Consider the following 87330-nt stretch of genomic DNA (forward strand, 5'->3'; position numbering starts at 1 on the left):
CGGTTCAACGGGGTGTGGGGTGGGCCCATCTTTCCCCCGGGGTTTGTAACCGGGCCCGGGGGGGGGGGGGGGGGGGCGCCCCCCGCCCCGCACCACGCGTATCAGGTGCAGTCGGGCTCGTCGAGCGTCACGACGAGCCGTGCCTCGTCCCGCGGCCCGTCGGTCCAGTCCCCGCGCAGCACCAGCTCGGTCCCGCGCTCGGCGCGCGCGGTCACCAGGTAGCGGCCCGGGTCCAGGTCGTTCGAGTTCGCGACCGGGCGGCCCGCCTTCCTCCCGTCCCACGTGGTGATCCGGTAGGACCGCACGCCCTCGACGGCGCGCGGCACGATCGCCCCGCCCGCGTCGCAGGTGGGCTGCACGACGTCGACGGCGGGCGACGACGGGAGGTACGCGACCCCGTCGCCCACGAAGTCGAGCCAGTTGACGTTCGACTGGCCGGCCGTCTGCACGAAGTACAGCGTGCCGGTGCCGGCCGGGACGTCGTGCAGCGTCGCGGTGACGTCGGTGTAGACCTGCCAGTCACCGGTGGCCGGGACGGACACGCTGCCGATCTCCGGCCCGTCCGGTGCGTTCCACCGCACCGAGATCGGTCCGCCGCCGCTCGGCGAGGCCGCGCGCAGCGTGACCGCGTCGATGTTCGTCAGCGAGATCGGTGCGTACGCCCACCAGTCGTCGGGCTCGATGTACCCGATGTTCTGGCCGCCGCCCGCGCTGTCGCCCGTGCCCTCGCGCTGCACGCCGGGGTCGCCGCTGCTGGTCGAGCCGGGCAGCCGGCCGGTGTCGGTGAAGTACTCGGCCTGGAGGCGCTTGGGCTGCAGCACCTGGAGGTCGTTGGCGGTCAGCGGGACGCCCACCTCGCCGCCGTCGTCGGTGTAGGTGGCCTCCAGCGTCCAGAACATGTTCGCGTCGGCGCCGTGCCCGTCGTCCGCCGCGGTCTGCAGCACGCCGGTGCAGCCGGTGAGCTCCTCGATGGGGTGCGAGTGCGAGTCGTGGCCCAGCGAGGTGTAGAGGGTGACGTCGGCGCAGTCCACGGTGCCGTCGGGGTCGTCGACGTCGACCTCGTAGCGCACCCGGTCGCCCCAGGCGAAGAGCCCGCCGTCGTCTGGGACGGTGAGGGTGACCGTCGGCGCGTCGTTGCCGACCACGACGTTCACGTTCGCGACGCCGGTCGCACCGCTCGCGTCCGTCGCCGTGAGCTGCGCGGTGTAGGAGCCGTTCTCGGTGTAGGTGTGGGCCGGGTCCGGCTCGTCGGACGTGGTGCCGTCCCCGAAGTCCCAGTGCAGCGTGATCGGCTCGCCGGCCGGGTGCCGCGTGCCGTCGGAGGAGAACTGCACGGCGAGCGGCGCGTGGCCGTCCGTGACGTCGGCGGACGCCTGCGCGATCGGCGTGCGGTCGCCCTGGGTGTAGGCCACCCGGTAGACGCCGCTGGTGTCGTTGTTGCCGCCGAAGCCGCTGCCCCAGTCGATCACGTACAGGGCGCCGTCCGGGCCGAAGTCCATGTCCATGGCCCGGTCGAAGCCCGCCGCGGGGTCCAGGAGCCCGGGCAGCACGCGGTTGATGTCGACGAGGTCGTCGCGCTGCTCGCCCGTGAGCTGGAGCGAGTAGACCTTGCCCTGGTTCCACTCCCCCAGGAACGCCTTGCCGTCCCAGTAAGCGGGCCACTTGACGTCGGAGTCGAGCTCGGGGTCGAACTCGTAGACCGGGCCGCCCATCGGCGCGCCGCCGCCCCCGATCTCGGGGAAGTCCGGGTTGCCGCCGTAGCCGTACCAGATCTCGGCCTCCTGGGCGGGCGGGAGTTGGGCGAGCCCGGTGTTGTTCGGCGAGTCGTTGACGACGCCGCCCGCGCAGTCGAACGCCGCGCCGGACGTGCCGGTGGCGAAGTCGAAGTCGACGTACGGCGTGCTCGCGCCCGTGCAGTACGGCCAGCCGTAGAAGCCCGGGTCGCTCACCACGTTCCACTCGACGACGCCGGCCGGTCCGCGGGCCGGGTCGGCGGTCCCGGCGTCGGGACCGTAGTCGGCGACGAGCACGTTGTCGGTCTCCGGGTCGATGCCGATGCGGAAGGGGTTGCGGAAGCCCATCGCGAAGATCTCGGGCCGGGTCTGCGCGGTGCCGGGGGCGAACATGTTGCCCTCGGGGATCGTGTACGTACCGTCCGGCTCCGGGTGGATGCGCAGCACCTTGCCGCGCAGGTCGTTGGTGTTGGCGGCCGTGCGCTGCGCGTCGAAGGCATCCCGCCCGGACCGCTCGTCGATGGGGGCGAACCCGCTCGACTCGAACGGGTCGGTGTTGTCGCCCGTGACCAGCACCAGGTTGCCCGCGGAGTCGAACTGCATGTCGCCGCCCGCGTGGCAGCACCGGTCGCGCTGCGTGGTCACCTTCAGGACGGCGATCTCGCTGGCGGGGTCGATGGTGCCCGTGGCCGGGTCGTAGGTGAACCGCGAGACCCGGTTGTGCGGGCCGTCGCCGCCCACCTCCTCGGGCGACCAGTACAGGTAGACCCAGTGGTTCGTGGCGAAGGCGGGGTCGAGCACGATGCCGGTCAGGCCGTCCTCGTTCGCGAGCGTCACGTCCAGTGTCACGGCGGTGGTCGTCAGGTCGGTCTCCGGCGAGATCACCTGCACCCGGCCGTCGCGCTCGACGTAGAAAACGGTTCCGTCCGGAGCGACGTCGAGCATCATCGGGTTGGCCGTGTTCTCGTCCAGCGGCACCGTCTCGTAGCTCGAGTCCTGCGTGGCGTTGCAGTCCGAGTCGACGACGCCCGCCGCGGTCTGGATGCCGCCCAGCAGGTGCTGCAGGAAGGCCGGCTCCGCGTACGACTCGTTGGTGTGCCCGCCGCCCGTGTACCAGGACCGGCCGCCGTCGTAGGTCTGGCACCAGGCCGTCGGGTGGTCGGCACCCATCGCGCCGCCGCCGGGGTCGTAGCTGTCCTCGTCGAGGCTGGCCAGGACGTGCACGTCACCGCGCGGGTTGGACCGGAAGTTGTACCACTCGTCGTACCGGTCCCACCGGTCGGGCAGGTGCGCCGTGGACGCGTGGGCGTGGTCCTCCACGTCGATCGTCGCGTCCTGGTTGGCGGGATGGCTGTTGAAGTAGGCACCCACGAGCTCGCCGTACCAGGGCCAGTCGTACTCCGTGTCGGACGCCGCGTGGATACCCGCGTAGCCGCCGCCACCCTGGATGTACCGCTCGAACGCCGCCTGCTGGTCACCGTTGAGCACGTCGCCCGTCGTGGACAGGAAGACGACCACCTCGTAGCCGGCCAGGCCCTCGTCGGAGAAGACGCTCGCGTCCTCCGTGGCGGTGACGGTGAAGTCGTTGGCGGCACCGAGCTGGGTGATCGCCTCGATGCCGGTCGGGATGGAGCCGTGCCGGAAACCCGCGGTCTTGGAGAAGACCAGGGCGTCGAAGGGTTCCGCCACCTCGTCGGCGACCGCGTCGGCAGGTGCGGCGGCGGCCTCGGCCAGGACGGCCCGGGACGTGGTGGGTGGTGCGGCGGCCGCGGCCAGAGCGGCCGGGACGCCGAGCGCGGTCACGGCGGCTGCCGCGACCGCGGACCGCAGGATGCGGCGGGTTCGTTGCACGTTTCTCACCTATGGCTCCTCATCGAGTCGGGTCAGTACTAGTGCGGTGCGGTACTTCTCGTGCGGTCGTTCTCGTGCGGTACTGCCGGGGACCAGGAGGCCGGCCCGGACACGTGGTCCGGGCCGGTCCCGCTCCGCCCGCGAGCGCCCGGCCTACCCCGGCCGGGCGCCCGCCACAGCTCAGACCAGGGACACCCAACCCCCTCCGCCGGCCGCGCTGCGCTCCACGGCGTCCAGCACCCGCTGGACCCCGAGCCCGTCGGCGAACGACGGCGTCGGCTGCTTGCCCGCGGCCAGGTCGCCGATCAGGTCGACGACCTGGTGCGTGAACGCGTGCTCGTACCCGAGCCCGTGCCCCGGCGGCCACCACGCCCCGCCGTAGGGGTGCTCCGGCTCGGTCACCACGATCCGCCGGAACCCCGCCGTCGCCGCCTCGTCGGTGGCGTCGAAGAAGTGCAGCAGGTTCATGTCCTCGAAGTCGAAGGCCAGCGACCCCTCCGAGCCGTTGACCTCCAGCCGGATCGCGTTCTTGCGGCCCCAGGCGAACCGGGTCGCCTCGAAGGTCGCCAGCCCGCCGCCGGACAGCCGTCCGAGGAACACCGCGGCGTCGTCCACGGTGACCTTGCCGGTGCGGCCGGTGTCGGCCACCCCCGACAGGCCGGACGACGCCGTGGCCTCCGGACGCTCGTGCACGAACGTCTCCAGCAGCCCGCTCACGCCCGTGAGCGACTCGCCGGTGATGTACTGCGCGAGGTCCACCACGTGGGCGCCGATGTCGCCCAGCGCACCGGAACCCGCCTTCTGCTTGTCGAGCCGCCACGACATCGGCGCCTGCGGGTCGGCGATCCAGTCCTGCAGGTACTGCGCGCGCACGTGCCGCACCTGGCCGATCCGCCCCTGCTCGACGAGCTGCCGGGCGAGCGCGATGGCGGGCACGCGCCGGTAGGTGAACCCCACCATCGCGCGCACGCCCCGCTCGGCGGCGGCCTCCGCGGCCGCCACCATCGTCTCCGCCTCGGCCACGCTGTTGGCCAGCGGCTTCTCGCACAGCACGTGCTTGCCCGCCTCCAGGGCGGCCACCGCGATCTCCGCGTGCGTGTCGCCCGGCGTGCACACGTCGACCAGTCCGATGTCGTCCCGGGTCAGCAGGCCCTGCCAGCCGACCACGGCCTCGTCCCAGCCCAGCCGGTCGGCCGCCGCACGGACCGCGGCCTCGTCCCGGCCCGCCACCGCGCGCATGCGCGGCGCCAGGGCCAGGTCGAAGAACCGCGGCGCCGTGCGCCAGGCCTGCGAGTGTGCCGCCCCCATGAACGCGTAGCCGACCATGCCGACGCCGAGCTCGTTCTTCTCACTGCTCATACCGCGCCTCCCCCCACTGTTGTCCCACTGTCGTGCAGCACGCCCGGACGGGCGTCGTCCCGATGAGTCACAGCGTCAGGAGTCGAAGCCGATGGGCAGGTACTCCTCGACGTTGTCCGCCGTGACGACGGGCGCGAAGAGCTGGACGGTGCGCGGCACGCCGATCGAGGCGAGGTCGCTCACGTTCTTGTTCTGGGCGATCAGGCGGGCGAGCTTGACGCCGTCGGCCGCCTGCGTCGACGGGTAGATGACGGTCGCCTTGACGACGCTCTCCGGGTCCTGGATCTCCTCCATCATGTTGTTGGACCCGGCACCGCCGACCAGGAAGAACTCGTCGCGGCCGGCGTTCTCGATGGCCGCCAGGACGCCGATGCCCTGGTCGTCGTCGTGGTTCCAGATGGCGTCGATCTGCGGCTCGGCGGACAGCAGGTTCGCCGTCTGCTCCTCGCCGGACTCGACCGTGAACTCGGCCGCGACGCGGGCGTCGACGTCGAGCCCGCAGTCCTCGAGGGCGTCCGCGAAGCCCTGGCTGCGGTCCTGGGTCAGCGGCAGCGAGTCGATGCCCGCGATCTCGGCGACGACGGCGTCCGGGTTGTCGCCGAGCTGCTCGCAGATGTAGGTGCCGGCGCTCACGCCCATGCCGTAGTTGTCGCCCAGCACCGTGGCGCGGGCGGCGAACGGGCTGGTGAACTCGCGGTCCACGTTGATGACCGGGATGCCGGCCTCCATGGCCTCCAGCGCGACGTCGGTCAGCGCGGCACCGTCGAACGGGAGCAGCACGATGGCGTCGACGCCGTCGTTGATGAAGCCCTCGATCTGGCTGATCTGGACGTTCACGTCGTTGGTGCCCTCGGCGACCCGGAGGTCGACGTCCTCGTACTTCTCCGCCTCGGCGCGGGCCGCGGTGGTGATGGCACCCATCCAGCCGTGGTCGGCGGCGGGGGCGGAGAACCCGATGACGACCTCGTCGCCGGGCTCGTCGTTCTCGGTGACGGCGACCGGGCCGGTCGCGGCGTCCTCCTCGGTCTCGCGGGGCTCGTTGCTCACGCAGCCCGCCAGGAGCAGTGCGGCGCAGGCCGTGGCGGCCACGGCGCCGGCGACGCGGCGCGGACGGACGATGGACGAGGACATGGTGATCTCCCTTGATCCTGGGTGGAACTGCTGGGTTGTCTCGGACGGGGTGTCGCGCAGGGTCACGTGCTCGTCACCTTCTCGCGCGACGCGAACCACTGCTGCAGCAGCACGGCGCCCACGATGATCGCGCCCTTGGCGATCGCCTGGACGGAGCTGTCGAGGTTGTTGAGGACGAAGACGTTGGTGAGCGTCGAGAAGATGAGGACGCCCAGGACGGTGCCCATGATGGTGCCGCGGCCGCCGGCCAGGAGCGTGCCGCCGACGACGACCGCCGCGATGACGTCCAGCTCCAGCAGCGTGCCGTGCGTCGAGGAGCCGGCGGTGGTGCGGGCCAGGAGGATCACCGCGCCGATGCCCGCGGTCAGGCCGGCGAGCCCGTAGAGGTACAGGGTGTGCCGCTTGATCTTGATGCCGGCCAGGCGGGACGCCTCCGGGTTGCCGCCCACGGCGACGGTGCGGCGGCCGAACGTGGTGCGGTTCAGCAGGAACCAGCCGGCGGCGGCGACCACGACGAAGATCCACACGATCGTGGGCACGCCGAGCGGCCGGGACTGGAAGACGTCGAGGAACGGGTCCACGTACTGGATGACCTGGGTCCGGCGCCCGGCGATGATCTCCGCGAGCCCGCGGGCGGCGGCCAGCATCGCCAGCGTCGCCATGAACGCGGGCATCTTGCCGTAGGCCACCAGCAGGCCGTTGATCAGGCCGGCCACCAGACCGACGGCCAGCGCGGTCACCGGGACGACCCACCAGCCGTAGTCCTCCGCCATGTACTGGGTCGACAGCGTCGAGGCCCAGACGGAGGCCAGCCCGACGACGGCGCCGACCGACAGGTCGATGCCGCCGGAGGTGATGACGAACGTCATGCCGATGCTCACCACACCGGTCACCGCCGCGAGGCTCAGGACGGTGATGAGGTTGCCGGTGCTCCAGAACCGCTCACCACCGGTCGCGATGCCCACGACCACGAGCAGGACCAGGGCGAGCACGAGGCCGCCCATCCGCAGGGCCGGACCCATGAGGGCCGATCGTTGGCTCACGCCACACTTCCTTCCATGACCAGGTCGAGCACGGCGTGCTCGTCGATTTCGTGGGCCGGGCTCTCGTGCACGGCCTGGCCGTCGGAGATGACCAGTACTCGGTCCGCCAGGCCGAGCACCTCGGGGATCTCGCTGGACACGACGATCACGGCGGCGCCGTCGTCGGCCAGGCGGCGGATCAGGGTGTAGATCTCGGCACGCGCGCCGACGTCGACGCCGCGCGTGGGCTCGTCGAGCAGGAGCACGCGGCAGCCGTGCACGAGCCAGCGGGCCAGCAGCGCCTTCTGCTGGTTGCCGCCGGACAGCGTGCGGGCGTTGCGGTCCACGGACGCGGGTCGCAGGTCGAGGGCCTCGACCTGCTCCCGCGCCGCGGCGCGCTCGGCGCCCTCGTCGAGCAGACCTCCGCGGGCGATGCGCGCGAAGGTGGACAGGGTGATGTTGCGGTAGACGGGCTCGTCCAGGAGCAGGCCCTGGCTCTTGCGCTCCTCGGGGCACAGGCCGATGCCCGCGGCCACGGCGGAGTCCACCCCGCCGCGCAAGCGCTTGCCGCCCACACGCACGGTGCCCGACGTTGCTCGGCGGGCGCCGTAGATCGTCTCCAGGATCTCGGACCGGCCCGATCCCACCAGGCCCGCCAGGCCGACGATCTCGCCGGCGCGGACGGTGAGGGAGACGTCGGAGAAGACGGCACCGAGCGCGAGGCCCTCGACCTCGAGCACCGGCTCGGCGTCCTGCGGGACGCCCGGGCGCTCGGGGAACGCGTACTCGACCGAGCGGCCCGTCATGAGCTTGATCAGGTCGTCGGTCGGGGTGTCCGCCACCACCAGGCTCTCCGCGACGGTGCGACCGTCCTTGAGCACGGTGATCCGGTCGCCGAGCTGGCGGATCTCCTCCAGCCGGTGCGAGATGTAGACGACGGCCACACCGTCGGCCGTGAGCTCACGGACGATGCGGTGGAGGTTGCCGACCTCCTCGGAGTCCAGCACGGCGGACGGCTCGTCCATGATGACCACGCGCGCGTCGCGCGACAGCGCCCGGGCGAGCTGCACGATCTGCTTGCCCGCGGCGGGCAGGCTGCCCACCTCGCGGTTCGGCGAGATCTCGTGGTGGCCGAGCCGGTCGAGAAGCTTGCGGGTGTTCCGGGCCGCCTCGGACCGGCGCGTGACGCCGCCGCTCGCGAGCTCGTGCCCGAGGTAGATGTTCTCGGCGACGGTCAGGCCGTCGACGACGTCCAGCTCCTGGTAGATCGTCGCGATGCCGAGCCGGAGGGCCGCGACGGGGTCGGAGATCGTGACGGGGGTCCCGTCGAGCAGGATCTCGCCCGCCGTCGGCTGGTGGGCACCGGCCAGGGTCTTGATCAGGGTGGACTTGCCCGCCCCGTTCTGGCCCAGCAAGCAGTGCACCTCGCCGGGGCGGACCTCCAGGTCCACGCCGTCGAGCGCCCGCGCGCCGGGGAAGTGCTTCACGATGCCACGCATCTGCAGCAGGGGCTGCCGTGCCGTCTGAGGTGCCGGCTGCTCTGTCGGTTGGGGGTCTGCGTCGACCATGTATCGAACGTAGAGGGACTTTTGCCGACCGTCAAGCAAAAGTCGCGACTTCGTTGGCCATGATTCACTAGAGGCATGGTGGAAGTGGCACGGGACGTGGTTCAGCAAGCACCGAAGGTCTCTGGAGCGGGTGACATGTTCCAGCTCCTGCGTGACGGGCGACCCCGCACACGGGCTGACCTGGCCGCCGTCACGGGACAGGCCCGGTCGACGGTGGCGGCGCGCATCGACCTGCTCATGGCGGCGGGCCTCATCGCCCCGGCGGGCGAGGCGACGTCGACCGGCGGACGCCCGCCCGCGACCTTCGCGTTCGCGCCGTCCGCGCAGGTGGTGCTGGGTGTGGACCTCGGCGCGACGCACGCCCGGCTGGCCGTCACCGACCTCGCCTCCACCGTGCTCGCGCACCGCGAGATGCCCCTGCTGATCACCGACGGGCCCGGACCGGTGCTCGACCGCGTGGCCGAGGCCGGCACGGAGCTGCTGCGCGAGGCCGGACGGTCGGCCGGCGAGCTCGCCGGCGTCGGCGTGGGCCTGCCCGGGCCCGTGGAGCACGCGACCGGCCGGCCCAACAACCCGCCGATCATGCCCGGCTGGGACGACGCCGACGTCCCCGCGATCCTGGGGGCCCGGTTCGACGCGCCGGTGCTCGTCGACAACGACGTGAACATCATGGCCCTCGGTGAGCACCGGGCCGCCTGGCCCGACGTCGCCGACCTGCTGTTCGTCAAGGTCGCCACCGGCATCGGCGCCGGGATCATCGCCGACGGCGCGCTGCGGCGCGGGGCGCAGGGCTCCGCGGGCGACATCGGGCACGTCGCGGTGCCCGGCGTCACCGACGTGGTGTGCCGCTGCGGCAACGTCGGGTGCCTGGAGGCCATCGCGAGCGGGCTGGCCGTCGCGAACCGGCTGGAGGGCGCCACCACCCCCGCCGACGTCGTGGCCATGGTGCGTGCCGGCGACGTCGCCGCGAGCCAGGCCGTGCGCCAGGCGGGCCGGGACATCGGCGCCGTGCTCGCCACGAGCGTCAGCCTGCTCAACCCGTCGATGATCGTCATCGGCGGCATCCTCGCCGACGCCGGCGAGCACATCGTGGCCGGCATCCGCGAGGTGGTCTACCAGCGCTCCCTGCCCCTGGCGACGCAGCACCTGCGCATCGTGACCGCCCGCACCGGCACGCAGGCCGGCGTCCTGGGCGCGAGCGCCATGGCGGTGGACCAGGCCCTCTCCGCCGAGGCGGTGGACCGCCTGGTCGCCTGACCCACCCCGCGCACACGACAGACGCTCAGGTCACCCGCGTGACCTGAGCGTCTGCCGTGCGGGGACCTAGCTCAGGTCCTTGACCCGGACGTCGCGGTAGCTGACCGCCTCGCCCTGACCGTGGTTCTGGAGCCCGATGAACCCCTGGCTGAGGTCACGCGCTGGGTCGGTGCTGACGAAGTCGTTCACCAGCTCGCCGTTGAGGAAGACCTTGATCGTCTGCCCCTGGACGCGGATCTCGTACGAGTTCCAGGACCCGACCGGCTTCAGCGCGCGCTCCACGACCTCCGGGTCCGCGCCCTGGAAGGTGTAGATCGCGCCCGTGGTGCGGTCCGGCAGGTCGGTGGCGTCGATCTGGATCTCGTACCCCTGGTTGACGGCGATCCACGGGTCGTTGCCCGGGTCCGGGAAGCCGACGAAGACACCGCCGTTGTCGTCCTTCTTGAGCTTCCAGTCGAGCTTCAGGCTGTACTCGTTCAGCTCCGTGGAGTGCCAGAGCAGACCCATGCCACCGGCCCCGCGGATCGTGCAGTCGGCCTGGCGGCCGAACGAGCCCGGGCCGGCCATGTTCCAGCCGTCCAGCGAGGCCAGCGTGCCGTCGAACAGCGCGGTGTAGCCCCGCTCGTACCGCTTCGGCTCGCAGATGTCGGCCCCGCCGCCGACCTTGAGGAGGTCGAGGTTGACGTTGCCGTCGTCGTCCGCGTCGTACCGCAGGGTGATGGTGTTGACGCCCTTGCGCAGGTCGAGCGACCGGGTCGCCGTCGCCCAGGTCTTCCAGTCACCCGTGGACTCGAGCGCCCACGGCTCGACCTCCTCGCCGTTGACGAGCACCGACACCGTCTTGGTGCCCTGGAACGGGTTGGGCCCGTTCGAGTAGCGCAGGCTCACCGGCTGGGTGCCCGCGCGCTTGACGGTGGTGGTGAAGGTCGCCGAGGCGCCCACCTCGGTGAAGCCCGCCGCGAACCCGGAACCGGAGTAGCCGTTGTGCTCGTTGGCCACGTTCGCGCTGCCGCGGAGCGTCGCCTCCTCCGCCTCCTGGAAGCCGGCCGGGGCCTTGTACCCGGGGATCGCGTTGAGGGTGTACCAGGCCTCCGTGTTCCAGAGCTCCCGGCCCTCGGTGTCCGCGAACGGGCGCGGGCTGCGCAGGTGCACCACGTAGCCGGGCTGGCGCCCGTCCACGGTGAGCGTGACCTTCGTGCGGTCCCGGGAGACCGTGGCGCCCGAGACGAAGAGCTGCTGCTCGTCGACCTTCGGGCCGCCGTAGGCGCGCGTGGGCACGTAGCGCCAGTGGTCCAGCCGGAACGCCGCGTTCGGGTTCTCGGCGATCTTGTCCACCGTCTCCTGCGACAGCGGCTGCGTGTACTCGACCTCGAAGCCCTTCTTCGTGACCCGCATCTCGGTCATGTCGAAGGCCTCCTCGCCGTTGGGCGTGAGCTTCTGCAGGCCGTAGCGCAGCTTGCCGGGCTCGCTCCAGTTGCCGCCCTCGCCGATGCCGCCCACGTACAGGGCGCCGTCGGGGCCGACGACGGTGCGGTTCACGCCCGCCTCCAGACCGGCCGAGTGGCGGAAGACGGCGCCCTGGTACTCACCGTCGACCTTCTCGAGGAAGCCGCGCTGCAGACCGCCGTAGGTGACGTCGCCGAACACGAGCTGGCCCGCGTACGGGCCCTCCTCGAGCTGCACCGGGGCACTCGGCGAGTTGCCGATCTCGTTCTGCGGCACCCAGAGCGCCGGGGCGGAGACGGGCTGGTCGTCGTACGGGCCGGCCGGGTTGGTGAAGTGGTTGAAGAACTTGCCCTGCTCGATGTGCACGAGCTTGGAGCTGGGCAGCCACGCGCCCTGGTTGTCCATCACGAACAGCTCGCCGTCGGGGCCCTTGACCATGCCGTTCGGCGTACGCAGGCCGCCGGCCACGTACTCGACCTCGCCGGTGCGGCGGTCGATCCGGATGGCCGTGCCGCGGTTCTCGGCCGGCTGCGGGTCCGTGGTGGCACCACCGTTGTTGATGGCGACCGACAGGTTCACGTAGAAGTACTTCCGGTCGTGCAGCAGACCGAAGGCGAACTCGTGGAAGTTGCCGCCGAAGGGCCACTGCGCCACCGTGCGGTGGTTGTCGTAGAAGCCGTCGCCGTCCGGGTCGGTGAGCTCGGTGAGCCCGTCCCGCTCGGACACGTAGATCGAGTCGCCGATGACGGCCACGCCCATCGGGTTGAACAGGTCGGTGGCGACCTTCTCGTACGTGACCTGGTCCTTGGACGTCTCACCGGTCACGTTGTCGAGCAGGAACACCTCACCCGGCTCGGGGTTCTCGACCCAGCCGCCCGGGCTCACCGAACCGGAGGTGACCACGGCGAGGCGGTCGTCGTCGGTCCAGTCGAGCGCGGCGACCATGGGCTCGAACCCGTCGGGGCGCAGGTCGGTGAGCGTGTAGCCCGGGTAGACCGAGTCGAGGCGCATGCCGTCGCCGGCGCTGTCGTCCTGACCCTCGCAGTACTTGGTGCCCGGCGCGGTCACGCGCACGACGCCGGCCTCGGTGCTCAGCACGCTGGACGGCACGACGACGAAGTCGCTGGTACCCGGCGTCCGCCACTCGAGCTTGAGGATGTTGTCGTTGGTGTTGTCGAAGTACTCGACGCGCAGGTCGTGGTACCCAGCGTCGAGCGCGACGGTGCCCTCCTTGGACGTTGCCTCGTGCAGGCCGTCGTGGTCGATGACCACGGCGTCGTCGATGACCAGGCGGGAGCCGTCGTCGCTGGTGAGCCGGAACTCGTAGTTGCCGGCGGCCGGGACGTCCAGGTTGGCCAGCGCGTGCGCGATGAAGCGCTCGCCCATCCCGAAGTCGGCCTCGGTCGAGTAGTCGATGGTGGGCTTGAGCTGGTCGACGTTCGGCGTCTGACCCGAGCGGAGCGTGCACAGCTCGCTCAGGTCGCGCGCCAGGTCATAGGTCCGCAGCGTCACCCCCGGCTCCTGCGGCGGCAGGTCGTCCGCCGCCGTCGCGGCGGGGACGGCTCCCGACAGCATCACCGCTGTCAGCGCGACGGCGGTCGCGCCTGCGGCCGCCTGTCGCGTGAGGGTCGTGGTTCCACGTTGTGGCATGAGGTCTCCTCGGTCGGCATTGACCTTGCGGCTAGCAACCTAAGGGGACTTTTGTCGCCCGTCAAGCAAAAGTTGTCAGATTCTCAGCGTTACGCGGACACAGATCGGCGCCCGGACCCGACGGGATCCGGGCGCCGAACGTCGTCTCCAGGGCCTAGCCGGCGGCCAGCGCTTCCGGCCCGCCCTCCAGCAGCAGCTTGAAGCCGTCCTCGTCGAGGGTCGGGATCTCCAGGGCCTCGGCCTTGGCCGCCTTGGAGCCCGCGTTCTCCCCCAGCACCACGTAGTCGGTCTTCTTCGACACCGAGCCGGAGGCCTTGCCGCCGGCCGCGATGATGGCCTCCTTGGCGCCGTCGCGCGTGAAGTCCTCCAGCGAGCCGGTCACCACGACGGTCAGGCCCGCCAGCGGCCCGCTCGGCTCGGTGTCGGCCTCCGCCATCGCCGCCGGCCCCGGGTGACCCGGGGTGGCGAGCTGCACGCCGGCCGCGCGCCAGGCGGCCAGGATGTCCTGGTGCCAGTCCACCGCGAGCCAGGCCTTGATCTCGGCGGCGATCACGGGACCGACGCCCTCGACGGCCGCCAGCTCCTCCTCCGAGGCCGCCTCGATCGCGTCCACCGACCCGAACCAGCCCGCGAGCGCCCGGGCCGCGACGGGTCCGACGTGCCGGATGTTCAGCGAGACGAGCATGCGCCACAGGTCCTTCGTCTTGGCGCGCTCCAGCTCGTCGAGCAGGGTCTCGGCAGTCTTGGCCGGTCCGTAGACGGGGTGGTCCTTGCGCACACCAGCGGCACGCCGTTCGGCAGGCGTCGCGTCCTCGTAACCCGGCGGATAGGTTCGACTGACCACCCTCTGGAACGGCCGGACTACCTTGGCCATCATCGTCGAGCCGTCTGACATGGTGACCTCGGCGGACTCACCTCTTCCGTCACCCGGCCGCGGCAGCCCGGTCTCCGGGTCGCGCACGACCACTCGGATAGGGGCCAGCTGCTTGACGGTCAGGTCGAAGAGTCCACTCTCCGTGCGCAGTGGCGGTTCCGCTGGCTCAAGCGGCTGGGTGAGCGCCGCCGCCGTCACCTCGCCCAGGGCCTCGATGTCGAGGCCACCGCGGGATCCGATGTGCTCGACCCGGCCGCGCACCTGCGCCGGGCAGGACCTCGCGTTCGGGCAGCGCAGGTCGACGTCGGCCTCCTTCATGGGACGCAGCGGCGTGCCGCACTCCGGGCAGTTCGCCGGCATCACGAAGTCCTCGCGCGGGTAGCCGTCGTCGGCGAGGGCCGGCACGGGGCCGAGGATCTCGGGGATGACGTCGCCCGCCTTGCGGAGCACCACGACGTCGCCGATGCGTACGCCCTTGGCCCGCACCACGTCCTGGTTGTGCAGCGTGGCCTGGCGCACCGTGGAGCCCGCGACCAGCACCGGCTCCATCACGGCGTACGGGGTGGCGCGCCCGGTGCGGCCCACGCCGATCTGGATGGCGAGCAGGCGGGTGTTGACCTCCTCCGGCGGGTACTTGAAGGCGATGGCCCAACGGGGCGCCCGGCTGGTCGACCCCAGGCGGCGCTGCTGCTCCAGGGCGTCGACCTTGAGGACGATCCCGTCGAGCTCGTGCTCGATGTCGTGCCGGTGCTCGCGGAAGTACTCGATCATCTCCAGCGCGCCGTCCAGGCCGTCGACCACCCGGTTGTGCGGTGACACGGGGATACCCCACTGCTCGAACAGCGTGTACGCGTCGGACTGCCGGGCCAGCTCCTCGTGCTCCCCCGCCTGCCACTGCAGGGCGCCGACCCCGTGCGCGTACATGCGCAGGCCCTCGACACGGGCGATACCGGCCTCCAGCTCCAGCCCGTCCTTGTTCTCCAGGAGCTGGCGCAGGCCGCCCGCCGCCGCGTTGCGGGGGTTGGCGAACTGGGGGAAGCGGCGCAGCGCGGCCACGCGCGCACGCTCCACGTCGAACTCCTTGCCGGCCTGCCGGCCGGAGCGCTCCCGCGCCTCCTCCACGACGCGCTCGCGCAGCTCGGCCTGCAGCTCGTTGAGCCGTGCGAAGGTCGCGACCGGGATGAACACCTCGCCGCGCACCTCGACCAGGTCGGGGTGGCCCTCGCCGGACAGCCGCTGCGGGATCGCGGCGATCCGAAGGATGTTCCGCGTCACGTCCTCGCCCACCCGGCCGTCGCCCCGGGTGACGCCCCGCACCAGCCGCCCCTTCTCGTACACGAGCGAGATGGCCAGCCCGTCGATCTTCACCTCGCAGAGCAGGCCGGGATGCTCGGTCCCGAGGTCTCGGTGCACCCGGTCCGCCCAGACCGCGAGCTCCTCGGTGCTGAACGCGTTGTCGAGCGAGAGCATCTGCTCGATGTGCTCCACGGTGGCGAACCCGGCCGCGGCCACGCCGCCGACGCTCTGCGTGGGCGACTCGGGGCTGGCCAGCGCGGGGTGGGCGGCCTCCAGCGCCTCCAGCTCGCGCATCCGCACGTCGTACTCCGCGTCGGACGACACAGGCGAGTCGTTCTCGTAGTACGCCCGCCGGTCCTCCTCGATCCGGGCCACCAGCTCAACCCACCGACGCTGCGCGGCGGCCTCGTCGCTCGTCGTGTCGCCGGTCCCCGGGATGCCTGTCGTCTCGCTCACAGACACAATCATGGACTGAACCACTGACATCCGGCCGGGCGGGCACCGAAGCCCGCGCCGAAAGCTCTGTCGACCTGGGCATTCGCATCACTGCGGACCCTGTCGCGCACGGTCCGGGTGCCGCTACCATTCGAGCAAAATGCCAGGAATCTACTGAGAGCAGGGGTCCCTTGAAGATTGCCGTCGTCGGTGCCGGTTTCGCAGGCCTGGCCACCGCGAAGATCCTCCGAGAGTTCGAGCACGACGTCACCGTCTTCGAGAAGGCGCCCGACGTCGGCGGCGTGTGGAGCGCGACGCGCCGTTACACCGGCCTGCGGACCCAGAACAACAAGGACTCGTACGCCTTCTCCGACCTGCCCATGCCGCGGGACTACCCCGAGTGGCCGACGGGCGAGCAGGTCCAGGCGTACCTCGAGCGGTACGTCTCCACGTTCGGGCTGCGCCCGAGCCTGCGCCTGGCCACCGAGGTGGTCCGCGCCGAGCTCACCGACGCCGAGGACGGCTGGATGGTGACCGCCCGGCGCATCGGCGCGCCGGTCTCGGCACCCGAGCGGTTCGACCACCTGGTCGTCGCCAACGGCATCTTCTCCGACCCGGTCTTCCCGCAGTACGAGGGGTATGCGGACCTGGTCCGCGCCGGCGGCAAGCTCGTCGCCTCCAGCCAGCTCAACACGCTGGACGAGGCCCGGGGCAAGAACGTCGTCGTGGTCGGGTACGGCAAGTCGGCGTGCGACGTCGCCGCCGAGATCGGCCCCGTCGCCGCCTCCACCACCGTCGTGGCGCGGCGGCTCCTGTGGAAGATGCCCAAGCGCGTGGCCAACTCGCTCAACATGAAGTACCTGCTGCTCTCCCGGTTCGGTGAGGCGCTGTTCCGCTACCAGGACCTGGACAACGGCATGGAGCGGTTCCTGCACGGTCCCGGCGACAAGGTGCGTGCCGGGATGCTGTCCAGCATCGGCTCCGTCGCGACCTGGCAGTTCAAGCTCAAGAAGCTCGATCTCGTGCCGCGCGGCGAGTTCGCCGAGATCGCCAACAGCACCGTGTCACTCTCCTCGGACGGCTTCTACGAGCAGGTCGCCAGTGGCGCCATCACCGTCCACCGGGACACCGAGATCCAGCGGTTCGAGGTCGACGGCGACCAGCCCGTGGCGGTGCTCAGCGACGGCGGGCGCATCCCGGCCGACCTGGTGGTCTGCGGCACGGGCTTCCACCAGCGCGTGCCCTTCCTGGACGACGCCGTGGCCGCCCGCCTCGTGGACGACAAGGGCAACTACCAGCTCTACCGCCAGATCCTGCCGGAGGGCGTGCCGAACCTGACCTTCGCCGGGTACAACTCGTCGCTGTTCTCCCCGCTGTCCGCCGAGGCGGGAGCGATCTGGATCGCCGCCTACCTCGCCGGCGTCATCGAGCTGCCGCCGGTCGAGGAGCGGCGCAAGCACGTGGCCGAGCGTGTGGCCTGGATGGAGCAGCGCACGGGCGGCAAGCACGCCCGCGGCACCAACGTCATCCCGTTCTCGATGCACCAGATCGACGAGACGCTCGACGAGGCCGGCGTGAACATCAGCCAGCGGGCCCGCACCGTCCAGTGGCTCCTGCCCATCGACCCGTCGGTCTACCGCAACGTGGTGCCCCGCCTCAAGGAACGCATCGCGGCCCGCGCCAAGGACCGCGTCGGCTCGGACGCCTGACGCACGCCGAGACCTGGTTTCTGCGGTGAGACCTGGTGGAGCAGCACCAGGTCTCACCGTGGACTCCAGGTCTCGGCGATCACGGCCGGGAGGGCCGGCCCGTCAGCGTTCCGGTGGCGGGCCCGCGTCCGGCGGGGTGAAGCGGACCGGGAGGGTGCGCGGGTAGCGCGACCACGGCGAGACGGACATCTGCAGCGACTCCGCCGGCACCCGCAGCTCCATGTCGAGGATGCGCCGCAGCAGGGTCTCCACGGCGATCCGGCCGATGAGCGGGCCGATCCGGTGCGCCGGGCACGCGTGCGCACCCGCGCCCCAGGTCAGGTGGAACCGGCTGCCCAGCTCCTCCCAGGGGTCGTCCGTGCGGATGGCCCGGTCCGCGTTCGCGGCGGCGACGGCGGGGACGAGGGCGTCGCCGTACGCGATCCGGCGCCCGCCCAGCTCGCAGTCCTGCCGGGCGAACCGGGGCAGCACGTGCGGCGCCGGCGGGTGCCGCCGCGACACCTCGTCCAGCGCGTCGTCCAGGTCGAGCCGTCCCCGGCGCACGCGGGCCGCGAACGCGGGGTCGGTCAGGATCATGTGCAGGGTGCTCGCGATCCAGGCGATCTCGGCGTCGTGACCCAGGCTGAACATCACGCCGATCGAGGCCATCACCTCGACGTCGTTCGCATGGTTGGGGTGGTTCACCAGGGCGGTGGTCAGGTCCTCGCCCGGTTCGGCCCGGTGCGTCGCCACGAGCACCGCGAGCAGCGACTCCTGCTCCCTGGCCGCCGCACGGGCCTGCTCCGTGCCCGCGTAGAGGGCCTCGGTGAGCTCGTGCATGCGGTTCCCGTCGGACAGGCTCATGCCGAACATCTCGGTCATGACCATGACGGGCACCGTGACGGCGTAGTCGGCCACGAGGTCCGCCTGGCCGCGCGGCATGATCCGGTCGATGATCGCCTCGCACGTCACCGCGACGGTACGGGCGAGGCGCTTCTCGTCGACGCCGCCGAGCGCGTCGTCGAGCGGCGCGCGCAGGCGGCGCTGCTGCATGCCGTCCAGGAAGTACGCGTTCTCCCGCGGCGCCAGCGCCGCGAACACGCCCGAGTCCGCCGGGAGGGAACGCTCCTGGACGTAGCGCCAGTTGCGGGAGTTGCGGGAGAACAGCAGCTCGTTGCGCATCACGCTGCTGGCTTCGTCGTACCCCAGCACGAGCCAGGCGGGAACACCCGGCTCCAGGTCCATCGGGGCCACGGGACCCCACTCCTCGCGCAGCCGCTCGTAGATCTTGTGCGGGTCGCGCGCGCTCGTGATGTCCGACAGCTGCATGCGGTCCGGGATGTCCTCCAGCCGCTGGTGCAGCCTGTTGGCCAACGTCACGCGTTGACCTTCTGGAAGACCGGGAAGGTCATCGCGTGCTCGACGAGGGTGATGAGGGTCAGCACGGCGGACTGGCGGTCGCGTGCGTCGCACTCCACGATGGGCGTCTCGGGCAGCAGGTCCAGCGCCGCCCGGACCCGCTCCAGCGGGTAGTGCGGCGAGTCCGGGAACTGGTTGACCACCACCGCGAACGGGATCTTGGTGCGCAGCTCGAGCTGGTCCAGCACCTCGAAGCTGTCCTCCAGGTGGCGGGTGTCGATCATGACGAGCGCGCCGACGGCGCCGTCCGCCAGACCGGCCCAGAGGTCCCAGAAACGGCGCTGGCCCGGGGTGCCGAACAGGTACAGGGCGATGTCGTCGGTCACGGTGATGCGACCGAAGTCCATCGCGACCGTCGTCGTCTCCTTGTTCGGCTGCCCCGGGTCGATGCCGACGCTCGCCGTGGTGATGCGCTCCTCGGTGCGCAGCGGGTCGATCTCGCTGACCGCGCCGATCAGCGTCGTCTTGCCCACCCCGAAGGCACCCACGACCAGCACCTTGACCGACCGTGCGACGGTCGGCGCCAGGTGCTGTCCGGGCGCGGTGCGGTCAGAGCTTGCGGAGTCCATCGAGAATCTTCTCCAGGATGTCCTTGCCGGGCAGGACGTGCGCTTGATGGTTGGAACGGATGGTCAGGTTCCCCGAGTCGACCAGGTCCGAGACCATGACCGCCACGAGGCTCACGGGTAGCTGCAGGTATGCCGCCACCTCGGCGAGCGCGAGCGTGCCACGGCAGAGCTGGACGAGCTCGCGCTCCATCCGGCCCGCCGTCGAGAGCACTGGCCGGCTCTCGACGGCGCGCACGAGCGTCTCCGGTCGCAGCGTGTTGCGCGACGGGTGCGCCCGCCCCGAGGTGAGCACGTACGAGCGCACCGGGTGGTCGCGGTACTCCTCGGTGTCCATCCCCTCGCCCCCTGTCGGTCGGTCGGGTCCTGGTCGAGCTGTGATGCCTGAACCTCCGGGCCCGGACGGGCCCGGTCACTGCTTTCCTCGGTACTTTCCGGACGGCGCCGGCGGGCCGTCAGCCCGTGATCGGGTCGGTGCGCAGGGTGCGCTCCCCGATCTGCAGCACCTGGGCCTGCATCTGCTGGGCGATCAGCGCCGGGTCGATGACCGCCTCGGTCACGACCGCGAGGCGGGAGCCGTCACCGGCCCCCCGCACGAACAGGAACCCGCCGTCGAACTCCACCATCACCTGGCGGATCGTGTCGCTGTTCCCGAACTCCCTGCTCATTCCGATACCCAGTGCCGCCAGTCCGGCGCACGCCGCCGCCACCTTGTCGGCCACGTCCAGCGGCGTCTGGTCCGTCCGGACCTTCATCAGCCCGTCCGAGGTGAGCACGACGACATGCCTCACCCCCCGTACACCACTGATGAGCTCGAGCATCCAGCTGTTGCCGTCGGTGCTCGTCATGCCGTCGGCCTGCGTAGTCATCGGTCCTCCGAAGGTCCGCCGGCACCGGCCGGCGGTTCGCTGCTGTCAGGTGAGTCCCCGAACCGAGCCTCGCTCGAGCTGAAGAAGGCGCCCATCCACTCGCCGGCCTCCTCAGCCGTCTGAGCAGCACCCGGAGCGCTGGTACGGGGCTCCGGGGCCGTGGTCCGTCCTTCGGGCGCGTCCGCCTCGCCTCGGCGCGAGCGCCGCTGCGGGAGCGCGGACGGCTCGGGGAACTCGTCGTCCTCCGGGCGGGGCCGCCCAGGACGCAGGGGCAGCTCGCCAGGGGCCTGCACCGGGGCACCGGCCACGGGCGTCTCCTCCTCGTCGTCGACGGTCTCGCCGGGCGCGTTCAGCGGCTCGGCCAGGACCTCGGTCACAGGGTCGGGTGCCGCGGGGGCGGGCCACTCGTCGTCGTCCGCGGGCTTCGCGGTGGGCAGCTCGGGTGCGAGCGGTGCCTCGACGACGGCGGTGGCGCTGCGGCTGGACCCGAGCGCCGACACCCCGCTGGACGGTGTGGTGGCGCTCGGCAGGGTCGCTGCCGGCGTGAGCATGCCCGACGGCACCACTGCCTCGGTGAGCTCGGCCGGGATCATGACGATGGCGCGCAGGCCGCCGTACACGGACTCGGTGACGTCGACGCGGAAGCCGTGCCGGCGTGCGTAGGTACCGACCACGGCCAGGCCCGTCTGCGGGATCTCGCCGAGCTCGGTGATGCTGATCTCGCGCTTGCCGGAGGCGATGTCGCGCGCCTGCTCGAGCTGCTTGAGGTCGAGGCCCACGCCGCAGTCGTCGATCTCGATGACGGCACCACGTTGCACCTGGCGCAGGGCCACGAGCACCTGGGTGGTGGGCGGGGAGGACTGGGTGGCGTTGGACAGCAGCTCGGCCACGAGGTGGATGAGCGGCTCCACGATCCGCGCGGAGACGGCGACCCCGGGGTCACCCGAGACCTCGACGCGGTGGAAGGCGGTGATCCGGCTGGCGGCGCCCTTGACGACGTCGGGCAGCGGGAGGGGCTCGCTCCACTGCTGACCGGGCCACTCGCCGCACAGGGCCGCGAGGCTCTGGGCCTGGCGGGCCTGCTGGGCGGCCGCGTGGTCGACGCGCATGGAGGTCTGCAGGATGTCCGGGTCGGTGGGGTGGCGCTGCACCATGCGCGCCGCCTCCTCCTGGATGCGGTGCGCGGCGGCCTGGACCTTGCGGCTCAGGGCGACCACGGCGACCTGGACGGCGTCGCGGCGGGCGACGCGCTCCTCCTGCACCCGGGCGAGCATGCTCGCGGCCTCGTCGAGGCGGGCCTGGGCGGCGGCGTCGCCGGGCAGGTGCGGCAGCGGCGGGGCGGGTGCGCTGTCGAGGAAGGCGGGCAGCTGCTCCTTCGCCAGGGCGTCGAGGGCGGCGGACGCCGCGGCGGCGCGCTCCTCGGCCCGGCGGTAGGCGAGGACCAGGTCCTCGTGCGAGGCCATGTCGTCCCGGGAGGACCGCGCCGCGATGAGCGCGGCGGCCACGGCGAGACCGACGGCGGCGATGCCGACCAGCCATGCGGGCCACATCGACGAGGCCCCGGTGGCGGTGAACAAGACAGGTGCCACGAGTACGTAGGCAAGCACGCCGGCGACGCACACCCAGGGCGCGACCTGGCGCAGCCTGCTCGGCGGAGGAGAAGAAGACATCGAGCTCACCGAGCCGATCCCCCTAAGTTGTTGTCTCGTCAGAGTCTGGGAAGACTCGGCTGAAGAGGGCGAACAACCCCCTGGAGTGCAGTTTCTACCACAGAGCGTCCTGGCCGTGGAAGGGCGCGACTGTGGTGCGACAAGCGAAAATATCTGCCATTGAGGAATGTGGCGCCCTCATGGCGCGATAACACCACAATAGGGCTAAAAGCGGGCAGGTGCGATGCGGGAGCCTGACGCACCTCCGGAACGGCCGCCGGACCGCCGCCCGGCCGGCCACCCCGCCGCGGTCGGCCGCGTAGGGTGCTCACCATGAGCGTCGAGCACACCCAGACCACCCCCCGGACCGCTCTCCCCCCGACCCCCCTGGACCCCTGGGCCCCCGACCCGTTCGCGTGGCTCGAGGACGTCGAGGGCGACACCGCCCTGGAGTGGGTGCGCGAGCGCAACGCCCACAGCGCGGCGGCGCTCGGCGGCGAGGCCTTCACCGCCACGGAGCGTGCCGTGCGCGAGGTGCTCGACTCGAACGACAAGATCCCGCACGTCTCCAAGGTCGGCGAGCACTACTACAACTTCTGGCAGGACGCCGCGCACCGGCGCGGGCTGTGGCGCCGCACCACGCTCGACTCCTACCGGACCGGCGAGCCCGAGTGGGAGACGGTCCTCGACCTCGACGCCCTGGCCGAGCAGGAGGGCGAGAGCTGGGTCTGGCACGGCGCGAGCGTGCTGCGCCCGACGCCGGAGCAGCTCGCGGCCGGTGAGCCGCGGCGGCACGCGCTGGTGGACCTCTCCCCCGGTGGCTCCGACTCCGACGTGACACGCGAGTTCGACCTGGTCACCAAGCAGTTCGTCGCCCCGGAGGCGGGCGGCTTCGTCCGGGCCCAGGCCAAGGGCGGGCTGTCGTGGGTCGACGCGGACACCGTCTACGTGTACACGGACTTCGGCGCCGGCACGATGACGCCGTCGGGCTACCCGCGGCAGGTCAGGCTCTGGCGGCGCGGCACGCCGCTGGCCGAGGCGACCCTCGTCTACGAGGGCACCGAGCAGGACATGTACATCAGTGCGTCCCGCTCGCACACCCCGGGCTTCGAGCGCGACCTGGTGCACCGCGCCCTGCGGTTCTACGCCAACGAGACCTACCTGGCCACGGGCGTGGGCACGGCCGGGCAGACCCTGACCAAGATCGACGTGCCGGACTCGGCGAACGTGAGCCTGCACCGCGAGTGGATGCTCGTGCGGCTGCGCGACGACTGGAGCGTCGGCGGCGCCACGTACCGCGCCGGCTCGCTGCTGGCCGCGCCGTTCGACGCGTTCATGGCCGGGTCGCGCGACCTGACGGTCCTCTTCGAGCCCACGCCGACGACGTCGCTCGCCGGGGTCACCTGGACGCGGCACCACCTCGTGGTCAACGTGCTGGACGACGTGAAGAACCTGCTCCACGTGCTGACGCCGCCGGCGGACGCCGGGGCGGGCTCGGACGCTGCGGCGGGCTCGGACGCCGGGGCGGCGGGCGGCGAGTGGGTACGCGGCGAGCTGCCCGTGGGCGGCGAGCTGCTCACCGTCGGCGTGGGCGCGGTGGACGTGGTCGACTCCGACGACGTCTGGGTGGTCACCACCGGCTACCTCACGCCGTCGACCCTGAGCCTGGCCACCGTGGGCGGTACGCCGGCGGAGCCCGAGGTGCTCCGGTCCGCGCCGTCCTACTTCGAGACCGCGGGGCTGGAGGTGCAGCAGCGGTTCACCACGTCCGACGACGGCACCCGGGTGCCGTACTTCGTCGTCGGCCGGGCGGACCTCGTCTCGGGCGCGGCGGGTCCCGCGCCCACGCTGCTGTGGGGCTACGGCGGGTTCGAGCACGCGATCCTGCCCGGGTACTCGGGCACCGTCGGGCGCGCGTGGCTGGACCGCGGCGGGGTGTACGCCGTGGCGAACATCCGCGGCGGTGGCGAGTACGGGCCGGCCTGGCACCAGGCGGCGCTCAAGGAGAACCGGCACCGTGCGTACGAGGACTTCGCCGCCGTCTCCCGCGACCTGGTGGCCACCGGGGTCACGACGCCGGAGCGGCTCGGCATGGAGGGCCGGTCCAACGGCGGGCTGCTGGCCGGCAACATGCTGACCCAGTACCCGGAGCTGTTCGGGGCGATCATCGTGGGCGTGCCGCTGCTCGACATGAAGCGGTACTCGCACCTGCTGGCCGGTGCGTCCTGGATGGCCGAGTACGGCGACCCGGACACCGACGACTGGTCGTTCGTGCGCGGTTTCTCGCCGTACCACCTGTTCGACGCCGCACGGGAGTACCCGCCGGTGCTGTTCACGACGTCGACCAAGGACGACCGCGTGCACCCCGGTCACGCCCGCAAGATGGCGGCGCTCATGCTGGCCGCGGGCAAGGACGTGACGTACTACGAGAACATCGAGGGCGGGCACGGCGGCGCGGCGGACAACGCCCAGGCGGCGTACATGGCGGCGACCCACTGGACGTTCCTGTGGAACCGGCTGGCGGGCTGACCTCCCGGCGTCTGCACGGCTGACTGCGCACCATCGAGTTCGCGGGTCGGCAGGCCGGTCGCACCGTCCGGCCGCCCGCGGATCGCCGATCCACGGGCGGCCGGACGGTCAGGCCTCAGCCTGCTCCGCCAGGGTCTCCGCGACGCGGCCCAGGTTGGCCAGCTCCGCGCGGTGCGCGTCCACCGGGGCGAGCGTGGCGCGGTGCGCGGCCAGCAGCGTGACGTCCGCGAGGCCCTTGGCGGGCAGGCCGATCCGTCGCCACGGGACCGCCACCAGGTCGGACAGCGCGCCGAGCGCCGGGCCCGCGCACTGCGAGACCTGCGCCGGCGGCAGCCCGGCCCACAGCCCGGTGCCTCGCTCCGTCGCCCGGGCGATCAGCTCCCAGGCCTTCTCGTTCCACCCGCCGGGGCCGACGTCGGCCAGGTCGAGCCCCAGCGCGTCGGCGCCCGCGAGCACCACCGGCGGCACTCCCACCCAGGTGCCCCCGAGGTGCACCACCGAGCGCGCGCCCGTGTCCCGTACCGCGGCGAGCACCGGCTCCAGGCCCTCCACGATCTCGGGTCCGGCCACGGCACGCAGCCGCGAGTAGCCGGAGAACGTGGGCAGCACGCCCGCGTGCACCTGGCCGAGCAGCGGCTCCGCGAGCTGCACGGTCACCTCGGCGCCGGGCACCTGGGCCACGAGGTCGGAGACCAGCCTGCGCACACCGTCGGCGAGCGCCAGGCCCAGGTCGGCACGCGCCCCGGTGTCGGCCAGGACGCGGTCGCCGCGGGCCGCCCAGAGCTGGGCCGCCAGGGTCCACGGCCCCAGCACCTCGACGGTGAGCGCACCCGTGTGGCCGTGCGCCGCGACGGCCAGCGCACCGAGGTCCTCGCGCCAGAACGCGTCCGCGCGCCGGGCGTCGGCGCCGGGGTGGTCGGTGAGCTTCCAGCCGTGAGGGCCGAGCTCGACGGGCATCTCGGTCAGGAGCACCGCCGTCCGTCCCAGCGGGTCCGCGCCCGGGCCGCGCTGCGTGAGCTGCGTCAGGAAGGGCACCGCGTCCACGCCGGTCGGCAGCTCGGCGAGCTCGCCCAGGGCGGTCTGCTGTGCGTCGAGCACGTCACGCTCACCGCCGGGCCAGGGCCCGTGTCCGCTCACTGCGGTCATCGGCTCTCCTCGTTCAGATGGGGGGGGTGGTGCACGCCAGGGGCGCGCTGTTTCGGTCCCTTGCACCGGATCGGGACGGCTGGTCGGTCGCTTGCACCGGATCAGGACGGATGATCGGTCCCTTGTACCGGATCGGGACGGCTGATCGGTCCCCTGCACCCGATCGGAACCGCTGATCGGTCGCCTGCACCGGTTCGGAACCGCTGATCGGCCCCTTGCACCCGATCGGAACCGCTGATCGGTCGCCTGCACCGGTTCGGAACCGCTGATCGGCCCCTTGCACCCGATCAGGACCGCTGATCGGTCCCTTGCACCGGATCGGAACCGCTGATCGGTCGCCAGCCCCGAGATCGGTCCGTTGAACGACCGATCTCGGTGCCTCCGACCGAAGTCGACAGGGCAGATCGGGCAGGGGACCGATGTCAGTACCGGGCGGGCCGCGTCAGCTTCGCGCCCGGGAGCGTCCGGCGTGGGACACCGTCGCCTGGCCCAGCACCCGCGTCCCTCGGTACACGACCAGGGACTGACCGGGCGCGACGCCTCGCAGCGTACCGCCCGTCAGCTCGACCTCCATCCCCGGCGTCGCCGGACCGCCCGCGGTCGCCAGCTCACCCGCGGTCGCCAGCTCACCCGCGGACGCTCGACCGCGCGCGCTCGCCAGCTCACCCGCGGACTCCGACTCACCCGCAGTCGCCGTCTCACCCGCAGTCGCCAACTCACCCGCGGACGCCGACCCACCCGCGGACGCCGACCCACCAGCGGACACCAACTCACCCGCGGACGCCGAACCAGCCCCGGCCCCAACCCCAGCCGACTCCACCCCGGCCACCGCGCGGACGCGCGCCGCGACGGGTGCCCCGTGCGCGCGCACCTGCACCTCGGCGTCGAACCAGCCGTCCGCGTCCGGCACGACGGCACCCTCCGGCGCCCCGGCCCCAGGCCCGGCGCCGTCCGGCAGCACCCCGTCGAACCACAGGGCCTTCTCCCCCGCGATCCGGTCCACGCTCAGCAGCTCGGCCGGGCCCACCACCACGGTGTTGGTCGCGGGCTGCACGTCCACCACGTAGCGCGCCCTGCCGTCGGCCGCCGGACGTCCCAGCGCGAGGCCCCGCCGCTGTCCCACGGTGAACGCGTAGGCGCCGTCGTGCTCGCCCACCACCTCGCCGTCGACGTCGACCACCTCGCCCGGGCGCGAACCCAGACGCTCGCGCAGGAAGCCGCGGGTGTCGCCGTCGGCCACGAAGCAGATGTCGTAGGAGTCGGGCTTGGCCGAGACCGACAGGCCGCGGCGCGCAGCCTCGGCGCGCACCTCGTCCTTGGACGCGAAGCCACCGAGCGGGAACATCGCGCGGGCGAGCCGCTCGGGCCCCGCCACGGCCAGCACGTACGACTGGTCCTTGGCGTCGTTCGGCGAGCGGTGCAGCTCGCGCACGGTGCGCGCGCCGCCGTCGGGCAGGGCGACCTCCCGCGTGACGATCTGCGCGTAGTGGCCCGTCGCGACGGCGTCGAAGCCGAGGGCGGTCGCCTTGTCGAGCAGGGCCTCGAACTTGATGTGCTCGTTGCAGCGCACGCACGGGTTGGGGGTGCGGCCGGCCTCGTACTCGGACAGGAAGTCGGCCACGACCGTGTCCTCGAACCGCTCGGACAGGTCCCACACGTAGTACGGGATGCCGAGCACGTCGGCGGCCCGGCGGGCGTCGCCGGCGTCCTCGATGGAGCAGCAGCCGCGCGAACCCGTGCGGAACTGGTCCCGGTTGCGGGACAGCGCCATGTGCACGCCCACCACGTCGTGCCCCGCCTCCACGGCGAGCGCGGCGGCCACGGCGGAGTCCACGCCGCCCGACATGGCGGCCAGCACCCTCACGAGACACCGCCCAGCGCCCGGCCCGACACCAGGCCCGCGGCCTGGGCCCGGGCGACCACCTGGGGCAGCGCGGCCACGAGCCGGTCGACGTCGGACTCGACGGACGTCGACCCGAGCGTGAACCGCAGGGCGCCGCGGGCCTCGGTCTCGGGCACGCCCATCGCCAGCAGCACGTGCGACGGCTGCGGCACGCCCGCCTGGCACGCGGAACCGGTCGAGGCCTGGACGCCCGCAGAGTCGAGAAGGTAAAGGAGCGAGTCGCCCTCGGCGCCCGGGAACGTGAAGTGGGCGTTGCCCGGCAGGCGCAGGCCCGACGCCGGGTCCGCGCCGCGCAGCACCGCGTCCGGGGCGGCGTCCCGCACCCGGGCGACGAGGTCGTCGCGCAGGGCGGACAGACGGGCCGCGCGCTGCGGCAGGCACTCGACGGCGTGCCGCGCGGCGACGCCGAAGGCCGCGATCGACGCCGTGTCCAGCGTGCCGGATCGCACACCGCGCTCCTGGCCGCCGCCGTGCAGCACGGCGTCGAGCGCCAGGTCCCGCCGGGCCAGCAGCGCGCCGACGCCGACCGGGCCGCCGAACTTGTGCCCGGACACGGTCATGGCGTCCACGCCGGACGCCGTGAAGTCCACCTCGGTCTGACCCACTGCCTGCACGGCGTCGGTGTGCACGGGGATGCCGTAGGGCCGGGCGGCGCGCACCACGTCACGGACCGGCTGGATGGTGCCCACCTCGTTGTTGGCCCACATCACGCTGATCAGCGCGGTCTCGTCGCCGTGGGCGGCGAGCTCGGCGCGCAGGGCGTCGAGGTCGAGCACGCCGTCGCCGTCCACGGGCAGGAGCACGATCTCGGCGCCGGCGTGGCCGGCCAGCCAGAACGCGGGATCGAGCACCGCGTGGTGCTCGACGGCGGAGACGAGCACGCGGGTGCGCCGCGTGTCCTGGGCGCGGCGCCCCCAGAAGATGCCCTTGATCGCGAGGTTGTCCGCCTCGGTGCCGCCGGAGGTGAAGATGACCTCGCTCGGCCGGGCGCCCAGGGCGTGGGCGAGGGTCTCGCGCGCCTCCTCGACCGCACGCCGCGACGTACGGCCCGCGGAGTGCAGCGACGACGCGTTGCCGGTGCGCTGCGCCTCGGCGACGAACGCCGCGAGCGCCGCGGCCGACATGGGCGTGGTCGCGGCGTGGTCGAGGTAGGCGCCGTCCGGCTCGCGGGGCGTCTCGCCGTGCGCGCCGGACACCGTCAGGGGCGCGCGCTCGGGCTCGGGGGGCGGGGTGGTCACGGTCATCAAGTCTACGAACGTCTCCGGGCCGCCAACGCTTCCCGTGGTGTGACCCACGCGATCCCCACGCGAACCAAAGGCCGCTGAGTGCGGGATATTCGCCCTCCCGAGGTGTTCGGTAGGGCGAATGTCCCGCACTCAGCGGCTCGGGTCAGCGGCTCGGCTCAGCGGCGGTCGCGGTAGACCTGGACGACCGTGGGGCGCGGGCCGCGGAAGTCGCCCGCCTCGGGGCGGACGCCGGCCGCGACGTAGTCCGGGAAGAAGGACTGCGGTGCCTCGTACGAGCCGTCCTCACCCGGGTGCTGCACGTTGACGTAGACCATGCCGTCGCGCGAGTCGATCAGCGGGCCGCAGGTCTCGGCGCCGGCGGGCACCGAGAGGAACTGCTGCACGTGACCGCGCTCGCGGCCGGCGACGGGCACCTTGAACAGGCCGTCGCACTTGGCGATGCCGCTGGAGCTCGGCTGTCCGTCGGTGGAGATCCAGAGGTTGCCCTCGGCGTCGAACGCCAGGTTGTCCGGGCACGAGATCGGCGAGACCCGGTCCTTGGGGTAGCCGGAGAAGTACGTGCCCTCGACGGCCGGGTCGCCCGCCACCAGCAGCAGGTTCCACGTGAACCGGGTGGAGGTCTGGTCGCCGGACGGGATGATCTCGACCACGTGGCCGTCCCGGTTGCCGTTGGTGGTGACCCCGTTCACGACCTTGTGGGTGCGCGGGTTGGGCTCCGTGGCGCCCTCGACCGTGTTGGTCGGGGTGCGGCCGGAGTTGTTGGTGCACGCGACGTAGATGCGGCCCGTGACGGGGCTGATCTCGACGTCCTCCGGGCGGTCCATCTTGGTGGCGCCGACCTTGTCCGCGGCCAGGCGCGTGTAGACCAGCACCTCCTCGAGGGACATGCCGGGCACCTTGCTGCGGCCGTCCTTGACCAGCGGGATCCACTCGCCGGTGCCGTCGAAGGCGCCGTCGGAGGGCAGGGCGCCCGAGCCGTCGATCTCGGCGGCCGGCGAGTCGCCGGTGAACTTCGCGACGAACAGGTCGCCCTCGGACAGGAGGGTCTTGTTGTGGGCGCGCGCCCAGCGGGAGTCGCCCTTGGCGACGCGGTTCTTCGAGACGAACTTGTAGACGTAGTCGAACGCCTGGTCGTCGCCCATGTAGGCCACGGCGTGGCCCGAGCGGGACAGCGTGACGTTGGCGCCCTCGTGCTTGAACCGGCCCATGGCGGTGTGCTTCACGGGCTTGGCGTCCGGGTCGTACGGGTCGATCTCGACGATCCAGCCGAACCGGTTGGCCTCGTTCTCGTAGCCCTCGGACTGCGCGAAGCGGGCCTCGTCCTTCTCCCAGCCGTAGCTGGTCGAGGAGCCGATGCCGTAGCGGGCGTCGGCGGTCGAGTTCGCGCCGGCGGCCACGAAGTAGCCGTTGAAGTTCTCCTCGCCGGACAGCACCGTGCCCCACGGCGTGGTGCCGCCCGCGCAGTTGTTCATGGTGCCGAGCACGCGGGTACCCGTGGGGTCCGCGGCGGTCTTCAGCAGGTCGGAGCCCGCCGCCGGGCCGTCGAGCACGAACTCGGTGCCCAGGTGGATGCGCCGGTTGTAGACGCTGATCCGCTGGTAGTCCCACGGCTTGCCCGTCGAACGACGGCGCACCTCGACCACGGCCATGCCGTGCGCGGCGCGCTCGATCGCACGCGCGTAGGCGTTCTGGGTGCGGCTGCCGTCGGCGGCGGTGTCCCAGTACTTCTCGGTGGGCGGGAACATGATCTCGGCGTTCGTGTACTCGAGGTTCGACACCAGGAGCCCGCGGGTGCCGCGGCTCTTGTCACCCGGCCGGATCGGCAGGATGTCGAGGTAGTCGCAGTTGTAGCCGAACTGCTTGGCCTGCTGCTCGGGCGACTGGTTGTCCGGGTCGAAGGTGCGGGCGCCCGGGAGGATCGGGTCACCCCAGCGGATGATCGGGTCCCAGGTGTAACCCTCGGGCACGACCAGCGCGTCGACGTCGACGGGCTGCGGCTCGATGGCGCCGAAGGCCAGGCCGCGACCGTCCCCGTGCCCCGGCAGGCGGCCCTCGGCCAGCGTCGCCGCGGTGGCGGACGGCGCCCCGGCGGCCTGCGCGCCGATCACCACGGCACCGGCGGCGACCGCCATGGTGCCGAGCATCGCGCGGCGCGACAGCACGGAGCTCACGACGTCCTTGAAGTACTCGTTGGCGCTCTCGTTCGGAGCGGGGTGAAGGCACGCGTCATTGCACTTGAGGCGGCAGGTCACGGGGCTGCGCTTGCCACGCGCGTGCGTGTGCACCGTCAGCAGGGGGCGGTTCTCAGGGGCGATCGTCATCGGAGGTTCTCCGGTCCGAAAGGGGGGTGGGACGTCGTCAACCTAGGAGCAGGCGGTGTCCCGGCCGCGAAAGCCCCGGTACGCCCAGGTGAACGGGACATGTCCGGCAGGTGGTGAGGGCTTTCCTCACCCGAGGATCGCGTGGCTGGTGACGTCCCGCCACCCCTCGGCGCGCAGGAGCTGCTCCGCGCCGCGCGACCGCAGGCCGCGCTCGCAGACCACGAGCACCGGGCCGTCCAGGGGGTGGTCCAGCAGCTCCGCCGGGAAGTTCCCGGCCGCCAGGTCCTCCAGCCGTGCGAACACGGCACCGGGCACGGCGCCCGGGCGCAGCCCGACGTCCAGGAGCAGGACGCCGGGAGCGGGCGCGACCGCGGGGCCGTCGGACGGCGTCGCGGGGTCTCCCCCGGACGCCGCAGCACCCCCCGCGGAGTCCGCGGAGCCCGCAGGATCCGCTTCATCGCCCGTGAGCCCCGCGGCACCCCCGGCGTGACCCGGCGCACCACCCTCGGACGACGCCCCGGCGCCCTCGTCCGTCCCGCCCGGCGCCGCCAGCGTGATCGTGTCCCACCCCGAGGTGCGCGCGTCGTAGGCCAGCAGCCGGCCCAGCGCCGGGTCACCCGTCCCGGTCAGCACCTTGACCGCCTCGACCGCCATGGTCGAGCCCACGACGCCGCACGCCGGGCTCAGCACACCGACCGTCGCGCACGACTCCCCCTCGGGCGGCTGCGGTCCGAACACGTCCGGGTAGGTGATGGCGCGCCCGTCCGGGGCGGCCGACCAGAAGACGCTCACCTGGCCGTCCCAGCCGAGCACCGTGCCCCAGACGACGGGCAGGCCCAGCGCCGCGGCGGCGTCGGACACGGCGTACCGGGTCTCGAACGTGTCCGACCCGTCGACCACCAGGTGATAGCCGGCCAGGATCGACGCGGCGTTCTCGCGGGTCAGCCGGTCGCGGTGCGCGATCACCCGGACCTCGGGCGCCAGGGCACGCAGCGCGTCGGCGGCGGAGTCGGTCTTGGCGCGGCCCACGTCGGCCGCGGTGTGCAGCACCTGGCGCTGCAGGTTGGAGGTCTCGACGGCGTCGTCGTCGATGACGCCGAGCGTGCCGACGCCGGCCGCCGCGAGGTACTGGAGCACCGGCGACCCGAGACCACCGGCCCCGACCACGACGACCCGCGCCGCGGCCAGGCGCTCCTGCGCGGCCACCCCGAACCCGTCGAGCAGCAGGTGACGGGCGGCCCGTCGCCGCTCGGCGGGCCCGAGCCCGCCCGTGGGGGTCATGATCGGCTCCACCACGTCATCCCACCACCCCGGTGCGCCGCGCCTCAGCCCTTGTGCCGGCGGATCTCCGCCGCGGCCTGCGGGAGCACGTCGGCGAGCTGCCCGACCACCGCGAAGTCGCAGATCTCGAAGATCGGGGCCTCCGGGTCGCTGTTCACCGCCACGATCACCTGGGACGCCTGCATGCCGCCCCGGTGGTGCGGCGCGCCCGAGATGCCCGCGCCGATGTAGACGCGCGGGGCGACGGTCACACCGGTCTGTCCCACGTAGGTGTCCCACCAGCCCTCGAACGCGGCGTCACGCGACGCGCCCACCGCGGCACCCAGGGCGTCCGCGAGGTCCTCCACGGGGCCGAAGTCGCCCTCGGTGCCGCGCCCGCCGGCCACCACGATCGCCGCCTGGTCGAGCGGCGGGCGGCCGCTCGTGTCGGCCTTGACCGCACGCGACACGAGCGTCACCGGGGACGGTGCCACCTCGACGGCGTACCCCTCGGTCACCGGCTCGACCGCGGCCTGCGCGGGCTGCGCCACGGCGGAGTTGGCCCGGACGGTCACGACGGCGACGTCGGTGGTCACGGCGCACTCGGTGTCCCACGCCCCGGCGAACACGCGCTTGCCGGCCACGACCCGGCCGTCCACGTCGCGCACGGAGGCGGCGTCGATGACCAGGCCCGCGCCCAGGTCGCGGGCCGCGAGCGCCGCGGCCTCCTTGGCGGCGAACGAGGTGGGCAGCAGCACCAGGTCGGCGTCGGTCAGCCGGACGGCGGCGGCGAGCGCGGCCGCGACGACGGCGGGCAGGTGCCGCTCGTCGCCGCTCACGCAGGCGCCGTCCCGGGACAGCTCGGCCTGGTGCACGGTCTCGACGCCGTAGGTGCCGAGCTGGGCCAGCACCTCGACGGTCGGGGCCTCCAGGGTGACGGCCTCGACGCGGCCGAGGCCGCGGGCGATGGTGAGGAGCTCCAGGGCGCTGGTGCGGACCTCGGTGGCCGGGTCGAGCAGGACCAGGACGGTGCGGTTGGTCATCACGTGCCTTTCGTCAGGCGCTGTCTGTGTGGTCTGGGGGCTCCGGTTCCGCTCCGGCTCAGACCAGGTCGTTGCGGATGAGGAAGCCGGCCAGGGCCACGCCGCCCTCACCCTTGTCGGTGACGATCTCGGGTTCGGCCCGCTCGGGGCGCGGGGCCGCGGCCAGCACCTCGGTGCGGGCCCCGGAGGCACCGGCCACGGCGGTGTCCAGCCCGAGGTCGGCCGGCGACCACACCTCGATCTCCTTGGTGCGGGCCGCCATGATGAGCTTGAAGCCGGGGAACCGCGGCTGGTTGGCGCCGTCGGTCACGGACAGCACGGCGGGCAGCGGCGCGGACAGCACCTCGGTGGCGTCGTCGATCTCGCGCGTGATCGTCAGCACGCCGTCGGCGAGGTCGACCTTCTTGGCGAGGTTCAGGGTGGGCAGGCCGAGCTCGGCGCCGAGCAGCGTCGGCACCACGGAGCCGAGGCCGTCCAGCGCCGCCATGCCCGTCACCACGAGGTCCACCGGCGACTCCTGGCCGAGCCTGCGGATCGCGGCGGCGAGCACCGCGGCGGTGCCGAAGTAGTCCGAGCCGGCCAGCTCGTCGCCGGACACCCGGATGCCGCGGTCCACGCCGAACTGGAAGGCCTTGCGCACGGCGAGGTCGCCGTCGGGGCCGGCCATGGTGACCACCACGACCTCGCCCTCGTCCGGGCCGATCGCGCCCGAGGCCCGCTCGGCCTCCAGCAGCCGCAGGGCGGCCTCGATCGCGTTCTCGTCGAGCTCGTTCAGGCTGCCCTCCGCGGCCGCACGGACGACCCGGCCACCGGAGAAGCCGCGCTCGGTGTTGATGTCCGGGACGTACTTGACGGTGACGACGATGCGCATGGGGTTACGGTACGACGCCGAGCGGTGTGGCACGGATCGTGTCCGCCGACAGTCCTGCAACGATTGATCACATGGCGCAGTCAGAAAGAGTCGAACCGCAGCGGGCGCCGGGCGAGCCGCCGCCCCGTCAGGTCGTGCGGCCGCTCATCCGGCCGACGGCCCGGCGCAGCCACGTGCCGCCGCTGGGCGTGTACGTCACGCCCGACGGCGGCATCGACGCGGCGGTGCTCGCGTCGCACGCGACCGCCGTCGACCTGTGCCTCATCGACGTGACCGACCCGGCTCTCGACGAGCACGATCCCGCCCGGTACACGGAGCGGCGGGTCGAGATGGTGGGTCCGGTGTACGGCGTCTGGCACACGCACGTGCCGGACGTCGCCCCGGGCCAGCGCTACGGCTTCCGCGTGCACGGGCCCTGGGACCCGCACGCGGGGCTGCGGCACAACCCGGCCAAGCTGCTGGCGGACCCGTACGCGCGGGGGTTCGCGGGCCGCCTGCGCTACGGGCCCGAGGTGATCGGCTCGGTCTCGGCGCGGCAGGACGACCGGCCCGGCCCCGGCCTGTGGCTCGGCGACCCGTACGGGGCGGCGGACGGGACCGACTCGCTGCCGTACGTGCCGCACTCCGTCGTGGTCGGGCCGCTGACGCCGCCACCGCCGCTGACGCGGCCGCGCGTGCCCTGGGCGGACACCGTGATCTACGAGGCGCACGTGCGCGGGCTGACGATGCTCCGCGAGGACATCCCCGCCGAGCTGCGGGGCACCTACGCGGGGGCGGCGCACCCGGCCGTCGTCGAGCACCTGCTGAGCCTCGGTGTCACGACGCTGGAGCTGCTGCCGATCCACAAGAGCGTGGCCGAACCGCGCCTCGCCGCGCACGGGCTGCCGAACTACTGGGGCTACAACACGCTCGGGTTCTTCGCGCCCAACGCCGCCTACGCGACCCGCGCCGCGCAGGAGCAGGGTGCGGAGGCCGTGCTCGACGAGGTGCGCGGCATGGTGCACCTGCTGCACGAGGCGGGCATCGAGGTGCTGCTCGACGTGGTCTACAACCACACCGGCGAGGGCGGCGACGACGGCCTGCACCTCGCGTGGCGCGGCCTCGACAACCCGGTCTACTACCTGCACGACGGCGCCTCGCCTGCCGCCCTGGCGGACGTCACCGGCACCGGCAACTCCCTCGACTTCCGGCGCCCGCGGGTGATCCAGATGGCCCTGGACTCGCTGCGCTACTGGGCGCAGACGGTGGGCGTGGACGGCTACCGGTTCGACCTGGCCGTGACGCTGGGACGCGGCAACGTCGGCTTCGACCCGGACCACCCGTTCCTCGTGGCGCTCCAGACGGATCCGGTGCTGTCGGGGCTCAAGCTGGTCGCGGAGCCGTGGGACGTAGGGCCGGGCGGCTGGCAGACGGGCTCGTTCCCGCCGCCGATGGCGGAGTGGAACGACCGGTTCCGGGACGCCGTGCGCGGGTTCTGGCTCGACGCGCCCAAGCAGGGCGTGCGCGGGCAGGAGATGCTCGGCCTGCGCGACCTGGCCACGCGGCTGGCGGGGAGCGCGGACCTGTTCGGCCCCGGTGACCCGCCGCTGGTACGCGGGCCCGTGGCGTCGGTCAACTACGTGACGGCGCACGACGGCTTCACGCTCGCCGACCTGGTGGCCTACGACCACAAGCACAACGAGGCCAACGGCGAGGGCAACCGCGACGGCTCGGACAACAACCTGTCGTGGAACCACGGCATCGAGGGCCACACGCCGTCGGGCGACGACGCCACGACCGACCCCTGGCAGGCCATCGTGCCGCCGCGTCGCAAGTCGCAGCGCAACCTGCTGGCCACCCTGCTGCTGGCGGCGGGCACCCCCATGCTGACGGCGGGCGACGAGCTGGGCCGCAGCCAGGGCGGCAACAACAACGCCTACGTCCAGGACAACGAGACGTCCTGGATCCGGTGGGCGCTCGACGACGCCGCCACCGACCTCCTGGAGACCACCCGCTACCTGCTGCGGTTGCGGCGCGAGCACGCCGCGCTGCGGGCCGACTCGTTCTACCTGGGCTCGCCACGGCCGCACGAGTCGGACCCGGACCTGCTGTGGTTCGCCGAGACCGGTGCGCTGATGGAGCCCGCCACCTGGAACGAGCCCGGGCGGCGCGTGCTGCAGATGCTGCGCCCCGGGCCCGGCGCGGGCGACGCCGACGTGCTGCTGGTGCTCAACGGCGGTTTCGGCGACGTCGCGGTGACCCTGCCCGCCCGGGCGGACGGCGACGCACCGTGGGAGCTGGTCTGGGACTCCGGGTGGGACGCCCCGCGCGTGCCCGAGGACGAGGCCGGGCCGCGGACGGCGTCGACCCTCGACCCGCTCAGCATCCAGGTGCTGCTCTCGCCAGGCCGTACGTAGTTCACCCCGGGGACGGCCGAGGGGGCTGACCGTGGCGCCCGCGACCTGGCTACAGTGCGGTCATGACTGACTCCGTCCACAACAACGACGTTGCCGCCGCGGGGAGCACCGACGTGATCGTCGTCGGCGCGGGCCTGTCGGGTCTCGTGACCGCGACCGAGCTGACCGCGGCGGGCCGGCGCGTGGTCCTGCTCGACCAGGAACCGGCCGCGTCGCTGGGCGGTCAGGCGTGGTGGTCGTTCGGCGGGCTGTTCCTGGTGAACTCGCCCGAGCAGCGCCGGCTCAAGGTCCGCGACTCCGCCGAGCTCGCGTTCGCCGACTGGCTGGGCTCCGCGCAGTTCGACCCCGGCGCGGAGCGCGGCGAGGGTCCGGACCGGTTCGGGTACCGGTGGGCGCAGGGGTTCGTCGAGTTCGCCGCGGGCGACATGCGGCCGTGGCTGCACGGCAAGGGGGTGCGCTGGTTCCCGCTGGTGCAGTGGGCGGAGCGCGGCGGCTACCCGGCCGGCGGCCACGGCAACTCGGTGCCCCGCTTCCACGTCACCTGGGGCACCGGGCCCGCGATCGTCGCGCCGTTCGTCGCCGCGGCGCACGAGGCGAACCGGGCCGGGCTGCTCGACCTGCGCTTCCGGCACCGGGTCACCTCGCTCGTGGTCACCGACGGCCGCGTCACCGGCGTCCGCGCGGAGGTCCTGGCCGACGACGACGCCGGGCGCGGCGAGCCGTCCGGCCGTACCGTCACCGGCGAGGTGGAGCTGTCCGCCCAGGCCGTCGTCGTCGCCAGCGGGGGCATCGGCGCCAACCACGACCTGGCCCGGGCCCGGTGGTCCGCGAGCGCCGGGCGCCTCCCGGAGCGCATGCTCTCGGGCGTGCCCGACTCGACCGACGGGCTCATGCTGGGCGTCGCCGCGGCCTCCGGTGCGGCGCTGGTGCACGAGGACCGGATGTGGCACTACCCCGAGGGCATCGCGAACCACTCGCCGGTCTGGTCGAAGCACGGCATCCGGATCCTGCCCGGCCCGTCGTCGCTCTGGCTGGACGCCGACGGCAACCGGCTGCCGGGCCCGCTGTTCCCCGGGTTCGACGCCCTCGGTGCCCTGCAGCACGTGACCTCCCGTGGCGACGACCACTCCTGGTTCGTGCTGAACAAGACCATCATGGAGAAGGAGTTCGCACTGTCGGGCTCCGAGCAGAACCCCGACCTGACCGGCAGGTCGGTGCCGCTGCTGCTGGAGCGCGTGCGCGGCCGGTCGGTGCCGGTGCGCACCTTCGCCGAGCAGTCGCAGGAGTTCCTGTGGGCCGACACCCCCGCCGAGCTCGCGGCCGCGATGAACGCGCTCACCGAGGCGACGCCCGGGTCGACCGGGCACGTGGACGGTGAGGCCCTGGCCGCGCTGATCGCCGCCCGCGACGCCCAGGTGGCCACCGGGCTGGGCAAGGACCCGCAGGTCGTGGCGACGTCGGCGGCGCGGCACTTCATCGTGGACAAGGCGATCCGGGTGGCGCCGCCGCGCGCGCTGACCGACCCGCAGGACGGACCGCTGCTCGCGGTGCGCCTGTCGGTGCTGACCCGCAAGACCCTGGGCGGCCTGTGGTGCGACGAGACGGGCCGGGCCCTGACGCCGGACGGCGAGGTGCTGGACGGGCTGTGGGCCGTGGGCGAGGCCGCGGGCTTCGGGGGCGGCGGCGTGCACGGGCACCGCGCCCTGGAGGGGACGTTCCTGGGCGGCTGCCTCTTCACGGGGCGGACGACGGGCCGGGCCCTGGCGGAGTCGCTCTGAACCCGGCTGACCCGGCTGCGCGCGTCGGCCGGGTCGGCCGGGCGGTGCCGTCTCCCGCTACCGCAGCAGGGCCTGGCCGTCCTCCAGGCTGATCACCACGGCGCCCTGGGCGCAGCGGGTCACCAGCTCCGTGGGCCAGTCGTCCGTCAGCCGCACGGTCTCCACCGTCTCGTCGGCACCGGCACCGGCCACGTCCCCCGGGCGCAGCCCGGTCACGCGGCTGCTCCGCGCCCGGCCGAGCCGCGTGCGCACCGGGTCGGGCCGGTCGAAGAACCAGTGCGTCGGCGCGTTGGAGTCGAGCGCGTCCGCGAGGCGTTCCAGGTCCCGGGCGGCCAGCCGCAGCGCGGGGGCCACCCAGGTGCCGTTCTCGGTCACCATCGCCTCGGTGCGGCGCGGGTCGGTGAGGCCCACGCGGGTCCCGTCCCGGAACGAGCCCGCGGCGAGCCCCAGGGCGAGGTCGCGCACCGGCGCCCCCGCCACCGCGCCGAGAAGCTGGGTGGCCAGCACGTGCGGCACGTGCGACACCAGCGCCACCGCCTCGTCGTGCAGCTCGTCGGTGAGCACCGCGGCCGTGCCGCCCAGCGGCCCGGTCACCAGGGTCAGCACCCGCACGAGCCGGTCCGGGTCGGTACCGGGCCCCACCGTCACCGCCCACGGGACGCCCTGCATCAGCTCCGCCGACGACGCCGCGAAACCGCTGTGCTCGGTACCGGACATCGGGTGTGCGCCGACATACCGCTCCCCCAGGCCGGCCTCGGCGACCGCCTCCCGCACCGGCCCCTTCACCGAGCCCACGTCGGTCACCGTCGGGTCCCAGCCGGGCTCGCCCGCGAGCGCGTCGGCCAGCTCGGCGGCGACCGACCGCATCGCGCGCAGCGGCGCGGCGAGCACCACGACGTCGGGCCGGTTGGCGGCCAGGCGGGCGACGTCGTCGGCCACCGTGAGGCCCGCCGCGCGGGCCTCGCCGCCGGAGACGGGGTCGGTCGCGACGACCGGGACCGCCGCGGCCTGGAGGGCGCGAGCGATCGACCCGCCGACCAGCCCCAGGCCGACGACGCCGACGCTCACCACAGCAGCCCCCGGCCCCGCGCCGGGTCGGGGTCGGCCGAGGAGACCGAGCCGACGGGCACGTGGTCGGGGTCGAGCGGGCCGTCCAGGGTCCGGAACCCGGCCCCGGCGGGGAACAGCCCGAGCGTCTTGAGGGAGTCACCCGCGGCGAGCAGGTCGCTGAGCACCTCGCGGGCGCCCGGGGCCCACGGGGCGTCGTCGAACGTCACGACGAACACGTACCGGCTCTCCTGCGCCTTGAGCGGCCGCGTGATGAGGCTCGACATGTTCACGCCGCGGTCGCCGAAGGCGGCGGTGATCCGCGCCAGCACACCAGGGCCGGTCACCGACGGGGTGATGGCGAGCATCGTCTTCCACGCGGTCTCGCCGGCGGCCCGCGTGCGCTCCAGGTACGCGCCGGCCACGGCACGCCGCGTCAGGACGAGGAACCGGGTCCGTCCGCCGCGGAAGTCCTCGACCGCCGTCGCGTAGGTGTCCAGCCCGTACAGCTCGCCGCAGATCGTGGGTCCCAGGGCGACGGTCCCGGGCCCGGCGTCGCGGCACGCGGCCGCGTTGGACGACGCCGGGGCCGTCGCCAGCCCGGTGCTCGTCACGAAGCCGGCGCACTGCGCGAGGCCGTGCGGGTGCGCGGACACCTCGGTCAGCTCGCCGTGGTCCGGGCGCACGAAGGCGTCGAAGGACACGTCGATGGCCACCTCGTCGACGGCCACGACGTCCGCGCTGGACAGCAGGGCGTCCAGGGACGGCACCACGTAGCCCTCGACCGAGGACTCGACGGCCACGACGCCGAACCGGGGGCTCGCCGACCCGTCCGTCGGAGGGCCGGCCGCAGAGTCCGCCGCGACGGCGTCGTGCACGTCCTTGACCGTGGCGAGCGGTTCCGCGACGACCGCGCCGTCGGGCGCGTACCGGCGGGCCCAGTCGAGCGCCGCCTGGTGGGTGAAGGTGCCCTCGGGACCCAGGTACGCGACCCGGGTGGCGGGGCGACCGGCCGGCGCCGTCATGCCCACCGCGGCGTCAGGGCGTCCGGACCGGGCACGAACGAGTCGCCCGGCAGCACAGCGAGCGTGCGGTGCGCGACCCCGCGCTGCGTGAGGGCGGCGACCAGGTCGTTCAGCACGTCCGACGTGGGGCACGAGAACGAGGCGAAGAACGCGTGCGGACCGCCCGAGGAGGGCTGGCTGCGCAGGTGGACCAGGTCCAGACCGGCGTCGGCGATGACGGCGAGCGTGGGCTGGAGGGATCCCAGGTGGTCGTCGGACGGCCCGAACGCCAGCCACACCTGCGCGGGCTCGGTGAACGGCGGCCAGTCCGCCCGGGACTCCAGGAGCCCGTACCAGACGGGTCCTCCCGCGGCCAGTGCCGCGCTGTCCGGCAGCTCGGTGAACCCCGCGGGCACCCGGGTCCGTTCGATCACGAGCGAGCCACCCTCGCCGGCGAGCGCGATCCGCTCCGCCACCGTCGCCCGCGTGGGCACCAGGCGCAGGCTCGCACCCAGGCCGCGCAGCACCGTGGCGCAGTCCCGCACGCCCGCCTCGTCGATCACCACCTGACCACCCGTGGCGCCCGAACCGACCCAGACCCACTGACCGGGCACCGCGACGGCGGCCGTCACGATGAGCGACGCGTCGCCCTCCAGCAGTGCCCGCTCGAGGCCAGGCGCCGGGTGCTCCGGGTGTCCCAGGTGCACCACGGCTGCCAGCGCGTCGATGCTCGCCACGGTGGCGAGCGTGTCCGCCGTCGTGCCGAGGTCGAGCAGCTCCACCGGGTCGTTCCAGCCCGCCATCCGCGCGGCGAGCACCGCGTGCGCGGGAGACTCCCGCTCGCTCCGTCCTAGCATGTGCGCAACCTACCGCCAGTGAGCCGTTCGAGCCGCCCGGTCAGTCGCAGACCACAGGGTTGTCGGGGTTGTAGGTGTGGTTGAAGGAGTTCTCCTTGACCACCTTTCCCTCGTGGAGCACCTTGCGGGAGATGGTGACCGAGAAGCCGTCCTCACCGCCCGGGTACGGCTGGCAGTCCGCCGACGAGTCGTGGATGGTCGTCTTCGGCACGATGTTCCGCTTGGGGCTGGTGCTCTCCTGCACCGTGTAGTACTTGGTGCTCCAGATGCGGACCGTGAGCTTGCCGTCCGCCACGAAAGCCTGCATGACCGCGCCGTACGGGGTGTCGTTGCGGAACTTCATGTCCTTGGCGCCCACGTAGATCGTGGCCTCACGGCCTGCCGGGTAGCGCGGGAACCAGTAGGAGTGCGCGTGGTGCTCGATGTCGTCGAACCCGGCGAAGAAGCCCGCGTTGAACGAGGTGGTGGCCATCTGCGAGAGACCACCGCCCACCGCCTCCACGTGCTCGCCGTTCTCGACGACGCCCGCGTCGAAGTACCCGTTCTCCAGGGTGATCGGCGCCAGGGCCTCCAGCAGGGAGAAGGTCTCGCCGGGCTTGACCAGGTTGCCCGTGACCATCTCGGCGCCCCGCACCAGGTTCTGGGTGCGTACGGGCTCGTCCGTCAGCGGCGTGCTGAACTCGGAGACGATCTCCTTGACGCCCAGTGCCTCGAGCGACTCGACGGTCTCCTTCGGGTCCTGCTCGACCAGCTCGACCGACGTCTCGCGGTCGTCGCTCGTCACGGCGATCCGCAGGGCCTTGCCGGTCTCGACCGGGTCCAGGGTGGTGCCGGTCTTGCCCTCGACGACCGTCGGCGTGCCGCCCACGAACTCGAAGTGCGCGTCGTCCGGGACCTCCAGCAGGTCGGTCGTACCCTCGACGATCGCCGCGACGGCGGCGTCGCGGTCCACGATGGCCCGCAGTGTCCCGTCCCGCTGCTCGAACCGCACCAGCTCGGCCAGGACCGTGGGCGTGAGCACGGGCTTCTGCCCGCCCACCGACACCGTGACGGGCGCCGAGACGACCTTCTGCGCCACGGCGAAGCTGTCATCCGTCTCCTGCTGCGTGATCGTCGGCTCGACGGTCTCGATCGGCAGGTCGAACGGCCCCTCGTCGTGCAGCCAACGCTCCTGGATGATCCGCGACGTCTCGCTGGTGACGATCCGCGATCCGTCCTTCGCGTCGGTCTTGGCCGGCTGCCCGTCGACGAACGACACGGTGCCGTCCACGGGCGCGACGGTGAGCGACTCCTCGAGGCCCGCCACGGCGGCGTCGAACTTCTCGGAGTCGATGTCCAGGACCAGCTCCTCCTCGGTGCCGCCGAACATGTGCGCCCACATGCGCACCGGGCTCAGCGAGAAGCCGGTGAGCTCGGCCGCCGTCGCCTCGGCGTCGATCGCGAGGCCGCTCGGCTCCGGGGAGAGCTGTGCCTTGCCCTCGCCCGCCGTCAGGGCGATCGGCTCCTTGAGCCGCGGGCCGAGCTGCTCCGTCAGCGCGGAGGCGGCCTCGGCCTGCGTCATGCCGCCGATGTCGACGCCGGCCACCGTGGTCTCCTTCGGCACCCGGTCGCTCAGGCTCCAGGCCACGAGCGAGTAGACGCCGAACAGCACGACGGCGGCGAGCACCGCGAACAGCGCGAACTTCGGGCCGCGGCTCGGGGCGCCGTCGCCGGCGAGCCCGTAGAAGCTGCCCGGGGCGGCCGGGGCGCCCGGCCCGCCAGGTCCGCCAGGTCCGGCAGGTCCGGCAGGTCCGGCAGGTCCGGCCGGTTGCTGCGCGGACGCGGCCGCCGCGCCGGGGTTCACCGGCGCCCAGCGCGAGACGCGCTGGATCGCGCCGGTCAGCGGCTTGAGGAACGAGTTCTGGCCACCGTCCGGAGCGGGCACGCTACCCGGGCCGGACGGTGCGCCGGAGTCCGGGCCCGACCGCGGGATGAGCGAACGCGGCGGCACCGACGGCGGCGCACCGGGGGTCGCCGGTGCCGGCGGGGCTGCGGGAGCGGACGCGGCGACGCCCGGCGCAGGGGTGGACGGGGCGGACACCACGCCCAGCGGGGTGACGCCGGGGGCAGCGACAGGCGCAGTGCCGCCCGAGGCAGCGGGGGTGGCGCCGGACGCCGCGGCGGAGGCGGCGGCCGCGCTCGCCGCGACGGCTGCTGCCGTGTCCTTGGTGGCCGATGGGGCGCCGGCGGCTGCCGGGCCCGCGGGGACGGAGGCGGACGTCCTGGCCGGAGCCGTGCCGGGCGATGTGCCGGGCGATGCGTCGGCCGGGGTGTTGGCTGATGCATCGCCTGACGAGGTGTCGGAGGACGCGGGGCCGGCAGGCGCCGCGCCCTTCGAGGCGTTGGTCGGCGCGTTCTCCGTCGCGGGCCTGCTCACCGGAGCAGCGGACGGAGACGCGTCGCCGGACGGCGTCGCGTCTCCGGCGGCGGCACCCGCGGCAGCACCTCCGGCGGCCCTCGCAGCAGAACCGGCCGCAGCACCCGCAGCGGCACCGGCGGCTGCGCCCGGCGTCGCGCCCGAACCGGACGCACCGGGGGCGGCGTTCGGGGTGCTGCCCGCGCCCGGCGCCTGCTTGGGCGGCCGTTCGAACGCGAAGACACGCGGCGTGTACCCGCTCTTCGGCGTGGTGGTGGCCTTGGTCGCCGGGGTCGCGAGCTCGTTGACGACCGTCTGCAGCACGGCCACGTCCGGGTTGTCGGCGCTCGGCGGCTCGGCCGGGGTCGCGGACGACGAGCCCGGCTGGTCCGCCGACGGGCTCGGCTTGCTCCGCACGGGAACGGCCGGGGCCGACGCCGCGCCCGGCACCGACGCACCCTGCCCGCCTGCGGACGGGGCGGCGTCACCCGCGCGCGGAGCGGACCCCGCGGGGACGGCCGGCGTACCCGACGGCTGGGCGCCGCCCGGTCCGGGAGCCGCGGCGGCCGACGCTGCGGGGGTCCGCCCGGCGTCGACGGGTGTCGCCTCCGGCCGGTCGGCCCCGGCCGGCGAGGCACCGGACCCCGCGTCGGCCGTCGTCGCACCGCCGTCCGACGTCACGGCGGGCTCAGCACCGCCGTCCGACATCGCAGCGGGCTTGGCGGCGTCCGACGTCGCAGCCGGCTTCCCGGCGTCCGACGGCGACGCGGCGGGCTCGTGCGGCGACGCTGCGGACGACGCGGCGTCCGCCGCTGCCTCCTGGGCGCGCGCGGGCGTGACCGGCGGGATGGCCGGCGGGGTGACGGGCTGGCGGGCCTTCGGGGCCTCGGACTGCTCCGGAGGGGTCACGGGCTGGGCTTTCTCTGGGGACGGGGAAGCCGGCTGTGCGGTCGGTCGACCGGCCGGTGCTGCGAACTGCACGGCTCCCGGGTCGGTCGGCCGTGCGGGGGGTGTGGCAACCTGTCGGGGAACGCTGCCTGGGCGCGTCCGGGACAGGCGGGGAGGCATCGCCGGGGCAGGTTCCGTCCCGGCGTTCTCGTCTGACGTCGGCTCGAGCGGTTCGTCACGCTCGGTCGGCTGACCCATCGGCACGCTCCGTGCAACTACCCGAGACGCGGGCCCTCCGCGTCCCCCAGGGCGCACCGAGACTGCGGCGAATCCGCTGGACGGGGCCGCCCTGCCGGGAATCCTATCGAGCAGGAATCCGACTCAAGGTCGCGTACCGGACGTCCCGAGGTGGAGGTTGTGTATCAATCCTGCCCACCATCCTGAAGCACTTCGCGCAGACGCGCAGGCCTCAGGCGGCAGACCGGTTCCGGCGCGCCGGAACCTCCGCGAACCACGACGACGGCAGGAACGCCACGACGGCCAGCACGGCCACCCCGGCATACGACCAGACCATGCCCAGCAGGCCCGCCGGCACCACGACGTCGCCCCCCGAACCCGGCAGGGACAGGGCCTGCACCATGGCGACCCAGCCCACACCGAACCCCAGCAGCGTGCCATAACCCGCCCAGGCGCGCGCGAGGACGCCCGCGGCGGCGGTCAGGGCGAGGGCGAGCACGAGACCGAGGTACCAGGACTCGTCGCCGTACCGGTGCACCACCGTCCCGAGCGCGCCCAGCACCACGCCGAGCAGGACGGCCAGCAGGGTGCGCACGATCGTTCGTCCGAGGTGACGTCCGGGTGAGTTCACCCGACCATTGTCCAGCACGCACCTGGGAGGGTCCTGCGGATGTGGAACACTCCCGCGGGTGAACACGCTCCAGGCACAGACGCAGCTCATCGTCCGACAGCGCATCCGGATGCTGGTCAACCAGTACGAGGTGCACGGCGCCCGGCCCGACGGCTCCGAGGGCGACCTCTACGCCTTCGCGCAGCAGAAGCGCATGGCGTTCCGTGAGCAGGTGACGCTCTACACGGACGAGAAGAAGCAGGAGGCCGTGCTCGGCTTCAAGGCGCGGCAGGTCATCGACCTCGGCGCCACCTACGACGTCGTCGACGCGGGCGGCTCCCCCATCGGCTCGTTCCGCAAGGACTTCGCACGCTCGCTGCTGCGCAGCACCTGGCACCTGGAGCAGCCGGGGTACGCCACGGCCACCGGCTCCGAGCGCAGCACCGCCGTCGCGATCATCCGGCGGCTGGCCGAGGTCGACTGGCTGCCGTACCACTTCGACTTCCTGGTCGAGGGCCGGCCCGCGTTCTCCGTGGAGAAGAAGTGGGGCCTGCGTGACCGGTACGTCGTGAACATCCACGACCCGCAGCTCGACCGCCGGCTCGTGGCCGCCATGGCGATCGCGCTGGACGCCCTCCAGGAGCGCTGAGCCCCCTCAGCGGAACGGCCGGGTCACCAGGTAGGTCTCGTCGGCGAGAAGGGGCGCCAGCACGTCGTTCGACAGGGCGTACCAGCCGACGACGGCCCCCACCGCGTGGGGCAGCGCCGTCGCGTGCTGCACCTGGGTCGCGTGCGCCCGCAGCGCGGCGACGACCCGCCCCAGCACGGGCCGCACATCGACCCGCACCGCGCCCGGACCAGCCGCCCCACCGAACCGGGTGATCGGCAGATCGTCAGGTGATCGGTACCCCGGGGTGCCGATCACCTGGCCTTCTGCCGACCACGGCTGCGGGTCTGCAGGCTCTGGAGCCGACCAGCACGCGTCCAGGGTGGGCTTCGCCAGCGGAGGGAGGGGCTCGTGCGGGTCCGGGAGGGTGAGGGCGTGGGTCGTCGCGAGCTCCCGGGCCTCCGGAAGGGCGGCGAGGGTCGCCCGCGCCGCGCGCACCTCGGCGGCCGGTGCGACGGCCTGCCACAGCTCCGGGCCGTCCCACGGCTGCCCCTGCCGCACGGCCGGACCGGCCGCGAGCTCGAGCGCACGGACGGTCACCTGGTGCGTGCGCACGTGGTCGGGGTGGCCGTAACCGCCCCCCGGCTCGTACGTGGCGACGACGGCGGGACGCCGCGCCCGGATCAGCGCCGCGAGCCGCCCGGCGGGCTCGTCGAGCGGCACCCGCGCGAACGCCGTCGGCGGGGAGTCGGGTGCGGGGCCGGCGACACCCGGTGCCACCCAGGCCATGCCCGAGTCCTCGTACCGCGCTGCGCCGGGGGTGCCGGCGACGAACGGCGCGACGCCCGCGGGCAGGCCCGGCGCACCGGACAGGACGCCGGACACACCAGACACCGCGCCGGGCGCACCGGAGACGGTGTCCGGTACACCGGGCAGCATGTCCAGGAAGACATGCTCGATCCGGCCGGGTCCCTCGGCGTCGCGCGCCAGATGCTCCAGCGCCGCAGCCAGCTCCGTCTCGCGGTAGGCGCCCAGGGCAGGACCGTCGCCCTCGAGGCCGGCGAGCCCCTCCGACGTCGTCCCGGGCAGGGCGATCACCTCGCCCCGCTCGCCGCGCGTGCAGGTGACCACGCACACGGGCAGCCCGGCCGCCGCGAACGTGGCGATCAGCCCACCGGTCGACAGCGTCTCGTCGTCGGGATGCGCATGCACGACCACCAGCCCCCCGGACAAAGCGTTGAGTGCTGGATCTTCGCCCTCGGAACGGCAGTTCAAGGGCGAAGATCCAGCACTCAACGGCAGGGCGTGGTCAGGAGCGCTTGGCGCGGGCCGCGGCGCGGGCGCGGTCCGTGGCGTTCAGCACGACCTTGCGGATGCGGACGACCTCGGGGGTCACCTCGACGCACTCGTCCTCCTGCGCGAACTCCAGCGACTCCTCGAGCGTGAGCTTGCGCGGCGGGATGAGGTTCTCGAAGTTGTCGGCGGTCGAGGACCGCATGTTCGTCAGCTTCTTCTCCTTGGTGATGTTGACGTCCATGTCCTCGTTGCGCGAGTTCTCGCCGACGATCATGCCCTCGTACACCTCCTGCGTGGGGTCCACGAAGAAGGAGCCGCGCTCCTGGAGGTTGATCATGGCGAACGGCGTGACCTTGCCGGCGCGGTCCGCGACCAGCGAGCCCGTCATGCGCGACTCGATGGGACCGTGCCACGGCTCGTAGCCCTCGGAGATCGACGCCGCGATACCGGTGCCGCGCGTGTCCGTGAGGAACTGGGTGCGGAAGCCGATGAGGCCACGCGCCGGCACCATGAACTCCATGCGGACCCAGCCGGTGCCGTGGTTCGTCATGGTCTCCATGCGGCCCTTGCGCTGCGCGAGGAGCTGCGTGACGGAGCCGAGGTACTCCTCGGGCACGTCGATGGTCATGCGCTCCATGGGCTCGTGGCGCTTGCCGTCGATCTCCTTGGTGACCACCTGCGGCTTGCCGACCGTGAGCTCGAAGCCCTCGCGGCGCATCTGCTCCACCAGGATGGCCAGCGCGAGCTCACCACGGCCCTGCACCTCCCAGGCGTCCGGACGCTCGGTCGGCAGCACCTTCAGCGAGACGTTACCGATGAGCTCGGAGTCGAGGCGGTCCTTCACCTGGCGCGCGGTGACCTTGTGGCCCTTGCCGCCCTTGCCCGCCAGGGGCGAGGTGTTGATACCGATGGTCATCGAGATGGCCGGGTCGTCCACCGTGATGAGCGGCAGGGGGCGCGGGTCGTCGATGTCGGTGAGGGTCTCGCCGATCATGATGTCGGCGATGCCCGCGACGGCGACGATCTCGCCGGGGCCGGCCTTGTCGGTCGGCACGCGGTCGAGCGCCTTGGTCTCCAGCAGCTCGGTGATCTTCACGCTCTGCAGCGTGCCGTCGTGCCGGGCCCACGCCACGTTCTGACCCTTGGACAGGGTGCCGTTGTGGATGCGCAGCAGCGCGAGGCGGCCGAGGAATGGCGACGCGTCGAGGTTGGTGACGTGGGCCTGCAGCGGCACGCCCTCCTCGTAGGTCGGCGCGGGGATCTTCTCGAGGATCGTGGCGAACAGCGGCTCGAGGTCCTCGTTGTCCGGCAGGCCGCCGTCGGCGGGCTGGTCGGTGGAGGCGCGGCCGGCCTTGGCCGACGCGTACACGACGGGCACGTCGAGGATGGCGTCCAGGTCGAGGTCCTCGACCTCGTCCGACAGGTCGCCGGCCAGGCCGAGCAGCAGGTCGGTGGTCTCGGCGACGACCTCGCTGATGCGCGCGTCGGGGCGGTCCACCTTGTTCACGACGACGATGACCGGCAGCTTGGCGGCCAGGGCCTTGCGCAGCACGAAGCGCGTCTGGGGCAGCGGGCCCTCGGACGCGTCGACCAGCAGCACGACGCCGTCGACCATGGACAGGCCGCGCTCGACCTCGCCGCCGAAGTCGGCGTGGCCGGGGGTGTCGATCACGTTGATGGTGATGCCGTCGGGCTCACCGCTCGCCGCGGCCGCGGGGCCGGCGTACCGGATCGCGGTGTTCTTGGCGAGGATCGTGATGCCCTTCTCACGCTCCAGGTCGCCGGAGTCCATCACGCGGTCGTCCACGTGCTGGTGCGCCGAGAACGCGCCCGCCTGCTTCAGCATGGCGTCCACGAGCGTGGTCTTGCCGTGGTCGACGTGGGCCACGATGGCGACGTTACGCAGGTCGGAACGGGTCGCACGGGCCGAGGTCGGCGCGGTTGCAGGCACGGTCACGGAGCACTCATTTCCAGAAGGGAGGTCAGGGGGCGCGGACTCTGGCCCGAAGGGACCGGTCTCGCAGCACCACCCATCTTACCCGCGAATCGAAATCCCCAGGTGTCGACCGTGTCACTGCGCGGTGAACACACCGAATGCGTCAGGCCCTCAGGCCGCCGGAGCGACCTGAGGGCCTGAGACGTGCGTGGAGGAAGCGGTCAGCCGCCGATCTCCAGGCTCGCGCCCGGGATCGCCGCCAGGAGGTCCCGCGTGTACTCCTGCTGCGGGTTGTCGAACACCTCGTCGGTGGTCGCGTGCTCCACGATGCTGCCGTCCTTCATCACCGCGACGAGGTCGGCGATCTGCCGGACCACCGCGAGGTCGTGCGTGATGAACAGGAAGGACAGCCCCAGCTCGGCCTGCAGGTCGTTGAGCAGCGTCAGGATCTGCGCCTGGACCAGCACGTCGAGCGCCGAGACGGCCTCGTCGAGCACCAGCACCTCGGGCTTGAGCGCCAGCGCACGCGCGATGGCGATGCGCTGCCGCTGCCCGCCCGACAGCTCGTTCGGGAACCGGCGCATGGTGGCCTGCGGCAGCGACACCATGTCGAGCAGCTCGCGCACGCGCGCCTCGCGGGACTTGCGGTCGCCCACCTTGTGCAGGACGAGCGGCTCCTCGATCGAGCGGTAGATCGAGTACGTCGGGTCCAGCGACCCGTACGGGTTCTGGAACACCGGCTGCACGCGACGGCGCAGCGCGAACTGCTCCTTCGCGGACATCTTCGCCACGTCCTTGCCGTCGAACATCACCGTGCCCGACGTCGGTTCGAGCAGTCCCAGCACCATGTTGGCCGCCGTCGACTTGCCGGAGCCCGACTCCCCCACCAGGGCCAGCGTGTGGCCCTTGGGCAGCGTGAAGTCGATGCCGTCCACCGCCGTGAAGTCGGTGTGCGTACCCGGCCGGGAGCCACGGATGTGGAACACCTTGGTCAGGTCCTTCGCCACGACGACGTCGGGCGCCGTCGTGGCGGCCTCGTCGGCGTGCTCGGCGAGCAGGTCCTCGGACTCCTGGCCGCGCGCGTGCGCGGACTGGATACGACGCGACGCCAGCGACGGGGCCGAGGCCACGAGCCGCTTGGTGTACTCGTGCTGCGGGTCCTGGAGGATCTGCAGCGCCGGGCCCGACTCGACGACCTTGCCCTTGTACATCACCACGAGGTGCTCGGCGCGCTCGGCGGCCAGACCCAGGTCGTGCGTGATGAACAGGACGGCCGTGCCGAGCTCGGCGGTGAGGCCCTCCAGGTGGTCCAGGATCTTCTTCTGGACCGTCACGTCGAGGGCGGAGGTGGGCTCGTCCGCGATGAGCAGCTTGGGCCGCGAGGCCAGACCGATCGCGATGAGCGCACGCTGGCGCATACCGCCGGAGAACTCGTGCGGGAACTGGCGGGCCCGGCGCTCGGCGTCGGGCAGGCCGGCCTCGCCGAGCAGCTCGGCGACGCGCGCGGTGCGCTCCGCCTTGGTGCCCTGGAAGCCGTTGGCCACCAGGGCCTCGTCGATCTGCGTGCCGATGCGCCACACCGGGTTCAGGTTGGACATCGGGTCCTGCGGGACCAGGCCGATCTCACGGCCACGGATGTCCTCGACCTGCCGGCGCTTGAGCCCCACGAGCTCGCGGCCGCCGAACGTGATGGACCCGCCGGTCACCTTGCCGGTGCCGGGCAGCAGGTCGATGATCGCGTGCGCGGTCGTGGACTTGCCGGAACCCGACTCGCCCACGATGGCCACGGACTGGCCCGGGTAGACAGTGAGGTCCACGCCGCGCACGGCGTCGACGACGCCGGTCGCCGTGGTGAACGAGATCTTCAGGTCCTTGATCTCGAGCAGCGGGGTGTTGTCGTCGCGCTTCTCGGCGGGCACCGGGGCGTCCTCGGTGGAACCGTCGGTGAGGGTGATCGTGGTGGTCATCGCTTCCTCGCCTTCGGGTCGAGGGCGTCGCGCACGACGTCGCCCAGCATGATGAAGCCGAGCACGGTGAAGGCGAGTGCGGCGGCCGGGTAGAACATGATCTCCGGGTTGGTGCGGATCGAGGACCGCCCGTTGGAGAGGTCACCGCCCCACGAGACCGTCGACGGGTCGAGGCCGATGCCAAGGAACGTCAGCGTGGCCTCGGCCACGATGAACGTACCGAGCGCCACCGTGGAGTACACGATGATCGGCGCGGCGGAGTTCGGCAGCACGTGCTGCCAGAGGATCGCGCCGCGGCTCATGCCGAGCGCCTTCGACGCGGTGACGAACTCGTTGTTCTTCACGCTGAGCACGGCGCCACGTGTGATGCGGGCGATCGTGGTCCAGCCGAAGGACGCCAGCACGAGAGCCACCGCGAGCGGGCTGCGGGACGGAACGATGCTGAGGATGACGATCGCGGCGAGCACGAACGGCACGGCGAAGAAGATGTCCGTGATGCGCGACAGGATCGTGTCGGTCCAGCCGCCGTAGTAGCCGGCGATGGCGCCGATGGCCGTGCCGAGCACCACGACGAAGACCGTGGTGAGCAGACCGACCAGCACCGAGGCCTTGGCCCCGTAGAGGGTGCGGGTGTAGATGTCGCAGCCGTTCTTGTCCGTGCCGAAGAAGTGCTCGCTCGACGGCGGGAGCAACGAGTTCGCCAGGTCGCACCCCGCGCGCGGCAGCGACGAGGTGAACAGGCCCGGGGCGACGGCAACCACGATGACGACCACGATCATGGCGGCGGAGACCCAGAACAGCGGCCGGTGGCTCATCTCGCGCCATGCCTCGCGCCACATGCTCGACGGCGCCTCGTCGGTCGAGACGGCGTCGACCACGCCGACCTTGACGTCCTCCGGTGCGGCCACGTAGCGGCCCTGGCCCGGACGCGGGGCCTTGTCGTAGCGGTTCTCAGGCATAACGGATCCTCGGGTCCAGGACGGCGTAGAGCAGGTCCACGAGCAGGTTGGCGACGATGTAGACGAGCACGATCACGGTGGACATCGTCACGATCGTGACCGACTCCCCGCGGGCGATCGCCTCGAAGAGCGTGCCGCCGACGCCGCGGATGTTGAAGATGCCCTCGGTGACGATCGAGCCGGTCATCAGGTTGCCCAGGTCCACGCCGATGAACGTGACGACGGGGATCAGCGAGTTGCGCAGCACGTGCCGGTTGACCACCTTGCCGCGCGACAGGCCCTTGGCCCGCGCCGTGCGCACGAAGTCCGCGGTGACGTTCTCGATGACCGAGGTGCGGGTCAGGCGCAGGATCTGGGCGAACGAGGTGGTGGCCAGCACGATGGCGGGCATCAGCAAGCTGACGAAGTCGGGATCTCGTCCCGCGGTGACGGGCAGCCAGTCGAGCTGGACGCCCACGACGATCTGCAGCACCAGGCCGGTGACGAACGTCGGCAGGGCGATGAGCAGCAGGCTGAGGACCAGCACCGTCGAGTCGAAGAACTTGCCCTTGCGCAGGCCGGCGAAGAGGCCGAAGCCGATGCCGAAGATCGTCTCGATCGCGAGCGCCATGATCGCGAGCTGGAACGTGATGGGCAGCGCCTCCGCCACCACGTCCGCCACGGGGCGGCCGGTGAACGTGTTGCCGAGGTCGAAGGTGAAGATGCCCTTCAGGAAGTACAGGTACTGCACGATGAACGGCTGGTCCAGGTGGAACTGGGCGCGGATCTGCTGCTGCACGGCCTCGGGCAGCCCACGCTCACCGCCCAGGCCCGCCACGGGGTCACCGGGACGCAGGAACACCAGCGCGTACAGCAAGAGGGTGGCGCCGAGAAACACAGGGATCACCTGCAGCAGCCGGCGTCCGAGATACCAAAGCATCGAGAATTCTCCTTGGGCGGTTTCAGCGAACCATTCTCCCGGACAACTCCGCAGCGGTGCGCCACAGCACAGTGGAAGGCGGGGTACGCGTCGCGCGTACCCCGCCTCACCTGGAGCGGAGCGTCACACCGGGGGTCCGGTCGTGATCAGGCTCACTCCGACTTGGTCACCTGGTACAGGATCGGGTCGCTGTCCCAGCCGAACACGACGTTGTCCACGGCCTCGGACCAGCCGCCGGTCGCGTTGTTGTACCAGAGCGGGATACCCGGCAGGTCCTGGAACAGGATCGTCTGGGCCTCCTTGTAGAGCTCGATGGCGGTGTCCGGGTCGGACTCGCCGTTGGCCTCCTTGAGCTTGGCGTCGAACTCCTCGGACGAGTAGCCCATGTCGTTCGAGCCGGCGCCCGTGCCGTAGATCGGGCCGAGGAAGTTGCTCATGGCCGGGTAGTCGGCCTGCCAGCCGCCGCGGAAGAGACCCTTGATCTCCTCGTTGTCACGCGCGTCGAGGAACTCGTCGAACGTGGGGTAGGCGTCGAACTCGCAGTCGATGCCGAGCGTGTCGCGGATGCCGTTGCAGGTCGGGTCGATCCACGACTGGTGGTCGCTGTCCGCGTTGGACGCGATGTACAGGGGCTCGTCACCCCACGGCTCGATAGCCTCGGCCTCGTCCCAGAGCGCCTTGGCCTCCTCCGGGTTGTAGTCGAGCACCTCGTTGCCCTCGAGGTCCTCGCTCCAGCCGTTGATCACCGGCGAGGTGAAGTCAGTGGCCGGGGTGCGCGAGCCGGAGAACACGGTCTCGGTGATGGCCTCACGGTCGATCGCCATCGAGATGGCCTGGCGGCGCAGGAGGCCCGCCTCGCCCTTGAGCTTCTCGTTGTACTCCGGGACGTTGATGACCTGGATGACGGCGGCCGGCTGGTTGACGGCGCGGTCGCCCAGCTCGTCCTCGAACGTGCCGAAGGCGGAGGCCGGGACGTTGGTGACGATGTCCAGGTTGCCGTCGAGCAGGTCGTTGTACGCCGAGTCCTCGTCGGTGTAGGCGACCAGGTCGACACCACCGTTCTGGACCTCGCGCTCACCCGCGTACGTCTCGTTCGGGCGCAGCTCGATCAGCGAGTTGTGCTCCCAGGTCTCCAGGACGTAGGGGCCGTTGCCGATCGGGGCCTCGCCGAACGCCTCCGGGTCGTCGAAGAACGACTCGGGCAGCGGGTAGAAGGCCGAGTAGCCCAGCCGCAGCGGGAAGTCGGACTCCGGCTGCGTGAGCGTCGCGGTGAACTCGGTGTCGCTGACGACCTCGAGGCCCGACAGCGTGTCGGCGGCGGGGTCCTCACCGGTGGGCTCACCGGCGTCGTCCGTGGGGACCTGGACGTCCGCGAAGCCCTCGATGGGCTCGAAGAAGTAGCTCAGGTTCTGTGCGTTGGGGCCGTAGGCGCCGTAGTTCCAGGCGTCCACGAAGCTCTGTGCCGTGACCGGCGTGCCGTCCGAGAACTCCCAGCCGTCCTTGAGCGTGATCGTCCAGACCTGGTTGTCGTCCGACTCGATCGACTCCGCGACCTCGTTGTGCACGACGCCCTCGGCGTCGTAGTACACGAGACCGGCGAAGATGTTGCTCGTGACCTTGGACCCGAAGGTCTCGTTGGTCATGGTGGGGATGATCGGGTTCTGCGGTTCACCGTTGCCGACCGTCACGATGCCGGTGCTGGCGCCGCCGTCGCCGGTGTCATCGCCGCCGCCACCGCCGCAAGCGGTCAGCACGAGCGACGAGGCGAGCGCGAACGCGCCGAGCCCCACAAGTCGCTTTCGAGGTGTCACGTGTCCTCCTGGGTAGCAGTACACCCCGGTCCGGCGGGTGCCGTCCGGAGTGATGCGGGCGCTTCCTTGCGCCCCGTGGTATCACGACCTAACGTAACCGCTCCGCGCGAATGGTGATGACCACCACCGGGGAAACGCCACCGAGTTGTGACCATCTCGGTATGCACGGGTAACACCGGGTAACAGTTCTGACCAGGTGGTTCTCACACCCGTAACAAAGCCGCCGTGAGGCCGTTCACCAGGAATTTCACCCGTCAGCGGCTGGTTTCACCCGCCCGTCGTGCAGCTCCACCACCCGGTCCGCCCGCGCCATCAGCTCGGGGTCGTGCGTGGAGACGACGGCCGCCACCCCGCGTTCGTGCACCACCCGGGCCAGCAGGTCCATCACGACCGCCGCGGTGGCGGAGTCGAGCTGTCCGGTGGGCTCGTCGGCGAGCAGCACCTCGGGTTCGGCCACGAGTGCCCGCGCGATACCCACCCGCTGCTGCTGCCCGCCCGACAGCTCGTACGGACGCTGCTTCGCGTGCCCGCTCAGGCCCACAGCCGCAAGGGCCTCGGCCACCCGCCGGGCGCGCTCGGCCGGGGCCGTCCGCCGCAGGCGCAGGGGCACCTCCACGTTCTCGGCCGCCGAGAGCACCGGCACCAGCCCGAACGACTGGAACACGTAGCCGATCCGGTCACGCCGCGCGGCGAGCACCGCCTTCTCCCCCAGTGCCGTCAGCTCCGCGTCGCCGAGCCACACGCCACCCGACGTGGGCCGGTCCAGTCCCCCGAGCAGGTTCAGCAGCGTGGTCTTGCCCGAGCCCGACGGGCCGCGCACCACCAGCAGCTCGCCCGCGGCGACCTCCACCGACGCGTCCGTCAGGGCGTGCACCTCGCCCGGGCCGGTACCGAACACGCGGGTGAGCCCCTCGGCACGCAGCACGGTGCGCGCGGGCGTCGTCGTGGTCATCGGTCCTCCTCGGTCCCGGTGCGTCCGGCGTCTGTGCGCCCGGTCTCTGTCCGCCCGGTCTCTGTCCGCCCGGTCTCTGTGCGCCCGGTGGTGGCACCCGGCGCCGCCGGCCACACCCCGACGTGGTCCGGCTCCAGGGCCAGCCGCACGCGGTCGCGCAGGTCGAGCGCGTGCACGAAGTCCTGCGGGAGCTGCAGGCGCCCGACCCGGTCGACCACCGCGAACTCCTCGGCGACGTGCCGTTCGGCGCCGTGTTCGTCCACCTCCGTGCGGCGTAGCGTCTCCGTGGACGTCCGGCCGTCGCGGATCTGGACGGTGCGCGCCACGTGCTCGGACACCGTCGGGTCGTGCGTGACGATCAACGTGGTCACGCCCGTCTCCCGGTTCACGCCGCGCAGGGCCTCCAGCACCTCGACCGAGGTGGCCTCGTCGAGCTCGCCCGTGGGCTCGTCGGCCAGCAGCACGCGGGGGTCGTTGGCCACCGCGACCGCGATGGCGGTGCGCTGCTGCTCACCACCGGACATCTCGCCGGGTCGCCGCCCGGCCGCGTGGCCCACCTCCAGCAGCTCGAGCAGGTCCTCGACGCGACGCGCGCGGTCGCGCCGCGGCAGCGTGCCGGCCAGCTCCAGCGGGAGCCGCACGTTCTCGCTCGCCGTGAGGTACGGCAGCAGGTTGCGGGAGGTCTGCTGCCACACGAAGCCCACGGTCGAGCGCTGGTACCGCACCCGTTCGGCGTGTCCCATGGTGAGCAGGTCGGTCCCCGCTACCACCGCGGACCCGCCCGTCGGCGTGTCCAGGCCGGAGAGGATGGTCAGCAGCGTGGACTTGCCCGAGCCGGACGCGCCCACGACGGCCACGATCTCGCCCGGGTCGACGCTCAGGGTCAGGCCCTGCAGCGCCTGGACCTCGACGCCGTCGGTGGCGAAGATCCGCACCAGGTCGCCGCACCGGATCTCGCCCCCACCCGCACGGGCGGCCGACGCCGGGGCGCCGCCGGTCAGCTCGATGGTCGTGCTCATCGCGTCTCCCTCCTCAGTCATTGCTTCCCATCCGGAGCTGGGCCGCCACCTCGCCGCGCCGGCCGAGCGCGGCGGCGACGCCGACCGCGGCCAGCACGGCGACAAGGAAGCCCGCGGCCGCCGCGCCGAGCAGCACCGGGTCGTACTCCGGCCTCGGCTGGGTCACCCCGCCGGTCAGGGCGGTGACGTCCACCGCCGCCAGCACGAGCGACGGCACCGCCACCCCGAGCACCGCGCCCACCAGGAGCGCGATCACGGCCCACGGCCCGATCTCCCACCCCACGAGCCCGCGCCCCTGGCGCGACGACATGCCGAGCGTCTGCAGCACGGCGAGCAACCGGGCCCGCGCCGGGGCCGCGAGCATCAGGGTCATCACGACCGCGGCCACGCAGAGCAGGGCCGCCAGCACCACGGCCAGCACGAACGCGGCCACCAGCCCGGCCGAGACCGGGGCCGCGCGCAGGGCGTCGGCCTCCTGGTCCGGGTCCTCGACCACTGCCGACGGCAGCAGCCGCGAGATCTCGGCGGTCACGGCCGCGCGGTCGGCGTCGTCGGACAGGCCGACCAGCGCGAGGCGGGCGAAGGAGCTGTCGCCGGTGCCCAGCTCCAGACGCTCGGTGTCGGCGAGCACCAGCGCGCGGCCGGCGGGCAGGCCGGGCAGCTCGTCGACCACGTCGACCACCTTGACGGGCACGCTCCCCTCCTGGGTCGCCAGCGTGATCCCCGTGGTCCCCGGCGCGACGCCGGGGCCGGCGGCACCACGGGTGAGGATGACGGGTACCGCTGCGTCCGGGCCGTCCGGCCCGGTGAGCGCCGCGAGCGTCTCAGGACTGCCCGCGACGTCCTGCTGGACCTGCGCGAGCCGTTCCGCGTCCACCGTGTACACCCGCGCGCGGGGCGCCGACCCCTCGCCCTGCAGCACGGCGTCACCCACGTCGGCGACGGGAGTGACCGCGTCGACGCCATCGAGCGCGGCGATCTGGCCGGCGCCGGCCTCGTCGACGATGGGACCGGAGACCCGCAGGTCGGCCCCGGTCGCGCGCCATGCCTCGCGGACGATCCCGCCCGAGACGGTGGAGTACAGCACCGCCGAGGTGGCGGCGACCGCCACGGCCAGCACGAGGGCGACCGCCGGTACCGGCCCGCCCGCCGGGTCGCGCGTGGCTCGTGCCGCGCCCAGGAACGGCACCAGGTCGCGACGCGGCGCGAGCGCCCGCTCGACCGCGAGGGCCAGCCACGGGTAGGCCCGCACCGCGAGCAGGGTCAGCGCGAGGGACACCAGCAGCGGGGCCGCCGCGACCAGCGGGTCGACGCCGGAACCGCCGCCAGCTCCCGCGACGACGCCCCGGGACAGCAGCAGCCAGGTGGCCAGCACGGCCCCGGCGACCACGAGCAGCTCCAGCACCCAGCGCACCCGGCTGCGGGAGCGCGGCGCGAGATCGCTCCGGGTCGGGCGCAGGCCCGCGGGCGAGGTCGCCAGCGCGAGGGCGAGCGCGGGAGCGAGTCCCGCCGCGAGCGCGAGACCCACCTGGCTCACCGTGACGGGCGAGGTCACGCCCGCGACCGTCGTGACGGCCAGCCCGGCCGCGAACCCGAGGGCGGCGCAGCCGAGACCCACGACGAGCCCCTCGCCGCCCATGAGCAGGCGGAGCTGCGTGCCGGAGGCGCCGCGCGCCCGCAGCAGGGCGAGCGCCGGGCGCCGCCGGTCCACGACGAGCCGCGCCCCCAGGGCGAGCACGGCGAGCGTGGCCCCGAGCGGCCCGACGGCGAGGACGGCCACGATGGCGTCGACGCCGGTGCGCTGCGCGAGCAGGCGCTCCAGGATCTCGCCCAGCCGGCTCGCGGGCCGCAGCTGGAGGGGCGCCGGGTCGTCCGGGCCGGCCGGCACGAGGAACGTCTGCGCCGACTGGCCGTTGACCTGCGCCAGGAGCTCCGGTACGGCGGCGGCGGTCACGCCGTCGGTGTCCACCGGGTACCACACCCGGGTCTCGGCCATGCCGAGCGTGACCGGTGTGATCATGGCCGGGTTCACGTAGGCCGTGGCCGTGCCGAGCAGCCCGCGGTTGGGGTCGGCGACGACAGACGCCCGAGCCGCGAGGGCGTGGTGCAGCCAGTAGTCGGCGTCCGGGTCGCCGGTCTCGAAGATGCCCGTCACCACGAGCGACGGGTAGCGGTCGGCCAGGGCGACCACGCCGACGCCGGCGAGGTTGTCGTACCGGCCGCCCAGCTCCCAGCCGTAGGTGTCGGCCACGGCGCGCGAGACCGCCACCTCGACCGGCGGGGCCGGGCGGGTGGGCTGTCCGAGGGGCTGGTCCTCGCCGTCGACGACGGGTTCCGCGGTGGCGGCCGGCCAGCGTCCCTCGACGAGCTCGGCGTGCTCGTCGAGGTCGGTCGCGGCACGGAGGAAGACCTTCGCCTCGGCCAGCTCCGACCGGGGCACCGGGCGGGTGTAGGCGGCGTCCGTCGAGGTGACGTGGAAGCGCGGGGCCCCCATCGCCGAACGCAACGGCTCGGGCGTCTCGGCACGCACCGCGTCCAGGTTCTCGGTGAAGGGCGCCCAGTCCGGCTCGTCCGGCACACCGGACCCGGCCTGGCCCGGGTCGTAGAACATGCCGCTCATGGGCTGACCGGGGACGGCCCCGACCACGGAGATCACGTCACGCGCCGGTCCCGACGCCGCGGCCGTCTCGTAGACCACCTGGTCGGCGTGCATCGCCGAGACGGCCCGGGGTGCCGTCGAGAGCACACCCGCCGCGAGGAACGCGACCAGGCCGAGCGTCGCCGTCGCGCCCCAGGAGGTGCGTAGCTGGCGCCGCGCGAGCAGGCCCAGCCCGGACAGTGCCCCCATCAGCGGACCTCCTCGCGGTAGGTGGTGTCACGAGCCTGTGCGGCCACGCGCGCGCCCACGCCGGTCGCGACCAGCACGAGCCCGGCCACGGCTGCCGCCAGCACCAGACCGGTCCCGGTCGTCTCGAGGACGAACCGGGCGGGCGGGGCCGTGCCGATGCCGGTGAGGGTCGCGGCGGCGAGGCCCCCGGCCAGCAGGCGCGCCACGGCCCAGCCCGCGACGGCGCCCACGACGAGCGCCGCCAGGCCGACCGTCACCAGCTCCGTGACCCGCGACCGGGCCTGGGCGACGGGACCGAGCCCGACGGCACGCAGCACGACCACCTCACCACGCCGCTCGCGCAGGGTGGCGACGGCCACCGCGAGCACGCCGGCCAGGGCCAGCACCGTCGCGCCGGCGGCGGCGAGCCAGAACGAGACGCGCACCGGTACGGCGGCGTCCGCGGCCCCGGAACCGGAGGTCAGGACGCCGGCCTGCTCGCGGCCCGCGGACCTGCCGGCCTCGGCCGTCGCCTCGTCGGCCAGTCGGGTCACGGCGGCCGCGGGTGCGGGGCCGCCCGGCGGTCCGGCGGCGAGCCAGACCTCGCTGGTCAGCAGCGGGTCGCTCACGTCGCGCACGAGCAGGGTGGCCAGCGCACCTCGGTCCAGCAGCGCGGCATACGGGTCGAGCGCCCCGGGCACCGTGCCCGCCGACGCCGCCGCGACCACCGGCAGCCGAGTGCCGCCCAGGGTCAGCTCGAACGTGTCGCCGGGCGCGATGCCCAGCGTGTCCGTCAGGGAGGTCGAGGCGAGCAGGGGCACCGGTCCGGGGTCAGGCGTGGTCAGGAGGCGCAGGCGGCTCGCGCCGGTCGCGGCGCCGCCGAGCGGCATGGTCAGCTCCGCGGTCCCGGTCGGCGCGTCCGGGCTCAGCTCCAGGCCCGCACCGTCGAGGGTCTCCGACGGCGTCCACGCGGCGTCCGCCACGGGTGTCCCGTCCGCCACCAGGCCGGCCACCGACAGGGTCAGCTCCGCCGCGGACCAGCCGGGCCGGGTGTCCAGGTCCAGGCCGACCACCCGCCACGCCTGCCCCGCGGGCGCGGGCGGGACGTCGCCGGTCAGCGCATGCTCGGTCTCGGCCTCGCCCAGGGTGCCGGCGGTCCCGTCGCCCGCGGTCAGCTGCCCGAGCGGGACCGTGGCGAGCGTCCCGTCGGGCGTGGCGAGCACGAGCGCCGCGTCGAGCTCGTGCGGCGGTCCGGGCTGCTCGGTCCAGCCGTCGAGCGGCCGGATGCTGCCGCGCACGGTGAGGGTGACGTCGTGGACGCCGTCCGGCAGCGCCGGTGCGTCGGCGAAGGCGTCGGTCGACAGGTCCGTGGCCAGCCGCTGCACGTCGAGCACGCCGCCCGGAGCCCGGACCACCTGCGGCAACGCGGCGGCGGGCAGCGCGAGCAGGGTGACCGGCTTGCTGTCGGCGTACGCGGTGGCGGACAGCGCGGGCGCCGACGCGACGGCCGAGTCACCGGGGCCCGAGCCACCCGGCAGGTACGGCACGGCGTCGAGACGGCCGCTCTCCGGCGCGGTCACGCGCACGTCGGCACCGACCGCCAGCACGTCGACGTCGGCGCGCAGGCGTTCGGCGGTCCCCGTGTACCCGCCGGCCAGGCCGGCCGACCCGCCGGCCAGGACGAGCAGGACCACGGGCACCACGTAGACCACGATCCGCCGGGCCACCTGCCACGCGGCCAGCGGGCCGACGACGCCCCGCGACCGCCCCGCCAGACCGGCCCACAGCCGCGTGGCGGGTCCGAGCACCGCCATCGCCACCACCGCGAGCGCGGCCAGGACGAGGGCCGGGGCGGCGGCCGCGGCCGGATCGGTGGTCGCGCCGCCGGGGGTCGTGACCAGCGGGGACCCGTACCGCAGAAGCTGCGTCAGGCTCACCGCGGCGGCGGCCACCGTCAGCACGACCGTGCCCAGGGCGGCCACCTGACGTACCCGGCCCGACCGGTCGGTCACCTGCCGCCGCACCGCCGCCTGGGCCTGGAGCGCCGCGACGAGCACGAGCACCAACGACGCCGCGACCGCCACGACCAGGGCGACGACCAGCGGCGTCGCCAGGGAGACCGCCGCACCGGCGTCCGCCCGGGCCACGAGCAGCAGGGCCGCCCACGCGGCCACGCCGCCCGCCGCCGCGGCGGTCAGCGCCAGCAGCACGCCCTCGACGGCCGCGGCCGTCGTGACCGTGCCCGGCGCGGCCCCACGGGAGACGAGCAACGACACCTCGCCCTCGCGGGTGGCGGCCAGGAGCCGCGCGACCTGCACCAGGGCCACCAGCCCGACGAGCGCCAGCAGGCACAGCGGCACCAGGGCGACGGCGTCCGCCGCGCGCAGGGCGTCCGCGAGGTCGGTGGCCGTCACCTCCAGGGTGCCCGCGACGGTCAGCCCACGGGGCGCGACGTCGGAGTCCTCGCCCAGGACGCCCTGTGCCTGGCCGGTGAGCCGCGCCAGGGCGGGCAGGTGCGCGGGGGTGAGCGCGGCGACGTCGGGCACCACGGTCCAGCGCGCGAACGGGTCGGTGTCCAGCTCCGCGACGACCTGCTCGCTCACCACGACGGGACCGGGGTGGGCCTCGTCCGTCCCGGTGAGCACGGCGGGGTCGCCGAGCCAGACGGCGTCGTCCGGGTCGGTCACGCGCCACGTCGCCGCGACGGTGACGGGCGTCCCGGTGGCCGCCGGCTCGTCCGGGTCGACACCCACGCGCAGCGTGTCCCCGACGGCCAGCCCGGCGGCCTGTGCGGCGTCCGCCTGCACCGCCGCCTCGTCCGCCGCGGCGGGCCAGGCGCCGTCGACCAGCGTGACGCCGTCGGCGCCCGCACCGGCCAGGGCGGCGTCCCGGGTGGCGGCGGGCAGCAGGGCGAGCGACCAGCGGCCCAGGTCCCGGCCGTCGGCGCCCCGCGTGTACTGGGGTTCGGTCCGCACGTCGTAGGCGACGTGGTGCGGCACGCTCTCCAGCAGGCCGGCGAGCACCTCCCGGACGCGGGCGTCCTGCGCGGCCGCCTCGTCGTCGTCCGCGAGACGGGTGGAGAGCTGGAGCGCACGACCGGACGGCTCGGCGGCCAGCAGCCCGTCCCGGGCGCTCGCGGTGGCGGCGGCCTGCGTCCAGCCGACCGTCACGCCCAGCGCCCCGGTCAGGACCGCGACCAGCAGCCAGACGAGCGCGAGCAACCCGCGGTGCGCCGTCGACCGGCGGGCTAGGAGGGTGGCTCGACTCACGGGCCCAAACTAGCCGGGGCCGGTGACACGGACGACGAAAAAGCCGGCGCCGCGGGCAACGATCAGGTCACGCCGGCCACGACGCGGGCCCCCGTCCGGCGAGGACGTCCCGGGACCGGAGGTCTCGGGACCACCTCGCCTGGCGGGGGCCCGGAAGAGGCGGACTAGCGCGACGCCACCGGCACGTACGGACGCTCCGTGGCACCCGTGTAGACCTGGCGCGGGCGGCCGATCTTGGTCTGCGGGTCCTTGATCATCTCGCGCCACTGGGCGATCCAGCCGGGCATGCGGCCCAGCGCGAACAGCGGCGTGAACATCGCCGGCTCGAAGCCCATGGCCTTGTAGATGAGGCCCGTGTAGAAGTCGACGTTCGGGTAGAGCTTGCGCTCCACGAAGTAGTCGTCCGAGAGGGCGATCTCCTCCAGGCCGCGCGCGATGTCCAGCAGCTCGTCCTTGGCGCCGAGCTTGTCGAGCACCTCGTCGGCCGACTTCTTCACGATCGCCGCGCGCGGGTCGTAGGACTTGTACACGCGGTGGCCGAAGCCCATCAGCCGCACGCCGTCCTGCTTGTTCTTGACCTTGTTCATGAAGGTCTCGACCGTCTCGCCGCCCGAGCGGATCTTCTCCAGCATGGTCAGCACGGCCTCGTTGGCCCCGCCGTGCGCCGGGCCCGACAGGGCGTTGACGCCCGCGGCCACCGACGCGTACAGCGTCGCGTTCGACGAGCCGACCACGCGCACCGTGGACGTGGAGCAGTTCTGCTCGTGGTCCGCGTGCAGCACCAGCAGCTTCTCCAGCGCGTCCACGACCACCGGGTCGGCCTCGTAGGCCTCGTACGGCGTCGCGAACGTCATCCGCAGGAAGTCCTCGACGTAGCCCCGCGAGTAGTCCGGGTACAGCAGCGGCTCGCCCACGCGGCGCCGGTGCAGGTAGGACGTGATGGTCCGGGTCTTGGCCAGCAGCAGCACGGTGGCCAGGTCGACCTGCTCGTCGTCGGTCGGGTCGAGCGACTCCGGGTAGAACGTGGACAGCGCGTTCACCGCGGAGGCCAGCACCGCCATCGGGTGCGCGTTGCGAGGGAACGTTCCCATGAACGTACGGAAGTCCTCGTGCACCAGGGTGTGCCGGTTGACCCGCTCGGTGAAGGAGTCCAGGTCGGCCGCGCTCGGCAGCTCGCCGTAGATGAGCAGGTACGCGACCTCGAGGAAGGTCGAGCCCGAGGCGAGCTGGTCGATGGGGTACCCGCGGTAGCGCAGGATGCCGGCATCACCGTCGATGTAGGTGATCGTCGACTCGCACGACGCCGTGTTCATGAAACCCGGATCGACCGTGACCAGGCCCGTGTCCTTGAGCAGCGACGACACCACGATGCCGTCGTTGCCCTCGCTCGCGGCGACGACAGGCAGGGGGTGAGTGGTTCCGTTGACGGCGAGCTCGACGCGGCTCGAGCCGTCCACCGGTGTGGAGGTCATGTCTTCCTTCCTGAAGAGCGCACGAGGGACACTGCGGCGAAGAAAGCAGTCGGGGCAGCGTCGACCTGGGGCCACGACAGTATCGTGCCCAGCTCTCGTTTTTCCAATCCGTCGGTCAAGCCTGTGTGAGGCGCGACACAGCATCGGCAATCTGCGCGTCAGTCGAGGTCAGTGCCACGCGCGTGTGCCGGTCGTCGCCGTAGAGGTACCCGGGCGTGGTGAGGAGGCCACGCTCCGCGAACCATTGTGCGACCTGGAGCCCGGATCGGCCGTCCGGGGCGGCCACCCACAGGTACAGGCCGGCCTCCGAGTCGTCGACGACGAGCCCCGCCGCGACGACGGCCGCGGCCAGCGCCTCCCGCCGGGCCCCGTAGAGGTCGCGCTGAACGGCGACGTGCTCGTCGTCCGACAGGGCCGCCGTCATCGCGGCCTGCACCGGGGCGGGCACGATGAGGCCCAGGTGCTTGCGGGTCTGCGTGAGATCGGTCACCAGGGCACGGTCGCCCGCCAGGAACGCCGCCCGGTAGCCCGCGATGTTGGACTGCTTGGACAGGGAGTACGCCGCCAGCAGACCCTCGTGCGACCCGCCGCACACGCGCGGGTCCAGGATCGACGGGACGCTGCCCGACGGCGTCTCCCACGCCAGCTCGGCATAGCACTCGTCCGAGACGACCACGGCGTCGATCGCCCGCGCCGCCTCGACCACGGCGCGCAGCGCCGCGACGTCGAGCACGCGGCCCGTCGGGTTGCCGGGTGAGTTGACCCACACCATGCGCACGTCGTCGCGGCCCGCCCAGTCGGCCACGTCGTGGGCTGCGAGCGGCGTGGCGCCGGCGGCCCGGATGCCCGCCACGTAGGTCGGGTAGGCCACGGCCGGGTGCACCACCACGTCACCGGGACCCAGGTGCAGCAGGGCGGGCAGCAGGCCCACGAGCTCCTTGGAGCCGATGGTCGGCACCACGGCGGCGGGGTCGAGGTCCGGCACGCCACGGCGCCGGGCGAACCAGTCCGCGACCGACTGCCGCAGCGCCGGCGTCCCCGCCGTCAGCGGGTAGCCCGGCGCGTTCGACGCCGCCTCCAGCGCATGTCGCACGACGTCCGGCGTCGGGTCCACGGGCGTGCCCATGGAGAGGTTGATCAGGCCGCCGGGGTGGGCCTTCGCCGTCGCCGTGAGGTCGTCGAGCGAGTCCCAGGCGAAGGGCAGGTCGGAGATGTCGTGCAGGCCCATGCGTGCGAGGTCAGGCCTGCGGCGGGAGGGCCGCGATCATCGGGTCGTCCTTCTCGATGACGCCCATCTTCGCGGCGCCGCCGGGCGAGCCCAGGTCGTCGAAGAACTCCACGTTCGCGCGGTAGTAGTCCTTCCACTCGTCGGGGACGTCGTCCTCGTAGTAGATGGCCTCGACCGGGCACACCGGCTCGCAGGCGCCGCAGTCGACGCACTCGTCCGGGTGGATGTAGAGGGAGCGGCTGCCCTCGTAGATGCAGTCCACGGGACACTCCTCGATGCACGCCCGGTCCTTGACGTCGACGCACGGCTGAGCGATCACGTAGGTCACTTCGAGGGTGTCCTTCCACTTCCGGACTGGGGGGGGCATGCACTGCGCGGGCCGCGTGGGCGGCCCTGCCGCGCGATCCTAGTATCTCCCGGGAGACCCGCAGATCCCGACCGGTCTCACGCACCGGAAAGAGAACGCACGTGACATTCGCTACACCGCCGGACGCCTCGGGTGGCTGGCGCGCCCTGCGGCCCGGTACGCGGGTGGTGGTCCGACGCCGCCTGCCACCCGCCGGGCCGGTCGTGTCCGACGGCGGCTCGGCCCACCGTTGGACCGACCTGATCGGATTCGTCGTCGAGGTCTCGGACACGGGGCTGCGCCTGCGCACCGACCCGGTACCCGGGCGCGCCGAACCGACGGAGGTGGAGGTGGCCGCGGCGGAGATAGCGGCCGCCAAGCCGATCCCCCCGCGGCCCACCCGCCGCCCGCGGGAGACCTGACCTCGGTCATCTGCCCGCGACGCGGATCGACTTCGGTCCCTTGCCTCGAGTTCGGTCAATCAGAGGACCGATCTGGAGGCAAGCGACCGAAGTCGAGTCCCGAGGCCGAGCAGCTGACCGAAGCAGCAGCCCCGTGGCCGAGCAACTGACCGAAGCCACAGCCCCGAGGCCAAGCTGACCGAAGCCACAGCCCCACGGCCCAAGCCCTCGCCGCTCAGGCGTTGGCCACCAGCCCCAGCTCCGCGACGCTCGTCAGGTGCCGGTGCCTCGGCACGATGCGCACCGTGTAGCCGAAGGGGCCCGACGTCTCCAGCTCGACCTCGCCGCCGAACGCGTGCCGCCCGGCCTCGTAGGACTCGGCGAGGGCCAGGGGCTCGGCGGTGAACTCGTCGATCACGTCGGCCTCGGTCACCCGCCCGTGGACCACCTGCACGTCCACGTCGTCGGGCGACAGGGAGCCGAGCGAGACGTACGCCCGCACCGTGAGGCGGTCGCCCACCCGGACGGCCTCGCCGATGCCCGCCGACTCGACGTGGTCCACGCGCACCTGCGACCACGAGCCGCGCACGTGGGCCTTCCAGCCCGCGAGGTCCTTGGCGGCGGCGAACCCGTCGGCGGCGAGCGCCCGGCCCGCCTCGGCGGCCGGGGCGTACAGCCCGTGCACGTACTCCGAGACCATGCGCGTGGCCTGGACCTTGGGGCCCAGGGTGGCCAGCGTGTGCCGCACCATCTCCAGCCAGCGGCCCGGCACGCCGTCGGTGCGGTCGTAGAAGGCGGGCGCCACCTGCGACTCCACGAGGTCGTACAGCGCGGCGGCCTCCAGGTCGTCGCGGCGGTCGGCGTCCTCGACGCCGTCGGCCGTGGGGATGCCCCAGCCGTTCTCGCCGTCGTACCACTCGGCCCACCAGCCGTCCTCGATGGAGAGGTTCAGCCCGCCGTTGAGCGCCGACTTCATGCCGGACGTGCCCGACGCCTCCAGGGGCCGCAGCGGGTTGTTCAGCCAGACGTCGCAGCCCGGGTACAGCGACTGCGCCATGCCGATGTCGTAGTTCGGCAGGAAGACGATGCGGTGCCGCACCTCGGGGTCGTCGGCGAACCGGACGAGCTGCTGGATGAGCCGCTTGCCCGAGTCGTCGGCCGGGTGCGACTTGCCGGCCACGATGAGCTGGACCGGGCGCTCGGGGTGCAGCAGGAGCGCCTTGAGCCGCTCCGGGTCGCGCAGCATGAGCGTGAGCCGCTTGTACGTGGGCACACGGCGGGCGAAGCCGATGGTGAGCACGTCGGGCGACAGCACGTCGTCGACCCAGCCGAGCTCGGCCGGGGACGCCCCGCGCTCGCGCCAGGACTTGCGCACCCGGCGCCGCGCCTCGGCCACGAGCTCGGCGCGCATCTCACCGCGCAGGGCCCACAGCTCGGCGTCGGACACGCGGCCCGCGTCCAGCCAGCCGCCCGACGCCTCGGGCGCCGTGATCTCGTCCAGGCCCAGCCGCTCCGCCTCGACGGCGGCCAGCCGCGGCGCCACCCAGGTGGGCGAGTGCACGCCGTTGGTGACGGACGTGATCGGCACCTCGCGCGCGTCGAACCCGGGCCACAGGCCCTCGAACATCTCGCGGGAGACCTGGCCGTGCAGCAGCGAGACGCCGTTCGCGCGACCGCCCAGCCGCAGGCCCATCACGGCCATGTTGAACACGGTGGGGTCGCCGCCGTCGTAGTCCTCCGAGCCGAGCGCGAGCACGGTCTGGGCCGGCACGCCGGGCATCTCGTTGTCGCCGCCGAAGTACGCGCTGACCAGCTCCTTGGGGAACCGGTCGATGCCGGCCGGCACCGGCGTGTGCGTGGTGAAGACCGTGGCCGCGCGGACCGCCTCGTGGGCCTCGCCGACGCTGAGCCCGGCACCGACCAGCTCGCGGATCCGCTCGACCCCGAGGAAGCCGGCGTGGCCCTCGTTGGTGTGGTACACCTCCGGCTCGGGCGCCCCCGTCAGGCGCGACCAGGCACGCAGCGCGCGCACGCCGCCCACGCCGAGCAGGAGCTCCTGCTGCAGGCGGTGCTCGCCGCCGCCGCCGTACAGGCGGTCGGTCACCTTGCGGGCCGCGTCGTCGTTCTCGGGCACGTTCGAGTCGAGCAGCAGCAGCGGCACCCGGCCGACGGCGGCCACCCACACGTGCGCGTGGAGCGTGCGGCCCCCGGGCAGGCCGAGCGAGATGACGGCGGGCGTGCCGTCGTCCTCGCGCAGCACCGCGAGCGGCAGACCGTCCGGGTCGAGCAGCGGGTAGGTCTCCACCTGCCAGGCGTCCCGCGTGAGCGACTGCCGGAAGTACCCGGCGCCGTACAGCAGGCCCACCCCCACGATGGGCACGCCCATGTCGGACGCGCTCTTGAGGTGGTCGCCCGCCAGGATGCCGAGACCACCGGAGTACTGCGGCAGCACCGAGGTGATGCCGAACTCGGGCGAGAAGTAGGCGATCGCCCGCGGCAGCCCGGCGCCCGAGGGCTGCTGCTGGTACCACCGCGGGTCGTGCAGGTAGCGGTGCAGGTCGTCGGACGCCGCGCGCACGCGGCCCGTGAACTCCTCGGAGGCCGCGAGCGCCTCCAGCCGCTCGGAGCCGAGGGCCGCGAGCAGCGCCACGGGATCCCCGCGGACGTCGGACCAGAGGTCCGGGTCGATGCTCGCGAACAGCTCGCGCGTGGGCGCGTGCCAGGACCAGCGGAGGTTCTGGGCCAGCTCGTCGAGCGCCGCGAGCTGCTCGGGGAGGACCGTGCGGACGGTGAATCTGCGGATCGCTCTCACCGGCAGAACACTACGCACTCCTCGGGGCGAGCACACCTGTTGCCGAGGGCTTCACCGACCCGTCCGACGACGTTCACCGGACCTCGGCGTGCCCCGCAGGCGAGTCACCCGGACCGGTCGATAGCGTGGTCCGGTGAGCCCGCACACGCGTCCCGGCCGGATCGGCCGCATCCCCGTCCTCGAGGTCGCCCCTGTCGTCGAGGCGGGCCGCTGGCCTGCGAAGGCGGTGGTCGGCGAGGTGGTCCCGGTCGAGGCCACGGTCTTCCGCGAGGGGCACGACGCCGTGTCCGCCACCGCCGTGCTCGTCGCCCCCGACGGGTCGGACCACTCGTGGGCGCCGATGGCCGACGTCGCACCCGGGCTCGACCGGTTCCGCGGGGAGGTGCAGCCCGACGCCGAGGGTGACTGGACCTTCCGCGTCGAGGCGTGGTCGGACCCCTACGCCACGTGGGTGCACGACGCCGGGATCAAGATCGGCGCGGGCATCGACGTGGACCTGATGCTGGCCGAGGGGGTGCGCCTGTTCGAGCGCATCTGCCGGGACGTCCCGAAGGACCCGCTGGTCGGCCCCGGCCGCACGACCCGCGACGCCCGGGCGCTCGCCGCGGCCCGCCGTGCGCTGTCCGACGCCACGCGGCCGGCCGAGGCCCGGTTCGCCGCCGCCACCGCTCCCGAGGTGACCACCGCGCTGCGGCGCGCGCCCCTGCGCGAGCTGGTCTCGGCGTCCGAGGCGTACCCGCTGCGGGTGTCGCGGCAGCTCGCGCTCGCGGGCTCCTGGTACGAGATGTTCCCGCGCTCCGAGGGGGCGTACCAGAAGAAGGACGGCACGTGGGTGTCGGGCACGTTCGCGACGGCGGCCGAGCGGCTGCCGGGTATCGCGGCGATGGGCTTCGACGTCGTGTACCTGACGCCGGTCTCCCCCATCGGCACCACGTTCCGCAAGGGCCGCAACAACACGCTGGAGGCGCAGCCGGGCGACCCGGGCAGCCCGTACGCGATCGGCTCGGCGGACGGCGGGCACGACGCCATCCACCCCGACCTGGGCACCGAGGACGACTTCCGGGCGTTCGTCGCCGCCGCCCGGGCGGAGGGCCTGGAGGTGGCGCTCGACATCGCGCTGCAGTGCTCCCCCGACCACCCGTGGGTGACCGAGCACCCGGAGTGGTTCGTGGTGCGGGCCGACGGGTCGATCGCGTACGCGGAGAACCCGCCCAAGAAGTACCAGGACATCTACCCGCTCAGCTTCGACACGGACCCCGAGGGCCTGTACCAGGCGGTGCTGGACGTGATCCGCACGTGGATCGACCGTGGGGTCACGCTGTTCCGCGTCGACAACCCGCACACCAAGCCGCTGGACTTCTGGGAGTGGCTGCTGGCGCAGGTGCACGCGACCAACCCCGAGGTCATCTTCCTCTCGGAGGCGTTCACCAGGCCGGCGATGATGCTGACGCTGGCCCGGATCGGGTTCCACCAGTCGTACACGTACTTCACCTGGCGCAACACGAAGGAAGAGGTGGAGGAGTACCTGGCCGAGGTGAGCGGTCCGGCCGGCTCGGTGCTGCGCCCCTCCTTCTGGCCCACCACGCACGACATCCTGCCGCCCTACCTGACCCACGGCGGGGTGGCGGCGTTCGCCGCGCGGGCCGTCCTGGCCGCGACCGGCTCGCCGACCTGGGGCATCTACTCGGGCTACGAGCTCGTGGAGAGCACCCCCCGCCCCGGCGTCGAGGAGCAGATCGACAACGAGAAGTACGAGTACCGCCCCCGCGACTGGGCCCGCGCCGACGAGTACGGGATCGCCCTGCTGCTCGGCGAGCTGAACGCCATCCGCCGTGCGCACCCCGCGCTGCGGCAGCTGCGCAACCTGACCGTCCACCCCACCACGAACGGGCAGGTGGTCGCGTACTCGCGCCGGATCTCGGCCGATCACGCGTCGGGCGCGACAGCGACGCCCCCGGGCCGCACCATGGGTACCGGGGGCAACGGTCGACGTGCCCCGCGACACGACGACGTGATCGTGGTCGTGCTGAACCTGGACCCCCGGAACGCACAGGAGTCAGTAGTGCATCTGGACCTCTCCGCCCTCGGCCTCAGTGCACCCGAGGGCGATGACAACGCCCCGTTCTTCGTGGCCCACGACCTGCTCTCGGGCGAGACCTACGGCTGGGGCGCCCATCCCTGGGTCCGGCTCGACCCGCAGGTCCGGGTGGCCCACGTCCTCCAGGTGGGGCCGGCATGACGACGTTCGGGCCGGGAGGCCCCGCCGTCGGGCCGCCGGAGCACTCCGGTGAGCAGGCCGCGCTGCCGGCCGAGCAGCCTGCTGCCCGGCCGCAGCCCGAGCGGCCCAGCATGCCCAACCCGCCGTCCGTCCCGGTGCCCGTCCAGGCGCTGCCGCCACGCCGGCAGCCGCGGCTCGACGCGCGCCGCAAGGGCCTCGTCGACGACCCCGAGTGGTACAAGAAGGCCGTCTTCTACGAGGTCATGATCCGCTCGTTCTCCGACTCCGGGGACAACGGCACGGGCGACCTGCGGGGCCTGGTCGAACGCCTGGACTACCTGGAGTGGCTGGGCGTCGACTGCCTCTGGCTGCCCCCGTTCTTCCCGTCCCCGCTGCGCGACGGCGGGTACGACGTGGCCGACTTCACCGCCGTCGCACCGCAGTACGGCACGATCTCGGACTTCAGCGACCTGGTCGCCGCGGCGCACGAGCGCGGCATCCGCGTGGTGATCGACCTGGTCATGAACCACACCAGCGACGCCCACCCGTGGTTCCAGGCCTCGCGGGCCGACCCCGAGGGCCCGTACGGCGACTTCTACGTCTGGAGCGACGACCCGACGCGGTACGAGGACGCGCGCATCATCTTCGTCGACACCGAGACGTCGAACTGGACGTTCGACCCGGTGCGCCGGCAGTACTTCTGGCACCGGTTCTTCAACCACCAGCCCGACCTCAACTTCGAGAACCCGCGCGTGGGCGAGGCGATGCTCGACGTCGCGCGGTTCTGGCTGCAGCTCGGCGTGGACGGCTTCCGGCTCGACGCCGTGCCGTACCTGTTCGAGGAGGAGGGCACCAACAGCGAGAACCTGCCCGAGACGCACCGGTTCCTGCGCCGGGTCAGGCGCATGGTCGACACGGAGTTCCCGGGCCGGATCCTCCTGGCCGAGGCCAACCAGTGGCCCGCGGACGTGGTGGAGTACTTCGGCACGGAGGACGATCCCGAGTGCCACATGTGCTTCCACTTCCCGGTGATGCCGCGCATCTTCTACGCGATCCGCGACCAGCGGGCCCGCCAGCTCCTGGAGATCCTCGCGGACACCCCGGCCATCCCGCCGCACGCGCAGTGGAGCACGTTCCTGCGCAACCACGACGAGCTCACGCTGGAGATGGTGTCGACGGAGGAACGCGCCAGCATGTACGGCTGGTACGCCCCCGACCCCCGGATGCGCGCCAACGTGGGCATCCGGCGGCGGCTCGCGCCGCTGCTCGACAACTCCCGCAAGGAGATCGAGCTGGCCAACGCCCTCCTGCTGTCGCTGCCGGGCACGCCGTGCCTGTACTACGGCGACGAGATCGGCATGGGCGACAACATCTGGCTGCCCGACCGCGATGCGGTGCGCACCCCGATGCAGTGGACGCCGGACCGCAACGCCGGCTTCTCCACCGCCGACCCGGGCAAGCTCTACCTGCCGCTGATCCAGTCGCTGGTGCACCACTACCAGCACACCAACGTCGAGGCCCAGCTCGCGCAGCCCACGTCGCTGCTGCACTGGATGCACAACATGCTGGCCTTCCGCCGGCTGCACCCCACGTTCGGCACGGGCGACTTCACGGCGCTGGACTGCAACGACGAGTCGGTCATCGCGTTCACCCGCTCCTCGGCGGAGGAGACCCTGCTGATCGCCGCGAACCTGTCGGCCACCGCCCGCTCCTCCACCATCAAGCTCCCCGGGTACGCGGGCTGGACGCTCACCGACGTGTTCGGCGGGGCCGGGTTCCCGTGCGTGGGTGACGACGGCGTGCTGACGATGACGTGGGGCGCCCGCGACTTCTACTGGCTCGTGCTGGCCCCGCCGACACCGGCACAGGCGGCGCCCGCGGAACGGGCGACCCCGGCGGATCAGCCGGCCCCGGCAGGCCAGGCGGAGACCGGCGGGCAGGCGCGAGAGGTGTGAGCCCGGCGCGCCCCGTCCACGTCTCCCCCGGAGCCGCGCACCTCGCCCCGGAGGTGCTGCGGCTGCTCGACACGTGGCTGCCCCGGCAGCGGTGGTACCCCGTGCCCGCCGAGGGCGTGGTGCACGAGCCGTGGCTCACCGTCACCTTCGCGGGGGTGGCCGACGTCGTGGTCGCGCTGCTGCGGCTGGCCGGGCCCGGGCTCGCGACCGGTGACGAGTCGCTCGTCGTCCAGGTCCCGCTCGTGCTGACCCCGACGGCGGAGCCCGAGGCCGACACCGCCGACACCGAGGCGGCCGGGCTGATCGGCACCGTGACCACGGCGTCGGGCACGGCCACCGTGCACGACGGCGGCGTGCACCCCGCGGCCTGGCACGCCTACTTCACCGCCGCGCTGCCCGCCGCGTGCGAGCCGGAGGACTGCGCAGAGCTGCGCGGGGCGCGGCGCATCTCCGGGGAGCAGTCGAACACGTCGGTCGTGCTGCCGGCCCTGCCGCACGCGACGGGCCGGGGCGGAATGCTCAAGATCCTGCGGACGGTCGCGCTCGGCCCGCACCCCGACGTCGTGATCCCCGAGGCCCTGACGCGGGCAGGCTGGGACGGTGTGCCCCGGTTCCTCGGGGCGGTGCCGCTGCCGGTACCCGCCGGCCAGGGCGGCACCGGCACGGCCACCGGCGACCCGGCCCTCGCGCCGCTCGCCCACCTCGCCGTGCTGTCCGAGCTCGTCCACGACGCGACCGACGGGTTCGAGCTGGCCTGCGCGTACGCGGCACGCGACGAGGACTTCGGGGAGCGTGCGGCCGAGCTCGGCGCGGTCGTCGCACACCTGCACACGACGCTGCGCGAGGCGCTCGGCCCGGGGCCGGCGCTCGAACCGGCGGGCTTCATGGGCGTGCTGCGCCGCCGGGCCGCCGAAGCGTTCGCGGACGTGCCGGACCTGGCCCCGCAGCGCGCGGGCGTCACCGCCCTGTACGACGCCGTGAGCGCCCGCCTGGCCGCCGTCGGCGAGCGCGCCGGGAGCATCGTGCGGCTCCAGTCCATCCACGGCGACCTGCACCTCGGCCAGGCCCTGTACTCGCCCGACGGCTGGAAGGTGCTCGACTTCGAGGGCGAGCCGCAGCGCCCCGTGGCCGAGCGCACCGCACCCGACCTGCCCCTGCGCGACGTCGCGGGGATGCTGCGCTCCCTCGACTACGCGGGCGCCGTCGGCCGGGCCACCGACCCGCAGTGGGTGTCCCACGCCCAGATCGGCTTCCTCGAGGGGTACCGGCAGGCCAGCGGCGAGGCGCACGAGGGCACGGTCCGCCCGGTGCCCGGTGCCGCGACGTCGGGCAGCGAGCTCGACGTCGCCACCGCCGAGCTGCTGCTGCGCGCCCTGATCGTGGACAAGGCCCTGTACGAGGTGGTCTACGAGTACCGGCACCGGCCCGCGTGGATACACATCCCGCTGGCGGCAGTGGAACGCGTCCTACAGGACCGTTGACTTCGGTTGGTTGCGCCGCGTAGACACCTGACTTCGGTCGGTTGCGCTGAGATCGGTCAATCAAATGACCGATCTCAGCGCAACCGACCGAAGTCGAACCAGCCACTGTGCAAGGGACCGAAGTCAACCGCCCGCTCGGGCCGTGCGTCTCGTGAACCTGTGACGTGTCGCACGCCGGGCACCTGGCATGGAAAGGTGAACCCATGGCTGACCTGCCCGACGTCGACCTCGAGTTCCTGACCGCCATCGCGTCCGGGACCCACCACGACCCGCACACCGTGCTCGGCCCGCACCTGCTCGACGGCCCGTGGGCCGTCGTGCGCGCGCTGCGCCCGCTCGCGGACGAGGTCGTGGTGACCACACCGGACGGCGAGGTGTCCGCGACCCACCAGGGCGCGGGGGTCTGGGCCGCCGTCGTCCCGGCCGCCGAGGAGCCGGACGGGTCCCGGCACGCCCCCGACTACCGCATCCGCACCCGCTCGGGCACGGACACGTGGGTGTCCGACGATCCCTACCGGTTCCTGCCCACGCTGGGCGAGGTCGATCTGCACCTGATCGGCGAGGGCCGGCACGAGCAGCTCTGGCAGGTGCTCGGCGCCAACCTGCACCGCTACCCGAGCGCGGACGGCGACATCGCGGGCGTCGCGTTCGCCGTCTGGGCACCGAACGCGCGCGGCGTGCGGCTCGTGGGCGACCACAACGGCTGGGGCGGCACGCATCCCATGCGGTCGCTGGGTTCCACGGGTGTCTGGGAGCTGTTCGTCCCCGACGTCGGCCCCGGCCTGCGGTACAAGTTCGAGATCCTCGGGGCCGACGGTATCTGGCGCGCCAAGGCGGACCCGCTGGCCAAGGCGACGGAGCACCCGCCCGCCACCGCGAGCGTGGTCACGTCCTCGACGCACGAGTGGCACGACGACGCGTGGCTCGCCGCCCGGGCCGCCACGGACCCCCACTCCGCGCCGCTGAGCGTGTACGAGGTGCACCTGGGTTCCTGGCGTCCCGGCCTCGGCTACCGGGAGCTGGCGGAGCAGCTCGCGGCCTACGTCACGGAGCAGGGCTTCACGCACGTGGAGCTGCTGCCCGTCGCGGAGCACCCGTACGGCGGCTCGTGGGGCTACCAGGTCACCAGCTACTACGCGCCGACCTCACGGTTCGGCTCGCCCGACGACTTCCGGTACCTCGTCGACCGGCTCCACCAGGCGGGGATCGGCGTCATCCTGGACTGGGTGCCCGCGCACTTCCCGCGTGACGAGTTCGCCCTGGCCCGGTTCGACGGCGGGCCCCTGTACGAGCACCCCGACCCGCGGCGCGGCGAGCAGCAGGACTGGGGCACGCTGATCTTCGACTTCGGCCGCCGCGAGGTGCGCAACTTCCTGGTGGCGAACGCGACCTACTGGTTCGAGGAGTTCCACGCCGACGCGCTGCGCGTGGACGCCGTCGCCTCCATGCTCTACCTCGACTACTCCCGCAAGGAGGGCGAGTGGACGCCCAACGTGCACGGCGGGCGGGAGAACCTGGAGGCCATCGCGTTCCTGCAGGAGGCGAACGCGACCGCGTACCGGCGCACGCCCGGCGTCATGATGATCGCCGAGGAGTCGACGGCCTTTCCGCAGGTCACCGGGCCGACCTCCAGCGGCGGCCTGGGGTTCGGCCTGAAGTGGAACATGGGCTGGATGAACGACACGCTCCGCTACCTGGCCGAGGACCCGTACAACCGCCGCTACCACCACGGCGAGCTCACCTTCTCCCTCGTGTACGCGTACACGGAGCAGTTCGTGCTGCCGATCAGCCACGACGAGGTGGTGCACGGCAAGGGGTCGCTGCTGCGCAAGATGCCCGGTGACCGGTGGCAGCAGCTCGCGGGCGTGCGGTCGTTCCTGGCCTACCAGTGGACGCACCCCGGCAAGCAGCTCCTGTTCATGGGGTGCGAGTTCGCGCAGGACACGGAGTGGGCCGAGTCCGAGGGCCTGCGCTGGGACCTGCTCGGCGACGCCGGGCACGCGGGCGTGCAGCACGTGGTCCGGGACCTGAACGCGCTCTACCGTGCGACGCCCGCGCTGTGGGAGCTCGACTTCGATCCGGCAGGCTTCGAGTGGCTGGAGTCCGACGACGCCGACCACAACGTGCTCGCCTACGTGCGCCGGTCCCGGTCCGGCGACCCGGTGGTGGTAGTCGTGAACTTCGCGGGCATCCCGCACGAGGGATACCGCCTGCCGCTGCCGGACGTGCCGCGCCCGGCCGGCCCCGGGCCAGGAGCCGTCGAGGCACTGCCGCCCGCCGAGCCGGTCGAGACGTCGGTCCGCCCGTCGCCGACGCCGCTGGTCGACGTCGTCGGCGACGCGGACGAGGGCCACGTGTGGCTCGAGGTGCTCAACACCGACGCGACCGTCTACGGCGGTTCGGGCGTGGGCAACATGGGCCGCGTCCGGGCGGAGCGGGTGCCGCACCACGGCCGACGTTGGTCGGCCGAGATCCGCGTCCCCCCGCTGGGCGCCCTCATCCTGACCCCGGAACCACGTTGAGTGCGGGATATTCGCCCTTCTGCGTGGGTCAGAAGGGCGAATATCCCGCACTCAACGGTGGTCAGTACAGGCTGATGGCCAGGCGCTTGCGGGCCTTGCTCACGCGCGGGTCCGTGGTGCCGGCCACCTCGAAGAGCTCCAGCAGGCGGACCCGGATCTTCTCCTTGCCGTCGGCGTCGGCGCCCGGGAGCAGGTCCAGCAGGCGGGCGAACGCGTCGTCGACCTTGCCGCCCAGCATGTCCATGTCGGCGACGGCGAGGGCCGCGTCGACGTCGGCCGGGGCGTCCGCCGCGGCCTTCCGGACCGCCGCGAGGTCGGCGTCGTGGGTGCGCTGCATGAGGTGCACCTGCGCCAGGCCCGCGGTCGCGTCGGTGTCCTTCGGGTCCTGCCGGAGCGCCTTCTCGTAGGCGGCCGCCGCCGCACCGAGGTCGTCGCGCTCGATGGCGTCGTACGCCTCCTGGTGCAGGGGCGGCAGCGGCTTCTCCGGCTCGGGCTCCGGCTCGCCGTTCGCGGCCGCCGCACCGGGCGCCCGGCCGGTGACGCCGTTCTGCTCGGCGGCGGCCAGCACCTGGTCCAGCACGCCGCGGATCTGCTGCTCGTCGGCGGCACCCTGGAACAGCGGCAGGGGCTGCCCCTGCAGCACCGCGACGACCGTGGGCACGCCCTGCACCTGGAACGCCGCGGCGACCTGCGGGGACGCCTGCGCGTCGACGCGGCCGAGCAGGAACCGGCCGCCGTACTCCTGCGCGAGGCGGCCGAGCGTCGCACCGAGGTCGGCGTTCGCCTGGTCGGTCGGGATCCACAGCAGGATCACCACCGGGTAGGTGGCCGAGTCGCGGACGAGCTGCTCGAAGTTCGCCTCGCTCACGTCCACGACGAAGCCGCCGGCTTCGGGCGCACCGCCGGGCTCGCCGGGCGGCGGCGCCTGGGGACGGTTGAGGGCGGACAGGTCGACCGCGCCGCGCACCGCGAACTCGGGCTGCGCGCTCCGGGCGGGACCGGGCTGAGGGGTGGCACTGCTCATGGGCGCAATCCTAATGAACGGCGCGCGACTCACCCGCCGACTCCGCTCTGGGCGATCACTCACCGGTCACCCCAGCGCGCCGGCAGCCCGGGGCGGGCTGTCCGGGACCGGGCGGTCCGGCGCAGCCGACGCCCGGAGGTCAGCCTCCCGAGACGGCGTAGGGCACGCGGTGGAAGCCGAGCAGGCTCACCGTGGCGGCCGATCCGGCCGGCGGCACGTACCACGCCACGGTGTAGTGGTAGGAGGTCTTCAGGACGTCGCTCCCGGCGCCGCCAGCCCACAACGCGGCGGCCGACGACGAGACGGGTGCGAGCTGCCAGCCTTCCTCGGCCCGGAGCGTCTCCTGGCCCCGGAGCGCGGCCAGCACCATGGCGCCGCCGTCGACGGTCCGGACCGCCTTGACCGCGCCCTCGACCGGCTCGAACGCGGTGCTGAACCGGCCCTCGCCGTCCTGCTCCTCGATCTGGGCGACCTGCTCGCGGCCGTCTTCGCGCAGCCGCTGCCGGAGTGCGTCGTCCGCGGTGAAGGTGCCCGCGTGCTTCGACCGGTCCCCGACCGTCAGCACGGACGCGTACTGCCCTGCCACGACGCCGGGCGGCACCAGGAGGCTCGTGTCGTCCGCCAGGACGGTGGCGCTGCCGAGGCCCGGCTCGGCGAACCGCGGCATGGTCACCAGGGACGCCAGCTGGACGTAGGCCCACAGCTTGTACTGGTCGCGGGCGCCGGCCTGGTCGAAGGCCATGAGCACGGGCGTCGTCCGGGCGTCGGGCTGCTCCGTGACGGCGAAGCTGCTGCGCGGCCACCCCTGGTCCGAGGGCAGGATCACCTGCTGCATCTGCATCGACAGGTCGGTCAGGCCGCGGGGATCGTCGGCCGCGTCGGCGACCTTCAGCTCTGCCTCGCGCATCGTGAGCGCGGGTCCGGTCAGGCGCGAGCCCAGCGGGGCGCCACCCTGCCCGGCGCCCTCCAGGACGGTCGCGACGCTCTGGAGGATCTCGCGTTCCTGCGGCTCGCTGACCACGGCCGCGACCACCGGCGCCTCGGCTTCCGGGACGGGCGGCTCGGCCGAGCAGCCGGCGAGCAACGCCACCGTCGTACCGATCCCCGTCAGGGCGATGACCGCCCGCGAACCTGCTCCGGAACGCGGCAAGGGTGGCCTCCGTGGATTCACGGGGGCCACCCTAGCGGCGGGTGCCGGGACGGTCAGCCGTTCGAGACCGACATCGGCACGTGCTCGTAACCGACCAGGCTGATCTGGTCGTCCGAGCCCTTCGGCGGCACGTACATCGCCACCATGTCCTGGTAGTTCACCTCGACGACGTTGGTCACGTCAGCGTCGCCCCACAGGGCCTGGGTGGTCTTGGTCGGCGGGCCGATCTCGCAGCCCTCCTCCTTCGCGGTGATGGTCTCCTTGCTGATCATCGCCGCCATGACGAGCGCGCCGCCGTCCGCCGTGCGGACGGACTTGACCGGGTCCTTCGTGGGCTCGTACGCGACCTCGAAGGCGCCCTTGCACTCCTCCTTGTTGATCGCGTCGACCTGCAGCTTGCCATAGTCCCGGAAGAACTGGCGCAGGTCGTCGTCCGCGAAGTTGCCCGCGTACTTCGAGTCCTTGTCGACGGTGAGCACCGACGCGTACTGCTTGATCACGTCGGTCGGCGTCGCCTTGAGGCTCTCGTCGTCCGCCGCGACGGCGGCGCTGCCCAGGTCGGCCTCCGCGAACTGCGGCATGGTGACGCCCGGCAGCAGGCGGACCCAGCCCCACAGCTTGTACTGGTCGCGGGCGCTCGCCTGCTCGAAGGTCATGAGCACGGGGGTGGTCAGGTCCTTGGGCTGCACCGTGATGGCGAAGCTGTTGCGCGGCCACTCCTGGTCGGACGGCAGGATCACCTGCTGCATCTGCATCGACAGGTCCGTGAGCGGTTCCTGGTCCTTGCGGGCCGCGGCCACCTTGAGCTGCGTCTCGCGGATGTCGAGCGCCGGACCGGACAGGCGGCCGGCGAGGTCCTCGGCCTGGCTGGACTTGGTCACCTTCTCGACGACACCCGCCACCTTGTCCAGGATCTCGCGCTCCTGCGCCTGCGTGACGACGGCCGCGGCGACCGGCGCCTCCGGCTTCGGGGTGGGCAGCTCCTCGGCGCAGCCGGTGAGCAGGCCGGCGACGGCGAGGGCCGCGACCACGGCCGCGGATCGGGTTCGTACCTTGTGCGTACGGCTGGTCGTGCGGCTCATCGGTTGCCTCCGTCGTCGGACCCGGTGACTCCCCAGGTCTGGCGCCATGCGGCAGCACGGCTGTTCGGTGTCTGCTGTTCCTCGGGCTCGGGCTCGGGCTCCGGCGCGGCCGCGGGCACGGCGGGCATCGCACCCGTCGCCGCCCGGCGCTGCGCCTGCTCCCGCATGCGCATCTCACGCCGCGTCATCGGCCGGCCCGACGCCGTCTGCTCGGTCGCCTCGGGCGCCGCGGGGGCCTGCTCCGGGGCGACGCCGCCGAGCGACGCGGGCTGGACCGGCGCCGCAGCGGGAGCGCTGCCCGGCTGTGCCCGCCGACTGCGCCGCAGGCCGCGGATCGAGGCGGCCGGCGCCGCGACGGGCTCGGGTGCGGGCTCCGGCGCGGGCGGCGGCGTGATCGGCGCTGCTCCCCCGGCCCCGCCGAACGGGGCGGGCGGACCCCAGGCCGGGGCCGGTTCGGGCTCGGGCTGCGGTGCGGCGGGCTCCGGCGCGCCACGCCCCGGCCGGAGCCGGCGCGCCGGCGAGAACCCGGCCGCACCGCTCCCGACCGGCTCCGGGGCAGCGGGCGGGAACGTCGCCGTGTGCTCCTGCGCCGGTTCTCCCGAGGCAGGCGGGAAGACGCTGGTGCCGCCGGCGGCGGGATCGGGCTGCGCGGGCGGGAATCCACCCGGCTCGGCGCCGTGCGCGCCCGGCTGCTCGCCGTCCACGCCGAAGACGTCGCGGCGCGGCAGGTCGGAGTCGGGCGTGCGGGTACGGACCGTCGAGGGCGTCCGGCCCTTGCCCGCCTTCTTGTTCTTGCTCTTGCCGCCCTTGCCGCGGCGCGCGCCGATGGCCGTGAAGACGCCCAGGATCAGGGCGAAGCCACCGCCGAGCACGCCGGGCCACAGGTAGGGGGTGGTCACCGGGCGCGGCCAGGTCAGCTCGAGCGTCGGCGCCACGGCGTCCTTGCCGACGCCGGCCGCCAGCAGCACGACGCGGCCCGGCTCCTCGGTCCAGCGCATCGAGACGGTGGTCTCGCCGCTCACCTCGGACAGCCACATGTCCGACCCGGCAGGGTCAGGGCCGGTGCTCGGCCTCTCGGCCGGCTCCTCGTCGGCCGGGGCCTCGGACTCGCCGTCCGCCGCCTCGTCGGTGGCGGGGCCGGTGCCCGGGACGACGCTCAGCGTCTCCCAGGACGACAGGCCGGTCACCGAGTCGTAGGGGTCGGTGCCGACCCAGCCGAGCACGTCGACGTCGGACCCGAGCGCGAGCGTGACCTTCTGTCCTTCGGGCACGGTGGCCCGCACGGTCACCTGGTCGTCGACGAGCCCCAGCACACCGGGCTCCGTCACGACCATGGTTCCGTCACCGCTGGGGGTCGCGGTCGCGACGACGGTGTCGGACTCGCGCAGGACGGTCGCCGTCGCGACCCCGTAACCGATCCCGCCGAGGCCGGCGAGGATCAGGAGAGTCGCCAGAAAGCGTTGCACCACCGATTCCCTTCGAATTTTGGGCGCGTGCCCGTCGATCAGGTGGGTGATCCAGCATAAGGACCGATCACGGACGACTGTCCAATGACGGTCGTGCTTGTGCGGTTCGGCCGGGATCCTCACCCTTCCTTCACCGGGGCGACGGAACCACCAGGTCGCGACCGGGGCCGCGCGGGCCGCCGTGAGTATTCCATGCAATCCGTACATTGCATCCGGTAGTGGTGTATCCACATCAGCACAACACACGTATCCTGGGCGCCGGACGGGCCGTAACGAACGGCGTCCCACAGGGGGGAGCCTGACCCGCGCCTCACCAAGTCCCGACACTGGAGGTCTGCACCGTGTCCGACGAGCGCTCGCTCTTTCCGACTGCCATGCGCGGGTACGACCGCGACCAGGTGCACGCGCACCTGGACCGGCTGAACCATGCCCTCGAAGAGGCACGTCGACAGGTCGAGGCCTCCGACAGCCGCGCCATGCAGCTCACGCAGGACCTCAACGACGCCAAGCGCAACCTCCGCGAGACCGAGAAGCCGTCGTACGCCGGCCTCGGCTCGCGGATCGAGCTGCTGCTTCGCTCCGCGGAGGACCAGTCGACCGACATCATCAACCAGGCCAACCAGCAGGCCGCGGACATCATGGCACGGGCGAAGCTGTCCGGCGGGCAGGTGCGGTCGCGCGCCGAGTCCGAGGTCGCCGAGATGCTCGCCAGCGCCCGCCGCGAGGCCGAGGAGATCCGCACCACGACGGCCGCCGAGGCCGAGGGCCACCTGCTCGCCGCGCAGCGCCGGGCCGAGGAGCTCGTGGGTTCCGCCGAGCGCGAGTCCGCGCAGATCGCCAGCGCGATCAGCGCCGAGGAGAGCGAGCGCCGCGCCAGCCTGGAGCGCGAGCTCGGCACCCTGCGCTCGACCGTGGAGCGCGAGACCACCGAGCTGCGTGTGAACACGGAGCGCGAGACCGCCGCGCTGCGGGCCAAGGTCAACGCCGAGACCACCGAGCAGCGCGAGACCGCCGAGCGCGACTCGTCCGCCATGCTGGCGAGCGCCCGGGCCGAGGCCGAGCAGATCCTCTCGGAGGCGCGCCGCCAGGCCGCCGAGGCGTCCAACGCCGTCACCACCGAGATGGAGGACCTGCGCGAGCAGGCGCGTGCGGCGCTCGCCCAGGCGGAGCTCGACATCGCGACCCGCAAGGAGGCCGTGGAGAAGGAGCTCGCCGAGCGGCACGAGACGGCCAAGGCCGAGACGGCGAAGCTCGTCGCGACGGCCGAGGAGCACGCCGCTGAGGCGGAGAAGCGCGTGGCCGTGGCGCTGGAGCAGGCGGAGAAGATCCGCTCGGAGTCCGACGTCTACGTCAAGGACCTCGTGGCCGACGCCCGCAAGTCCGCCGACCGGATCGTCGCGGAGGCCCGCGAGTTCGCGGAGCAGACCATCGACGACGCCCGCGCCGAGGCCGAGTCCAGCCGGTCCGCCGCGCAGCACCAGCTCGAGGACCTCACGCGTCAGCACGACTCGATCAACTCCTACCTGGACGAGCTGCGTGGCATGCTCGGCACGCCGGGCGACGCCGCTCCGGCCAAGCCCGCACTGCCGGCCAAGCCGAAGGGTCTGTCCGGGGCCACCCCGGCGCAGCAGGCACGGTTCGCGGTCGTCGGCGACGGCACCGAGGCCGAGCCCGAGGTCTCGACCGACACCGGGTCCATGCCGGCCTCGATCCCGCCGAGCAACCCGACGCCGGTGCCCGTCGGCAACGCCACCGTCGTGATCCCGTCGGTCAAGGGCACGAAGGCCAGCACGAAGGCCGGCCAGAGCGCGGCCGACTCGGCCTCGTCGCCCGCCGAGAGCGAGGACGCCGAGGAGCCGGTGGCCGAGAAGGCCGGCGCCTCCAGCTGACGCCCGTCCCGTACGACGAACGGCGGCCCTCCCGTGCGGGAGGGCCGCCGTTCGTCGTACGGGCGCTCAGTGGTGGTGGTGGGCGACCACCTGGTTGTGCAGCAAGGCCAGGGCCGCGGCGACCGCCTGCGGGTCCTCGACCACGCTCATGTGGCCGACGCCGGGCACCACGGTGAGGGCGGCGTCGCCCGTGGTGGCCCCCGAGGGGGAACCGGCCGCGGCCCGCACCATGTGCTCGGCCTCGGCGAGCGGTGTGATCGTGTCCTCGGTGCCCACCACCACCGCGACCGGCGCGTCGAAGCGTTCGAGCACCGCCGTCCGGTCGGGACGCGCCGCCATCGCGCGCTGGGCCCAGGCGACCCCTGCCGGGGACTGCGCCCGGATCCACGAGTCGAGCACGGGGAAGAGCTGCCGGCGGTGCTCGGTCGTCGTGGTGCCGACCAGGGCGGCGGGCATGCCGAGCACGGCGTCCACGGTCTGGCTGTCGTCCGCCGCGGCGGCGATCCGGAGCCGCTTGGCTCGGGCCTCGTCGGTGTCCGCGGTGGACTTGGTGCCGACCAGGCCGAGTCCGGCCACGAACCCCGGGTGCCGTTCGGCCAGCGCGAGAGCCACGTACCCGCCCATGGAGTGCCCGACGACGACGGCGTTGCCCTCGCCCTGCTCGACCATGGTCCGGTAGACGCAGTCCGCGGCGTGCTCGATGCTCGGGGCGTACCCGTCGAGGTCGCTGTGCCCTGCGCCCGGCAGGTCCACGCCGATCGCCCGCGTGCCGGGCGGCAGGTGCTGCGCGCAGGTGGCCCACATGCGGTGGTCGAGGGGGAAGCCGTGCAGCAGCACGAGCGGAAGGCCCCCGCCCTCGTGCAGCGGATAGGTCGCCAGGGTTCCGTGGGATGAGGTCATCGTCGTCCTCCTGTGGTCGTTGCTGCCATGGTGCGTCGACGTCGCCCGGTACGCGCGCTCAGGACGCGCCCAGCGGTCCGTCCCAGTGCGTGGGCAGCGGGAGCGGGTGGCCGGGCAGCACGTGGGCGACGATCTCGTTCAGCACGCGCGCGACGGCGGGCTCGCCGACCCACAGGTGCTTCGCCCCGTCGACCCCGATCACCTCGGCCTGCGGCACCCGCGCGAAGCGGCGGCGCGCCTCCTCGGGCCGGAGGTAGTCGTCGAGCTCCGGCACCAGGACCACGAGCGGCTTGCCGAACGCGGCCCAGCGGTCCAGGTCCTCGTCCGTCGCGCGGTGCAGTGGCGGGGACAGCAGGATCGCGCCCTCGACGGCGGGGTCGGCGCCGTGCTTGAGCACCAGCTCCGTGCCGAACGACCAGCCGACCAGCCACGGCCGGGGCAGGCCGCGGAACTCGGCCAGCTCGATGGCGGCGGCGACGTCGTACCGTTCGGCGTCACCGCCGTCGAAGGCGCCCTCGCTCGTCCCGCGCGGCGAGGAGGTGCCCCGGGTGTTGAACCGCAGGACCGCGAGGTCGGCCAGCGCGGGCAGGCGCCAGGCCGCCTTGCGGTACACGTGGGAGTCCATGAAGCCGCCGTGGGTGGGCAGCGGGTGGAACGTCAGCAGGGTGGCGGCGGGCTCGGCGTCCGCGGGCAGGGCGAGCTCGCCTACCAGGGTGAGGCCGTCGGCGGTGTGCAGCTCGACGTCCTCGCGCTGCGCGGGCAGCACGGTGAGCGAACGGATCTGGTGGGCCGCGGGCTTGGCTTCGGAAGTCATCGGTCCCATTCTCTCCCCCTCGGCCCGCACGTCCGACGAGCGCGCGTCACCGCAGGTTCGCGCGGCGCTGCCAGCAGCTCGTGTGCCAGTGCCGGCGGGCGTCCAGGCCGGCGTCGGGGCCGCCGAACCCGTCGGTCCGCCACGCGACCACGTGCGCCGTCCCCGGGGTGACCTCCTGGCGGCAGGCCGGGCAGACATAGGTCTTGTCGGACGAGCGGATGTGCTGCACCACCCACTCGCCGTCGGCGGCGGACTCGCTGCGGCGGCCGCCCGTCGCGCGGTCCACGTCGAGGGGGACGTGGCCCGCGGCGTACGGACGCTTGCTGGAGCGGCGCTTCGACGGCATGGCATCTATTCTTCCGCAGGGTGGGGCGGATGGCTCGACCCCCGCCCCACCCTGCCCGCAGCCTGAAAGCCTCACTCATCCGAGCCCGCTAGAGTGTGGCGGTCCCCAGCAAGGCGCACACCGACCGAAGGACTACTCGTGAAGCACCGCACCACCGCCGGCCTGGCGGCCGTCGCGCTGGCATCCATCGCCCTCACCGGCTGCGCAAGCGGCGACGACGCCGCGGACGGCGGCGCCGCCTCCGACGGCAACGTCTGCGAGGTGACCCCGGCCGCCGCGCCCTCGCCCGCGCCGAGCCCGTCCGAGGAGGACATCAAGGCGGTGGAGGGGATCGAGGTCTCCGGCCCCGTCGGCAAGGCCCCGGAGGTCTCGTTCAAGACCCCGCTGGAGGTCAGCACCCCGTCGTCCCGTGTGGTCGACGAGGGCACGGGCGACGAGCTCGCCGAGGGCGCGCAGGCCACCATCGACTACGTGGTCCTGGGTGGCAAGGACGGCAAGCAGACCTACTCCACGTGGGAGACCAAGAAGCCCGAGTCGTTCACGCTGGGCGACCCGCAGTACGACCTGCTCAACGACCGCCTGATCGGCCAGAAGGTCGGCGCGCGCATCGCCATGGCGAGCACCGCGATGGACCAGACCGTCCAGGTCACCGTCGTCGAGGTCTCCGGCGTCAAGGACATCCCGACCCGCGCCGAGGGCACCGCCGTCGAGCCCGAGGCGGGCCTGCCGACCGTCGAGCTCGCCGACGACGGCCAGCCGACCGTCACCATCCCCGAGGGCTACGAGGCGCCGACCGACCTGGTCGTGCAGCCCCTGGTCCAGGGTGACGGCGCCGAGGTCACCAAGGACCAGACCGTCACCGTGCAGTACGCGGGCTGCCTGCTCGACGGCACGTCGTTCGACTCCTCGTGGAGCCGCGGCACGCCGACGTCGTTCCCGCTCAACGGCGTGATCCCCGGCTGGACCAACGGGATCGCAGGCCAGAAGGTGGGCAGCCAGGTGCTGCTCGTCGTCCCGGCGGACCAGGGCTACGGCGACCAGGAGAACGGCGCCATCCCGGCGAACTCGACGCTCGTCTTCGTGGTCGACATCCTCGAGGCCAAGGCGGCCTGACCCGACGGCCGCTCCGTCGCGGCACCCTCGCGTCACCGGGCACTGCCTCGTGACGTGAGACGTGCCGCACGCCGCGTGCGCATCCTCGCTGGTCAAGACCGAGACGTGGGGGGGGGCCCCCCCCCCGGGGCCCCCCCCCCCCGGGGGGGGGGGGGGGTGGGGGGGTGGAAATGCCCCCCCCCCCCCCCCCCCGCCCCCCCGCCC

Annotated in this window: 58 protein-coding genes; 13 read left to right on the forward strand and 45 right to left on the reverse strand. The window is 73.1% G+C overall.

Annotated elements, in window-relative coordinates:
* Positions 1-101 precede the first annotated feature (101 nt).
* From ACIG47_RS19775 to ACIG47_RS19795, 5 genes are all read right to left on the reverse strand, one after another.
* On the reverse strand, positions 102-3584 hold the full coding sequence (locus tag ACIG47_RS19775; RefSeq protein ID WP_397432813.1) for a ThuA domain-containing protein: 3483 nt from the start codon (positions 3582-3584) through the stop codon (positions 102-104).
* 180 nt (positions 3585-3764) lie between these two features.
* Positions 3765-4943 (reverse strand): Gfo/Idh/MocA family protein, encoded by a 1179-nt coding sequence (locus tag ACIG47_RS19780; RefSeq protein WP_397432815.1) that lies wholly within the window; start codon positions 4941-4943, stop codon positions 3765-3767.
* Positions 4944-5018: 75 nt separating this feature from the next.
* Positions 5019-6074: a substrate-binding domain-containing protein gene (locus ACIG47_RS19785; RefSeq protein ID WP_397432817.1), complete on the reverse strand. Its 1056-nt coding sequence runs from the start codon at positions 6072-6074 to the stop codon at positions 5019-5021.
* Positions 6075-6136: 62 nt separating this feature from the next.
* Positions 6137-7096, reverse strand: a complete 960-nt coding sequence (locus tag ACIG47_RS19790) for an ABC transporter permease (RefSeq protein ID WP_397415205.1) — start codon at positions 7094-7096, stop codon at positions 6137-6139.
* A 17-nt stretch (positions 7097-7113) separates the two neighbouring features.
* Entirely contained in the window at positions 7114-8664 is a 1551-nt protein-coding gene (locus tag ACIG47_RS19795) for a sugar ABC transporter ATP-binding protein (RefSeq protein WP_397415167.1), read from the reverse strand.
* Positions 8665-8799: 135 nt separating this feature from the next.
* Between ACIG47_RS19795 and ACIG47_RS19800 the strand changes: the two genes are divergently transcribed.
* A complete protein-coding gene (locus ACIG47_RS19800; RefSeq protein ID WP_397415164.1) occupies positions 8800-9921 on the forward strand; it encodes an ROK family protein in 1122 nt (373 codons plus the stop codon).
* Positions 9922-9987: 66 nt separating this feature from the next.
* On the opposite strand, the gene ACIG47_RS19805 is transcribed toward ACIG47_RS19800, so the two are convergent.
* Positions 9988-13017, reverse strand: a complete 3030-nt coding sequence (locus ACIG47_RS19805; RefSeq protein ID WP_397432818.1) for a family 16 glycoside hydrolase — start codon at positions 13015-13017, stop codon at positions 9988-9990.
* A 154-nt stretch (positions 13018-13171) separates the two neighbouring features.
* Entirely contained in the window at positions 13172-15655 is a 2484-nt protein-coding gene (ligA, locus tag ACIG47_RS19810; RefSeq protein WP_397432819.1) for an NAD-dependent DNA ligase LigA, read from the reverse strand.
* A gap of 158 nt (positions 15656-15813) precedes the next feature.
* Here ligA and ACIG47_RS19815 point away from each other — a divergent pair, with 158 nt between their 5' ends.
* The gene (locus ACIG47_RS19815; protein WP_397432820.1) at positions 15814-17331 is read left to right on the forward strand and encodes a flavin-containing monooxygenase; all 1518 of its coding nucleotides are present in this window, start codon (positions 15814-15816) and stop codon (positions 17329-17331) included.
* 102 nt (positions 17332-17433) lie between these two features.
* Here ACIG47_RS19815 and ACIG47_RS19820 read toward each other — a convergent pair whose 3' ends face one another.
* From ACIG47_RS19820 to ACIG47_RS19840, 5 genes are all read right to left on the reverse strand, one after another.
* Positions 17434-18690, reverse strand: coding sequence for a cytochrome P450 (locus ACIG47_RS19820; RefSeq protein ID WP_397432821.1), 1257 nt, complete (start codon positions 18688-18690; stop codon positions 17434-17436).
* The gene (locus ACIG47_RS19825; protein WP_397415203.1) at positions 18687-19223 is read right to left on the reverse strand and encodes a GTP-binding protein; all 537 of its coding nucleotides are present in this window, start codon (positions 19221-19223) and stop codon (positions 18687-18689) included. The genes ACIG47_RS19820 and ACIG47_RS19825 overlap by 4 nt, the downstream gene beginning before the upstream one ends.
* Before the next feature lie 55 nt (positions 19224-19278).
* Positions 19279-19632: a DUF742 domain-containing protein gene (locus ACIG47_RS19830; protein ID WP_119142763.1), complete on the reverse strand. Its 354-nt coding sequence runs from the start codon at positions 19630-19632 to the stop codon at positions 19279-19281.
* Between the two features lie 118 nt (positions 19633-19750).
* Positions 19751-20164, reverse strand: coding sequence for a roadblock/LC7 domain-containing protein (locus ACIG47_RS19835; protein ID WP_220454811.1), 414 nt, complete (start codon positions 20162-20164; stop codon positions 19751-19753).
* Positions 20161-21753 carry an ATP-binding protein gene (locus tag ACIG47_RS19840; protein WP_397432822.1) on the reverse strand — a complete coding sequence of 531 codons (1593 nt, stop codon included), beginning with the start codon at positions 21751-21753 and terminating at the stop codon, positions 20161-20163. The genes ACIG47_RS19835 and ACIG47_RS19840 overlap by 4 nt, the downstream gene beginning before the upstream one ends.
* Positions 21754-22146: 393 nt before the next feature.
* Between ACIG47_RS19840 and ACIG47_RS19845 the strand changes: the two genes are divergently transcribed.
* On the forward strand, positions 22147-24342 hold the full coding sequence (locus tag ACIG47_RS19845) for a prolyl oligopeptidase family protein (protein WP_397432824.1): 2196 nt from the start codon (positions 22147-22149) through the stop codon (positions 24340-24342).
* Positions 24343-24450: 108 nt separating this feature from the next.
* On the opposite strand, the gene ACIG47_RS19850 is transcribed toward ACIG47_RS19845, so the two are convergent.
* The 7 genes from ACIG47_RS19850 to ACIG47_RS19880 all read right to left on the reverse strand — a co-directional run bounded on the left by ACIG47_RS19850 (position 24451) and on the right by ACIG47_RS19880 (position 34133).
* Positions 24451-25488 carry a hypothetical protein gene (locus ACIG47_RS19850; RefSeq protein WP_397432825.1) on the reverse strand — a complete coding sequence of 346 codons (1038 nt, stop codon included), beginning with the start codon at positions 25486-25488 and terminating at the stop codon, positions 24451-24453.
* Between the two features lie 442 nt (positions 25489-25930).
* Positions 25931-27352 (reverse strand): tRNA 2-thiouridine(34) synthase MnmA, encoded by a 1422-nt coding sequence (gene mnmA, locus ACIG47_RS19855; protein WP_397432826.1) that lies wholly within the window; start codon positions 27350-27352, stop codon positions 25931-25933.
* Positions 27349-28635, reverse strand: a complete 1287-nt coding sequence (locus ACIG47_RS19860) for a cysteine desulfurase family protein (protein ID WP_397432827.1) — start codon at positions 28633-28635, stop codon at positions 27349-27351. The genes mnmA and ACIG47_RS19860 overlap by 4 nt, the downstream gene beginning before the upstream one ends.
* Positions 28636-28793: 158 nt before the next feature.
* A complete protein-coding gene (locus tag ACIG47_RS19865; protein WP_397432828.1) occupies positions 28794-30959 on the reverse strand; it encodes a PhoX family protein in 2166 nt (721 codons plus the stop codon).
* Between the two features lie 126 nt (positions 30960-31085).
* The gene (locus ACIG47_RS19870; protein ID WP_397432829.1) at positions 31086-32240 is read right to left on the reverse strand and encodes a ThiF family adenylyltransferase; all 1155 of its coding nucleotides are present in this window, start codon (positions 32238-32240) and stop codon (positions 31086-31088) included.
* Positions 32241-32284: 44 nt separating this feature from the next.
* Positions 32285-33262, reverse strand: coding sequence for an electron transfer flavoprotein subunit alpha/FixB family protein (locus ACIG47_RS19875; RefSeq protein WP_397432831.1), 978 nt, complete (start codon positions 33260-33262; stop codon positions 32285-32287).
* A 58-nt stretch (positions 33263-33320) separates the two neighbouring features.
* Entirely contained in the window at positions 33321-34133 is an 813-nt protein-coding gene (locus ACIG47_RS19880) for an electron transfer flavoprotein subunit beta/FixA family protein (RefSeq protein WP_397432832.1), read from the reverse strand.
* Positions 34134-34204: 71 nt separating this feature from the next.
* Here ACIG47_RS19880 and glgX point away from each other — a divergent pair, with 71 nt between their 5' ends.
* Together glgX and ACIG47_RS19890 are read left to right on the forward strand one after the other, a co-directional pair.
* Positions 34205-36529 (forward strand): glycogen debranching protein GlgX, encoded by a 2325-nt coding sequence (gene glgX, locus ACIG47_RS19885; RefSeq protein ID WP_397432834.1) that lies wholly within the window; start codon positions 34205-34207, stop codon positions 36527-36529.
* Positions 36530-36591: 62 nt separating this feature from the next.
* The gene (locus ACIG47_RS19890; RefSeq protein ID WP_397432835.1) at positions 36592-38307 is read left to right on the forward strand and encodes an FAD-binding dehydrogenase; all 1716 of its coding nucleotides are present in this window, start codon (positions 36592-36594) and stop codon (positions 38305-38307) included.
* A 57-nt stretch (positions 38308-38364) separates the two neighbouring features.
* On the opposite strand, the gene ACIG47_RS19895 is transcribed toward ACIG47_RS19890, so the two are convergent.
* From ACIG47_RS19895 to ACIG47_RS19915, 5 genes are all read right to left on the reverse strand, one after another.
* Positions 38365-39375: a prephenate dehydrogenase gene (locus ACIG47_RS19895; RefSeq protein WP_397432837.1), complete on the reverse strand. Its 1011-nt coding sequence runs from the start codon at positions 39373-39375 to the stop codon at positions 38365-38367.
* Positions 39372-40379: a prephenate dehydratase gene (locus tag ACIG47_RS19900; protein WP_397432839.1), complete on the reverse strand. Its 1008-nt coding sequence runs from the start codon at positions 40377-40379 to the stop codon at positions 39372-39374. The genes ACIG47_RS19895 and ACIG47_RS19900 overlap by 4 nt, the downstream gene beginning before the upstream one ends.
* Positions 40376-41215, reverse strand: a complete 840-nt coding sequence (locus tag ACIG47_RS19905; protein ID WP_397432840.1) for a hypothetical protein — start codon at positions 41213-41215, stop codon at positions 40376-40378. The genes ACIG47_RS19900 and ACIG47_RS19905 overlap by 4 nt, the downstream gene beginning before the upstream one ends.
* A gap of 40 nt (positions 41216-41255) precedes the next feature.
* Entirely contained in the window at positions 41256-44519 is a 3264-nt protein-coding gene (locus ACIG47_RS19910; RefSeq protein ID WP_397432842.1) for a VanW family protein, read from the reverse strand.
* Between the two features lie 448 nt (positions 44520-44967).
* On the reverse strand, positions 44968-45330 hold the full coding sequence (locus tag ACIG47_RS19915) for a hypothetical protein (RefSeq protein ID WP_397415122.1): 363 nt from the start codon (positions 45328-45330) through the stop codon (positions 44968-44970).
* 94 nt (positions 45331-45424) lie between these two features.
* Here ACIG47_RS19915 and ACIG47_RS19920 point away from each other — a divergent pair, with 94 nt between their 5' ends.
* Positions 45425-45994 carry a hypothetical protein gene (locus ACIG47_RS19920; protein WP_397415119.1) on the forward strand — a complete coding sequence of 190 codons (570 nt, stop codon included), beginning with the start codon at positions 45425-45427 and terminating at the stop codon, positions 45992-45994.
* Between the two features lie 6 nt (positions 45995-46000).
* On the opposite strand, the gene ACIG47_RS19925 is transcribed toward ACIG47_RS19920, so the two are convergent.
* The 13 genes from ACIG47_RS19925 to fdxA all read right to left on the reverse strand — a co-directional run bounded on the left by ACIG47_RS19925 (position 46001) and on the right by fdxA (position 65935).
* The gene (locus ACIG47_RS19925) at positions 46001-47164 is read right to left on the reverse strand and encodes a PIG-L family deacetylase (RefSeq protein WP_397432844.1); all 1164 of its coding nucleotides are present in this window, start codon (positions 47162-47164) and stop codon (positions 46001-46003) included.
* A gap of 97 nt (positions 47165-47261) precedes the next feature.
* Positions 47262-49205, reverse strand: a complete 1944-nt coding sequence (gene typA / locus ACIG47_RS19930) for a translational GTPase TypA (protein ID WP_397415115.1) — start codon at positions 49203-49205, stop codon at positions 47262-47264.
* Between the two features lie 200 nt (positions 49206-49405).
* A complete protein-coding gene (locus ACIG47_RS19935; RefSeq protein ID WP_397432846.1) occupies positions 49406-51151 on the reverse strand; it encodes a dipeptide ABC transporter ATP-binding protein in 1746 nt (581 codons plus the stop codon).
* On the reverse strand, positions 51148-52110 hold the full coding sequence (locus ACIG47_RS19940; RefSeq protein ID WP_397432847.1) for an ABC transporter permease: 963 nt from the start codon (positions 52108-52110) through the stop codon (positions 51148-51150). The genes ACIG47_RS19935 and ACIG47_RS19940 overlap by 4 nt, the downstream gene beginning before the upstream one ends.
* On the reverse strand, positions 52103-53029 hold the full coding sequence (locus tag ACIG47_RS19945; RefSeq protein WP_397432848.1) for an ABC transporter permease: 927 nt from the start codon (positions 53027-53029) through the stop codon (positions 52103-52105). The genes ACIG47_RS19940 and ACIG47_RS19945 overlap by 8 nt, the downstream gene beginning before the upstream one ends.
* Before the next feature lie 152 nt (positions 53030-53181).
* Positions 53182-54840 (reverse strand): ABC transporter substrate-binding protein, encoded by a 1659-nt coding sequence (locus tag ACIG47_RS19950; protein WP_397432850.1) that lies wholly within the window; start codon positions 54838-54840, stop codon positions 53182-53184.
* Between the two features lie 247 nt (positions 54841-55087).
* Positions 55088-55792 (reverse strand): ABC transporter ATP-binding protein, encoded by a 705-nt coding sequence (locus tag ACIG47_RS19955; protein ID WP_397432851.1) that lies wholly within the window; start codon positions 55790-55792, stop codon positions 55088-55090.
* Positions 55789-56811 (reverse strand): ABC transporter ATP-binding protein, encoded by a 1023-nt coding sequence (locus ACIG47_RS19960; protein WP_397432853.1) that lies wholly within the window; start codon positions 56809-56811, stop codon positions 55789-55791. Before ACIG47_RS19960 ends, ACIG47_RS19955 begins: the two co-directional genes overlap by 4 nt.
* Before the next feature lie 13 nt (positions 56812-56824).
* The gene (locus tag ACIG47_RS19965) at positions 56825-59659 is read right to left on the reverse strand and encodes an FtsX-like permease family protein (RefSeq protein ID WP_397432854.1); all 2835 of its coding nucleotides are present in this window, start codon (positions 59657-59659) and stop codon (positions 56825-56827) included.
* On the reverse strand, positions 59659-62907 hold the full coding sequence (locus ACIG47_RS19970) for an FtsX-like permease family protein (RefSeq protein WP_397432855.1): 3249 nt from the start codon (positions 62905-62907) through the stop codon (positions 59659-59661). Before ACIG47_RS19970 ends, ACIG47_RS19965 begins: the two co-directional genes overlap by 1 nt.
* A 164-nt stretch (positions 62908-63071) precedes the next feature.
* On the reverse strand, positions 63072-64379 hold the full coding sequence (locus ACIG47_RS19975) for a citrate synthase (protein WP_397415095.1): 1308 nt from the start codon (positions 64377-64379) through the stop codon (positions 63072-63074).
* A 115-nt stretch (positions 64380-64494) separates the two neighbouring features.
* Entirely contained in the window at positions 64495-65607 is a 1113-nt protein-coding gene (gene dapC / locus ACIG47_RS19980) for a succinyldiaminopimelate transaminase (RefSeq protein WP_397432857.1), read from the reverse strand.
* Between the two features lie 10 nt (positions 65608-65617).
* On the reverse strand, positions 65618-65935 hold the full coding sequence (gene fdxA / locus ACIG47_RS19985) for a ferredoxin (RefSeq protein ID WP_020017584.1): 318 nt from the start codon (positions 65933-65935) through the stop codon (positions 65618-65620).
* 140 nt (positions 65936-66075) lie between these two features.
* Here fdxA and ACIG47_RS19990 point away from each other — a divergent pair, with 140 nt between their 5' ends.
* Positions 66076-66375 carry a DUF6725 family protein gene (locus ACIG47_RS19990; protein WP_397432859.1) on the forward strand — a complete coding sequence of 100 codons (300 nt, stop codon included), beginning with the start codon at positions 66076-66078 and terminating at the stop codon, positions 66373-66375.
* Between the two features lie 214 nt (positions 66376-66589).
* Here the strand turns inward: ACIG47_RS19990 and glgP are convergent, their stop codons facing one another.
* Positions 66590-69166, reverse strand: coding sequence for an alpha-glucan family phosphorylase (glgP, locus tag ACIG47_RS19995; protein WP_397432860.1), 2577 nt, complete (start codon positions 69164-69166; stop codon positions 66590-66592).
* 133 nt (positions 69167-69299) lie between these two features.
* Here glgP and ACIG47_RS20000 point away from each other — a divergent pair, with 133 nt between their 5' ends.
* From ACIG47_RS20000 to glgB, 4 genes are all read left to right on the forward strand, one after another.
* Entirely contained in the window at positions 69300-71405 is a 2106-nt protein-coding gene (locus ACIG47_RS20000; RefSeq protein ID WP_397432861.1) for a maltotransferase domain-containing protein, read from the forward strand.
* 110 nt (positions 71406-71515) lie between these two features.
* A complete protein-coding gene (treS, locus tag ACIG47_RS20005; protein WP_397432940.1) occupies positions 71516-73339 on the forward strand; it encodes a maltose alpha-D-glucosyltransferase in 1824 nt (607 codons plus the stop codon).
* Positions 73336-74820 carry an aminoglycoside phosphotransferase gene (locus ACIG47_RS20010; protein ID WP_397432862.1) on the forward strand — a complete coding sequence of 495 codons (1485 nt, stop codon included), beginning with the start codon at positions 73336-73338 and terminating at the stop codon, positions 74818-74820. Before treS ends, ACIG47_RS20010 begins: the two co-directional genes overlap by 4 nt.
* A 203-nt stretch (positions 74821-75023) precedes the next feature.
* Positions 75024-77342 carry a 1,4-alpha-glucan branching protein GlgB gene (glgB, locus tag ACIG47_RS20015; protein ID WP_397432863.1) on the forward strand — a complete coding sequence of 773 codons (2319 nt, stop codon included), beginning with the start codon at positions 75024-75026 and terminating at the stop codon, positions 77340-77342.
* 61 nt (positions 77343-77403) lie between these two features.
* Here the strand turns inward: glgB and ACIG47_RS20020 are convergent, their stop codons facing one another.
* The 4 genes from ACIG47_RS20020 to ACIG47_RS20035 form a co-directional block, all read right to left on the reverse strand.
* On the reverse strand, positions 77404-78366 hold the full coding sequence (locus ACIG47_RS20020) for a tetratricopeptide repeat protein (RefSeq protein ID WP_397415079.1): 963 nt from the start codon (positions 78364-78366) through the stop codon (positions 77404-77406).
* 139 nt (positions 78367-78505) lie between these two features.
* Positions 78506-79516: a hypothetical protein gene (locus ACIG47_RS20025; RefSeq protein WP_397432865.1), complete on the reverse strand. Its 1011-nt coding sequence runs from the start codon at positions 79514-79516 to the stop codon at positions 78506-78508.
* A gap of 53 nt (positions 79517-79569) precedes the next feature.
* Complete coding sequence (locus ACIG47_RS20030) at positions 79570-80598, reverse strand: hypothetical protein (protein WP_397432866.1); 1029 nt, start codon at positions 80596-80598, stop codon at positions 79570-79572.
* Positions 80595-82064, reverse strand: coding sequence for a hypothetical protein (locus ACIG47_RS20035; RefSeq protein ID WP_397432868.1), 1470 nt, complete (start codon positions 82062-82064; stop codon positions 80595-80597). The genes ACIG47_RS20030 and ACIG47_RS20035 overlap by 4 nt, the downstream gene beginning before the upstream one ends.
* 341 nt (positions 82065-82405) lie before the next feature.
* Here ACIG47_RS20035 and ACIG47_RS20040 point away from each other — a divergent pair, with 341 nt between their 5' ends.
* Entirely contained in the window at positions 82406-83953 is a 1548-nt protein-coding gene (locus tag ACIG47_RS20040) for a DivIVA domain-containing protein (RefSeq protein ID WP_397415070.1), read from the forward strand.
* A 66-nt stretch (positions 83954-84019) separates the two neighbouring features.
* Here the strand turns inward: ACIG47_RS20040 and ACIG47_RS20045 are convergent, their stop codons facing one another.
* From ACIG47_RS20045 to ACIG47_RS20055, 3 genes are read right to left on the reverse strand one after another with little or no spacing between them, the layout of a single operon-like run.
* Positions 84020-84853, reverse strand: a complete 834-nt coding sequence (locus tag ACIG47_RS20045) for an alpha/beta fold hydrolase (RefSeq protein WP_397415067.1) — start codon at positions 84851-84853, stop codon at positions 84020-84022.
* A 58-nt stretch (positions 84854-84911) separates the two neighbouring features.
* The gene (locus ACIG47_RS20050) at positions 84912-85676 is read right to left on the reverse strand and encodes an alpha/beta hydrolase (protein ID WP_397432869.1); all 765 of its coding nucleotides are present in this window, start codon (positions 85674-85676) and stop codon (positions 84912-84914) included.
* Positions 85677-85713: 37 nt separating this feature from the next.
* Positions 85714-86013, reverse strand: coding sequence for a hypothetical protein (locus ACIG47_RS20055; protein WP_397415062.1), 300 nt, complete (start codon positions 86011-86013; stop codon positions 85714-85716).
* Positions 86014-86151: 138 nt separating this feature from the next.
* Here ACIG47_RS20055 and ACIG47_RS20060 point away from each other — a divergent pair, with 138 nt between their 5' ends.
* A complete protein-coding gene (locus tag ACIG47_RS20060; protein WP_397432870.1) occupies positions 86152-87126 on the forward strand; it encodes an FKBP-type peptidyl-prolyl cis-trans isomerase in 975 nt (324 codons plus the stop codon).
* The last annotated feature ends 204 nt before the right edge of the window (positions 87127-87330 follow it).

Origin of the sequence: Promicromonospora sp. NPDC052451, from assembly GCF_044547525.1 — a bacterium.
Lineage (GTDB): Bacteria > Actinomycetota > Actinomycetes > Actinomycetales > Cellulomonadaceae > Promicromonospora.

What these genes read in the sequence shown, in the direction of transcription:
- ACIG47_RS19780 (WP_397432815.1), bottom strand. Translation starts at nt 4,943, where the DNA reads ATGAGCAGTGAGAAGAACGAGCTCGGCGTCGGCATGGTCGGCTACGCG.
- ACIG47_RS19785 (WP_397432817.1), bottom strand. Translation starts at nt 6,074, where the DNA reads ATGTCCTCGTCCATCGTCCGTCCGCGCCGCGTCGCCGGCGCCGTGGCC.
- ACIG47_RS19790 (WP_397415205.1), bottom strand. Translation starts at nt 7,096, where the DNA reads ATGGGTCCGGCCCTGCGGATGGGCGGCCTCGTGCTCGCCCTGGTCCTG.
- ACIG47_RS19795 (WP_397415167.1), bottom strand. Translation starts at nt 8,664, where the DNA reads ATGGTCGACGCAGACCCCCAACCGACAGAGCAGCCGGCACCTCAGACG.
- ACIG47_RS19800 (WP_397415164.1), top strand. Translation starts at nt 8,800, where the DNA reads ATGTTCCAGCTCCTGCGTGACGGGCGACCCCGCACACGGGCTGACCTG.
- ACIG47_RS19805 (WP_397432818.1), bottom strand. Translation starts at nt 13,017, where the DNA reads ATGCCACAACGTGGAACCACGACCCTCACGCGACAGGCGGCCGCAGGC.
- ligA (WP_397432819.1), bottom strand. Translation starts at nt 15,655, where the DNA reads ATGATTGTGTCTGTGAGCGAGACGACAGGCATCCCGGGGACCGGCGAC.
- ACIG47_RS19830 (WP_119142763.1), bottom strand. Translation starts at nt 19,632, where the DNA reads ATGGACACCGAGGAGTACCGCGACCACCCGGTGCGCTCGTACGTGCTC.
- ACIG47_RS19835 (WP_220454811.1), bottom strand. Translation starts at nt 20,164, where the DNA reads ATGACTACGCAGGCCGACGGCATGACGAGCACCGACGGCAACAGCTGG.
- ACIG47_RS19845 (WP_397432824.1), top strand. Translation starts at nt 22,147, where the DNA reads ATGAGCGTCGAGCACACCCAGACCACCCCCCGGACCGCTCTCCCCCCG.
- ACIG47_RS19850 (WP_397432825.1), bottom strand. Translation starts at nt 25,488, where the DNA reads ATGACCGCAGTGAGCGGACACGGGCCCTGGCCCGGCGGTGAGCGTGAC.
- ACIG47_RS19860 (WP_397432827.1), bottom strand. Translation starts at nt 28,635, where the DNA reads ATGACCGTGACCACCCCGCCCCCCGAGCCCGAGCGCGCGCCCCTGACG.
- ACIG47_RS19865 (WP_397432828.1), bottom strand. Translation starts at nt 30,959, where the DNA reads ATGACGATCGCCCCTGAGAACCGCCCCCTGCTGACGGTGCACACGCAC.
- ACIG47_RS19870 (WP_397432829.1), bottom strand. Translation starts at nt 32,240, where the DNA reads ATGACCCCCACGGGCGGGCTCGGGCCCGCCGAGCGGCGACGGGCCGCC.
- ACIG47_RS19875 (WP_397432831.1), bottom strand. Translation starts at nt 33,262, where the DNA reads ATGACCAACCGCACCGTCCTGGTCCTGCTCGACCCGGCCACCGAGGTC.
- ACIG47_RS19880 (WP_397432832.1), bottom strand. Translation starts at nt 34,133, where the DNA reads ATGCGCATCGTCGTCACCGTCAAGTACGTCCCGGACATCAACACCGAG.
- glgX (WP_397432834.1), top strand. Translation starts at nt 34,205, where the DNA reads ATGGCGCAGTCAGAAAGAGTCGAACCGCAGCGGGCGCCGGGCGAGCCG.
- ACIG47_RS19890 (WP_397432835.1), top strand. Translation starts at nt 36,592, where the DNA reads ATGACTGACTCCGTCCACAACAACGACGTTGCCGCCGCGGGGAGCACC.
- ACIG47_RS19900 (WP_397432839.1), bottom strand. Translation starts at nt 40,379, where the DNA reads ATGACGGCGCCGGCCGGTCGCCCCGCCACCCGGGTCGCGTACCTGGGT.
- ACIG47_RS19905 (WP_397432840.1), bottom strand. Translation starts at nt 41,215, where the DNA reads ATGCTAGGACGGAGCGAGCGGGAGTCTCCCGCGCACGCGGTGCTCGCC.
- ACIG47_RS19935 (WP_397432846.1), bottom strand. Translation starts at nt 51,151, where the DNA reads ATGACCACCACGATCACCCTCACCGACGGTTCCACCGAGGACGCCCCG.
- ACIG47_RS19940 (WP_397432847.1), bottom strand. Translation starts at nt 52,110, where the DNA reads ATGCCTGAGAACCGCTACGACAAGGCCCCGCGTCCGGGCCAGGGCCGC.
- ACIG47_RS19945 (WP_397432848.1), bottom strand. Translation starts at nt 53,029, where the DNA reads ATGCTTTGGTATCTCGGACGCCGGCTGCTGCAGGTGATCCCTGTGTTT.
- ACIG47_RS19955 (WP_397432851.1), bottom strand. Translation starts at nt 55,792, where the DNA reads ATGACCACGACGACGCCCGCGCGCACCGTGCTGCGTGCCGAGGGGCTC.
- ACIG47_RS19960 (WP_397432853.1), bottom strand. Translation starts at nt 56,811, where the DNA reads ATGAGCACGACCATCGAGCTGACCGGCGGCGCCCCGGCGTCGGCCGCC.
- ACIG47_RS19965 (WP_397432854.1), bottom strand. Translation starts at nt 59,659, where the DNA reads ATGGGGGCACTGTCCGGGCTGGGCCTGCTCGCGCGGCGCCAGCTACGC.
- ACIG47_RS19975 (WP_397415095.1), bottom strand. Translation starts at nt 64,379, where the DNA reads ATGACCTCCACACCGGTGGACGGCTCGAGCCGCGTCGAGCTCGCCGTC.
- dapC (WP_397432857.1), bottom strand. Translation starts at nt 65,607, where the DNA reads ATGGGCCTGCACGACATCTCCGACCTGCCCTTCGCCTGGGACTCGCTC.
- treS (WP_397432940.1), top strand. Translation starts at nt 71,516, where the DNA reads ATGCCCAACCCGCCGTCCGTCCCGGTGCCCGTCCAGGCGCTGCCGCCA.
- glgB (WP_397432863.1), top strand. Translation starts at nt 75,024, where the DNA reads ATGGCTGACCTGCCCGACGTCGACCTCGAGTTCCTGACCGCCATCGCG.
- ACIG47_RS20020 (WP_397415079.1), bottom strand. Translation starts at nt 78,366, where the DNA reads ATGAGCAGTGCCACCCCTCAGCCCGGTCCCGCCCGGAGCGCGCAGCCC.
- ACIG47_RS20030 (WP_397432866.1), bottom strand. Translation starts at nt 80,598, where the DNA reads ATGAGCCGCACGACCAGCCGTACGCACAAGGTACGAACCCGATCCGCG.
- ACIG47_RS20045 (WP_397415067.1), bottom strand. Translation starts at nt 84,853, where the DNA reads ATGACCTCATCCCACGGAACCCTGGCGACCTATCCGCTGCACGAGGGC.
- ACIG47_RS20050 (WP_397432869.1), bottom strand. Translation starts at nt 85,676, where the DNA reads ATGGGACCGATGACTTCCGAAGCCAAGCCCGCGGCCCACCAGATCCGT.
- ACIG47_RS20055 (WP_397415062.1), bottom strand. Translation starts at nt 86,013, where the DNA reads ATGCCGTCGAAGCGCCGCTCCAGCAAGCGTCCGTACGCCGCGGGCCAC.